The organism is Pseudomonas sp. UBT (assembly GCF_050915955.1).
Classification (GTDB): domain Bacteria; phylum Pseudomonadota; class Gammaproteobacteria; order Pseudomonadales; family Pseudomonadaceae; genus Aquipseudomonas; species Aquipseudomonas antarctica_A.
Genome location: NZ_CP168079.1, coordinates 3981155 through 4088413 on the forward strand (window position 1 = coordinate 3981155; position 107259 = coordinate 4088413).

Genomic DNA, 107259 nt, shown 5'->3' on the forward strand with positions numbered 1-107259 from the left:
GACCCGCCGTAAGGGCGGAACCCTAAGCCGCCGTTACCGCAGCAACGGATATGTACTCAATCTCCCTAACCCCTCACAGTCCTAAAGCGACACAAAGAGTCGCGTAGATACCTATACCGCGATGAGGCCATCAAGGCTTGAGTGCTTTCTTAGGATAGATGTCATACCGGCTCGATTTACCATCCAGCGCATGGCTCGGCTTCGGCCCTTCAATGCACGGCGCTTTGCGCGGACGCTTGACCACCACGCGGTGGCTGGCCAACGCCAAGGCGGCGGCCAGCAAGGCGGGTGCGTCCGGGTCATCGCCTACCAGTGGCCGGAACAGGCGCATTTCCTTCTTCACCAGGGCGGTTTTCTCACGATGAGGGAACATCGGGTCCAGGTAGATCACCTGCGGCGGTTCGCCTTCCCAATTGAGCATCACATCGATGGAATTGCCCTTGAGCAGCTTCATGCGCGCCACAATGGGCGCCACTTCAAAATCACCCGCGCCGCGTGCCAGACCGTCTTCGAGCAAAGCGCCAATCAGTGGCTGACGCTCGATCAGGCTCATCTCGCAGCCCAGGCTGGCCAGCACGAACGCGTCCTTGCCTAAACCTGCCGTGGCATCCAGCACGCGCGGGCGCACACCCTGAGCAACGCCGACCGCCTTGGCGATCATCTGCCCGCTGCCACCGCCGTATAAACGCCGGTGAGCTGCGCCGCCTTCGACAAAGTCCACGCGCACCGGCCCCGGTGCGTCAGGCCCAAGCTGTTGGAGCTGCAGGCCATGCTCCCCCACTTGCAGGGAAAAGTCCGCCTCATCAAGGTGCAACGGCAGGCCCAGCAGCGAAGCCCACTGCTCGGCACGCGCCGTAAAACCTTCGGCCAAGGCCTCGACCCGAATGCGGCTGGCCGCTGGTTGTTCGTTCATCAATCGCTACGCTCAAAAATATTAAGGATCGGCAAATAGCGGCCGATAAAAACAACAGTCAGGTATTTTGCCAGAGCTGAGCGTCGACCGAGAAAAATGTCAGACATTCTTCCCCCAACTATCGGTGTATTGCCGACCCACAACCACTACGGCCTGCGTAATACTCAAGCGCTGGCCGGCGTGAGTCATGTGTGGCAGGACTTCTTCGCCCGTGCGTTGGCCGAACAGCTCGGCGATACGCCGGACGCACTCGCCGCCAAGGCACCGGCACCGAGAGACCCGGCGGTAGAACCCAGCGAAGGCGCCGACCTGTTGTCGCAGATCCTCACCCAGCGTGAGTGCGATGTGAAGGACACCGAGATCGCCCCGCCGGAGCCGCTGTTCCTGCCCATCGCCGAATTTGAAACCGAGTTGCTGCCACCGCCCCCCGCGCCGTTCCCGGCAGAAGAAATCGTCGCCCTACAGCGCCAGCAGAATTTTGAAAGCGGCTGGGTACGCCCGATTGTTCTGAACGCTGGTCAACCAAAGCCTGCGCCAAGCCCGGCACCGGAACCACAGCCCTTGCACCTGCCGATTGCCGAGTTCGAACTGGACTTGCTGCCACCACCCGCCACGCCGTACCCGACCGAAGCACTGGAAGCGCAACAGAAAGCGCTGGACTTCGATTACAACTGGGCGCGCCCACTGATCCTCAACAACCTGCGCCTCGCCGCATAAGCCTCAGCGGCACACCCACCAGGGCCCCATGTCCAGATGGAAGTGGTTGCGATGAGCTGCGTTGTAGTCCGGGCTCAACACCACGTTGAAATCAGCGCAGGCCCCCTCTCGCACCTGCCGCAAAAAACGCGCGCCATCGCCTTCCCCCGGCCAGTCTTTGAGCACACTGATGCTGCGCCCGTCGGCCAGGCGGAAGCCGGCGATATCCAGGGCATTGGCCGAGGCATGTTGACTGAGCCGCCCGTCTGCGCGGTTATACAGGTTGCGACAGGCAAAGCTGCCCAAGTGATCGACCCGCGTCACCGCCTGGCCAAATACCGCCTGGGCCGCCGGTTGCAGGCTATGGCGCTCGAACAAGGCAAACGCCACGGCCAGCGGGCAGCTGGCGAGAAAGCTGCTGCTCAAGGCCACGTCGGCGCCTTGCACGCGCAAGACGTTGCGCAATGGGCACGCGGCGTCAGCGGGGCTGTCTGCCTGACGGATGACGCGCAAACCAGACGTTTTCAACACCTCGTCGCACAGCGCCGGATCATCCTGCAGCCGCCCGAGCTTGAACCGCGTCAACACGTTCGGGCTGGCGCGCACATCCAGCGGCGCCCAGGGGTTCCATTCATTGGGCAACGGCACCCAGCCTCGCCACACACCCAGTGCACACACACCCGCCAGCAACAGCAGCGCACCGACCACTTTAAAAAAGCGCACGGCTTAACCCTTGAAGAATTGGTTGGCCTGGCTGAACGGCATCTTGCGCTCGGTGAAGGTAAAGGTTCCCAACGTGTACACCTCCTGCGCAGCCCGGTAAAACTCGCCATACGCCGCCAACGCCATGGCCGAACCGACACTGATGCGCCTCACGCCCATCTTGCTCAACTGCGCCACGCTGAGGTTCAAGCCGCCGGACATCAACACGTTCACCGGCTTGGGCGCGACGGCCTTGACCACTGCCAGTATTTCCTCGGCGCTGCGTAGCCCTGGGGCATACAGCACGTCGGCACCGGCTTCGGCGTAGGCCTGCAAGCGGCGGATGGTGTCAGGCAAATCCAGGCGGCCATGCAGGAGGTTTTCCGCGCGGGCTGTCAGCGTGAACGGGAATGGCAGACTGCGGGCTGCAGCAACCGCGGCTTCCACGCGCTCGACGGACAGATCAAAGGGATAGATTGGATCGATGGCAATGCCCGTGGCGTCTTCGATGGAGCCACCGACGATCCCGGTGGCGGCTGCGCGCAGGATGGTTTGGGCACACCCTTCGGGCGTATCGCTGAAGCCGTTTTCCAGATCAGCCGCCACCGGCAGCGCGGTCGCCCGGACAATCGCAGAAGCATTACCCAACGTATCCTCCAGCGACAACGCGCCTTCCGCATCCGGCCGCCCCAGGCTGAACGCATAGCCCGCACTGGTGGTGGCCAACGCTTCAAAGCCGAGGCTGGCAAGCATGATGGCGGAGCCGGCATCCCACGGGTTGGGCATCACGAACGCACGATCACGCTCGTGCAAGGCCTTGAAGGTTTCGGCGCGAAGGGTTTGGGCATCCATGACTCACTCCTGGCGTAAAAAGGAGCCCTAGAGTAACCCCAGTTGCTCCGCTTCGGGTTCTCGATGCAAGGTCGCCAGCGGCGGCAGGCCCGGCAAACGGGCCATCAGTTTTTCATGAAACCGCAGCGCCAGTTGCGCAGCCAGCCGGTTATCCGAGGTGTGCAGGAATACGTAGGGCGTGCGCCCCTCTTCGATCCAGCCGGCGATTTTTTCCACCCACGGCAGCAAAAACGGGTCGTTGGCCTCAAGCTCCGGATGGCCGATGAAACGCACCTGGGGAAACTGGGTCAGCGCCGCCGGGCGCGGGGGCACCTTGGGCTTTTTCGATTGGGCGTGCAGCACGGCGGCCGACGTGGACGTGCAACTGAACAAGGCCCTGGGGTCGAGGCAGATCCGCTCGACACCACGGTCACGTAACAAGCGGTTGAGCGTGCGTTCGGCATCGCCCTTGGCGAAGAATTCCGGGTGGCGTACTTCCACCGCCAACGGGCGTTCCAGGCCATCAATAAAACCGGCGAGCTCGCCGAGGCGATGCGGCGAAAAGCTCGCCGACAGTTGCAGCCACAATGGCGAAACACGCGCCCCCAATGGGCTCATCAAGCCGACAAAACTTTCCGCCGCCGGCAACTGTTCGCGCAAGTCGCCTCCGTGGCTGATGTCGCCCGGGAATTTGGCAGTGAAGCGAAAATCTTCAGGCATGATTTCAGCCCAGCGCTGCACCGTGGCGGCCGAGGGGCGAGCATAAAAAGTGGTGTTGCCTTCAACAGCATTGAAGACCTGGGAGTACAGCGCGAGGTAATCGCTGGAGCGTGCGTCGGCCGGGTACAGGTACTCGCGCCAGGCGTTTTCACTCCAGGACGGGCAACCAATAAAGTAAGGCTGGCGCATCAGATGTGGATGTCGAGACCCAGCACTTCCATATCCCATTCGACAAAGCCGGCGGTGGTCAGGTAGCTGGCCAGGGCGGTGGCGACGCTTTTGCTCATGGAACGGTGGAACACCATGTCTTGCTGACGGGCGGGAAGACCACTGAGACGCGCGCCGGCAGAACCCTGGGCGCTGGACTGGGCGTCGGACTGGACCTCAATGAAGTCCGGCGAATCCTCGACGGAATCGTCTACCGTCACGTTCGCCTTACGTGGCTTACGCTTGAGGGGGTAGGACTGTGAGGAAAAGCCGTCTATACGCATACATGCAGACTCGGTATCAATGATGGCAATTTAGCGGCACTTTCCGTTGTGCGCAAATGCTCTGGTGATAACTAGAACACATAATTTGTAAAAGGTTTACAAACCCGGTCGAATTCTGACGATTGGCGAAAATCGCCACAAAAATCTCGCTTTTTTGGCGTCAAATAATCCCGCGCTCAGCCTTGGTTTGCGCCACTTTATCGCGCAGATAAACCGGTGCAGCCTGGTCGGCGGGAATCGCTTCGCCACGCTCGAAAGCGAAGCGCGCCAGGGTCAGCAGGTCTTCGGCATGCGGCAACATAGTGGCGTCCTGGCCGACCAGTTGCACATTGATGCGTTCGCCATAACCCCAGCCGGTACCGGCACCGAACCAGTCACCGCTGGCATCCACGGGCAACGCGCTGACTTGCGGCGGCTGCACGGCTTCCACGCCCACCAGGCGCATTTCGCCGGCCGTCTCGCGGTAGCAACCCCAATAGACTTCATCCATCCGTGCATCAATGGCCGCCGCCACTTGCGAGGCGCCGTGCTCACGCAGCGCACGCTGGGCCAGCACCGCGAGGTTGGAGACTGGCAATACCGGGCGCTCCAACGCAAACGCCAGGCCCTGCACCACGCCAATGGCAATGCGCACGCCGGTAAACGCGCCGGGGCCACGGCCAAAGGCAATGGCATCCACCGCAGCAAGGGTGGTGCCGGCGTCTTCCAGCAATTGCTTGATCATCGGCAACAGCTTCTGCGCGTGCAGGCGCGGGATCACCTCGTAGTGGCTCGTTACCTTGCCATCGTGCAGCAAGGCAACAGAGCAAGCTTCAGTCGCGGTGTCCAGGGCCAGCAGGGTGCTCATCGGTGTAGGTGTCCAAATCGGAAAAAAGTGCGCCAGTATAAACAACAACGGCCCGTAAGCGGGCCGTTGTGCATGCAGCTGATCGTTTGATCAGCTCAGCGCTTGCAGCACCTTGGCGGTGATGGCTTCTACCGAACCCACGCCAGGAATGTGGCTGTACTTCGGCTTGCCCTGTGCAGCGGACAGTTTCTGGTAGAAGTCCACCAGTGGCTTGGTCTGGGAGTGGTAGACCGACAGACGATGGCGCACGGTTTCTTCGGTGTCATCCTTACGCTGTACCAGGTCTTCGCCGGTAACATCGTCCTTGCCTTCAACCTTCGGCGGGTTGTAGACGGTGTGGTACACGCGGCCCGAGGCCTCGTGAACACGACGACCGGCGATACGCTGGACGATTTCTTCGTCTTCAACCGCGATTTCAACCACGGCATCCAACTCAACGCCAGCCTTCACCAGGGCTTCAGCCTGGGGAATGGTGCGTGGGAAGCCGTCGAACAGGAAACCGTTCTTGCAGTCGTCCTGGCTGATGCGTTCCTTGACCAGGTTGATGATCAGGTCATCGGAAACCAGGCCGCCGCTGTCCATCACGCTTTTTGCGATCAGGCCCAGCTCGGTGCCGGCCTTGACAGCCGCGCGCAGCATGTCGCCGGTGGAGATTTGTGGAATGCCGAATTTTTCAGTGATGAACTTTGCCTGAGTACCTTTACCGGCCCCGGGAGCTCCCAGCAGAATGACGCGCATCGATGTGCTCCTCAATTTTTTATAGAGATGACGCTCGGATTCGCCGCGTGGGGCCAATCTCGTAAAAATGTGGCTCGTGGAAATATCGGCCCAAGCCGATCAAAACCCCAAAGGCTGATCAAGATACACAGCGGGCCCTATCCATACAAGCCGCCGAAAGTCGGAGTAACCCGCGCAGCGCATGCGTCATAGCCAAGGTGTGCCTGAGTGCAACCCTGCCCCATAAACGCCAACCGCCCCTTTCAGGGCGGCCGTCATTGTTTATCCGCAAGTCGTTGAGAACACGCAAGAAACCTTAACCGGTGTTGCGCAATCCGGCGGCAATACCCGCCACGGACACCAGCAGCGCCTGTTCCAGAGGGCTATCCTGCGCCGCCTCCTGCTGACGCGAGCGCGCCAGCAACTCGGCCTGCAACAGGTGCAGCGGGTCGAGGTAGGTGTTACGCAAACGGATAAACTCCAGGGTGTCCGGACTGTGGGCCAGCAGTTGCGACTGGCCAGTCAGGCCAAGGACCACACTGCACGCCTGCGACAATAGGTCGCGTAAGTGCGCGCCCAATGGCAGAAGGTCAGGCTGCACCAGACGCTCGTCATATAAACGCACTATGTCGGCATCGGCCTTGGCCAGCACCATTTCCAGCATATCGATGCGGGTGCGAAAGAACGGCCATTGCTCGCGCATCTGCCCCAGCAACTCGCCCTCGCCGCGCTCCAGCGCCTTGCTTAATGCAGCTTCCCAGCCAAGCCAGGCGGGTAGCATCAGGCGGGTTTGGGTCCAACCGAAAATCCACGGAATCGCCCGCAGGCTTTCGATACCGCCCGCACGCCGCTTGGCCGGGCGACTGCCCAACGGCAAACGGCCCAACTCCTGCTCCGGCGTGGACTGGCGGAAGTACTCGACGAACTGGGGATTTTCGCGCACGACGGCGCGGTAAGCGCTGACACCGTCTGCCGCCAATTCGTCCATCAAATGGCGCCAGGCCGGCTCGGGCGGCGGCGGTGGCAACAGCGTGGCTTCCAGCACCGCGGCCAGGTACAGATTGAGGTTCTGCTCGGCGATGTCCGGCAGGCCGAACTTGAAGCGGATCATTTCGCCTTGTTCGGTGGTGCGAAAACGCCCCGCTACCGAGCCCGGCGGTTGCGACAGGATCGCCGCGTGAGCTGGCCCACCACCCCGGCCAACAGTGCCGCCACGACCGTGGAACAACAGTAATTCCACCTGCTGCTCACGGCAGATATCCACCAAACGTTCCTGCGCCCGGTACTGCGCCCAGGCCGCAGCCGTGGTGCCGGCGTCCTTGGCTGAGTCCGAGTAGCCGATCATCACTTCCTGCGGGCCCTGCAAGCGCGCGCGATAGCCCGGCAATTGCAGCAGACACTCCATCACCGGCCCGGCGTTATCCAGGTCGGCCAGGGTTTCGAACAGCGGGACCACGCGCATCGGTCGTTGTACGCCCGACTCTTTAAGCAGCAGTTGCACCGCCAGCACGTCCGAGGCGGCGCCCGCCATCGAGATCACATACGAGCCGAGAGACGCGGCCGGTGCGGCGGCGATTTCCTTGCAGGTATTCAACACTTCGGCGGTGTCCGCCGACGGTTTGAAATAGCCCGGCAGCAGCGGTCGACGATTGCTCAGCTCCTTGGTCAGGAAGCTGATACGCGCCTCTTCATCCCAGTCTTCATAGCGACCGAGGCCCAGGTAATCGGTGATTTCGGTCATGGCCGCCGAGTGGCGACTGGAATCCTGGCGCACATCCAGCCGCACCAGGAACAAGCCGAAGGTCACGGCGCGGCGCAGGCAATCGAGCAGCGGGCCATCAGCGATTACACCCATGCCGCACTCGTGAAGCGACTGGTAGCACAGCTCCAGCGGGTCGAGCAGGTCGCGGTTGTTCTGCAGCACCTCGGCGGGTGCCGGGGTGTTGGCGGTCAATGCGGTGTGCGCCCATTGCCGCGTGGCACGCAGGCGTTCACGCAATTGCTTGAGCAAGGCGCGATACGGCTCGACGCTGTCGCCGACCTTGGCTTGCAACGCCGGGCTGGCCTGTTGCATCGACAGCTCGGACGCCAGGTGATCGATATCACGCAAATACAAATCCGCCGCCATCCAGCGCGCCAGCAACAGCACTTCGCGGGTGACCGGCGCGGTGACATTCGGGTTGCCATCACGGTCCCCGCCCATCCACGAGGCAAACCGAATCGGCGCGGCCTCCAGTGGCAAGTGCAGGCCGGTGGCCGCGTGCAAGGCGTGGTCAGCCTTGCGCAAATAATTCGGGATGGCCTGCCACAACGAATGCTCAATCACCGCAAAGCCCCACTTGGCTTCATCCACCGGGGTGGGCCGCACGCGGCGGATTTCTTCGGTGTGCCAGGCTTCGGCGATCAACCGCTGCAACCGTTCGCGGATCTGCTCGCGCTCGGCCGTGGTGAGGTCGCGGTGATCCTGCAGCGCCAGTTGCGCGGCGATCGCATCGTATTTCTGGATCAGGGTGCGGCGCGCCACTTCAGTCGGGTGGGCGGTAAGGACCAATTCAATCTCCAACCGCGCCAACTGGCGGGCCAGGGATTCGTTGCTGTGACCTTCGCTTTGCAGTCGGGCCAGCAGCTCCGGCAATACACGGGACTCGAACGGTGCCGGTTGCGACTCATCGCGCCGGTGGATCAACTGGTACTGCTCGGCGATGTTGGCCAGGTTGAGGAACTGGTTAAAGGCTCGCGCCACGGGCAACAGTTCGCTTTCCTGCAGTTGGTTCAAGCTGGCGCTGAGTTCCTCGCCGGCGGTTTGCTCGGATACGCTGCCACGGCGGTCGGCCTTGGCGCCTTTGCGGATCTGCTCGATCTTGTCGAGGAAATCATCGCCGTATTGCTCTCGAATGGTGTTGCCCAACAGTTCACCCAGCAGGTGAACATCCTCACGCAAGCGTGCATCGATATCACTCATCAGCCAATCTCCAGCCAGAAATCCGGGACGCGCAGGCCTTCCAGAGTGCCGCTCGCATCGGTTTCTGACAAGACACTTTAAACCTTGCCGGTTACAGCTAGTCTCAACAGTGAGTCGTCGCGTTTATCCACGCAGGCGGCTGGACACTCATCACCGCCTGCCATCGCGGGCTTATTGAGGTTGCCATGAAAATTCGAGAACTGGCCCAGCATTGGGAAGAGACCGCCAAGGGTCGCCTGACCAAAACCGAGTACGCGATCCATCTGGACATGGAGTCCGCCGCCCGGCTGGCCGCCATTGCCGAGATGTACCCCAAGCGCCACCCCGAAGAACTGCTCGGTGAGCTGATCGGCGCCGCCCTTGAAGAGCTGGAAGCCAGCTTTCCCTACATCAAGGGCCAGCACGTGGTCGCCACCGATGAAGAGGGGGACCCGCTGTACGAAGATGTAGGCCCTACTCCACGCTTTCTCACGCTGTCGCGGCGCTATCTGCATGATTTATCAGCCAGCGCGGACGAACAGAAGCACTGATAAACATCCGTTAAACCGCATCCAACCCCAGGTATTCCGGGCCTCACAGAGGCTCGGCGTACCTTCGCGCGCAGCAAAAGTTCAAACTTTTAAACGCTGACCAAACAGTCAGATATTTTTTTAGGCAAATCGCCATCTTCTCTGAACTTTTGAAAAAAGCATCAGGTCACAGCCAGTAAGCCATCACTTGGAACGGCCGTTTGAAAAGGCACTACGAGCTTTACCGCCGGGGCCTCGACCGCTGACCAACGAAGTGGATTTTGATGTTTTTGAGGAGTTATCCAATGGAGTTGAAGACGATGAAGACCAGCACTGCCAAATCCTCGTTTAACCACCTGCGCGGGCTTAAATTGGCCGCGCTGGCAATCGGCACCAGCTTCGTACTGGCGGGCTGCGCCGGTAACCCACCGACCGAGCAATACGCCGTGACCCAATCTGCGGTGAACAGCGCCGTCAGCGCCGGTGGCACCGAGTACGCCGCCGTAGAAATGAAGTCGGCTCAGGACAAGCTCAAAGAAGCTGAAATCGCCATGCACGACAAAAACTACGACAAGGCTCGTCAACTGGCCGAGCAAGCCGAGTGGGACGCCCGCGTCGCTGAGCGTAAAGCCCAGGCTGCCAAGGCAGACCAGGCTGTGAAGGACTCCCAGAAGGCTGTTCAGGAGCTGCGTCAGGAAGGCATGCGCCCGGCTGTTATCAAACAGCAATAAGCCGCCGCCACTGATTGCATTGCACCCGATATCGAATTGAAAGGACGACACGACTATGCGTAAACAACTGATGATCCCTGCCCTGCTGGCGATGAGCGTTGCTCTGGCGGCCTGCTCCACCCCGCCAAACGCGAACCTGGAAAACGCACGGACCAACTTCTCGGCCCTGCAAGCCAACCCGAATGCCACCAAGGTAGCGGCGCTGGAAACCAAGGACGCTCAGGATTGGCTGGACAAGGCTGACAAGGCCTACCGCGACAAGGAAGACCAGAAGAAAGTCGACCAACTGGCCTACCTGACCAACCAGCGCGTTGAAGTGGCGAAAGACACCATCGCACTGCGCCAATCCGAAGCCCAGCTGAAAAACGCCGGTGACGAACGTGCCCGCGCCCTGCTGCAAGCCCGTGACGCGCAGATCAAGCAACTGCAAGACAGCTTGAACGCCAAGCAGACTGATCGCGGCACCCTGGTGACGTTCGGTGACGTGCTGTTCGCCACCAACAAGTCCGACCTGAAATCCAGCGGCCTGGTGAACATCACCAAGCTGGCGCAGTTCCTGCGTGATAACCCGGACCGTAAAGTGATCGTCGAAGGCTACACCGACAGCACCGGCTCCGACTCGTACAACCAGAGCCTGTCCGAGCGTCGTGCGGCCTCTGTACAGCGTGCACTGGCTCAACAGGGCGTGGATATCTCGCGCATCGTGACCCAGGGTTACGGCAAGGAATATCCGGTTGCCGACAACGGCAGCGTTTCGGGCCGTGCCATGAACCGCCGCGTTGAAGTGACCATCTCCAACGACAACCAGCCAGTGAAGCCACGTTCGTCGATGGCGAACTGATTGATTGAAGCTGGATAAAAAAACCCACCTTACGGTGGGTTTTTTTTGGACTATCCGAAGGTGATGGGGCCCTCCGAATCGTCCGCATGCGTTACCTTTTTCGCGTCATAGGTGTTCTCCGACAGCCGCTCCATCAGTTGCCTGAGCGTATGGGCCTGTGCATCTTGTCGCGTCAGCGACTCATGCCCACGGGCCATGTCCAGCATGTTGCGTATTGCACCAATATTTATGACCACCTTGCCCGCCCCGTTTGCGTAAGTTACATCGCCTTCTGTGGCGTGTGACGCAAGACGGTTCCAGATATTTCCGTGATGGGGCTATTCCTGCAGTTGCGGAGTTTCCTGCCCCATGCAACGCACCGCTTGCTTCTTGTTGTTGACCAGCACGCCACTCAAGCCTTTCTGCTCGGTATCGAACATCACCAGCACGCCATCAATGCACTGCGCCACTTGTGCGGCCGGGGTCAGGGAAATTTTATAGTCCACGCCCGGTACGGTCTTGAGCAGGGTGAAGTCGCTGAGCAGCAATGCATCTTCCGGCTTGGCGAAGTGCAGGTAGCCGTAGAACCACAGGCAACCGACGGTACCGATGATGGTGCCGATACCGGTGAGGATCAGCGGGATCATATTGCGTTCTTCGCTCATTGCGGGCTCTCTGATGAGTCAACTTTAGGAACAGGATAATTCGGAATTTCACCCAGGCGGCGCAGGCCGTTGAAGTGCTGCGGGTCGTCCAGATAACGCAGCATCACGGTTTGCCAGGTCTTGTCGGCAAAGGTCTGCACATGGCCACCACGGGTCAACTGCAACACCCTGGGCGGCGGCGCGGCCTGATACAGGCGGATGCCGTTGGCCACCGGCACAATCGGATCATCCAGGCTATGGAACAGCAGTTTCGGTACGCCGGTCAGTTGGGGCATGGTGTTGATCGCACTGTCGGCGTCCGGCACCAGCCAGGACAGAGGCACCTGAAACGGCCATGTTAACCAGGACGTGCTGAGGGCGAATTGTCCTACGTCACGATAACTGGCAGGCACGCCGTCCAGCACCAGCGCCTTGAGTTTGGGCTGACGCTCCGGGTGCGCCGCCAGGTAATGCACCGCCAGCGCGCCTCCCAGGCTTTGGCCTAACACAATCAGCGGTTGGCCCTGGGTTTCGGGGGCCTTGTCGAGCCACTTAAACGCTGCATCGATGTCTTGATAGATCGCCGGCAACGACGGCTTGCCTTGCGACAGCCCATAACCGCGATAGTCCAGCAGCAGCACTTGATAGCCCTGCTCCGGCAACCACCAACTGCCGCCCAGGTGCCAGGCGAGGTTGCCGCCGTTGCCGTGCAAGTGCAGCACCGTGCCTTTGACGGGCACCCCGGGTTTGGCCGGCAGCCACCAGGCATGAAGCTTTACGCCATCGGAGGTGGTCAGGGTGACATCGCGGTATTGCAGGTGGGCTTTTTCCGGCGTGAACGGCAGCCCGGGCTCAGGGTAGAACAGCAGCGAGCTGCAGCCGTTCAATGTGAATAGCAGGCAAAGAATGCCGAGGATTCTCATCCGTTGAAGCCTCGCGATTTGGCCGCGATCTGCAGCCTTGTGGAGATCCAAATTTTTTAATCGGTTTCGTCAGTTAAATTGCCTAAAGGATATTCGAGTAATCCGCTTCGATCCGATCCAGGCTCAAGTGGTTGAGGAAGTTGGAGAAACACATCCACGCCGCCAGTGCGTTCATGTCGCGAAACTGCTCGGGCAGGTACTTGGGCGGCACCACCAGGCCTTCATCGACCAGTTGGCGCAAGGTACGCATGTCTTCCAGCGTGGTCTTGCCGCAGAACAACAGCGGCACTTGTTCCAGCTTGCCTTTGCGCACGGCCAGCTGAATGTAGTTATAGACCATGATAAAGCCCTTGAGATAGGACAAATCCTTGGTAAACGGCAGGCCGGTCGGCGTCGAGCCACGGAACACCCGGCTGGCGTTGCCGTAGCTTTCGGCCATTTCAAAACCTTGCTCGCGGAAGAATTCGAACACCTGCAGGAAGTCAGCGCCCTCCTCCACCATATGGATGGCGCGGGTGCGGTTGGTCAGTTTGCGCAGGCGGCTGGGGTAGGACGCGAAGGTGATGATTTCCATCAGAATCGCCAGGCCTTCCTGGGTTACGGTGGAAGACGGCGGCCCCTTGGACAGGAACGTGCAGATCGGCTGATTTTGGCCATTGAGCGTGGTGCCGACGTGCACCAGGCCTTCATGCACTTCCAGCGCGCGCACATCACGTTCGTTGAACATCGCGTCGGCGCGGATCTTGATGTAGTCGGCGCCTGCCGCCGCGTCGGCGACGATCCCGTCGGACTCGAACACGCGAATGGTTTCTTCCGCCTCGCCAAATACCTTGTTCAGGCGGGTTTGCAACATCGCCACGGCATCTTTGGCGGTGAGAGTCTTGGCCTCGTCCTTGAGGTCGCCACGGCCGTCGATGTTATTGAGGTAGTCGGAGAGCATCAGGCCCAGGTCAGCCAGGGTCGGGTCGCCGGCGTGGAAGGCATCGGAAGCGGCGCCGTAGAGTTCCTGGGAGATCAGGCCGAAGTCCTCGGTGCCGCGCGCTTCGAGCATGCGCACCACCATGCGGTACTCCTTGCACATCCGCCGCATGATCTGCCCGACCGGGTTGAATTGGCCAAGCTGGCGGGTGATGTCGCGCTCGATGTTCTGGAACTCCAGCTTGACCGCGCTGGAGTCGAACGATAGCGGCCGGTTCAGGTAATAATCGCGGTCCACGGCGGGCAAAGCCTTGCCCTTGGCCTTGAGGAATCCCTGGCGAATGTTCTCGTCCCACTTCACGGCGTCGAGCACGCGAATCGGTGTTTGCGCCAGCACTATGCGATCGGACAAGGTGCGTATCGTCTGCTGGTAATCGTCCACCCGGTGCTTCCTCTTTAAACGTTATTTGCCCGCACGCTGGTAGCGCACGGCTTCAACGAACACATCGGCATTGGCCGGGTTATCCAGGTAGGCAAACACCTGGTCCATCGGGCTGTCCACCAACACGCCGGCGCCTTCGACGGTGTCCACAGTGCTGCCGTGTAAAGCCTGCTGGCCTATGGCTTGATGGATCTGCTCGAGGTCGAGGTTGTAGACCACCAATTCAGGCTTTTCGTCGCTTTCGCCTTCAAAATCGAAGCCAGCCAAAATGAAGTGCCCGCCGAGTTTGTCCGGCAACGGCGCCGACAAATACCAACGGTTGCCATGGCGCGAAACCGTAAACAGATACTCATCGCGCTGGCCCGGCTTGGCTTTAGGGTAGCTCACCGCTTTGTAACGATGCTTACCGACGCGGGTAATCTGCAGGTTGAGCGGCTCGCCCCAGGCATTTTTGCTCGACCAGTGGCCGAGCAAGGCATCCGGTGCTGCTTCTTTGGCTGGCAGCGGGTCCTTGAACGTCACCAGGCAACCGCTGAGCAACAGGAACGACAAGGCGATTAGCGCGACACGCCAGGCTTTCATCAAATACCCCACTGAATGGTTTGCATGGCACCTACCGATGTGGGAGTTGGCTTGCCTGCGATACAGGCAACACGGTCATTCAAGCACACACCGCGGTGATGCTATCGCAGGCAAGCCAGCTCCCACATAAAGCAGATCCCACATTTAGCTAGACCGAGGCCAACACCAAATGCATGTAACGCTTGAGAATCTCAAGCATCTCTTCACCGGTCAGAGGCTCTGGGCCGCCAAGCAGGCCCTGATATTCCATCCGACCGATTATCGCCGTCAACACTTTGGCATCCTGTTGCGGCTCGCGGGAACCCAATACCTGGAAAAACTGCCCGGTGCCCTGCAACAGAATCTGCTGATGAGAACGCACCAGTTCCGCCAGACGCGGGTTAAGCAAGGCTTCCTGGCGAAAGGCCTGTTCGGCCATCAGGTGTTCACGGCGGTTGGTCAGTTGGCGCATGACGTAATCGGCGGTCAGCTTTGCAATGTCATCGGCCAGTTGCGAGCGTGACGCCTGGCTGCCATCGCCATAGGCGACCATCTCGCGCAGCAGGCCTTCGTTGCGCACCCACAGTTTGCCCATGAAGGCCGCGCTGCGCTCGACGTACTGGGCGAAGGTATCGGTGAGCAAGTCATCGATGTCCTTGAAGTAGTAGGTGGTGGCCGACAATGGCACGCCGGCTTCCGCCGCCACCGCGCGATGGCGCACGGCCCGTACGCCGTCACGCACGACGATGCGCATGGCCGCATCGAGAATGTCTTGCCTGCGTTGCTCGCTGCCCCGGCGACTGGCCTTGCGGCCTTGATACTGGACGCTTTCAGCCACGGCAGCAGCAATGCCGGCGGCACCTTCTTGAGCCATTACGCGGTTCACGGCAGATCTTCCTTTAAAAGGTGACGCGGAGCGTCACGGGCTGCATTCCCACGCAGACGGGTCGTCGTGGGAACGAACACCTGGCGCCGTTCTATTGACGGCTAAATACACCCCATAAAAAAGCCGCCTTATAAAAGGCGGCTTCGGATTTCGCTAGGGTTACGCTTGTGGCCGCATGTGCGGGAACAAGATCACGTCGCGGATCGACGGCGAGTTGGTCAACAACATCACCAACCGGTCGATACCGATACCTTCACCGGCAGTCGGTGGCATGCCGTACTCCAGCGCGCGGACGAAGTCGGCGTCGTAGTGCATGGCTTCGTCGTCGCCGGCGTCCTTGTCGGCCACCTGCGCCATGAAGCGCTCGGCCTGGTCTTCCGCGTCGTTAAGCTCGGAGTAGGCGTTGGCGATTTCGCGGCCGCCGATGAACAGCTCGAAACGGTCGGTAACGTTCGGGTTGTCGTCGTTGCGACGGGCCAGCGGCGACACTTCGAACGGGTACTGGGTAATGAAGTGCGGCTGCTCCAGCTTGTGCTCCACCAGTTCTTCGAAAATCATCACCTGCAGTTTGCCCAGGCCTTCAAAGCCCAGCACCTTGGCGCCGGCTTTCTTGGCGATGGCGCGGGCCTTGTCGATGTCGGTCAGATCGTCAGCGGTCAACTCTGGGTTGTAGTTGAGGATCGAGTCGAACACCGAGAGGCGTACAAACGGCTCGCCGAAGTGGAACACCTTGTCGCCGTAAGGCACGTCGGTGCTGCCCAGCACCAGCTGTGCCAGTTCGCGGAACAGTTCTTCGGTCAGGTCCATGTTGTCTTCGTAGTCGGCGTACGCCTGGTAGAACTCCAACATGGTGAATTCAGGGTTGTGGCGCGTCGAAACGCCTTCGTTACGGAAGTTGCGGTTGATCTCGAAGACTTTTTCGAAGCCGCCAACCACAAGGCGCTTGAGGTACAACTCAGGCGCGATACGCAGGAACATTTCCAGGTCCAGCGCGTTGTGGTGGGTTTCGAACGGTTTGGCTGCGGCACCACCCGGGATGGTTTGCAGCATCGGGGTTTCCACTTCCAGGAAGTCACGTTGCATCAGGAAGCTGCGGATGTGGGCGATGACCTGCGAACGCACGCGGAAGGTCTGGCGCACGTCTTCGTTGACGATCAGGTCAACGTAGCGCTGGCGATAGCGCTGCTCGGTGTCGGTCAGGCCGTGGTGCTTGTCCGGCAGAGGGCGCAGCGACTTGGTCAACAGGCGCACACTGGTCATCTCAACGTACAGGTCGCCCTTGCCGGAACGGGCCAGGGTGCCTTCGGCCGCGATGATGTCGCCCATGTCCCAGGTTTTCACCGAGGCCAGGGTTTCTTCCGAAAGAGTCTTGCGGTTGACGTAGACCTGAATGCGCCCGGTCATGTCCTGGATCACCATGAACGAGCCACGGTTGAGCATGATGCGACCTGCCACCTTGACCGGGATCGCCGCTTCCGCCAGCTCTTCCTTGGTCTTGTCCGCGTATTGCTTCTGCAAGGCATCGCAGTAGTTGTCGCGGCGGAAGTCGTTGGGGAAGGCGTTACCCTTGGCGCGCTCGGCAGCAAGCTTTTCCTTGCGCAGGGCGATCAGGGAGTTTTCTTCCTGTTGCAGGGCTTGCGGGTCGAGTTGTTGGTCGCTCATGTCTTTTGAAATTCCATCACAGGTACGTTTTCCCCAGCCTTCGGCAGGGGATCGCCGGGCAAGGACTAAGTGTCCCCCCGGCTCCTACAGTCTTGTTACAGGCCTGATTTCAGGCTGGCTTCCAGGTATTCGTCGATATCGCCGTCGAGCACCTTGTCGCAGTCGCTGCGTTCGATGTTAGTGCGCAGATCCTTGATCCGCGACGCATCGAGCACATAAGAACGGATCTGGTGACCCCAGCCGATATCCGACTTGGTGTCTTCCAGCGCCTGCGAAGCCGCGTTGCGCTTCTGCATTTCCTGCTCGTACAACTTGGCCCGCAGCATTTTCATGGCGGTGTCCTTGTTCGCGTGCTGGGAACGTTCGTTCTGGCAGCTGACCACGGTGTTGGTCGGTACGTGGGTAATACGTACGGCCGAGTCGGTGGTGTTTACGTGCTGACCACCGGCGCCGGAGGAGCGGTAGGTGTCGATTCGCAGGTCGGCCGGGTTGATCTCGATTTCCACTTTGTCGTCGATCTCTGGGGAGACGAACACCGCGGAGAACGAAGTGTGGCGACGGTTGCCGGAGTCGAACGGGCTCTTGCGCACCAGGCGATGCACGCCAATCTCGGTACGCAGCCAGCCAAAGGCGTATTCACCCTTGATGTGCACGGTCGCGCCTTTGATACCGGCGACTTCACCGGCTGACAGCTCCATGATGGTTGCGTCGAAACCGCGCTTGTCAGCCCAGCGCAGGTACATGCGCAGCAGGATGTTGGCCCAGTCCTGGGCCTCGGTGCCGCCGGAACCGGCCTGGATATCCAGGTAGGCGTTGTTCGGGTCCATTTCGTGGCTGAACATGCGGCGGAATTCAAGCTTGGCGAGGTTTTCCTCGAGACGGGCCAGCTCGGCGACGACATCGCCCACTGCGCCTTCGTCGTTTTCTTCGACGGCCATGTCCAGCAGGTCACGGCAATCGCCCAGACCGGTGTTCAATTCGTCGAGGGTGTCGACGATCTGCGCCAGCGCAGCGCGCTCGCGGCCCAGTTCCTGGGCGTATTCAGGTTTGTTCCAGACAGCCGGATCTTCAAGCTCGCGATTGACTTCGGTCAGACGCTCATGCTTTTGATCGTAGTCAAAGATACCCCCGAATAGTTTCGGAGCGCTCGGACAGGTCCTTGATGGTGTTAAGGATCGGGTTGATTTCCATGGCGGGCAGCACTCGTTGGCGAACTTTTGAAAGCCGACGAGTATAACGACAAAGAGACGCGAACGGCAGCCCGCTTGGCGAAAAGGCGGGTCTGCATCCGATCTCAAGAACAATGAAGATCCAAATGTGGGAGCGGGCTTGCTCGCGAATGCGGTGGGTCAGTCACTGATTCATTACCTGACATACCGCATTCGCGAGCAAGCCCGCTCCCACAAGGGATTAGCGTTGTACCGAATTATTCGATACCCACCTGGTTACGCCCATTATGCTTGGCCGTATACAAACCCTTGTCCGCCGCCATGATCAGCAGCCGGCAATCGCTGCTCTGCTGCGGGGTCATGGTCGACAGGCCGATGCTGATGGTCAGGCTCGAGCCTTCAGCCGGTGCAATATGCGGGATTTTCAGCGCGGCTACTGCCATGCGCAGCTTTTCCGCCACCAGGCGCGCACCACCCGGCGAGGTGTTCGGCAACACCAGGGCGAACTCTTCACCCCCGTAACGCGCCGGCAGGTCCGAAGGACGGCTACTGGCTTCGCGGATGGCGGCGGCGACTTTGCGCAGGGCTTCGTCACCTTCAACATGGCCAAAGCTGTCGTTGAAGGTCTTGAAGAAGTCGACGTCGATCATCAGCAGTGACAGCTGAGTCTGGTCACGCATGGCGCGGCGCCATTCCAATTCCAGGTATTCGTCGAAGTGGCGGCGGTTGGACAGCCCGGTCAGACCGTCGGAGTTCATCAACCGTTGCAGCACCAGATTGGTATCCAGCAACTGCTGCTGGCTGACCCGCAGCGCACGGTAGGCCGCATCCCGCTGCAACAACGTCATGTAGGAGCGCGAGTGATAGCGAATGCGCGCCACCAGCTCGATATTGTCCGGCAGCTTGACCAGGTAATCATTGGCCCCGGCCGAGAACGCCGCGCTTTTGATCAACGGCTCTTCCTTGGTCGAGAGCACGATGATCGGGATGTTCGCCGTGGCCGGGTGGTTGCGGTATTCGCGCACCAGCGTCAGGCCGTCGAGGCCCGGCATGACCAGGTCTTGCAGAATGACGGTTGGCTTAATGCGGATGGCCTGGGCAATCGCCTGATGCGGATCGGCGCAAAAGTGGAAATCGATGTTTTCTTCATGGGCGAGCCCACGCCGCACCGCTTCGCCGATCATGGCCTGGTCGTCGACCAGCAACACCATGGCAGCATTTTCGTCGGTCTTGATGTCGTCGATCTGTAAATCACTCATGTGCAGTCACCTGAATTACTACCTGCAAGCCAGCAGCGGGAGATACTGATCATTTTGCAAATACCTCCAGCAATCGGGGTGCAATTCTATCCAGTGGGCGAATTTCAACAGCAGCATCAATCGCCGCCGCCGCTTTGGGCATGCCATACACCGCCGAGCTTTGTTGATCCTGGGCGATGGTCAAATATCCTTGTTCACGCAACAACTTGAGCCCCTGGGCGCCGTCGCGGCCCATGCCGGTGAGTAATACGCCGACGGCATCGCCGTTCCAGTGGCTGGCGACGCTCTCGAAAAACACGTCGATGGACGGCCGGTAGATCTCGTTCACCGGCTCTGCGGTATAGGCTAGCGTGCCATTTTTCAACAGGCGAATGTGGTGATTGGTGCCGGCCAGCAACACCGTTCCGGCTTGTGGCGGCTCGCCTTCACGGGCCAGGCGCACCGGCAGGCCGGAGGCGCTGCTCAGCCACTCCGCCATGCCGGCGGCAAACACCTGGTCCACATGCTGCACCAGCACGATGGCCGCCGGAAAGTCTCGGGGCAAACCCTTGAGCAGGATTTCCAGGGCAGCCGGCCCGCCTGCCGACGACCCGATCGCCACCAGGCTGCGGCGTTTGCCGGTGGAGCGCTGGGGCGCGGTTTCGGCGCGTACGCGGCTGCCACTCTGGCCGACCAGCCAGCCAATGTTGAGGATCTTGCGCAGCAACGGTGCCGCTGCATCCTTGGGGTTGCCCACGCCCAGCGCCGGTGTATCCACCACGTCCAGCGCGCCATGGCCCATGGCTTCAAACACTCGGCTGACATTGGCCTGACGGTCCACGGTGACGATCAAGATCGGGCACGGGGTTTCGGCCATGATCTGCCGCGTGGCTTCTACGCCGTCCATCACCGGCATGATCAAGTCCATCAGGATCAGGTCCAGCGTCAGTTCGGCGCAACGCTGTACGGCTTCAAGGCCATTGTTGGCCACCCACACCACTTGGTGCGCGGGTTCAAGACTCAAGGCGCGCCGCAAGGCTTCCAACGCCAGGGGCATGTCATTGACGATCGCGATCCTCATGCCCGGGCGCCTCCAATCAGTTCCATCACGGCGTCCAGCAAGGCGTCGTCATGGAAACTGGCTTTAGCTAGATAATAGTCGGCGCCGGCGTCCAGTCCACGACGCCGGTCTTCTTCGCGATCCTTGTACGAGACCACCATCACCGGCAACGATTGCAGGCGACTATCACGGCGCAAGAGTGTGACCAATTCGATCCCGTCCATACGAGGCATATCAATGTCAGTGATCAGCAAGTCGAAGTCTTCGGAACGCAGCGCGTTCCAGCCGTCCATGCCATCGACCGCTACGGCCACTTCATAACCACGATTAAGTAATAATTTGCGTTGCAGCTCTCGCACAGTGAGCGAGTCGTCCACCACCAGCACCCGTTTACGCGGTGCTTCGGCAGCCTGTTGGCTGCGCCGGGCGATACGTTCCAGGCGGCCGGTGTTGAGCAATTTATCCACCGAACGCAGCATGTCTTCGACGTCGACGATCAACACCACCGAGCCGTCATCCAGCAAGGCCCCGGCGGAGATGTCCTGGACTTTGCCCAGGCGATCATCCAGCGGCAACACCACCAGGGTGCGCTCGCCGATAAAGCGTTCCACCGCAATGCCATACACCGCATCGCGCTCGCGGATCACCACTACCTTCAAGGTTTCTTCATTACTCTGCCCCGGCGGGCGCTGCAACAACTGGCTGGCGGCAACCAGGCCGACATGCCGGCCTTCGTGCCAGAAATGCTGACGGCCTTCCAGTTGCACGATGTCATCGGGCGCCAGGTCGCACATGCGTTCGATGTGGGCCAGTGGGAATGCGTAGGCTTCTTCACCGACCTCCACCACCAGGCTGCGCACCACCGACAGAGTCAACGGCACCTCCAGATGGAAGCGACTGCCCTGCCCCGCCGTCTGCTCCAGCACCACCGCGCCGCGCAGTTGGCGAACCATATGCTGCACCGCGTCCAGGCCGACGCCACGCCCGGATACTTCGGTGACCTTGTCGCGCAGGCTGAACCCTGGCAGGAACAGGAACGTCAGCAGTTCCTCTTCGCTCAAGCGCAGGGCAGTTTCCAAAGGTGACAGGTGCCGGTCGACGATGGTGCCGCGCAGGCGCTCAAGGTCGACGCCATTGCCGTCGTCACTCAGCTCCAGCACCAGCAGGCCCGCCTGGTGGGAGGCTCGCAGGCGAATCAAGCCTTCAGCAGGTTTACCGGCGAGCATGCGCTGCTCGGGCATTTCGATACCGTGGTCGACAGCATTGCGCAGCAAGTGGGTGAGCGGCGCTTCGAGCTTTTCCAGCACGTCGCGGTCGACCTGGGTCTTTTCGCCCTCGATCTCCAGGCGCACCTGCTTGCCCAGGCTGCGGCCAAGGTCGCGGACCATGCGCACCTGCCCGGCGAGTACATCGGCAAACGGCCGCATGCGGCAGGCCAACGCCGTGTCGTAAAGCACCTGGGCGCGCTGCCCGGCCTGCCAGCCGAACTCATCCAGCTCGGCAGTTTTTTCCGCCAGCAGGGCCTGGGCTTCGCTTAAAAGACGGCGGGTGTCGGCCAGGGCCTCCTGAGCTTCAAGGCTTAAATCCAGAGCCTTGAGTTGGCCATCCAGCGTGTCCAGGGCGCGCACACTATTGCTTTGAATGCGTTTGAGGCGCTGCATGCTGGCCAGGTAAGGCTTGAGTCGCTGGGTTTCCACCAGCGATTTGCTGGACAGGTCCAACAGGCTGTTCAAGCGCTCGGCGGTCACCCGCAGCACGCGCTCGCCGCCTTCGGTCATGGGTTTGTTCTGGCGCGGCGCAGAAGGCGTGGCCGACGCCGCAGGCTCGATCTCCGGTGGCAGCTCTTCGAGGACAGGCGCGGGTGCCGGCTTGGGCGTTGGCGCAGGTTCAACCCTGGCAATCGGCTGCGACGGATCGAGCAGGCGCTCCATCAGGGCCACATAGGCCTCGATATCTGCGGGGCCCACGTCGTTGCCGGGCGTGGCGATACGCATCAGCAGATCGGTACCTTGCAGTAACGCATCGATATGTTCGGGTTGCAGGTACAGGCGGTTTTCCTGGGCGCTGACCAGGCAATCCTCCATGACGTGAGCCACGCTGACCCCGGCGTCCACGCCGACAATCCGCGCGGCGCCCTTGAGCGAATGCGCGGCGCGCATGCAGGCTTCCAGCTGATCGGCCTGGGTCGGGTTGCGCTCCAGGGCCAGCAAACCGGCGTTCAATACCTGGGTCTGCGCATCGGCTTCCAGGCTGAACAGTTCCAGCAGCGAGGCATCGCGCATCTGGTCGGGGGTCATGTGAGGCTCCGGGTCACGGCGGACAGCAATTGCGCCTCATCCAGCCACCGCAGGCTGCGGCCTTTCCACTGCAGCACACCCTGGGTGAAACGCGCACTGGCCTGGGTGCCGGAGGCCGACGCCGCCTTCAAGGTACGTTCGTCGATGGCATGAATGCCGTCGACTTCATCCACCGGCACCACCACCGGGCCGTCCTGTGCGGCAATAATCAACATGCGCGGCATGATACGCCCGCCGGTTGCACCATTGCTGGTGGGGTCCAGCCCCAGCAACTCCACCAGTGATAAACACGCCACCAGCGCGCCGCGTACATTGGCCACACCGAGCAATGCGCGGGAACGCTGATGTGGCAGCGAATGTATCGCTTGCAGCGGCGCCACCTCCACCAGGCAACGGGTTGCAATACCCAGCCATTCTTCGCCGAGGCGGAACATCAACAGGGATCGAGTGACGACATCACTCGCGACTTCAACGGCCGCCTGCGGGCGTTGGTCGTCCTGCTGCAAGGCGTAACGGTCGAGCAAACGCGTGGCGGCGGCGGAGTACACCGAGCAGTTGCGGCAGTGGATATGCTCGGCCAGCAGCGGGCAGGACTTGTCGCCATGGATGCCGATACGGTTCCAGCAGTCGTCGATGGCCTGGGTGTCGGCCAGGGTCAGGTCCAGGCCTGCGGTATTGAGTGCGTCAGGGCTACTCATCGTTTGGACTCACTGTCAGCTCGCTCGCTACGGGCGGCACGCGCCTGCAACCGGCGCGCCCCCGCGCTGTCGCCCTGGGACTCGAGCAACGCGGCCAGGTGCATCAGGGCCTGCGGGTGCTGCGGTTCCAGGTACAAGGCTTTTCGATAATACCCCTGGGCTTCCAGGGCGCTGCCGGCCACATCGCTGAGCAGCCCCAGCCAGTAAAACACTTGGGCGGCCGGCGGATGGTTACTCAAATACTGTTCACAGGCGGCGCGCGCTTCAACGCTTTTACCTTCGTTGGCCAGGGTAGCGATCCGGCTGAGCAAGTCGCCGGTATCAGTGTGTGGCGCCTTGATCGGCACCACCTGAGCACTCACTGTGCTGAACGGTCGCGGCTTGGGTGGAATCGGCGCTGCGCTGCGCTGTGGCACCGGCGCTGACATCGGTACGAAGACCGGCTCAGGCTTGACCGGCTCGACATGCCGGCTGAACGCAAAGGATTGCGGTACGCCTATCGAGCGCATGCCATGGCGCCCCAGCAGGCTGCCTTCGGCCGGGCCGATAAACAGCACGCCGTCCACGTGGGTCAGGGCCTTGAGCACGTCGAACACTTGCTTCTGGGTCGGCTGGTCAAAGTAGATCAGCAGGTTGCGACAGAACACGAAATCGTAACTCGGCTCATTGGCCAGCAACGCAGGGTCGAGCAGGTTGCCGACTTGCAGGCGGACTTGTTCACGCACCCGGTCGGCGATGCGATAACCGTCGACCTCTTCGGTGAAATGGCGCTCACGAAACTCGATATCGCTGCCGCGAAAAGAATTCTTGCCATACACCCCACGTTTGGCGCGCTCCACCGACAGCGGGCTGACATCCATGCCCTGCACCTTGAATTGGTGCGGCGCAAGCCCGGCATCCAGTAACGCCATGGCAATCGAATACGGCTCTTCGCCGGTGGAACACGGCAAGCTGAGAATGCGCAGGGCACGCATGTGCTTGATCTCGGCCAGGCGTGCCTTGGCCAAGCGGGCCAGGGTGGCAAAGGATTCGGGGTAACGGAAAAACCAGGTCTCGGGGACGATCACCGCTTCGATCAGCGCCTGCTGCTCATCATGGGAGCTTTGCAGGTGCTGCCAGTAAGCCTCGGCGGTCTGCGCCTGCACGGCCTGGCTACGTTGACGCACCGCGCGCTCGATAATCGCCTCACCCACCGAGGCGACATCCAGGCCAATGCGCTCCTTCAAGAAGGCAAAGAACCGCGGGTCGTTGCTCATAGGCTCAGCTCGGCGGAAAACAGCAAGGTGCGCACAGGCTCGGTAAGCAGTTCGTTGACGCCAATCCACTGCATCAAGCCCAAGGCATCTTCACGCACCAGCCCCAGGTAAGGCGCCTCGCGGTTGTCCAGCCCATAAGGCTGGAACTCCTCAAGCCCGCAACGCAGGGTGTCGGTGGCTTGTTCGAGGATCAGCCCCAGCCAGCGCGCCTGGACCCACGGCTGCGGCTGGTAATTGACCAGCACCAGGCGCGTGCTGGTGCGGGCCTTTGCCGGCGTACCGAAGGTCAAGGCACACAGATCGATGACAGGCACCAACGCCCCACGATGAGCAAAGATCCCCGCCACCCACAGCGGCGCGTGGGCAATCGGTTTGAGCGGCAGGCGTGGCAGCACCTCGGCCACTTCCGTGGCCCTCAGCGCGTAGCGTTCACCGCCGATGTGGAACACCAGGAACAACGCTTTTTTCGCTGCCGGGACGGCACCGCGTTTAGCCGCGAGGTCGCTCATCAGACTTTGAAACGCGAGACGCCGCTGCGCAGACCGACCGCAACCTGGCTCAGTTCATCAATGGCAAAGCTGGCCTGGCGCAGGGACTCCACGGTCTGGCTGCTGGCATCGCCCAATTGCACCAGCGCGTGATTAATTTGCTCGGCACCGGTGGCCTGGGCCTGCATGCCTTCGTTGACCATCAACACCCGCGGCGCCAGGGCCTGCACCTGATGGATGATTTGCGACAGTTGCTCGCCCACTTGCTGCACTTCGAACATCCCGCGCCGGACTTCTTCGGAGAACTTGTCCATGCCCATCACGCCCGCCGACACTGCCGACTGGATCTCGCGCACCATCTGCTCGATGTCATACGTGGCCACGGCGGTCTGGTCGGCCAGGCGCCGCACTTCAGTGGCCACCACGGCAAAACCACGACCGTATTCACCGGCCTTCTCGGCCTCGATGGCGGCATTGAGCGACAGCAGGTTGGTCTGGTCGGCCACCTTGACGATGGTCACCACCACCTGGTTGATGTTGCCGGCCTTCTCATTGAGGATCGCCAGCTTGGCGTTGACCAGGTCGGCGGCGCCCATCACCGAATGCATGGTTTCTTCCATGCGCGCCAGGCCTTGCTGGCCGGAACCGGCGGCGACCGATGCCTGGTCGGCGGCTGTCGAGACTTCGGTCATGGTGCGGACCAAGTCCTTGGACGTGGCGGCGATCTCGCGTGAAGTCGCGCCGATCTCGGTGGTAGTTGCCGCTGTTTCGGTGGCGGTGGCCTGTTGCTGCTTGGAGGTCGCGGCGATCTCGGTGACCGAGGTGGTCACCTGTACCGACGAACGCTGGGCCTGGGACACCAGGGCCGTCAGCTCGGTCATCATGTCGTTGAAGCCGGTTTCCACGGCGCCGAATTCGTCCTTGCGATCCAGGTTCAGGCGTTTGCTCAGGTCGCCGTCGCGCATGGTGCCCAGGATCGCCACGATGCGTTGCATCGGCGCCATGATCGCGCGCATCAACAGCAGGCCACACAGGCCGGCGGCGAGGATGGCCAAGAGCAACGACACGAGCATGCTGACCTTGGCGGCTGCTACCGCGTCATCAATGGCAGTGGTCGCACGGTCGGCGACATCTTTGTTTTCGGTGATGATGTCGTTGAGTTTCAATCGCCCTGCCGTCCATGCAGGCGTCAGGTTGGTATTGAACTCTTTGCGCGCGGCGACCAGATCATTGCGCGCCAGGCTCTCGAGCACCGTGGCCAGGCTCTTGTTGTAGGCCTGGTGCAGGGATTCGAATTTATTGAACTCGGCTTGGTCATCGCGACCGTTGATGGTTTGCTGGTAGTTGGCCATCTGTGTCTGGATGCGCCCTTCAAAGGCTTTGAAGTCAGCCTTGTCGGCGTCGGTCAGGCCCTTGTCGTCACGCAGACCAAGCAACGCCAGGGTTTGCAGGTAACTGTCGACCCACGCGCTGCGGATCATCGAACTGAGATAAACCCCCGGCACTGCGTCATCACGGACCGCAGTCTCGCCAGCCTCAATCTTCAACAACCGTGAATAAGAGACCACAACCATTAACAACATGATGGCGATAATGACCGCAAAGCTAGCCAAGATCCGTTGGCGCAAGGTCCAGTTCTTCACAGTAATTCCTCGAAGGGCCATTCAAATGCGGGGAGTATAGCTGAGCGCAAGCCCTCATTAATCAATGGGTTTTGATGCACCGCATACAGAACGCAAAAACACCCCGAACCGCTGCTTCGGCCGGGGTGTTTGATAACGCTGGATGAGCGTCAAAGGGTGGCTTGGCGCACCTGTTTTTCCAGCTCGGCCTTTAGACCGGGCTCGAGTTTCAACTGGCGCGCCAACTCATCCAGATAGGCCTTTTCCATGAAGTTTTCTTCGTCAACCAGCATCACGCTGGCAATGTACATCTCGGCGGCCATTTCCGGGGTGCCGGCTGCGCGGGCCACGTCGGCGGGGTCGAGGGGTTTATTCAGCTCGGCATGCAGCCAGGTTTGCAGCTCGCGGTCGTTGTCCAGCTTGGTGAATTCGCCCTCGATCAACGCGCGTTCGCGCTCGTCCACATGCCCGTCAGCCTTGGCCGCCGCGACCAACGCTTTAAGAATGCCCTGGCTGTGTTGCTCGACCTGGGCCGGTGGCAGGCGGTCGATGGTTTGCGGTTCGCCTTGAGGCGCGCCGGCCTGCTGCGCCTGCCAATTGCCGTAAGCCTTATAGGCAATCACGCCCAATGCCGCCAGGCCACCGTAGGTGAGCGCCTTGCCGCCAAATTTACGGGCCTTCTTATTACCCAGCAGCAAACCCATGGCACCGGCCGCCAGGGCCCCGCCACCCGCACCGCCGAGCAAACTGCCCAGCCCGCCACTGCCGAGCAGCCCGCCGAGTGCACCTTTGTCGTCCGATTTACGCTGGCCACCAGCCTTGTTTTGCAACATGTCCTGGCCCGATTTGAGCAGTTGGTCGAGCAATCCACGGGTATTCATTCGCAGCCTCCAGACACTTGGGTTCGTAGGACCAATAGGCCCCCAGCGTAAAACTAAGTGCCAAAAAGCCGCGATCTAGAGTGCTTCCAGATGTAACGCCGCCAGCCTGGCTGGCAGACCCTCAACTCCGCACGCACACGTAGAAACAACTTGTTTCACACGCAACGCCATTACCTCGCCATCAAGCAATTTTCCTTATCCATCGAACCGCTTAAGCTATCCGGCGTCTGTTTATAGTCCGTTGCGTTTGGCCGAAGGCATGTCCGAACCGTTATTTCTGATCCAGCACGTGCCAGGAACGGCGCGGGATTTGCTCACGACAGGTTGTCTCTATGCACCGCAGGAATTTGCTCAAAGCATCCATGGCCATTGCGGCTTATACCGGTTTGTCGGCCTCTGGCCTGCTGGCCGCGCAGGCCTGGGCCGGGAACCGTGCCGCCGATGGCAAGGCCGTGGCGTTTGATTTTGAAACGCTTAAAGCCCAGGCCAAGCAGCTCGCCGGCACCGCGTATAAAGACACCAAACAGGTGCTGCCGCCGACGCTGGCGACCATGACCCCGCAGAATTTCAATGCCATCGGCTATGACGGCAACCACTCGCTGTGGAAGGAACTGAACGGCCAGCTCGACGTGCAATTCTTCCACGTCGGCATGGGTTTCAAGACGCCGGTGCGCATGCACAGCGTCGACCCCAAGACCCGCGAAGCGCGCGAGGTGCATTTCCGCCCGTCGCTGTTCAACTATGCAAAGACCACGGTCGACACCCAGCAGCTGACTGGCGACCTGGGTTTCTCCGGTTTCAAGCTGTTCAAGGCGCCGGAACTGGATCGCCATGACGTGTTGTCTTTCCTCGGCGCCAGCTACTTCCGCGCGGTGGATTCCACCGGCCAGTACGGCCTTTCGGCACGCGGCCTGGCAATTGATACCTACGCGAAAAAACGCGAAGAATTCCCCGACTTCACGCAATTCTGGTTCGAAACCCCGGCCAAGGACGCCACGCGTTTTGTGGTCTACGCCCTGCTCGACTCGCCGAGCGCCACCGGCGCCTACCGCTTCGACATCGACTGCCAGGCCAACCAGGTGGTGATGGCCATCGACGCAAATATCAATGCGCGCACCACCATTGAACAGTTGGGCATCGCGCCGATGACCAGCATGTTCAGCTGCGGCACCGTTGAGCGCCGTATGTGCGACACCCTCCACCCGCAAATCCACGACTCGGATCGGCTGGCGATGTGGCGCGGCAACGGCGAGTGGATCTGCCGCCCGCTGAACAACCCGGCCAAGCTGCAATTCAACGCGTTCGCCGACACCGACCCGAAAGGCTTCGGCCTGGTGCAGACCGACCATGAGTTCGCCAGCTACCAGGACACCGTGGACTGGTACAGCAAGCGCCCAAGCCTGTGGGTAGAACCGACCACCGCCTGGGGCGAAGGCTCGATCGACCTGCTGGAAATCCCCACCACCGGCGAAACCCTGGATAACATCGTGGCCTTCTGGACCCCGAAAAAACCCGTGGCCGCCGGCGACTCGCTCAACTATGGCTACAAGCTGTACTGGAGCGCACTGCCGCCGGTAAGCACCCCGCTGGCGCAAGTTGACGCCACCCGCTCAGGCATGGGCGGCTTTACCGAGGGCTGGGCACCGGGCGAGCACTACCCCGAAGTATGGGCACGCCGGTTTGCTGTGGACTTCAAAGGTGGCGGCCTGGACCGACTGCCCGCCGGCACCGGGATTGAGCCGGTGGTGACCTGTTCCCACGGTGAAGTGAAAGATTTCAGCGTGCTGGTGCTCGACAACATCAAGGGCTATCGCATTCTGTTCGACTGGTACCCGACCAGCGACAGCGTGGAGCCAGTGGAATTACGCCTGTTTATCCGCACGCAGGACCGCACGTTGAGTGAAACCTGGCTGTATCAGTACTTCCCGCCTGCGCCAGACAAGCGCAAGTACACCTGATACAACGCGTTCCCACGCACGCGTGGGAACGCTTCCCTCCTGCGGTTCAGAACCGCGACACGCTCTTCATTGCCCCGATCAAATACCGCATCGCCATTTGATCGCTTTCGGTCAACGCCCGATATTGCGCCAGCAGCTCCCTTTCATCCGAACTCAACCTTCGACCCCGCAAGGCTATCCGGCGACTCAGAAAAGACGCCACCGCACTCGCTACGCCATAGGATTTGGTCATGGACCGTTACTCCTGATTTCAGTCAAATACTTCGGGTGCCCATCGCCCAACTCCCTTGAGGCGCGATACCTTCGGGGACAAGCCGGCTGACTCCCTGGGCCAGAAATCAGACTTACCCTAAGCGTAGAAACAATCTCGTCACGTGTGGGATTTTTTTAGAGCATTCACTTAAAAAATTCTTCGGTAACAAAGACCTACAACCCTTTCTCACACAGAGGTCGGTTCAGGTGGATGTCGTGGGGCTCTTGCGCATACAGGTCGGGGTCCGCTCCATGCGGGCGACGGTTGCCTACAACGGGATATCGCTCTGGGCTAACGTAAGATCCCGCCGCATGATTGCCGCTGATTTCCAGCGACCAAGGATCGGGCTTGCGGGACCTGCGAGCACAAAAAAACCCACCGGTTCAGGGTGGGTTTGTATGAAACAGGCGCAGGATCAGTCCCTCAAATCAGACTCATGAATCGGCTGATCGCGATGGGTCGCCCGTTGGTATTGCGCTGGCCAAATCGCCTTGCGCCCGCCCAGGTCGTCGTCGGCATGCAGCGGCCAATACGGATCACGCAACAACTCACGGGCCAGGAAGATAATGTCGGCCTGGCAGGTGCGCAGGATATGCTCGGCCTGGGCTGGTTCGGTGATCATGCCGACCGTGCCGGTCGCGATACCCGACTCTTTACGCACACGCTCGGCAAAGCGCGTCTGGTAACCGGGGCCTACCGGGATTTCGGCATTGGCGGCAGTGCCACCGGAGGATACGTCGATCAGGTCCACGCCGAGGTCTTTGAGGCGGCGCGCCAGTTCCACGGTTTCATCAGGGTTCCAGCCGTCTTCAACCCAATCAGTGGCCGATACGCGTACAAACAGCGGCAGCTCTTGAGGCCAGACCTCGCGCACAGCCTTGGTGACTTCCAGCACCAGGCGGATGCGATTTTCAAACGAACCACCGTATTGGTCCTGACGCTGGTTGCTGATCGGCGACAGGAATTGGTGCAGTAGATAACCGTGCGCGGCATGGATTTCCACCACTTCAAAACCGGCGGTCAACGCACGCTTGGCGGCGGCCACAAAGTCGCCAATCACGTTCTGGATCTGCCCTTCGTCCAACGCTTTGGGCTGGGTGTGATTGGGGTCAAAGGCAATCGGCGACGGGCCTACCGGCACCCAACCGCCGTCTTCCGGCTTGACGCTGCCATGCTTGCCGATCCATGGCCGATGAGTGCTGGCCTTGCGCCCCGCATGGGCCAATTGAATGCCCGCGACCGCGCCTTGGGCGGCAATAAAGCGCGTGATGCGTTGCAACGGCTCGATCTGTGCGTCGTTCCACAAGCCCAGGTCCTGGGCGGTGATGCGGCCATCGGCGGTCACGGCGGTGGCTTCGGTGAAAATCAGCCCGGCGCCGCCGACGGCGCGACTGCCCAGGTGCACCAGGTGCCAGTCATTGGCCAGGCCATCGTCGGATGAATACTGGCACATCGGCGAGACGGCAATCCGGTTGAGCAGGGTCAATTGGCGGAGGGTGTAGGGTTCGAGCAGCTGACTCATGACGCACCTCTTCTGGGTTCTGTGGGCACTCTTCAAACAGTGCTTAGAGCCTAGTCGACAACGGTAGCTTGCACAGGGTTCAGAAGGAAAACGGGAGCCGATTGCCGGCTCCCGTGTTGCAGTGGCTTACATCTCGACCTGGGTGCCCAGCTCGATCACCCGGTTTACCGGGAGCTTGAAGAAGCGCAGGTTGCCGTTGGCGTTCTTCAACATGAACGCGAACAAACTTTCACGCCATCGGGCCATGCCCTTGATGCGCGAGGCAATCACCGTTTCGCGGCTGAGGAAGTACGTGGTGCGCATCGGGCTGAAATCCAGATCGTCCAGATGGCACAGCTTCAGCGCTTCGGGCACGTCCGGCTCGTCGGTAAAACCGAAGTGCAGGATTACGCGGAAGAACCCTTCCCCGTAGGCATCCACCTCGAACCGCCGTGAGGTAGGTACGCGCGGAATATCTTCGTAGACCACTGTCAGCATCACCACCTGTTCATGCAACACCTGGTTATGCAGCAGGTTGTGCAACAGCGCGTGAGGCACGGCGTCGGTCCGCGCGGTGAGGAACACCGCCGTGCCCTGCACGCGATGGGGCGGCTGCACGCGGATACTGCTGATAAAGATCGGCAACGGCAGGCCGCCTTCGTCGAGGCGGTCCATCAGCAGTTCCTTGCCGCGCTTCCAGGTGGTCATCAGGATAAACAGCACAATCCCCGCCAGCACCGGGAAGGCACCACCCTGGACGATCTTCGGCACGTTGGCGGCGAAGAACAGGCCGTCCACCAACAGGAAGCCGATCAACACCGGAATCGCCAGCACCGGTGGCCACTTCCAGAGCAGCAGCATCACCGCCGACACCAGGATGCTGGTAATCAACATGGTGCCGGTCACTGCCACGCCGTAGGCGGAGGCCAGGGCATTGGAGGATTCGAAGCCGAGTACCAGCAGGATCACGCCGACCATCAGCGACCAGTTCACCGCACCGATGTAGATCTGGCCTTGCTCGGCGCTGGAGGTGTGCTGGATATGCATGCGCGGGATGTAACCCAACTGGATCGCCTGACGCGTCAGGGAGAACGCGCCGGAAATCACCGCCTGGGATGCAATCACGGTGGCCAGGGTCGACAGCGCGACCAACGGCACCAGCGCCCATTCCGGCGCGAGCAAGTAGAACGGGTTGCGCGCCGCTTCGGGGTTTTCCAGCAGCAACGCGCCCTGGCCGAAGTAGTTGAGCACCAGCGCCGGCAGCACCAGGGCGAACCAGGCACGAGCGATCGGCTTGCGGCCGAAGTGGCCCATGTCGGCATACAGCGCTTCGGCACCGGTCAAGGCCAGCACGACGGCGCCAAGAATCGCCACGCCCATGCCCGGATGGGACACAAAGAAACGCACGCCCCACACGGGGTTCAGCGCGTTGAGCACCTCGGGATGTTGCAGGATGCCGTGCACGCCGAGGCCGCCCAACACCAGGAACCACACCACCATCACCGGCCCGAACAGCTTGCCGATACGGTCAGTGCCGTGTTTCTGGATCAGGAACAGCCCCACCAGTACCACCAGCGACAGCGGCACCACCCAACGTTCAATCCCATCAAAGGCCAGTTCCAGGCCCTCGACCGCCGACAATACCGAGATCGCCGGGGTAATCATGCTGTCGCCATAAAACAGCGCCGCACCGATCAGGCCGAGGATCACCAGCACCGAACGCAACTTGGGGTAAGGCGACGCCGCCCGCCGCGCCAGCGCCGTCAGGGCCATGATGCCGCCCTCGCCCTGGTTGTCCGCGCGCAGGATAAACAGCACGTACTTGATCGACACGACCCACACCAGCGACCAGAAAATCAGCGCCAGAATGCCGAAGACCCCGTCATGATTGACCTGAACCCCGTAACCACCTGTAAACACTTCTTTAAGGGTATAGAGCGGGCTGGTACCGATATCGCCGTAAACCACCCCGACTGCCGCCACCAACATGCCAATCGGCTTTGCATTGGAATGCTCGGCACCTGCTGCCTGACTATTTGCCTGACCCATCAACCACTCCTGCCCTTTGACCTGAGGTCTTATATAAACAACGCGCCTAAGCTGACCGTAGCATGCGCTGTTTTACTTCTCGTAACAGACGTTTTATTGACCCCGAGGTTTTACCCGCGTGCAACGGCGCGAAGCATAGCGCAGCACTCGTCGCATTTCCCTGCTCAAGTGGTTCTGGTGTCGTTTTCTGCAGCCGTTAATAAAGGTCACGGCACTTTGGAGCCTTTTTGCCTGCATTGATCACATTACGGCGGACCGTTTATTTTTGGCCTGGCTCATGAGTGCTGCCTAAGCGGCGTAAGCCGGGACTCCCCAGCTGGCTTAGCTGATCAATAAATCGTGCCCCTGCATGGCGCGCGCAGCCGATATATAAACTCAATCATCGGCATGTCTCTTTTAAGGTACATTTCTCATGTACGAAGTGAAACACGTACGTCAGTCAATGGCGTGGATATCTACCAGGCTTGGCTGGACACCGTGCAAGACACGCGTTCAAAAGCAAGAATCACAACCAGAGTGGACCGAGCATCACTTGGTCACTTTGGCCTTACCGAGCTGGTGGGAGATGGAGTTTTTGAGATGAAGCTCGACTTCGGACCTGGCTTTCGCGTGTATTACGCAATCCAGGACCGGAAAATAGTTTTCCTGCTGGGCGGTGGCTCAAAGGCCAGACAGCAGAACGACATTGATCAGGCCAAGGCTCTCTGGAAATCTTACAAGGTGCAGCAAAAATGACCATTCGTACTCGTTCTCATGAAGATAGCGTTCTTGAAATGCTCCGAGACGACGAAGCGTTCGCCCTCGAATATCTTTCTGTCGCGCTTGAGGAAATCGATGAAACGGGTGGTGAGGACGCCTTCCTTGTCGCTATCCGTCGCGTAGCGGAAGCTCGTGGCGGAATGCTCAGTTTATCGCAGAACACGGGGCTTAATAGAGCAAATCTGTACAGATCCATCGCCGTCGGCGGTGACCCAAAGCTCTCCACCCTCCTGAAAGTGCTTCAAGCGTTAGGTGTAGGCATGTCTAAAGTTGTATCGCACCGCACAGAGCAGGACGCCCGGGCTTAAGTGCAGGGTAAGGGCTACGCGAATTAGCCAATACAGCACTCGTCGCATTTCCCTGCATAAAGCTGGTCAAGTGCGTTGCCCGTCGCTAGAATTGCGCACTTTTTGATCAGAGGCGCGCTAAGCGCCCGTCCGCTGCCCTGCCCTTCTGGGCGGCGGCGTCATTCAATACCGAGGTTAGACATGTCCACCACCATCGCAAAAGCCAACCCAAAGGTCGGCTTTGTATCCCTGGGTTGCCCGAAGGCTCTCGTTGACTCCGAGCGCATCCTCACGCAACTGCGTATGGAAGGCTATGACGTCGTGTCCACTTATCAGGACGCCGACGTGGTGGTGGTCAACACCTGCGGTTTCATCGACTCGGCGAAGGCTGAGTCGCTGGAAGTGATCGGCGAAGCGATCAAGGAAAACGGCAAGGTCATCGTGACCGGCTGCATGGGCGTGGAAGAAGGCAATATCCGCAAGGTGCACCCAAGCGTGCTGGCCGTGACCGGCCCGCAGCAGTACGAGCAAGTGGTCAACGCCGTGCACCAGGTGGTGCCGCCTCGCCAGGACCACAACCCGCTGATCGACCTGGTGCCGCCGCAAGGCATCAAGCTGACGCCGCGCCACTATGCGTACCTGAAGATTTCCGAAGGCTGCAACCACAGCTGCAGCTTCTGCATCATCCCGTCGATGCGCGGCAAGCTGGTCAGCCGCCCGGTCGGTGACGTGCTCGACGAGGCCCAGCGCCTGGTCAAATCCGGCGTGAAAGAGCTGTTGGTGATCTCCCAGGACACCAGCGCCTACGGCGTCGACGTGAAATACCGCACCGGTTTCTGGAATGGCGCGCCGGTGAAAACCCGCATGACCGAACTCTGCGAAGCCTTGAGCAGCCTGGGCGTGTGGGTACGCCTGCACTACGTTTACCCGTACCCGCATGTGGACGAGCTGATCCCGCTGATGGCCGCCGGCAAGATCCTGCCGTACCTGGACATCCCGTTCCAGCACGCCAGCCCGAAAATCCTCAAAGCCATGAAACGCCCGGCCTTCGAAGACAAGACCCTGGCGCGTATCAAGAACTGGCGCGAGATCTGCCCTGAGCTGATCATCCGCTCCACGTTCATCGTCGGCTTCCCTGGCGAGACCGAAGAAGACTTCCAGTACCTGCTGGACTGGCTGACCGAGGCCCAACTCGACCGCGTCGGTTGCTTCCAGTACTCGCCGGTGGAAGGCGCTCCGGCCAACCTGCTGGACGCTGCCATCGTTCCAGACGACGTCAAGCAAGACCGTTGGGAGCGTTTCATGGCCCATCAACAGGCCATCAGCTCGGCACGCCTGCAACTGCGTATCGGCAAGGAAATCGAAGTGCTGATCGATGAAGTCGACGAGCAAGGCGCCGTTGGCCGTTGCTTCTTCGATGCGCCGGAAATCGACGGTAACGTGTTTATCGACGATGCCAGCGGCCTGAAGCCGGGCGACAAGGTCTGGTGCACGGTGACGGACGCCGATGAATACGACCTGTGGGCTGAAAAGCGCGATTAAGGCTGTAAAAAATTGAAAAAGCCCCGCTTCTGAACAAGATGCGGGGCTTTTTTAGGTCTATCGTTTGCCCATCGACGCCGATCATCGGCAAGGGGCAGCGGGCATGCGTCAGCATTCGGTTATCCACACACCTAAAATCAGCGACTTCGCGCAATTGGCGCAGATCTGGGAAGCGTCCGTGCGCGCGACCCACGACTTCTTGCCAGACAGCTACATCGTGCTGCTTAAGGAACTGGTGCTGACACGTTACCTGGACGCCGTCATGCTGATCTGCACCAAAGACGCGCGCCAGCGTATTACCGGGTTTGCCGGGGTGGCCGCGGGTAAAGTCGAGATGCTGTTTATCGACCCGCAGCACCGCGGCCAGGGCCTCGGCCGGCAACTGCTGCGCTATGCGATCGAGCACATGAACGCCGATGCACTGGACGTCAACGAACAGAACCCCCAGGCCCTGGGCTTTTACTTCAAGCAGGGGTTCGAGGTGATCGGACGCGCGGAGCATGATGGCCTGGGCCAACCTTACCCGTTGCTGCACATGCGTTTGCGCCAACAGCAACGGCGCAGTGGCTGACGAAACACAGTGCCAATGTGGGAGCGGGCTTGCTCGCGAATGCGGTGTGTCAGTCAAAGATGTGCTAGCTGATCCACCGCATTCGCGAGCAAGCCCGCTCCCACATTTTGAACCGTGTACCAACCAATAAAGCCACTACGCTGAAATGGGGCCGGGATTAACCGCGCCCACACAGGTACAATAGCCGCCCCCTTTTGCTACGGCCCTTGTCATGACTGACCCCATACGCCTTTCCAAACGCCTTATTGAACTGGTCGGTTGCTCCCGTCGGGAGGCTGAGCTGTTTATCGAAGGCGGCTGGGTCTCGGTGGACGGCGAAGTGATTGACGAGCCACAGTTCAAGATCACCACCCAGAAGGTCGAGCTCGACTCAGAGGCCAAGGCCACTGTGCCGGAGCCGGTGACCATTCTGTTGCACGCGCCGGTAGGTATGGATGCCGAAACGGCGATGGCCTCGATCAGCGCCGAGACCCTGTCCGAAGAACACCGCTTCAGCAAACGCCCGCTCAAAGGCCACTTTCTGCGCCTGACCGCCAGTGCCGACCTGCAAGCCAAGGCCAGCGGCCTGTTGGTGTTCACCCAGGACTGGAAGATTCTGCGCAAGTTGACCGCCGATGCCGCCAAGATCGAGCAGGAATACGTGGTGGAAGTCGAAGGCGACATGGTTGCTCATGGCCTCAATCGCCTGAACCACGGCCTGACCTACAAAGGCAAAGAGCTGCCGGCCGTAAAAGCCAGCTGGCAGAACGAAAACCGCCTGCGCTTTGCGATGAAAAACCCGCAACCGGGCGTCATCGCTCTGTTCTGCGAAGCCGTTGGCTTGAAAGTCATCGCTATCCGCCGTATTCGCATTGGCGGCGTGTCCATCGGCAAAGTGCCAGTAGGCCAATGGCGTTACCTGTCCGGCAAAGAGAAGTTCTAAGCCACACCCCCTTTCTTGACACCGCCTGACTGGGCGGTGCCCTCAGTTGAATACCAGGATTGCCCACCATGATTCACAACGACGTACTGCGCAGCGTGCGCTACATGCTCGACATCAGCGACAACAAGATGGTCGAGATCATCAAACTCGGCGGCATGGACGTGACCAAGGAAGACCTGCTGACCTACCTCAAGAAAGATGAGGAAGAAGGTTTTGTATTCTGCCCGGACGACGTCATGGCTCACTTCCTGGATGGTCTGGTGATTTTCAAGCGCGGCAAGGACGAAACGCGTCCGCCGCAGCCGATTGAAACCCCGGTGACCAACAACATCATCCTGAAGAAGCTGCGCGTTGCCTTCGAGCTGAAAGAAGACGACATGCACGCCATCCTCAAGGCCGCCGAATTCCCGGTGTCCAAGCCTGAGCTCAGCGCGCTGTTCCGCAAGTTCGGCCACACCAACTACCGCACCTGCGGCGACCAGTTGCTGCGTAACTTCCTCAAGGGCCTGACCCTGCGGGTTCGTGCGTAAGCCATGAGTTACCAGGTCTCGCCCGTCGGCTTCGTGCGCTCCTGTTTCAAGGAGAAGTTCGCCATCCCGCGCCAGCCGCAACTGGCGCCGGCCGCCCGTGGCGTGCTGGAGCTGGTGGCGCCGTTCGACCAGGGTGAGGCGGTGCAGGGCCTGGAACAGGTCAGCCATGTCTGGTTGCTGTTTCTGTTCCACCAGGCTCTGGAAGACAAGCCTCGCCTCAAAGTGCGCCCGCCGCGCCTGGGCGGCAACACGTCCATGGGTGTATTTGCCACCCGCGCGACCCATCGTCCCAACGGCATTGGCCAGTCAGTGGTCAAGCTGGACAAGGTCGAACCGGGGCGGTTGTGGATTTCCGGGATTGATTTGCTCGATGGCACGCCAGTGCTGGATATCAAGCCGTATGTGCCGTATGCCGACATTATCGACAGCGCCACCAACAGCATCGCGAGCAGCGCGCCGCAGCTGATTCCGGTGCAGTGGCTGAAGACCGCCCTGCTCCAGGCACAAGGCCACGCTCAGCGCCTTGACGAGCCGTTGGTGGCGTTGATCGAGCAATGTCTGGCACAGGACCCACGGCCGGCGTATCAGACGCCGGGGCCTGAGCGTGAATACGGGGCACAGTTCTGGGATGTGGATGTGCGCTGGCACTATCCGGAGGCGGGCGTGATCTGTGTGCTGGAAGTGGTTCCAGCCAAATAAGCGCCGAAAACAAATGTGGGAGCAGCTTATGTGGGAGCTGGCTTGCCGGCGATGCAGACACCTCGGTCGTTCAGTTGAACCGAGGTGATGCTATCGCAGGCAAGCCAGCTCCCACAAAAGCCAGCTCCCACATTCATTTGGATCGGTGATTACTTCTCGACGAACGCGCGTTCGATCAAGTAGTCACCCGGCTCACGCATACGCGGCGAAACCTTCAGGCCGAAGCTGTTCAGCACTTCGCTGGTCTCGTCCAACATGCTTGGGCTGCCGCACAGCATGGCACGGTCGTCCTCGGGGTTGATCGGCGGCAGGCCGATGTCGCGGAACAGCTTGCCGCTGCGCATCAGGTCGGTCAGGCGGCCTTCGTTTTCGAACGGCTCGCGGGTCACCGTCGGGTAATAGATCAACTTGTCACGCAGCGCCTCGCCGAAGAACTCGTTCTGCGGCAGGTGTTCGGTGATGAATTCGCGGTAGGCGACTTCGTTGACGTAACGCACGCCGTGGCACAGGATCACTTTTTCGAAACGCTCGTAGGTCTCCGGGTCCTGGATCACGCTCATGAATGGAGCGAGGCCAGTACCGGTGCTGAGCAGATACAGGTGTTTGCCCGGCTTCAAATCGTCAAGCACCAGGGTGCCTGTCGGTTTTTTGCTGATGATGATCTCGTCGCCTTCCTTCAAGTGCTGCAATTGTGAAGTCAGCGGGCCATCCGGCACTTTGATGCTGAAGAACTCCAGATGCTCTTCCCAGTTCGGGCTGGCAATGGAGTAAGCGCGCATGAGCGGGCGGCCGTTGGGCTGTTGCAGGCCGATCATCACGAACTGACCGTTCTCGAAGCGCAGGCCCGGATCGCGGGTGCACTTGAAGCTGAACAGAGTGTCGTTCCAGTGATGAACACTGAGGACACGCTCGTGGTTCATGTTGCTCATGTACGGGGAACTCCTGGAAATGGGTCTGCGCCAATGTTTGGATGCGCAATTGCACAGCATTCTAATGGCGGCGACAATATCTGTTAACTGGATTATTAAGATAAGGGTTATCGGTTATATAGATATGCGATTTACTCTACGTCAACTGCAAGTTTTCGTCGCCGTCGCCCAGCAGGAAAGCGTCTCACGCGCTGCTGGCCTTCTGGCCTTATCTCAATCCGCCGCCAGCACGTCGATTACCGAGCTGGAGCGTCAATCCAGCTGCCAATTATTCGACCGCGCGGGCAAACGGCTGAGCCTCAACGCCCTCGGCCACCAGCTTTTGCCCCAGGCCGTGGCGCTGCTGGACCAGGCCAAGGAGATCGAAGACCTGCTCAACGGCAAGTCCGGCTTCGGCTCCCTGGCGGTCGGCGCCACCCTGACCATCGGCAATTACCTGGCCACCCTGCTGATCGGCAGCTTCATGCAGCAGCACCCCGAGAGCCAGGTGAAGCTGCATGTGCAGAACACTGCGAATATCGTGCACCAGGTCGCGCACTACGAAATTGACCTGGGTCTAATCGAAGGCGACTGCAGCCACCCGGACATCGAGGTGCAAACCTGGGTCGAAGATGAGCTGGTGGTGTTTTGTGCGCCCCAGCATCATTTGGCCAAACGCGGCGTGGCGACCATGGAAGAGCTGACCCATGAAGCGTGGATCCTGCGCGAACAAGGTTCAGGCACACGCCTGACGTTTGACCAGGCCATGCGCCATCACCGCAGCGCGCTGAATATCCGCCTGGAACTGGAACACACCGAGGCGATCAAGCGTGCGGTGGAATCGGGATTGGGGATTGGCTGCATTTCCCGGCTGGCACTGCGCGATGCGTTCCGCCGTGGCAGTTTGGTGCCGGTGGAAACCCCGGACCTGGACCTGGCCCGGCAGTTCTACTTCATCTGGCATAAACAGAAGTACCAGACCTCGGCGATGCGCGAGTTTCTGGAGCTGTGCCGCGCTTTCACCGCCGGGGTTCAGCGCAGCGACGAGATCGTGCTGCCGAGCATTGCCTGATCCTCAGATCAGAATCACGGCCCACACCAGGGTGATCATGGTCAGTGCCACGAATTGCGCGGCGCTGCCCATGTCCTTGGCGTTTTTCGACAAAGGGTGACGGTCGAGCGAGATGCGGTCGATCGCCGCTTCTACGGCTGAGTTGAGCAGCTCGACGATCAACGCCAGCAGGCACACCGCGATCAGCAAAGCGCGCTCGACCCGGCTGACGTGCAGGAAAAAGCTCAACGGGATCAGGATGACATTCAGCAACACCAACTGACGGAATGCCGCCTCGCCGGTGAAAGCCGCGCGCAGGCCATCCAGGGAATAGCTCCCTGCGTTGAAGATACGTTTGATACCGGTTTGACCCTTGAAAGGCGACATAGATGTAGGCAACTGAACCAAAGAAGTGGGGAAACTAGATGACACAAAGTCAAAAAAGCGTGAATCGCTAACCGCTTAATGCTGCGAAATTGACTCAAGTTGTTGCAAGAGCAGCGCCGCCTGGGTTCGCGTACGCACCCCCAATTTGCGGAAGATCGCCGTGACATGGGCCTTGATGGTCGCTTCCGACACGCTGAGCTCATAAGCAATCTGCTTGTTCAGCAAACCTTCGCAGACCATGGTCAATACCCGGAACTGCTGGGGCGTCAGGCTGGCGAGGCCATCGCGCGCGGCCTTGGCTTCGTCGGACACATTGATTTCTTCGAACGCTTGCGGTGGCCAGGACACATCGCCGTCCAACACCTTGCGAACGGCGTTCTGGATATCCTCCATGGCACTCGACTTGGGAATAAAGCCGCTGGCGCCAAACTCCTTGGAGCGCACTACCACGTCGGCGTCTTCCTGGGCCGAGACCATCACCACCGGAATTTGCGGGTATTGCCCGCGCAACAGCACCAGCCCCGAGAAACCGTAGGCACCCGGCATGTTGAGGTCGAGCAGCACGAGGTCCCAATCGGACTTTTCGGTGAGGCGGGCTTCCAGCTCGGCAATGCTGGCCACCTCAACCAGGCGCACGTCCGGACCAAGGCCCAGGGTAACGGCCTGATGCAGCGCACTGCGAAACAGCGGATGGTCATCGGCTATCAGGATTTCGTATGTGGCCATTGATTAAATGATCCTGTTTTTTATGGGAGCCCTGATGGGTTCAGGGTTCGCCAGTACACAAGGCGACGGCCAGGCAGCCATCGCCACAGGGCACGTTCAACGTCAAAAACACCTGAAACGACGCTGAAAATTCACGCTCACGCCCCAATCGGCGCCCAGCATGCCCAGCGGAGCCTGGAGGGTCAAGCACTACGCCCGTGGGCATTTTAGCCAGTTGAGGATTTACGGTGCCATCATGCAAACGTCGTCTGGTTATAGCACCGGGATATAGGGTGCAAGACGAGTATGGACGCTATCCGTCGAGTCCAGGGATAAGTTGAACTTGGCCGCCAGGTAATGGGTGCTGAAGACGTCGAGGTAAGCGTCGAGCACTTCGGCGGCGGCCAGGTCGTCAGCCAGTTCCAGGCACAGCGCCGCCACTTCGGCGGTGCAGAAGTGATCATCACGCTTGGAACGACGCAGTTTGTAACGGGACAACTGCTCGGGCGCCAGGCTCAGGACGGGCAGGTGTTCCAGGTAGGGGCTTTTGCGGAACATCTTGCGCGCTTCGCTCCAGGTACCGTCCAGCAGGATGAACAGCGGGCGCTTGCCCTCCTCAACCTTCACTTCGCTGACAACCCGCTCAGGGGCCACGAATTCACCCGGAAACACGATGTAGGGCTGCCACTGCGGGTCGGCCAACAGCGTCAGCAATTCGGGATCAACCTCCGTGCGCGACCAGGCAAACGCAGTGGTGTCGGCGATTACATCGGCGATCAGCCAGCCAGTGTTACTGGGTTTCATCGGCTCGACATCGTGCATCAGCAGGCACATCGCAGACCGAGCCTGCACCGTCGGGCGCCAGGCGCACAGGCAGTACTCGGGAATCACCCGGCAACCGGGGCACCGCTCGGCGCGCGAGCCTCGGTTGAGAAACGGCCTGACGGCACGCGCCAGGCGCTGGGTACGCAAGCGGGAGACGGCGTGGCTCATCGGATGCGCCGCGTAGCAGGGGAAATCGACACTGAGGGAACTCGAGGCAGGCTTTAATTGGCGGCAGTTTACCAGAGCCACTGACACTTCTCAGCGATACGCCTGGCTGTAGTGGCAAGCGGTCACCTATAATTGCGCGCCACTGAACGCACAGCGCAGTGGCTGGTCTATGCACCAGTAACCGAATCAGGAGAGTTTCATGCTGCGTTCCATGCTGCGCCTTGTTGCCCCATCCGTCGCCCTTGCGCTGGTTCTGCCCATGGGCGCCCACGCGGCCTCGCTGCTGGAGGCCCAAATGAACAGGAAGCTGCAAAGCGTCGCGGCAGAAAGCAACAAGGACCTGCCCCGGGAAATTGATGAAAAGACCCTGGAAGTGGCCTACACCGTTGAAGGCATGCAACTGATCGATCACCTCAGTGTGCAACCTGATCGTGCCGAACAGATGCGCGCCAACCCGAAGGCCGTGTACTTCCAGTTGGGCCAAAGCGTGTGCCTGAACAAGGGTTACCGCGAGTTGATGGCCAAAGGCGCAGTGATGCGCTATGAAATCACCGAGAACAAGACCAACCGCCCTGTGGCATCGGTCAAGTTTGTGGAAGCGGATTGCCCGGCACCCGCTGCTGCGAAGAAGAAAAAGTAACTGTTACTCGATGATCGCGCGCGGCTGTCCAGCAGCGCGCACCTCCCTCGCGTCACTTGCCAGCCGGCAACTAAACTGCTTGATGAGTGACCAATAAGCGGTTGCCAGCCAAGGGTTTTTCGGCTCATGATCAAGTCATCCCGGTAGCCCCTCCACAGCGTTTCCCACGCCGTTCTGTAATATTTTCAGGGCAAAAGAGGGTTGCCCGCCTGCGACTTGCAGTGCAAAAGTTTCTAAATCACAAGGAACATACAGAGCCCGCTTTGCCCCTTGGCGAACACCGTGCAATGCCTTGGGCATGCAGCGACACATGCAGTGTCGCGGTCCCGGACGAATATCTCGCCGATGGCCCAGGTTCTGTGAAGAAGGAGAAGTTGAATGCCTTACGAATCGAATGACCACCTGCTCCGTCATTTTGACGAAAACGGGGCGGACCTCACGCAGCAGGTCGACGCACAACTCCAGTTGATCGCCCCCAACAGCCCGAATATCCCCCTTTATCGCGACATGATCCTTACCGTCCTGCGCATGGCCCAGGATGACCGCAACCGTTGGAATGCAAAAATCACGCTGCAGGCGATCCGCGAGTTGGATAACGCCTTCCGTGTGCTGGAACAGTTCAAGGACCGCCGCAAGGTCACGGTGTTTGGCTCGGCGCGCACGCCGGTCGAAAGCCCGCTGTACGCCTTGGCCAGGGAAGTCGGCACGCTGCTGGCGCAATCCGACCTGATGGTGATCACGGGCGGCGGTGGCGGCATCATGGCGGCTGCCCACGAGGGTGCGGGCCTGGAACACAGCCTGGGGTTCAACATCAACCTGCCGTTTGAACAGCACGCCAACCCGACCATTGATGGCACCGAGAACCTGCTGTCTTTCCACTTCTTCTTTACCCGCAAGCTGTTCTTCGTCAAGGAAGCCGACGCGTTGGTGCTGTGCCCGGGCGGTTTTGGCACGCTGGATGAAGCACTCGAAGTGCTGACCCTGATCCAGACCGGCAAGAGCCCGCTGGTGCCGGTAGTATTGCTGGATGCCCCAGGCGGTGGTTTCTGGCAAGGCGCACTGGACTTCATTCGCAGCCAGCTGGAAGCCAATCGCTATATCCTGCCCACCGACCTCAAGCTGGTCCGCCTGGTGCACAGCGCTGAAGAAGCGGTAGAAGAGATAAACCAGTTCTATGCCAACTTCCATTCCACGCGCTGGTTGAAGCGTGAGTTTGTGGTGCGCATGAATCATCCACTCAGTGACCGTGCACTCGCCCACTTGCAGAGCGAGTTTGCCAGCCTGCGGCTAAGTGGTGAGTTCCAGCAGCTTGCTTACACAGGCGAGGAACATGATGAACCAAGGTTCAGCCATTTGACGCGGCTGGTGTTCAACTTCAATGGTCGTGATCAGGGCCGATTGCGGGAGTTGGTGGATTACATCAACTTGCCGGAAAACTGGGCACAGGCTCAGGGGAAGACGCAGCAGCGAGTAACGCCAGAGCCTGCGTGATTTTCAAGGCAAAAAAAAAGGCCCACTATTTTCATAGTGGGCCTTTTTTTTAAGCAGGATCTAACAGATGGAGCAGATTCAATGTGGGAGCTGGCTTGCCTGCGATGGCATCACTGCGATCCTACGGGTATACCGAAATGCCCACATCACAGGTAAGCCAGCTCCCACACTTTAAAGTTCAGCAGCTCAGCACTTAGTCATCCATGTCGCGGCCGCTCAGTAAGCGGCTGATCATCTCCATCGAAAACCCGCGATAGCTCAGGAACCGCCCTTGCTTCGCACGCTCCCTGGCATCAATCGGCAGATGCCCTGAAAACTTGCGGCGCCAGGTATCTTCCAACTGCGACTGCCAACTGATACCGCACTCACGCAGGGCGAGGTCGATATCGGCACGTTGCAGGCCACGCTGGCTCAACTCTTCACGAATTCGCGCTGGGCCGTAGCCGGAGCGCGCGCGGTAGGAGACAAAGCTTTCAAGGTAACGGGCTTCCGACAGCAGCCCCTCTTCCGTCAAACGGTCGAGGGCGCTTTCGATCATCTCAGGCTCTGCGCCTCGCTGACGCAGTTTACGCGTCAGCTCGACTCGACCATGCTCGCGGCGAGCGAGCAGGTCCATCGCAGTGCGCCGAACGGCGACGAGTGTATCGAGTACAACAGTCATCGTTTGCTTCAGATGTCAGTGTCGGCTTCTTCTACTTCTTCAACCGGCTCGCGGTTGGCAGCAGCTTTCACGTCAGGTGCTGGGGTCAGCAGCTTGTCGCGAATCTGCTTCTCAAGCGTGGCAGCGATATCCGGGTTGTCCGCCAGGAACTTGGCCGAGTTGGCCTTGCCCTGACCGATCTTGCTGCCGTTATAGGCATACCAGGCACCGGATTTCTCGACGAAACCGTGCAGCACACCCAGGTCGATCATCTCGCCGTTCAGGTAGATACCCTTACCGTAGAGAATCTGGAACTCAGCCTGACGGAATGGCGGGGCCACCTTGTTCTTCACCACTTTAACGCGGGTTTCGCTACCCACTACCTCGTCGCCTTCCTTCACCGCGCCAGTACGGCGGATATCCAGACGGACCGAAGCGTAGAACTTCAACGCGTTACCACCGGTGGTGGTTTCCGGGCTGCCGAACATCACGCCGATCTTCATACGGATCTGGTTGATGAAGATCACCAGGCAGTTGGCGTTCTTGATGTTACCGGTGATTTTACGCAGCGCCTGGGACATCAGGCGGGCTTGCAGGCCCACGTGCATGTCGCCCATTTCGCCTTCGATTTCAGCTTTCGGCACCAGGGCTGCCACGGAGTCGACCACGATCACGTCGATGGCGTTGGAGCGCACCAGCATGTCGGTGATTTCCAGGGCTTGTTCACCGGTGTCCGGCTGGGAAACCAGCAGGTCGTCAACGTTGACGCCCAGCTTGCCGGCGTACTCAGGGTCGAGGGCGTGCTCGGCATCGACGAACGCGCAGGTGGCGCCCATTTTTTGAGCCTGGGCAATCACCGACAGGGTCAGGGTGGTTTTACCGGAAGATTCAGGACCGTAGATTTCAACGATACGGCCTTTTGGCAGGCCGCCAATGCCGAGCGCGATGTCCAGACCCAGAGAGCCAGTGGAAATAGCCGGGATCGCCTGACGGTCGTGATCGCCCATACGCATTACGGCACCCTTGCCGAATTGACGTTCGATCTGACCCAGGGCCGCAGCCAAGGCTTTCTTCTTGTTGTCGTCCATTAAAGTCCTCACGTAATCAATAAGGCCTGACGGCCAACACCTGTATAAGTAGACAGTATTGTTCCACAAAGATCCGGGATCGCCTACCCCTGATTTTCGATTTCTGCTGCAGCTCGTCGCAACAAGCCCTCCAGGGCGGCCTTTACCGTTTGTCGGCGAACCTCGTCACGGTTGCCGGGGAAGTGCGCAAGCTCAGCGCTCACGTCCTCGCCAACACCAAACGCCAGCCATACGGTGCCCACTGGCTTGTCCGGCGAACCGCCATCCGGCCCCGCGACACCGCTGACCGCCACGGCAAAGCGCGACAGGCTTTTTTCCTGCGCGCCCCTGACCATCGCCTCCACCACTTCCTGGCTGACGGCGCCGACTTTGCGGAACAACGCTTCCGGCACACCCAACTGCCGGGTCTTCTGTCGATTGGAGTACGTGACATACCCGGCCTCGAACCAGGCCGAACTGCCCGGAATCCGCGTGATCGCTTCCGCAATACCGCCGCCGGTGCAGGACTCGGCAGTGGTGACGTGGGCATTGAGCACCTGCAAACGGCGACCCAGTTCAGCAGCCAGTTGAGTGATTTCCTTCACGGTCGTCTCCAGGAATGGGCGGGGGTTTGCCTACCCTACAGGAGCCCATCGGCCATGCAAGTTACAGAGTGCATCAAGAAACTAACGCCCGACGGCATGCACATAAGCCTGACAGGCCCGCAGGACAATCAGGGCGTTATCACCGTCGTCGGTGATGCCGATAATTCGTTGAGCATGCGCCGGGGCAAGTCCGGCTCGCGGGGCTGCATGAACCACGCCGCCGGGGGTGGCGGCGGCTGGCACTGGGCAGCCGATTACCGTGCGAACCGCGCGCCATATCACCCAGCCTGTCCCCGTCACACCACCACCTTCAGCAGACAAACACCGATCAGACGACAACCCGCTAGGAAACACATAACGCCGCTTTCGCCCGCGCCCACAATTGCAAACGGTCCTCCAGTCCGTTGAGCCCGCCGTTTATGCGTCGGGTGATAGTGGTGAACTGGTCCTTGTCGGCGAGTTCATTCAAACCGTTGCTCTGCCAGAACCACGCAGCCGACTCACACGCCCACTGCGGTTGCTCCAGCAACTCGGGCTCGCGCAGCAAGCGATCATCACCAAACAGCGCCTGGCTGCAGGCCAGGTAGTTACGACGCCCGGTAATCTGGATCAGCCCCCTGCCCCGGTACTTCTGGCCGTCGCCATCTGCTTGAGGCGTGTTGCCCAGGCGCTCGGCCAAGGCACCGGTGTCATATTTGCCCAGGTACTGGTCGCTGCCCAGTTCACGCACGTAGCGCAGTTGGCCGGATTCGTGGCCGACCTGGGCGAGGAAGGCGGCGATGCGCTTCGCATTGTTTATCTCGTAGCGAACGAACGCCGCATTTAAAGGCGTCAAAAAAAAGCCCGCTCTAAGGCGGGCACCCGGCATCACGTCAAGCAGTTGGGGGAGTGTTATCACCATGGGTTTTACTCTTGAAAAGTGCCTATATCGATAACCCACACGCCGTAATCGAACTGCGATACCCCGTCACGGGGTCGCCGACATGCACCACCTGTTTGATCGACCATCGCCCCCGCATGTATGGCGGCCACGTCTCATCCAGCAGCAACAACCCTTCAGCCGCCAACAACGGATTGCCGGGACAATCGATCAACAATTTCAAGTCTTCACGCCCCACACGGCGCAGTTCGCCTTCGGCCACGGCGCGGGCTTCGGCTGCGTTCTGGTAGCGCTGACGCAAGGTTTTGAACGGCGCATTGCCCACCTGGACCACACGCTGCTTGCCAGCGGAGGCATCCCACCAACTGGCGCGGCAGCCCTCGTATTTCGCGCGGGACGTTTCGTCGAGCTTGGCAGTAATGAAGCTCTGTTCACCGGGGCGGTTGTCCTCCGTCACGGACAGCTTCACCTCCGGCAGTAGCTGACCGGAGAGCGAATTGACTCGGCCGGCTTCGGCCAACACATAGAGCTCGTTAAACGGTTTGGTGACCGCAGAGTAGATTCTGGCAAGGCGCGAAATGAACGCCATATCACTCTCGTTGGACTGGTCGATGTGCGGAATCGCAATACCCTCCAGCGCGGGTGCCACACGTGGTGAAAAGCCGTGAGGACTGACCAGCTGGCGAAACAGCGCGCCCAGCGTTGTCGGACCGTAACTGGCGGATCGACGCTGCCGATAACCCGTTGCATCCACCACACTGAAGGGCGCGGCTGTGGCCACGATCATCAAGCGCATGGGAAACAGCACCGGGGTACGTTGGGTGACGACAAACTCGCCTTTTTCCACCAACCCCGACTCCAGATAACCGGCACGCAAGCCGATCTTGCCACTCAGGGTGGGCAAACCTTCAAGGCCTTCAATATTAAGCGTCAGTTCCAGCCGATCCGCCTTAATGCCTGCAGCGTCAGTGTGGCTCCAGTGCATCAGCCGTTGATTAAGCAGCGCCGCATTGGCGCCATAAAACTCCACGATCGGTGTGAATCCCTGTGCCATGCAGCCTCCTTAATCCCAGGCCAGAACGGGCCGTACAGCAGCCGGCCGCGCTGGCAGTTCAGGCACGATCACCCACACGCCGGCCGGCAGTACCGGGCCGTATTCGGCCATCCCAGGGTTCAGGCGCCAAAGGGTTTCTTCCGCTGCATCATCGCAACGGCCCAACTCGCGGTAGAGCAGCAGGTTGACCGAATCACCGGCAATACTTCGCACTCTACGCATTGACGAATTCCTCTAATTCCATGGTCCAGGCCATGAGCATGGCGGTGCCGTCGTCGATCACATAGCTCTGGGTTTCCGTCACCGAGTTTATCCGCCAAAGGCCCCAGTTACGGCCAATGCCATCGACCAGGGGCAATGGCGCCCGCGCATTTTGCAGCGCACGTAATTCGTCCAGCCGCTGCATACCGATGGCGTACATCGCCGTGCCGCTGAACGTGAGTTTTTCCAGCTTTTGGCCGCTCTGCCGCGACTGGGACTTGCTGGCAATGATCGCCAGGTCACTCCAGCCGCCGTCGCTGGTACGTATCAGCGACGAATAGGCAAAGCCTCGGGATAAGCCAAAAACAAAGTCGCCGAGTACCATCTGTTGTCGCATCAATCACCTCCTGAAGGATCGGCCAGTGCCGCGTTGCGCCGGATCCCCAGGCTGTCGGTGACCATCGGCATGCATTGAAATTGCAGGGCCTGGATCACTTGGTTGACGACCTGCTGGGCATCGGCCGGGTTGACGCCGGTAATCTGGATGCTCGGGGCAATCGTGACTTGCACGTTGTCCGTGCGCGCGGCGTTGAGCTCCTTGCTCACCGCATTGGGCGCAGGCAGGCGATCACTTGAGCTGAACAATTTGTCACCGAGCCAGGCGCCCGCCTCACTGCCGAGCAAACCGCCGATTGCACCACCGACAGCCGTGCCGACACCGGGAAAAACCAGCGTGCCGATAGCGGCGCCGGCAGAAGCTCCGGCCCAGGCGCCACCCGCTGAGCTCAGGCCTGATCCGACAGCTTTAGCGTCGCCGTTGCGCACGCCTTGAACCACATCCATGGCAGTGTCCACGTACTTCAACGGGCCGAGGCGCCGGGCGGCGGACGACTCCAGTTTTCCCATCGCGCCCCACACGCCCGAAGCGGGCATTTTCAGTGAGCGCGCCGTTGGAGCGGGCAGATGCTCACGGCTGACGGGCTGCATGCGCGACGGGGTATTTGCACTTCCTTCAGCGGGCAACGGCACAAGTCCCCGCTCCAACGCTTCGATCAACCCAGGCCCTCTGCCTGTGGATGATTGAGATGAAGCAGTATTTTTCTTGCGCCTGTTTGTGCTGGCGGCGCGAGGCTGTAAACCTGGCGTCGCGGCCCCAGCATGGAAACCGACAGACTGCTGCTGGGGAAACCACTTCGAAAGACGTTCGCCCACGCCACGCAGCGATGCAACCCAACCACCGCCTTTTGCGGGGGAACGTCTTGTGGCGGCAGGTTTCGGTGCAGACGTTTGCTTCTTGGGTGTGTTTTGAGATTTTTTTGGGTTTGGCGACTTTTTGGGGTTTTCGGACTGTGGTTTTCGGGAGTTCTTTTTTCTGGAAGAACCACCCGGTGCAGAACGGCTACTCGTGATGGGCTTTTCGGCCGCGGCTGAACAGCAGCAGGACTTTTCCTTTTCAAAGCCCTTGTCCTTGAACAACTTGCCAGCCCCACCGCCCAACTTACCCAGCGTCACATCGATAAGATTGCCGGTTACCCGGGTTTTGATCGTCTCCCCCAAGCCCGAGAAAAACCCGGTAAACACCGGCGAAACCACCGGCAAAATGACCGCCTCCGCCGTTTTAACCGTCTTGGCCATAACCGGCGATTCACTGGCCAAATCATTGGCCGTATTCATCACGCCAGTCTTCACTTGCAGCCATGTTGGCTCGAGCAATACCGACACGGGCTCCAGCGTCTTGGAAAGGCGTTTTTCGCTGGCACTGGACTCCTCGCGCAGAACCGTTGTCGACTTTTCCGAAGTCGCCGTCGCATCAAACGAACGGTGGGCATTCGCGTACCGAAGTGCTGCGACCGGGTCGAGAACCTGCCCGCTGCCCACCGTCATTGCTTCCCGAGTAATGCGCCGGTCCTCAGACCGGGTCGATTTAAACTCGGCAACCTTGGTTGTGTCGGTGTGTACCTGTGTGTTCACCAATGGCGCATCAGCCGCCTTCAGCGAAGACAACGACGTTGCAAGCGAATCCACGTTTTCGCGCAATACGCCCAAAGACTGTGCGAATTCATTAAGTTTCAAGCCGGCATTGGCCAGTTCCAGCACCATCCCGGATAACGGTTCCAGCGCCTTTATGTCGACGGTTTTTTCTGGCCCGAGCGCACCTGAGCTGAGGATATCGGCATCATTTGCGCCGTCTGCACTACCGAAAATGTCACGGCCATCCTTGGCCATTGCATTCGCGAGCGAATACTTGTCCTGCATCCCGCTTACTCCTGTTTAACGCCAAGGCGAGTGATCGCAATGTCGTAGCGGCGCAATGCTTTGCCGGCGTCCCAGTCGAGGATCTCCGCCTCATTGACCGAGTAGATCAGCGGCACCACATCGAGGATTACTTCGATGTCGCGCTGCGAAAGAAGTCCGCCGGTTGATTTAAAAAATCGTCAATGCGCTCCTGCAGTTCCGTCCAGTCGGGTACGGTCAGGCCGGCGAGATCGGGGATCATCAAACCGGTGCAGTGAGCGGTGATGAACTCGGCGCGCTCTTTGTTGGTGGAGAGTTTTTTCATCACTTTGGTAGCGCGCAGGGCGGGCATTTCAAGGGGCAGTTCGGTCAGGCTGCGACCAGCCGCGTCGAGGGGCAACAGCAGTTGGACCGATTGGTCATGGGTCGCTTCTTCGCGCTCATCCAGGAAGAACGATGCTGGGCGCGTCGACATTTCATGCACGTACTGAGCGATGCTCACGTAGTCCGGGCGCTTGAGCTGGTCGAGCTCTTTTTCCGACAGGCCGGTGGCAAGTTTCGCCAGTTCAAAAAACTGGTCGTCCTCGTCATCACCGGCCCGGGCCAGCGCGGCTTTTTGCGCGGCGTAGAACAGCGGTTTGAGCTGAACCTGCTGGATCGTCGCGCCGGTATCGGCGGTGATCGGAGACAGCAGACTGTGCAGCGGTGGCATCCAGGCCATGGGGCAATTCCTTGTAGAGCGTTGTTGAAAAGCAGCGCAGATCTAAAGCTGAGCGCGGTCAATGTGGGAGCTGGCTTGCCTGCGATGGCATCAACTCGGTACACCAGGTACACCGAGTCGCCTGCATCGCGGGCAAGCCCGGCTCCCACATTGACGGTGCCCATTTCAGAGCACGGTCGCCCTTAAGGCATGAGTACCGCTCGGCGCGCATCGCCAAGAATATCGACGCCGTTGAGCACAAATTTCTGGGTGCGCACGTCGATGTCGATCACCGGAATGCCGTTTTCCAGACGGTTGTAAGTGCGGCAGGACAATTCCAGGGTGGTGGTGACCTTCTCGCCCATCTTCAGCTTCGCCTCGACCAGAGATTTGAGCTTGCCGCCGACCGTGTGGTAGGTGAAGTAAGTCTTGCCGTCCTGGTCCTGACCGGCTTCGCGCACGTTCAGCAGGATGTCGTCGCCCAGGCGCACGCCCAGGGCCAGCATGATTTCCGGGCCAGCGCCTTGCAGTACCAGCGTGGCACCGAGCACCTTGCCGCTCTTGGCCATTTCTTCGGCAATAAAGCGCCCGCCGGACATGGGCTCCATCTCGAATTCAATCTTCGGCGGATCGAACTCTTCCACCGTCGCGGACAACGGCAGGCCTTGAAGGGTGGCCGCAATGGCCTGTCTTACACGGTTGGTAAACATTAGAGAACGTCCTCCAGGAACTGCTCGATGATTTCATCGCGGGCATTGAGTTGATAAATCATGTGTTCGTTCGGCGCGTAGCGGCCGTAGTCGATGACGATGAACCAGGTGCCATTCTTGTACTTCTCGACACTGTTCAATTCCGGGTGCAGGTACACGCTGCCGCCGGGGATGGTTTCGTCGGCAACCAGGGTTTGCAGCCAGTCGTTGATGCGCTTGACCTCCTGGTCCATGAAGGACTTGGTGAGGTTCTTGGCCATGGCTTTTTGGCCGGCCTTGACCAGCTTGCGGCTGATCGCATCTTCCAGGCCCACGTAGCTGATGAACTTGCCGGTGATGGAGCGGTTACCCAGCAGCGAAAAACCGCCAAGAATGGTGCGCGCGTAATAGCTCACGCCATAACGGTTGAGCAGGTCGCCTTCGGTGGAAGTGTCGAGGATGTTGTACTCGACCACGCGGGAAACGTCCTCGGCGAACGTCACCTGGTTACCTGGGCTTTCCCACTGCTTGACCTTGGCCAGCGCGGCGATGGCCAACGAGGATGGCGCCAGGAACACGTTTTTCTTCGCCGCCTTGGAATACACCGACGGCATGTTGTGCACCACCAGGCAACGGTCAAAACCGAGGTCGGCACCGCCCAACTCGCCGCTGTAGGTCACTTGGTCGGCGACCGAAACGTCCTTGCCATCCAGCACCACACGGGCCTTGATGCGCTTGCCGAAAGAGGCGAACTCACCGGCCACGGCCTTGGTGCCGGTGAAGCCTGGGGCGCCGATGATGGTCAGGTCTTCCGGCACGCTGCTCAACGCAGCCAGGCCGAGCTTGCGGCCGGTGGTCGGCTCATTGCCGCCGATCACGTTATTGATCGTGTCAGCCGGGGTTGCGCCCTCCTCCACGATGACCACGTAGACCGGCACCTTCACCACTTTAAGGATCTGGTACACCGCCTGAAACAGCGTGCCCGACTCCGCGCCGGTGGGGTCCAGCAGCGCCTGGGTGGTGAAGCTGTTGATGCGAAACGGCGCGTTTTTTGGAATCGACGCGTGGGCATTCGGCGCGGTGCCGACCAGGCCGATGACGTTGTCGCCAAGGCCACCCATGGCCTCGGGGGATTCGGTGGCATTCACGGTGATGCCGTTGTGCTCGAAGTTAAGAACCTCAGCCATGGTTAGTCAGCCTTATTGGGGGTGGAGTTAAGGACGCTGGTCAATTCCAGGCGGCCAGCGGTGCGTAGGGCGGATGCTTCGACGTCCAGCAGCTCAAGCTCCTCGCCGGCGGTGGACCAGTGGCCACCTCCGATGGGGAATGGGATGAGGACGGTGTAGGTTTGGCGGTTGGCCATATGTAAATTTCTCCAGATGCAAAAATGCCCCTTAAGCAGGGAATTCATTGGGCGAAAAAAAACCGCTTTCGCGGTCATGTCAGTTCTTAGATTGGCGCTACAGGCCAATTGATTAAGGCCGGAAAACCTTCCTGCTTATCGATGCGGTTCAATTCGATTCGATACAGCTTCCAGGCTTGCAGCCGTGCGCCCTCGTCATCGGTTGCCTTTCCCAAGTCTTGTGCATCCAACAGGGGGGCGATACGTATCGCGGCGATTTGCAACAGTTCGTCTCGACGCTGGATGGCTTCGTTACTCACCAGTTGTGCCATAACCTCAGTTGCATCTTCAGCCGACAAACCCATCCCTTCCAGACTCTCTGCATCTGGATTGACGTATATCGAGCCCTTGTAATTCACTGTTCTCACTTAAACGCTCCTTATGCGGAAATAGTCGTATAGGCTTGACGGGCCGTGTAGGAACCTGGCGCCAAGGTAAGCAAACTATCAAGTGTCGCCCCAGTGCCGAAACCAACAATAGACACCGTGCTGATATCAACCATTTTGGGCACACCAACATTGACGATTGTCGTCTGGGCTCCGCCTTTGGTAATGGTCGTTTGCGCGAGACTTAGCTGAATAAACCCGTAGTACGTGCTGAACAGTGGAACGTCCTGAACCACGACCTCACATTTATGAAAAAACAACTTAAAGCTGACACTTTCGCCCACCCCTCCATCGCGAGAAAACAAGCCGCCATAATCAGGGCCATATTGTGAAACGCCATTCGCCAGGCCGGTTTCTATTCGGCAGTCGGTGAACTTAATCGACATTTCCGTGATAGCGGAGAAGCCACCACATACGTAGACATTCGATTCAGAAAAGCGCACCAACGCGCCTCGAACGATTGGCTTAGAAGCCTCTGTCCCATACGGAATGAATAGAAGCGACATATTGTCAACATTGGTTCCGCCCAAGCCACGACCTACCTCATAGACCTTTCCACGACGCAGAAAAATAGTTGCGGAGCCGCACAACATGACCCTGCCAACCGCAGCAGCGATGGTCTTAAGTGGCTTATCTTGCGTAAGACCGCTATTAGTGTCCAGGCCACTGGAGGAGTCCACATACAGAACCTTGTTAACTTCAGCTCGAACAGTCGCTGGCACCTGCTCAGTTGCCGTAATTACTTTCTGGTCGATCAATGATATCTTTTTAGTTACTGTATCCGTTAGTGCATTACACGCCGACACCAAACCGGCGATTACCGTTTCCAAACTCATCTTTTACGCTCCTTGTAAAACGTCGTTTTTCCCAACACCCAAAGACATTGGCTATTTGACTTCCATGCTCATGACCCGCAACAACACCCCCACATGCCGCGCCATGTTATCGACACTCGCCGCGGCAAGCTGCGCAAACTCCTCAGTCATCAAGACATTGAGGTTTTCATTGCCCACTACCACCGTCAGACTGTCCGACGGCAAAGGCGAAATATCTAATGTAAATCGTTGAAGCACCCGAGCCGCCGCCGCTTTATACGTCAGCAACTTCCCCGCCACGGAATACACCGCCAGCAACGTCCCACTGGCGAGATAAAACCCAAATTCGCCAATTTCATACTCAGCCTCGCCATCAAGCAGCGCAGCCATCCTGAGTTGCCGGTCGCCCAAATCCTCATAATCCACAATGGCGACCCGTTGGCGCTCATCACGCAAGGCCACTTCTGTGCCATCCGGGTTGTAGCGGCCGGTGCCAGCACCAACGTGGGTGATTTCGCCTTTCAAGCCCTGGTTCTTTGCCTGCAGTACTTCATCCAAACCTTTGGAGGTGAAGCGCACCAGGCGCGTAATGTCATCTGTCATGGCTGCGCCCTGAGGTCGTAGTCGTTAATGGTGTAGTGCCGGGCAACACCGGCACTGTTAAATCGCGCAATCAAGCCCAGCTCAGGCAGTGCGCCGTGCAGGCAAAGCTCGCCATCGCATAGCGGTGCATGTAGCACCTGAGTGAACGCAAGCCCGCCGTCTGTTTCATGCACGATGGTGATGGTCGCCTGGTCCCGCTCGCTTTTCGCCGCATCGATACGCCGAATCAATCGGTTGTGGTCGCCGCTGGACCAACTGCGCCCGATGATGGCCTGCACATCGAAGGTGTAAGGCAGCCCCAACGGTCGCTGTTGATACCAGGCGCTGATGTTTGGGGTGAACCCCAGCGATTCCACTGCATGATTCAAAGCCTTGGGCGTGCCCGCCTGGCGTTGGATCTGCCAGGACAAAGCCACGGTCAGCCGCTTTTCCGCCTCGCTGGCGTCCGCATCCCACTCGCTGACACCACGATCGGCGGCCAGATAAGGAAGAAACTCGCTCGGGGTTTGCAGCGGATTCATCAACGCCGGAAACGGCGGCGTCACGCGGTCGAGCAACTTGCCAAACCCCTGGTCCAACGCCTTTTCCAGCGGCGAACTATTGGCCGGCAACAAACTCGCTTTTGGCTCACTCATAGCGTATGCACCTCCACTTCAACCCCCGTGCAATACGGCGCCTGGAACGCGGTGCAGATGATCGGCGCCAGGGGTTCAAGAATTTGCAATTGCGCAGCCCCTGCACTGTGAATCGCATAGTCAATCCAACTCGGATCAACCCGCCCTTCCAGGCGATGACAGGACTGTGCGTAGTCCTGCAGCAGTTTCTGCGCGGCGACTTGCGTCAGCCCTGAATCCGGGCCGGCGTTGATCTTCGCGACCACGCGGATTTTGTAAGGCAAAATTTGCGCGCCTTGTACGCTGACCAGGTCGGTCTCCGGTCGTACATCCGGCCGTGCGAAATGGCGTCGAACGCCGTCAAGCAAATCGGCAGACGGCGTGCCATCCCCTTCCCTTGAAAGCACAGTCACCATCACTTCGCCGGGCGCGGTGCGACGCCCATTGCCGTCCTTGACCTGCGCCGCATACCCGTCCGGGTCAAAGGTGTAGCTGACGGTTACCACGCCGGGCGTTGCGCTTTGCACTTTCACCGACGGCCGCTCGCCCAGAGTGAAAACCTCACGCCGATACTGCATTCGCGAACCCGCTGCCGGGGCATGTGGCGCCAGGTAATAACGCAGGCGTGCGTCGTCGTCGCTTTCCAACGTCGGCGGTACGGGTGGAAACGCAGCCGGGTCGCCAGGGTCAAGCACTTGGCGCTCCAGGCCCATATCGGCCAGGCGGGCATCCAGGTTGCTGCCGGTGGCCCACCACGCCAGCATCTGCTTGATGCGGGCGTTGTACTTGCGTTCATGGGTTTGCAGCCGCACGCAAAAGGCTTCCAGGGCCAGAGTCAGCAACTCGCTTTCGTTGTCGAGGCTGACCTTGAGTTTGGCCGCGCTTTGCGGCGCGCGGGTGGCGACGTAATCGACCACGAACGCCTTGAATTCCGCCAGCAACGGCTCGAACTCATCCACCGTAATGATGGCCGGTTCGGCCAGTTGGTTCTGGCCGGGGATCAGCATGCTCATGTCACGACCTCGAAGGTTTGTTGGCGGTTTTTCCAGGTGCCGGCAAAACGCAGCAACAAACCGGCGCCCTGGCGGGTGGCGACGATGACCTGGGGCTGGAAGTCGGCGATGCCGTTCTGGGTGTTGTAAAACGCTTGCGCGGCGTGGCTTTGGGCGAGGATCAGCAGGTCGTCGCCGAGGTTCTGGCCGAGCAATTGCGGGATCAGTGAGCCGTACAGCGGGCGTTTCTGGCGAGTGCCTACGGGGGTGGTCAGCGCTCGGGTGGCGCGCTGCACGAATTGCAGCCAGTCATCGACGGCTGCCCCGGTGTTCCTGTCGACTCCAATCATGGAATGTCCTTATCAGGGGCTGATGACGCGTCCTTGGTGGTCCACCACCGGGCCGCTGAAGTGCGCGCCGCCGGCGTCCAGCAACAGGCGGGTGCCGCCGATCTGCAGGGTGATGCTCTGGGCATTGATCGTCAGGCTGGCGGCGCCGACCTTGATGTCAACCTGTTCGCGGGAGCCGCTGAAGGTGGTGGGGCCGTTGACCCAGTTGAAGGTGTGACTGGCGTCGTCGTACTCGCTTTGGGTGCCGTCCTGGTGGCGGCGGCGGGTCAGCGAGGCAACGCTGGAAACCGGCGGAAACAGACTACTGTTAAGACCGAACAAGGCCACAGACTGCGCGCCACCTTCTCCGCCGCCGTAGTTGAGCAACAGGCATTGCTCGCCCACCGATGGGATACGGGTTTCGGTCTGCGCGCCCGCGCTGGGGTTGAAAAAACGGATCGATGGCGAGAGCAGGTCACCGTGACTGACCTTGCAGGTATTGCTGGCGGCATCGACTGCCTGGCAGGTGCCAATCCGACAGAAACTTTCAGCGCGTCGATAAAGGTCTTCGAGCTGGGTTTCCATCTCCGCCAAGCGCTCGATGATCGGCCCCAGTTGCATGCGTAACAGCGCGTCGAACATGGGCTACTCCGCCAGTGGTTTGTATTGATCGGGGTCGTTGATATTCGAGACTTCCCAAGTGCGGGCAAAAAGCGGTTGGCCCGTGGGATCGTTGAGCAGCACCGGTCCGAGATAGAGGGTTTGCGTGAAGGAAACGGTCCAGGTGTCGTAGTCCGTTTCTGCGGTGGCACGCAGTGAGGGAGCCGCAACGATAGAGGTCGGCAAATCACACTGAGCCCGTGGCAGGTTCCAGCGGTTATCCAGCACCAGATCCATCAGTTGGCTGGCCAAATCGCAAGCATCGAACGGCAATGCACCCGGCGCGACCATGGCCTTGAGCGAAATCGACAAGGCGTGAGCTTTACGGCCCTCACGGGAGCGAATGCCCGGGCCGTTGCCCTCGACCGTGATCAGCACGCCGGTTTTATCCCCGGTGCCTTGAAAGTCCTGATGATTACCGACCTTCAAGTCCGGGAAGGCGGCGCGCAGTGCGTCGCTAATGGCTTGGGGCAATTGGGAGGGTTTTTCGATAAGGTCCATTTTGATCAGCGTCCTTGCAACGGTTATTGCGGGTCCTGGCCGGAGCCTTGGTTAACGCCGATACGCTTGGCGGCCCAGCGTTCATAGAGGCCGATGGCCACGTCGGCGCCGGCCATGGCGGTCAGGCAACCAATGGCGCCGGCCGTCCAGAGCGACATACCGGCGGCGTAGCACAGCATCAGGGCAGAAACCCCACACACCATGCACGCCCCGGACCGCAGGGCCAGGCGCCGAATCAGCGACCAACCACGGGCGCCCTCCTTGTCGGCGCGCCACATTTCGCCGGATACACCGCCGATCAGGGCCAGTACGATCACCAGCCAGATAGGCATTTCCGCTAACGCTTGCTGCTCGTTTGTCATGTCACGCCTCCTGGCTGAGCATTACCGGCAACGGGCCGGTGTTTGGGTAAATCCATTTATCGGTAGGCATTCCAAAAAGCCCGGTCGCCCGGGCTTTTCAGTAATGCGGTCCAGATTCGAACGTTCGGCGCTACTGGCGCGGTACGGTTCTTTCCTAAGATGTTTTTCCGACCACGATCCCTGTCTGCCGGATAACTGCTTCTGGTGCTTTACGCTGCACACCCGGGTCAGTTGCCAACCCTCTGAACCGTTAAGGCCGGTTCATCGCTGCCTGTTTTTTTGAAGCGGTACTACTAAAGAGCGTCGGCATCCTTGCCGGTGTTGCCTGGCTTCCCTGCCATCGCTTCGATGGCGTCCTTGCCGATGTTGCGTGCCTTCCTTGTCTTCCTTGGCAGCATCCTTGCCGCCTCCACCAGGCCTTGTTGGCTGGCTTGAGATGAAGAATATGCATGTATGCATATACAGTCAATGCATTACTGCATTTATTTTAGCTATCGAAATGCACGAGTGCATTTCAGGCCTTGTGGGTTAAGGGTTTGGCGGTTTTCTACAGGCGAAAAAAAGCCCGCGCACTGGCGGGCTTTGTCTTACGTAAGGAGGTTAACGGGCGTACATGCCCCACCAGAACACATGACCGAGGATGCTGATCTGCTCATCCTGAATATCCTGGAAGCTGTAGTCCTCATCCGGGTGTTCATCGCGATTGAAACTGCGCAGGCGAATCCCCGAAGGCAGGCGGTAGAGCTGTTTCACCCGCAGCTGGCCATTGTGGTTGATGGCATACAAGTCGCCATCGACGATATCGCCAATGCCACTCTTGCCCGCGTTCACCCCGACCGTCGCGCCATCGCGCAGCACCGGCAACATACTGTTGCCGCGCACCGTCACACACTTGGCCTGGTCAAACTGCACACCGTTATGCCGCAGGCTGCGCTTGCCGAAACGCAAGCTGGCCTTCTCGCTTTCCTCGATGACGAATCTTCCTGATCCAGCAGCCAATTCAACCTCACGCAGAAAGGGGATCGACACCTCGTCATCATTAACGGGCGTGTCGTCGTCCCACAGGCTTATGTCCTTGAGTTCCGAATGCATCGGGTCGCGCCCGTCATCCCGCAAAGCCCCCACCGCCGCGCGCCCGCGCAAGTGGTCGGTGCTGACGCGGAAATACTCGGCGATGCGTGAGATGTGCTTGTCCGACGGATCAACGATCTTGCCGCTGAGGATCCGCGAGAGTGTGGATTGAGGCACGCCAGTGCGCCGGTGAAGCTCCGTGGGGGAGATCCGGTCGCGGTCTAGGAGTTCTCTTAAGACGGTTGAAACGTTGCGTTTTTGCATAAGGGGGATAGTGCAGGGTGTTTTCAGCATTGGCAAATGCTAATTTGCATAAGTAGTGCATAAACAAGGATGTATTAAGTGACGTTTCGATCAGCAGCGAGGGTTTAACCGCGTGATAGTCTTTCACGCACTATAAGAAGCAGATGGGGGTGTTTGATGGAACAGACCGCATTTTCCGACGCTGACGGGATGACACCGGCAGAGACTGAGATTTCAGAAGACGCCCTGCGCTTCGCTCGCTCAAATAAAAAGTCAATTGCCAGACGCCTGACAGACAAAGCTATCTACCCATCAGAGGAGTCGCCAGTATCCGTCTTCATGGCTGGATCGCCCGGCGCAGGAAAAACAGAGGCTTCAGTCGCTCTTGTAAACCTATTCGCCGACACCCCCATTCTACGAATCGATCCTGATGAACTTCGCAACGAGTTTGCCGCTTACCAAGGGTCAAATTCGTGGCTTTTCCAACGCGGGGTTTCGATTCTGGTCGAAAAAATAATTGACCAGGCGTTGGATCAACGGCAGTCCCTCCTACTCGACGGCACCTTTTCAAACCTTAAGGTCGCCAGGAGCAATGTTGAACGCTCATTGAAAAAAGGACGATTCGTACAGATCTTGTACGTATATCAAAACCCCATGCTTGCTTGGGATTTTGTGAAGGCCCGCGAGGAGGCCGAAGGCAGGAGAATTCGCAAAGAGCATTTTATCGAGCAGTACTTCGCAGCGCGTGACGTAGTGAACGCGCTTAAGCTAGAGTACGGAAGCGACGTTCACGTGGATTTGCTCATCAAGCACATCGACAATTCTGGACGGCTTTACAAAGCGGGCGTCGATAAGATTGACTACCATATCCCAGAGCAATACACGCGGGCCGATCTAGAGGCCATGCTCGGGCCACCATCAGGAGCGCATTGATGATTTCGATCAAGCTGGGCTTGTCCAAAGGCGTAAAAAGCTCCTTTGCCGACTTTATTCGTGACGCAAAATCCGATCAGAAAAAGCGCGTTTACAGTGAGGTTCTCACTGAGGCGACGAAGCAACAGAATCTCGTGATGATGAAGGCAGAGGCGAAAAGAGCCTGATTCCAACCAAACCTCCTTCTCAAAGCCCGACCCAGAGTCGGGCTTTTTATTGGGCCAATTTAGTCACCACACAGGGACACGTTTATAATCCATGCCGCGATGTGCTTTTCGACAGCAGCTTAGCGACATATTCATTTCCCTAGTTGCACCCACCACACCACCACGCTAACCTCCCCGCCGTCGCTGCCAATTCAGCGACCGGGACTGATAACCCGGCAAGATGCAGGCGCACCAGCGCCCCCAAAACCCGATTTGCAGGCGTTTTTTTTCGCCTCACATTTCGTGCAATGGCGGCTGTGCGTGGGAGACCTTCGGGTCTGCCGGGTTCCTGTATCTCCGGTTTATCAGCCTGCGCACAGCTGCCACCCAATTCGCCTGATAACGAATGTGGTAGCTCTCAATTGATATGGGAGTTTTACCGATGACCGCTACAAATCCGTCTGCGTTAACCACCCTCGGCGTCACCCCCTTCTCCTTTCACTCCGACCAACCGCTATTCCGCGTCAACAGCGGTGTTTCCCTGCACGAAGCCCTGCACCACGCCTCCGACCTTCTTCACGTTGCCAAGCAGCTCGCAGAAGATGCGGCGATGTCCAAGGAGACGGACCGTTACGCCTGGGCGTCCCATTACTTGCAGGAGATGGTGAAAGCGGTGATTGATGATGTGGTGAAGGTGTTGGATTCGCCCAGCAACATTCAGTAAGGGTGAAAGTAAGAAGGGGCGGCGCATGTGAATAAATGCGCCGCCCCTTTTTTGTGTTTTACCTGGCCGTTTGTGAACTGCGAAGGGCCGACTTCGCGTGTTAACCTTGCGCCCATCGCAAAAATGCTGGGCCAAGCGCCCAATGCCGATCAGTTACGCGACCACAATTGGGCAAAACGTGGAGCTTTTGGACTTCAGCGATGCAGGCGTTGCGGCCTGCTGGTAAAGCGCGGCGATCCCTTCGCAGCCTCGCTGAAGCTCGACAGCTCCCACATTCGACCTGCTTTGTTTGGACGTCCGCATTTTTAACTGATCGACACTGGGCCAAGCGTGCCCTTTGCCCCATCACTTTCAACGAATTTGCCTACTACCCAATGAGTAAAAACACGTCCGATCTGTCCTCCCACACGCCGATGATGCAGCAGTACTGGCGTCTGAAAAACCAGCACCCTGATCAGTTGATGTTCTATCGCATGGGCGACTTCTACGAGATCTTCTATGAAGACGCGAAGAAGGCCGCCAAGTTGCTGGACATCACCTTGACCGCGCGCGGGCAGTCGGCGGGGCAGTCGATTCCGATGTGTGGGATTCCTTACCATTCGTTGGAAGGCTACCTGGTCAAGCTGGTGAAGCTGGGCGAGTCGGTGGTGATTTGTGAGCAGATCGGCGACCCGGCGACCAGCAAGGGGCCGGTTGAACGTCAGGTGGTGCGCATTATTACGCCGGGTACGGTGAGTGATGAGGCGTTGCTGGATGAGCGTCGTGACAACCTGATCGCGGCGGTGTTGGGCGATGAGCGTTTGTTCGGCCTGTCGGTGCTGGATATCACCAGCGGCAATTTCAGCGTGCTGGAGATCAAGGGCTGGGAGAACCTGCTGGCGGAGCTGGAGCGTATCAACCCGGTGGAGTTGTTGATTCCGGATGATTGGCCGAAGGATTTACCGGCAGAAAAGCGTCGTGGGACCAAGCGTCGTGCGCCGTGGGATTTTGAGCGTGATTCAGCGTTGAAAAGTCTGTGCCAGCAGTTCTCGGTGCAAGACCTTAAAGGTTTCGGTTGCGAAAACCTGACCCTGGCCATCGGCGCCGCCGGTTGTTTGCTCGGCTATGCCAAGGAAACCCAGCGCACCGCCCTGCCGCATTTGCGCAGCCTGCGCCATGAGCGCCTGGACGACACCGTGGTGCTCGATGGCGCCAGCCGTCGCAACCTGGAGTTGGACACTAACCTGGCCGGTGGCCGCGATAACACGCTGCAATCGGTGGTCGACCGTTGCCAGACCGCCATGGGCAGCCGCTTGCTGACCCGCTGGCTGAACCGCCCGCTGCGCGACTTGACCGTGCTGCAAGCGCGCCAGACCTCTATTACCTGCCTGCTGGATGGCTATCGCTTTGAAACGCTGCAGCCGCAGTTGAAAGAAATCGGCGATATCGAGCGCATCCTGGCGCGCATCGGCCTGCGCAATGCGCGGCCGCGTGACCTGGCGCGCCTGCGCGATGCCTTGGGTGCGCTGCCGCAATTGCAAGCGGCGATGGCCCATCTCGACACGCCGCACCTGCAACAGTTGGCCGTGACCGCCGGTACTTACCCGGACCTCGCGGCGCTGCTGGAAAAAGCCATTATCGACAACCCGCCGGCGATCATCCGTGACGGCGGCGTGCTGAAAACCGGTTACGACACCGAGCTGGATGAGCTGCAGTCGCTGAGCGAAAACGCCGGGCAGTTCCTGATTGATCTGGAAGCCCGCGAGAAGGCCCGCACCGGCCTGGCCAACTTGAAGGTCGGTTACAACCGCGTGCACGGCTACTTTATTGAGTTGCCGAGCAAGCAGGCCGAGTCGGCGCCGATCGATTACCAGCGTCGTCAAACCCTTAAAGGTGCCGAGCGTTTCATCACGCCGGAGCTGAAAGAGTTTGAAGACAAGGCGCTGTCGGCCAAGAGCCGCGCTCTGGCGCGCGAGAAAATGCTTTATGAAGCGTTGCTCGAAGATTTGATCAGCCGCCTGGCGCCGTTGCAGGACACCGCCGCCGCCCTGGCGGAACTGGATGTGTTGAGCAACCTCGCCGAGCGCGCGCTGAACCTTGATTTGAACTGCCCGCGGTTTGTCAGCGAGCCGTGCATGCGCATCGTGCAAGGCCGTCACCCGGTGGTGGAGCAGGTGTTGACCACGCCGTTCGTCGCCAACGACCTGTCGCTGGATGACGACACCCGCATGCTGGTGATCACCGGTCCGAACATGGGCGGTAAATCCACCTACATGCGCCAGACCGCCTTGATCGTGTTGCTGGCGCATATCGGCAGCTTTGTGCCGGCGGCCAGTTGCGAGTTGTCGCTGGTGGACCGCATTTTCACGCGGATCGGTTCCAGCGATGACCTGGCCGGTGGCCGTTCGACCTTTATGGTGGAAATGAGCGAAACCGCCAACATCCTGCACAACGCCACCGAGCGCAGCCTGGTGCTGATGGACGAAGTCGGTCGCGGCACCAGCACCTTCGACGGTTTGTCGCTGGCATGGGCGGCGGCCGAGCGTTTGGCGCATTTGCGTGCCTATACGCTGTTCGCCACGCACTATTTCGAGCTGACCGTACTGCCGGAAAGCGAGCCGCTGGTGGCCAACGTGCACCTCAATGCGACCGAGCACAACGAACGCATCGTGTTCCTGCACCATGTGCTGCCAGGGCCGGCGAGCCAGAGTTACGGCCTGGCTGTGGCGCAGTTGGCCGGTGTGCCGAGCGAGGTGATCACCCGTGCCCGTGAGCACCTGAGCCGCCTGGAAGAAACCGCGCTACCCCACGAGATTTCCGTGGCCAGCCCGGCCAAAGCCAGCAACAAACCCAGCGCGCCACATCAAAGCGATATGTTCGCCAGCCTGCCCCATCCGGTGCTGGATGAGTTGGCCAAGCTTGACTTGGACGACTTGACGCCACGCAAAGCGCTCGAAATGTTATATGCACTGAAGACTCGGATATAACGCAGACGCGTGCAAGCTGATAGAATCTCGCGCGGTTTGGGATGCTGCGGGCTTTTAGCCTGGCCTGCAGACTATCGCTCCCGAACCTCGCGAGCCCCACCATAAGGGGTTTCGCTGCCGCCGCCTGAGGAGAAAATTAGAAATGACCTTCGTCGTTACCGACAACTGCATCAAGTGCAAGTACACCGACTGCGTCGAAGTGTGTCCGGTGGACTGCTTCTACGAAGGCCCGAATTTCCTGGTTATCCACCCGGATGAGTGCATCGACTGCGCCCTGTGTGAACCAGAATGCCCGGCCGTCGCTATTTTCTCCGAGGACGAAGTCCCGGCAGAGATGCAGGAATTCATTCAGTTGAACGTCGATCTGGCGGAAATCTGGCCGAATATTACTGAGCGTAAAGATCCGATGCCCGATGCAGCGGACTGGGATGGCAAGAAAGGTAAGATTGCACAACTCGAGCGCTGATAGCGTCGTTGCTCCCAAAAGGCCCTTTGCGGGCCTTTTTGCGTTTCTACGGAGTAGGTTTCACTTTCCTGCAGACGAAAAAAGGGGCGGTATGACCCGCCCACATTTTTTCCCTAGTCCCTGTATTCCTTTTCATCATCCTGATGAATCGCATCCTGCGACGTTCCTTAACCATCGTTCCTTGATGGCTGTGTCAATCCGTGGACACAGGACTGATCTTAGAGAGTTCTGAGGGAAGTTCAACGGGATCCAAGCTGCGCAGAGACAGCATTGAACGCCCAGTCAATTATAAATAATTGTTATTTTTCAATGAAATAGAAAACTCTCTCGAGATTTCGGGATGTCCATGCCCGGTAAAAAAACCAAACACTTACGAAAAAGTAAGTGAATGCTTACACGCGCAATTGCGTAAAGGGGTCATTGAGAACCGCTGGCTGATCAACAGGCATAAAAAAGCCCCGACAAGGTCGAGGCTTCTTTCCTTCAGCGGGATCAGTCGTCGCTGACCGTAATGGTCGGCATCGCCGGTGCCGCCGCTTCCTGCAGGACGATCCGCGCGCCGACGTGACGCGCCAGCTCCTGGTAAATCATAGCGATCGGCCCATCGGGCTCGGCCGCCACGGTGGGCTTGCCGCCGTCGGCCTGTTCACGAATCTCCATCGCCAACGGCAACGAGGCGAGCAATTCGACGCCATACTGGGTCGCCAGCTTCTCGCCACCGCCTTCGCCAAACAGGTGCTCGGCATGCCCGCAGTTGGAGCAAATGTGTACCGCCATGTTTTCCACGACGCCCAGCACCGGGATGTTGACCTTGCGGAACATCTCGACGCCTTTCTTCGCATCGAGCAGCGCCAGGTCCTGCGGCGTAGTCACGATTACCGAACCGGCCACCGGGACTTTCTGCGCCAGGGTCAATTGGATATCACCGGTGCCAGGCGGCATGTCGATCACCAGGTAATCCAGGTCACCCCAGGCGGTCTGGGTGACCAATTGCAGCAACGCACCGGAGACCATCGGCCCGCGCCAGACCATCGGCGTGTTGTCATCGGTAAGGAAGGCCATGGACATGACCTCCACGCCCATCGACTCGATCGGCACGAACCATTTCTGGTCCTTGACCTTCGGTCGGGTGCCTTCGGCGATGCCGAACATCACGCCTTGGCTTGGGCCATAGATGTCGGCGTCGAGAATGCCCACGCGGGCCCCTTCACGGGCCAGGGCCAGGGCCAGGTTGGCTGCGGTGGTGGACTTACCCACACCGCCCTTGCCGGACGCCACGGCGATCACGTTCTTGACGTTGGCCAGGCCCGGGATCTGCGCCTGAGCCTTGTGCGGGGCGATCACGCACTGAATGTCGACCTTGGCCGAACGCACGCCGTCCAGGCCCTCGATGGCCATTTGCAGCATCTGCGACCAGCCGCTCTTGAACAGGCCTGCGGCATAGCCCAGTTCCAACTGGACCGAGACCTGGTCGCCCTGGACCTCGATGGCTCGTACACAGCCGGCAGTGACCGGGTCCTGGTTCAAATAGGGGTCGGTGTATTGGCGAAGAACGGCTTCCACCGCTGCGCGATTGACGGCGCTCATGGGCTACTCCCGAAAAAAGACTGACTGAAACAGGCGGCTATCCTAACCGTTCCGGCCGCCCAGCGGCATGCTTTCGCAGGCCTGGGAAGATTCAGAAACAGCACCACGGGGTGAAATATATTTCCCGGCGCTTTATAGTGGCCGACCTCCGTTTCATCAAGTAGCCGAGCCCCATGTCCGAGCCACGCAAGATCCTCGTCACCAGCGCCCTGCCCTATGCCAATGGTTCCATCCATCTTGGCCATATGCTTGAGTACATCCAGACCGATATGTGGGTGCGCTTCCAGAAGCATCGCGGCAATCAATGCATTTATGTCTGCGCGGACGACGCCCACGGTTCGGCCATCATGTTGCGCGCCGAAAAGGAAGGGATCACCCCGGAACAACTGATCGCCAATGTGCAGGCTGAACACAGCGCCGACTTTGCCGAGTTCCTGGTGGATTTCGACAACTTCCACTCGACCCACTCCGACGAAAACCGCGAGCTGTCGAGCCAGATCTACACGCGTTTGCGCGACGCCGGGCACATTGCCACGCGTTCGATCACGCAGTATTTCGACCCGGAAAAGAAAATGTTCCTGGCCGACCGCTTCATCAAGGGTACCTGCCCTAAATGCGGCACTGAAGACCAGTACGGCGACAACTGCGAGAAGTGCGGTGCCACCTACGCACCGACTGACCTGAAGAACCCGCGGTCGGCTATCTCCGGCGCCATCCCGGTGCTCAAGGATTCCCAGCACTTCTTCTTCAAGCTCCCGGATTTCCAGCAGATGCTGCAAACCTGGACCCGCAGCGGCACCCTGCAGGACGCCGTGGCCAACAAGATCGCCGAATGGCTGGATGCAGGCCTGCAACAGTGGGACATTTCCCGCGATGCACCGTACTTCGGTTTCGAGATCCCGGACGAGCCAGGCAAGTACTTCTATGTATGGCTGGACGCGCCGATCGGCTACATGGCCAGCTTCAAGAACTTGTGCGACCGCACGCCGGAGCTGGACTTCGATGCCTTCTGGGCCAAGGACTCCACCGCCGAGCTGTACCACTTCATCGGCAAGGACATCGTCAACTTCCACGCCCTGTTCTGGCCGGCGATGCTTGAAGGTTCGGGCTACCGCAAACCGACCGGCATTGCCGTGCACGGCTACCTGACGGTCAACGGCCAGAAGATGTCCAAGTCCCGTGGCACCTTTATCAAGGCACGCACGTACCTGGACCACCTGTCGCCGGAATACCTGCGCTACTACTACGCGTCCAAACTGGGCCGTGGCGTCGACGACCTGGACCTGAACCTGGAAGACTTCGTACAGAAGGTCAACTCGGATCTGGTCGGCAAAGTCGTCAACATCGCCAGCCGTTGCGCCGGGTTTATCCATAAGGGTAATGCCGGCCTGCTGGTGGCCGAAAACGCCGCACCGGAGCTGACCGAGGCGTTCCTGGCTGCCGCGCCAAGCATTGCCGACGCCTATGAAGCCCGCGACTTTGCCCGCGCCATGCGCGAGATCATGGGCCTGGCCGACCGCGCCAACGCTTGGATCGCCGACAAGGCCCCGTGGTCGCTGAACAAGCAGGAAGGCAAGCAGGCTGAAGTCCAGGCTATTTGCGCCACAGGCGTCAACCTGTTCCGCCAGTTGGTGATCTTCCTCAAACCGGTGCTGCCGTTACTGGCCGCCGATGCCGAGGCGTTCCTCAACGTTGCGCCGCTGGTCTGGAACGACCACGCCACCTTGCTCAGCAACCATCAGTTGAACGAGTTCAAGCCGTTGATGACCCGTATCGACCCAGTGAAAGTCCAGGCCATGACCGACGCTTCGAAAGAAGACCTGGTCGCCAGCCAGACCGATACCGGCGAAGCGGCACCGGCCGGCAATGGTGAATTGGCCAAGGACCCGATTTCCGCGGAAATCGATTTCGACGCCTTTGCCGCCGTGGACCTGCGTGTCGCGCTGATCGTCAAGGCCGAAGCCGTGGAAGGGGCCGACAAGCTGCTGCGCCTCACCCTCGACCTCGGTGGCGAGCAACGCAACGTGTTCTCCGGGATCAAAAGTGCTTATCCAGACCCGTCCAAGCTCGATGGTCGCCTGACCATGATGATCGCCAACCTCAAACCACGGAAAATGAAGTTCGGCATTTCCGAAGGCATGGTGATGGCGGCCGGCCCTGGTGGAGAAGAAATCTACTTGCTGAGCCCGGACAGCGGCGCCAAGCCGGGTCAACGCATCAAGTAAAACGGTGTGGTGAGAGGGCTGTTGTGACGCGCGGGCTTGCCCCGCGCTGTGGCACCCAGCAGCCCTAAACCGGGCATCCGGTTCCATCGGTGTAAAATGCAGCGGCCCTCAGTAGGGCCGCTTCGCAGCCCTACGCGGGGCAAGCCCGCTCGCCACGACAGGCCTGCCCGCCACAACAGGCCCTGTTTGCTTAACCGGCATGCCAGTGATTCCCTCATGACTCTGATTCAACGTATCGACGCGCTGCTGCCGCAGACCCAATGCGGCAAGTGTGGGCACCCGGGCTGCAAGCCTTACGCCGAGGGCATCGCGCTTGGCGAGGCGATCAACAAGTGCCCGCCCGGTGGGCAGGAAACCATCGCAGGACTTGCACAATTGCTACGTGTGCCGGTGCTGGAACTGGACACCTGCCGAGGCGAGGCCCCAGCACAAGTCGCCTATATTCGCGAAGCCGAGTGCATCGGCTGCACCAAATGCATCCAGGCCTGCCCGGTGGATGCGATTGTCGGCGCCGCCAAGTTGATGCACACCGTCATCATGGATGAGTGCACAGGTTGCGACCTGTGTGTCGCGCCCTGCCCTGTCGACTGCATCGAGATGCGCCCAGCGGCCAATGTGGTGCCGATCGTGGGCGGCCTGGCGGCTGATGATCACCAACGCCAGGAACGTGGCCTCAAGCGCGACCGCGCGCGGCGACGCTATGAACAACGCAGTGCGCGCCTGCAACGGGAAGAAGCGCACAAGCTCGCCGAACGACTGGCACGGGCCAAGCGCTCAACGCCGGTTGCGCCCGTACAGGCTGATACCGCTCAAGCGGCCAGGGATGCGGCGGTCAAGAAAGCCAAAATCACTGTCGCAATGAGTCGTGCCCAGTTGCACAAGTCCTTGAAGGCGTTTGGTCACCCACCGACGTTTGAGCAACAGTCGCAGTTGATCGTCCTGCAACAGCAGTTCGAAGCGGCAGAGCAGGCACTTGCAACCCTGGAAGTGAGCAGCCCGGCGCCCCTGCCGCCACAAAAAGACCCGGCGCTCAAACGCGCCAAAATCCAGCTTGCCATGCGTCGCGCCGAACTGAAAAAGGCGCAGGACCTGAACGCTGACGAACAGCAACTGACAACCTTGAGCGCCGCGCTGTCCAGCGCAGAGCAAGCCTTGCATGACGCCGAAGCCGGCAGTGAGCAACCCCGGCCAGACTTGCAGCGCGTGGAAAAACGCCCCATCGACGCCGAACTGCGTCAGCTGAAAACCGCCCTGGCTTATGCCCGGGCCGATGTGAGCAAGTTACAACGCCAAGCGGACGTCAGCGCAGATGAACTGAAAGCCGCACAACGCAAGCTGGATGATGCGCAGCGCCAAGTGGACGCCCATAGCGGCGCCTGATCGGCCACAGGCGCTGCCGGCTGTGCTGGCGATGGTTTATCCTGCAAAGCCTGCGCCTAATTTGAAAACCACGTTGACCGCCTGCAAGGAAACGCCTGCCCCATGAACGCCGCAAAACGCCTGGAAATTTTCCGCAGGTTTCACGAAGACAATCCGGAGCCCAAAACCGAACTGGCCTACTCTTCGCCGTTCGAATTGTTGATTGCGGTGATCTTGTCGGCCCAATCCACTGACGTGGGCGTTAACAAGGCTACGGCCAGGCTTTACCCGGTGGCCAACACGCCTGAGGCCATTTACGCCTTGGGCGTGGAAGGTTTGTCGGAGTACATCAAGACCATCGGCCTGTACAACAGCAAGGCCAAGAACGTCATCGAAACCTGCCGCCTGCTGGTGGAGTTGCATGGCAGCGAGGTGCCACAAACTCGCGAAGCCCTGGAAGCACTCCCCGGCGTGGGTCGCAAAACCGCCAATGTCGTGCTCAATACCGCGTTTCGGCAGCTGACCATGGCGGTGGACACCCATATCTTTCGCGTCAGCAACCGAACCGGCATCGCCCGCGGCAAGAATGTGGTGGAGGTAGAAAAGCAGCTGATGAAGTTCGTGCCCAAGCCATATTTGCTCGACTCCCACCACTGGTTGATTCTTCACGGGCGCTACGTTTGTCAGGCCCGCAAACCCCGCTGTGGCAGCTGCCGTATCGAAGACCTGTGCGAATACAAGGACAAGACGTCCGACGATTGAGGGATCATTGGTTTTCTCGATCAGTCGATTGAAAAAATCTTTTTTACCCGTTCATGGATTATCGTTATAAGGAGCGCCAACGGCAGTCTTAGCCTGGAGTTAACCTTATGAGCACTGGCAAAGAACAACTGGATGTAGACGACGACCTCGTTGCAGAGTCGGACGACGATGGAGACGCACCTGTTGCAGAGGTGGCCAAGACCAATTTGAGCAAACGCCGCACTATCGATAACCTTCTGGAAGAGCGACGCTTGCAAAAACAACTGGCCGATTACGACTTCGATCTCTGATCGACCCGTTGACGACCGGAAGCCTCCCTGACGGAGGCTTTTTTCTGCCGGTGGTTCTAGCTCGGTGCGCAATGGCACCCGCCCTACACGAGGCCGTTGCGCTGGGCCAGTTCGATCAGATCCACGAGCGAACGCGCATTGAGCTTGAGCAACAGACGAGTCTTGTAGGTACTGACGGTTTTGTTGCTCAGGAACATACCGTCTGCGATCTCCTTGTTGGTTTTGCCACGGGCCAGTTGCTGCAACACCATCATCTCGCGACCCGACAAGCGCTCGACCATGTCCGCTTCGCTGGCATTGCCCATGGTGGAGCGGACCGAGTTGAGCGCCTGGTTAGGGAAATAGCTGTAGCCGGAGAGGACCGCCTTGATGGCGCTCAACAACTCGGTTAGATCCTGTTGCTTGCATACGTAGCCAGCCGCCCCCGCCTGCATGCAGCGCATCGAAAAATGGCCGGGCGCCTGAGATGTCAGCACCAGCACCTTGACGGGCGCAGGCTGCTTGGTAGACGCCAGGCGACAAATAACTTCCAGCCCATCAAGCTTGGGTATCCCGATATCCAGTATGACAATGTCTGGCACATGTTCCCGTGCAAGTTGCAACGCATCGACGCCGTTATCAGTCTCGGCAACGACTTCATAACCATGACGTTCCATTAGCATGCGCACAGCAAGACGAATGACGGGATGATCATCCACGATCAGCACTTTATTCATGAGAAAGTCCAATTTCGCTGTTCGAATTATTTAGAGCAAGCACAATAGCCTAGTCGTTTCCTAGTTGGCATAGCGCTCCCCCCCAAGCAACAGCAAGCAGAGACCCAACCCACAACGATATAGGAATTACCCTACAAAAAATCACAACTTCAGGCGCATCCGGTTTTACGGAGACTTTCAGAACTTTCCGGGGCCATACATATCTTGAGTTAAACATCCGGCACATAAGCGGTACGCCGTCTATGCACCGCACAGGGTTTTCAGGAAACGCCCCTTGCTTGTCGCGGCCAGGCGAGTGAGCAGGTGAAATACAATCAACGGTTTCAGTTCCATACAACATACCTGCTTACACCCTTATTTCCTACGGAATATTCAGCGACCTACACACTCACCTTACTTACGTAGTGAATCTTCTGTAAGACATAGTTCCTATTCAGGTGTAAAAATTTCATTCATCCACGCAGAAATAAACACGCCACCAAGGGTGGCGCCACTCTCAACTTCGATATTCAACAAAACTTAAACAACCTCGCCAAACGATAAACATCACGCCCTATTTAAAGCGCGCGTCTTTATAGCCAGGCAAAAAAAATGGCCCCTTGAACAAGGGGCCATTTTTCACAACGAGGGGAACACTCAGAACAGCTTGCGACCCTTGTTGGCAGCAATGCGCATGCGCAGCGCATTCAACTTGATGAAGCCTGCCGCGTCCGCCTGGTTATAAGCACCGCCGTCTTCTTCGAAGGTGGCGATATTGGCGTCGAACAGCGACTCATCAGACTTGCGACCGGTAACGATCACGTTGCCTTTGTACAGCTTCAAGCGCACCACGCCGTTCACGTGAGCCTGGGAGGCGTCGATCATCTGCTGCAGCATCAGACGCTCTGGGCTCCACCAGTAGCCGGTGTAGATCAGGCTGGCGTACTTGGGCATCAACTCGTCTTTGAGGTGAGCCACTTCGCGGTCCAGGGTGATGGACTCGATGGCGCGGTGAGCACGCAGCATGATGGTGCCGCCCGGGGTTTCGTAGCAGCCACGGGACTTCATGCCCACATAGCGGTTCTCGACGATGTCGAGACGGCCGATACCGTGTTCACCACCGATACGGTTCAGGGTCGCCAGCACGGTGGCCGGGGTCATTTCGACGCCGTCCAGCGCGACGATGTCGCCGTTGCGGTAGGTCAGTTCCAGGTATTGGGCCTTGTCAGGAGCGTTCTCCGGGGAGACGGTCCATTTCCACATGTCTTCTTCGTGCTCGGTCCAGGTGTCTTCCAGCACGCCGCCTTCATAGGAGATGTGCAGCAAGTTGGCGTCCATCGAGTACGGGGACTTCTTCTTGCCGTGACGCTCGATCGGGATGGCGTGCTTTTCAGCGTAATCCATCAGCTTTTCACGGGACAGCAGGTCCCACTCACGCCAAGGGGCAATCACTTTCACGCCAGGCTTGAGCGCGTAGGCACCCAGTTCGAAACGCACCTGGTCGTTGCCTTTGCCGGTAGCGCCATGGGAAATGGCGTCGGCGCCTGTTTCGTTGGCGATTTCGATCAAGCGTTTGGCGATCAGCGGACGTGCGATGGAAGTACCCAGCAGGTACTCGCCTTCGTAGACGGTGTTGGCGCGAAACATCGGGAAGACGAAATCGCGGACGAATTCTTCGCGCAGGTCGTCAATGTAGATCTCTTTCACGCCCATGGCTTGCGCCTTGGCACGTGCAGGTTCGACCTCTTCGCCCTGACCCAGGTCAGCGGTGAAGGTCACCACTTCACAGTTATAAGTATCCTGCAGCCACTTGAGGATCACCGAAGTGTCCAGGCCGCCGGAATACGCGAGAACGACCTTGTTTACGTCGGCCATGCCATCACTCCACGGGGTTGTACGGAAAGCCGTCGATTCTACCGACCAAAACCGTGAATTTACAGAGGCGCGACAGCAAATGAAGATAAAGCGACAGATTATGTCGAGCGGGCGACCGATGGTCGCACCTTGTGAGCGCATTTTATGACGTGTGTGCAGGGTTGCTCGGGCCAGTCGCCTGAGGCGCCGGTTTCTCGGGGGCTGCCACCCGTTCGAGCTGAATATTCACGCGACGGTTACGCGCTCGGTTGGCGGCATTGGTATTGGGTGCCAGGGGATAGCTTTCACCGTGGAAACGCAGAGTGACCTGCGATTCCTGGATGCCGTTGGCCTTGAAGTAGTCCATGACCGCCAGCGCACGACGGCGTGAGACGTCGCGGTTGGTCAGGCGGTTGCCGCTGTTGTCCGAATGGCCATTCAACTCGATATGGTTGACCGTCGGATCGGCTTTCATGAACGCGACAATCACCGCCAGCTTCTTCTTGGCCGTCGCATCCAGCTCAATGCCACCACCGGGGAAGCCGACTTCGGTCTGTTTGACCTGATCGTAATTCATCGGCAACAGCTTGGTGGTACACAGTTGATAGTCGTTGTAGGCCTTGTTGAATTTCACTGGCAGCAGACGAATTTCCGAGTAGCCACCTTCGCGCCCGTAATGCCGCACAGTCGGGCTGCGCCCTTCCAGCAAGCCCATGAACAATCGCCCGGCCTGGGCCTGAGAGCTATTGAACAACACGTCGCCACTGCCGGCACGCACAGCGCCGAGGTTGATATCACCGCGGCCCGGCTGCCACGGGGCAGCGGCGGCCAACAAGGTCGCCGAGCCCGCGCCGAGTGCGCCACTGTAGGCTTTCAGACGAAATGTCGCCTGCTCGCCGGCCCGGCGCACGAACTCACCCGAACCGAAATCGGTGATCGGCTGGGTCAAGCGGCACTCGAACTGGTCGCCTTCCACCTTCCACTCAATATTCTCCAGACGTGTCTGAAACGTGAGGGCCATCGCAGGCAGGCTGGCGAACACACTGAGCAGGGCTAGATAATGCTGGCGCACGGGAGGCTCCACTGGTTTCTACAACACTTCAAAGCGTCATACGTCGTTAAGGCATACCTTGGGATATCGGTAGCGTCCTGCAAAACTTGATAGCGAGTGCCTGCAAGAGTCTTTTCCGGTAGCATTCCCACCAGATTGACCCGCCTGGAATCCCCAATGTCCGACCGCCTGACCCTGCTGCGTCCCGACGACTGGCATATTCATCTTCGCGATGGTGCTGCGTTACCCCAAACCGTGGCTGATGTAGCGCGCACGTTTGGTCGCGCCATCATCATGCCTAACCTGGTACCTCCGGTGCGTAATGCCGCAGAAGCCGACGCCTATCGCCAGCGTATTCTCGCTGCACGACCGGCCGGCAGCCGCTTCGAACCGTTGATGGTGCTCTACCTGACCGACCGCACCCAGCCTGAAGAAATTCGCCAGGCCAAGGCCAGTGGCTTCGTGCACGCCGCCAAGCTGTACCCGGCGGGCGCGACCACCAACTCTGATTCCGGCGTGACCAGTATCGACAAGATTCTGCCGGCGATCGAAGCCATGGCTGAAGTCGGCATGCCGCTGCTGATCCACGGTGAAGTCACCCGTGGCGATGTGGACGTATTTGATCGCGAAAAGATCTTTATCGACGAACATATGCGCCGTGTGGTCGAGCTGTTCCCGACCCTCAAGGTGGTGTTCGAACACATCACCACTGCGGATGCCGTGCAGTTCGTCACCGAAGCTTCGGCCAATGTCGGTGCGACCATCACCGCGCATCACCTGCTCTACAACCGCAACCACATGCTGGTGGGCGGGATTCGGCCGCACTTCTATTGCCTGCCGATCCTCAAGCGCAACACCCACCAGGTGGCGTTGCTCGATGCCGCCACCAGCGGCAACCCGAAGTTCTTCCTCGGCACCGACTCCGCACCCCACGCCCAGCACGCCAAAGAAGCCGCGTGTGGCTGTGCCGGTTGCTACACCGCGTTTGCTGCGATCGAGCTGTACGCCGAAGCGTTTGAACAGCGCAATGCCCTGGACAAGCTCGAAGGTTTCGCCAGCCTCAACGGCCCGCGCTTCTATGGCCTGCCGGCGAACACCGACCGTATTACCCTGGTTCGTGAAGACTGGACCGCCCCTGCCAGCCTGCCGTTTGGCGAGCTGACTGTAATCCCGCTGCGCGCCGGTGAAACACTGCGCTGGCGCCTGCTGGAGGAAAGCAAGTGAGTGAAGACCATTACGATGACGAACACGAGCACAGTGGTGGCGGTTCCCGTCACCCGATGGCCGAGCGGTTTCGCGGTTATCTGCCGGTTGTCATCGACGTAGAAACCGGTGGTTTCAATTGCGCCACCGACGCCCTGCTGGAAATCGCCGCCACCACCATCGGCATGGACGAACAGGGTTTTGTGTTCCCGGAACACACGCACTTCTTCCGCGTCGAGCCCTTCGAAGGCGCGAATATCGAAGCGGCAGCCCTGGAGTTCACCGGGATCAAGCTCGACCACCCGCTGCGCATGGCGGTGAGTGAAGAAGCGGCGCTGACCGATATCTTCCGTGGCGTGCGCAAGGCGTTGAAGGCCAACGGCTGCAAACGCGCGATCCTGGTCGGCCACAACAGCAGTTTCGACTTGGGCTTCCTGAACGCCGCCGTGGCGCGACTGGACATGAAGCGCAACCCGTTTCACCCGTTCTCCAGCTTCGACACCGCCACCCTCGCTGGCCTGGCTTATGGCCAGACCGTGCTGGCCAAGGCCTGCCAGGCCGCCGGTATCGACTTTGACGGCCGTGAGGCCCACTCGGCGCGCTACGACACCGAGAAGACCGCCGAGCTGTTCTGCGGCATCGTCAATCGCTGGAAGCAGATGGGCGGCTGGGAAGACTTCAACGACTGAGGTCGTTTCCCGCGCATAAAAAAACCGGCCTTCTCAGGCCGGTTTTTTTTGCGTCGAACGTGGCTTACAGCTTGCCAGCGTTCTCGGTCAGGTAAGCCGCAACGCCTTCTGGCGAAGCGTTCATGCCTTTGTCGCCTTTTTTCCAGTTGGCAGGGCACACTTCGCCGTGCTCTTCGTGGAATTGCAGCGCGTCGACCAGACGGATCAGCTCTTCCATGTTACGGCCCAGCGGCAGGTCGTTGATGATCTGCGAGCGCACAACGCCCTTGTCGTCGATCAGGAACGCGCCACGGAACGCCACGCCGCCTTCGGACTCAACGTCGTAAGCCTTGGCGATGTCGTGCTTCATGTCGGCAGCCATGGTGTATTTGACTTTGCCGATGCCGCCATCATTGATGGCAGTGTTGCGCCAGGCGTTGTGGGTGAAATGGGAGTCGATGGAAACGGCTACCACTTCAACGTTGCGCGCCTTGAAATCGTCCATGCGGTGGTCCAGAGCGATCAGCTCCGAAGGGCAGACGAAGGTGAAGTCCAGCGGGTAGAAGAACACCAGGCCGTATTTGCCTTTGATGGCTTCAGACAGTTTGAAGCTGTCAACGATTTCGCCATTGCCGAGGACGGCAGGTACGTCGAAATCCGGGGCTTGTTTGCCGACGAGTACGCTCATTGGATATCTCCTGATGCAAGGGTGACGATTGAAGTAAAAGGACCGCTTCCAAGTCTGCCGTTTATAAGCGACAGCCCTGTGACGCAGTCACGCTTCGTAAAGACCGACCATCATACACTGAAAAAACCGTTCGTCAGCGCGACGGCGCTGAGGCCGGAAAGACCTGCGAATCTACTTTGACAATCATTCTCGTTAACATTAAGATCCATCGCACTTAAGCCTTAAACCCGCGATGGTTCTCCCTTATGTATGTCTGCCTCTGCACTGGCGTCACCGACGGACAAATCCGCGAAGCAATCTACGAAGGTTGCTGCAGCTACAAGGAAGTACGTGAAACCACCGGCGTTGCCAGCCAGTGTGGCAAATGCGCTTGCCTCGCCAAGCAAGTGGTACGGGAGACCCTGACGCAATTGCAAACAGCCCAGACCGCGCTCCCCTATTCAGCAGAATTTACACACGCTTAAATCAGCGCGTTTTAAAGAACCGGACCTGGTGTCCGGTTTTTTTATGCCTGCAATTCAATTAGTTAGCGCCAAGACGCGGAACACAAACATTCTTATTCAGATTAATTTTCATTTATTATTCAATAACTTAGGTTTGACACTAAGGGGTTCGCCGCTCAAACTCCGGCTTATACACAGCTATTACAGGGCAGGACCCCAGTCATGAAAGGCGACATCTCAGTCATCCAGCAACTCAACAAAATCCTTGCCAATGAACTGGTCGCGATCAATCAGTATTTTCTGCATGCGCGCATGTATGACGATTGGGGCCTGGAAAAGCTGGGCAAGCGTGAATACAAAGAGTCCATCAAGGCAATGAAGGACGCGGACGCGCTGATCAAGCGCATCCTGTTCCTGGAAGGTCTGCCGAACGTGCAGGACCTGGGCAAGCTGAACATCGGCGAACACACCCAGGAAATGATCATCAGCGACCTGAAGTTCGAACAGAAGAGCCACAGCGACCTCAAGGCCGCCATCGCTCATTGCGAAATCAAGGCCGACTTCGGCAGCCGTGAACTGCTGGAAGATATTCTTGAAGACCAGGAAGAACATATCGACTGGCTGGAAACCCAAGAGGGCCTGATCGTCAAAGTCAGCCTGGAAAACTACCTGCAATCGCAGATGGGTGAATAACCCACGGCGCGCAGGTACAAAAAAGCCCCGCTCTCTTACGAGAAGCGGGGCTTTTTATTGCAGTGCTTTTTACAAAAGCATCACGCTTCTGTCTTGGCTGCTGCTTTTTCCGCGGCATCTTTGACCAGCGCTTGCAGCGAACCGTCAGCCGCCATCTCAACGATGATGTCGCTGCCGCCGACCAGCTCACCGGCTACCCACAGTTGTGGGAAGGTAGGCCAGTTGGCGTACTTCGGCAGGTTGGCGCGGATTTCCGGGTTTTGCAGGATATCCACGTAAGCGAATTTCTCGCCACACGCCATGATGGCCTGGGACGCCTTCGCGGAGAAACCGCACTGAGGAGCGTTCGGGGCGCCCTTCATGTAAAGCAGAATGGTGTTGTTGGCAATCTGCTCTTTGATCGTTTCGATGATATCCATGGAACACCTCTGCAGGAACTTCGCGACTCACAGGTCGGCACGGTGGCGCATTGTAACGCAAAATTCCAGCGCGGTGCTCGGGCCTTATGCGGCTGCCACCTGCACCGGCACACCGTTCAGCGCGGCGTTTCCAGACAATTCGTCCAACTGCCGCTCGTCAGTCAAGTCATTCGCACTCGCCCCCGGCTGCCCACTGGCGATGGTCATCTGCACGCCCGGGCGACCGTGACCCCAACCATGGGGCAGGCTGACCACGCCGGGCATCATGTCCAGGCTGGCCAGCACTTCCACTTCGATCATGCCAATGCGCGAGCTGACACGCACGCGCTGACCATCGCTCAATTGCCGACTGGCCAAGTCATCCGGGTGCATATGCAGTTGATGGCGCGGCTTGCCCTTCACCAGTCGGTGATAGTTATGCATCCACGAGTTATTGCTGCGCACATGGCGACGGCCGATCAGCAGAAGCTCATTTGCCACCGGCTCAGGTTGCGCCGTGAAACGCGCCAGGTCAGCGAGGATGACTGCCGGTGCCGCCTGCACCTGGCCGTTAGGGGTTTTCAAGCGTGCGGCGAGGTTGGGCGTGAGCGGCCCCAAGTCCACGCCATGGGGATGATCCGCCAGCATCGCCACCGACAGTTGGTGGCTGGATGCATCACCGTACGTTCCCGCGCGCAGCCCGAAGTCGATCATCTGCGCAGGCGCCATGGTCGGTTTGAGCGCGACGCCGGTCTGCGCCGCGAAGGCCTTGGCCAAGCCGACAAAGATCTCCCAATCGTGCAACGCGCCCGCAGGCTTGGGCAGAATCGCGCGATTGAAACGGGTGACGTTGCGCACGGCGAACATATTGAACGTGGTGTCGTAGTGATCGTTTTCCAACGCCGAGGTGGACGGCAAAATCAGGTCGGCGTAACGGGTTGTCTCGTTGATATAGAGGTCGATGCTGAGCATGAACTCCAGCCCATCCAAGGCTTGTTCAAGTTGGCGGCCATTCGGCGTCGACAGCACCGGGTTGCCGGCGACCGTCACCAGGGCGCGGATTTGCCCTTCACCTTCGGTGAGCATTTCTTCAGCCAACGCCGACACCGGCAACTCCCCACCGTATTCGGGGCGCCCGGACACCCGACTCTGCCAGCGATTGAAATGCCCACCGCCAGTCGAGGCGACCAAATCCACCGCCGGCGTGGTGCACAAGGCGCCACCGACGCGGTCAAGGTTGCCGGTCACCAGATTGATCAACTGCACCAGCCAATGGCACAGCGTGCCAAATGCCTGGGTCGAAACCCCCATGCGCCCATAACACACCGCCTTGTCCGCTGCCGCGAAGTCCCGTGCCAGCTGGCGGATCTGCTCGGCAGGCACCGCACACTGGCGGCTCATGGCGTCGGCGGTAAACCCGGCAATCGCGTTGCGCACGTCGTCGAGACCTTCAACCGGCAAATGGCTGTCACGGGTCAGGTTTTCGCTAAACAAGGTGTTGAGCAACCCGAACAACAGCGCCGCGTCGCCACCTGGCCGCACGAACACATGCTGATCGGCAATCGCCGCTGTTTCACTGCGCCGAGGGTCAACCACCACCACCTTGCCGCCCCGCGCCTGGATGGCCTTGAGGCGCTTCTCCACATCGGGCACGGTCATGATGCTGCCGTTGGACGCCAGCGGGTTACCCCCCAGGATCAGCATGAAGTCGGTGTGGTCGATATCCGGGATCGGCAGCAACAGGCCATGGCCGTACATCAGGTGGCTGGTGAGGTGATGGGGCAACTGGTCCACCGAGGTCGCAGAAAACCGGTTGCGTGTCTTGAGCTGACCGAGGAAGTAGTTGCTGTGGGTCATCAACCCATAGTTGTGCACGCTGGGGTTGCCCTGATACACCGCCACCGCATTCTGCCCATGCCTGGCCTGGATGCCTGCCAATCGTTCGGCCACCAACGCAAACGCGTCATCCCAGGGGATCGGCTGCCATTCGCTGCCCACGCGCAACATCGGTTGGTGCAGGCGGTCCGGGTCGTTCTGGATGTCCTGCAGCGCCACGGCCTTGGGGCAGATGTGCCCGCGGCTGAACGTATCCAGCGGGTCGCCTTTGATCGACGTAATCGCCAGGCTGCCGTCCTCGGCCTGGGTCGTTTCCAGGGTCAGGCCGCAGATGGCTTCACACAGATGGCAGGCACGGTGGTGGAGAGTCTTGGTCATGGCCAGTCTCTTTTATTGGGCTTTGGCCCAACTATGGGCCGTCACCTGCGTGGGCACCAGCAACGTTCGTCCTGTGAATCGGCAAGCATCAGGCCAGGACATGGCCAAGCATGTGCAAATGTTTCAGAACCTTACACACCGTTGCTGAAACCGACACAACCCGCTCTGGGCCCGCCCTCACACATTGCAAAAGGTCTCGGCGCCAGTGTACAAATGGGCTGCTGCTGTCAGGAATCAGTCTTCAAAAGCGCTCGCGCGCCCTTCTTGAACACCCTTAAAAACCGTAGCCCTATTGGTAAGACGCGACATTTAATTATAAGATCGCGCCTTCCCCTATTTCGTCGCCCCGTGCGGCTTTCGCCGCAGGTCTCGCCCGTTGTAACAATAAACAAGGCTTTGAGTATCTGCGGTCTGTTGCAAAAAGGTAGTTAATGATGAGCGCAAGGCACTTTCTCTCCCTGATGGATTGCACGCCCGAAGAGCTGGTCAGCGTGATCCGTCGAGGCATTGAGCTTAAAGACCTGCGTAACCGCGGCGTACTGTTCGAGCCTTTGAAAAACCGTGTGCTCGGGATGATTTTCGAGAAGTCGTCGACCCGCACCCGCGTGTCGTTCGAAGCCGGCATGATCCAGCTGGGTGGCCAAGCCATCTTCCTGTCCTCGCGCGACACCCAACTGGGCCGTGGCGAGCCGATCGCCGACAGCGCCCGGGTCATGTCGCGCATGCTCGATGCGGTGATGATCCGTACCTTTGCCCACAGCACCGTGACCGAATTTTCCGCCAACTCCCGGGTACCGGTGATCAACGGCCTGTCCGATGACCTGCACCCCTGCCAGTTGCTGGCCGACATGCAAACCTTCCTGGAGCACCGTGGTTCGATCCAGGGCAAGACCGTGGCCTGGATCGGTGACGGCAACAACATGTGCAACAGTTATATAGAAGCGGCGATCCAGTTCGACTTCCAACTGCGCGTCGCGTGCCCGGAAGGCTACGAGCCTGACGCGCGTTTCCTGGAACAGGCCGGTGATCGGGTCACCGTGGTGCGCGACCCGCGTGACGCGGTGATCGGCGCACACCTGGTGAGCACCGACGTCTGGACCTCCATGGGCCAGGAAGAAGAGACCGCCAAGCGCCTGGCGCTGTTCGCGCCGTTCCAGGTAACCCGCGCGCTGCTCGACCTGGCCGCGCCGGACGTGCTGTTCATGCACTGCCTGCCCGCTCACCGTGGCGAAGAAATCAGCCTCGACCTGCTCGACGATGAGCGTTCGGTGGCCTGGGACCAGGCGGAAAACCGTCTGCACGCACAAAAGGCACTGCTTGAATTCCTCGTCCCGCCGTCGTACCACCACGCATGAGCCAGCCATTACTGCTGAACCTGCGCAATCTGGCGTGCGGCTATCAAGATCAACGGGTGGTGCAGAACCTCAACCTGCACCTCAACGCCGGCGACATCGGCTGCCTGCTAGGCTCTTCGGGCTGCGGCAAAACCACGACCTTGCGCGCGATTGCAGGGTTTGAGCCCGTGCACGAAGGTGAAATCAGCCTGGCCGGCGAAGTGATTTCCAGCGCGGGGTTCACCTTGGCACCGGAGAAACGCCGGATCGGCATGGTGTTCCAGGACTACGCGCTGTTTCCGCACTTGAGCGTGGCCGACAACATCGTCTTCGGCATTCGCAAACACCCGCAAAAAGACCGCGTGGTCGCCGAGCTGCTGGAACTGGTCAACCTGAAAAACCTCGGCAAGCGTTTCCCTCACGAGCTTTCCGGCGGCCAGCAGCAACGCGTCGCCCTCGCCCGCGCCCTGGCGCCGGAGCCGCAACTGTTGCTGTTGGATGAGCCGTTCTCCAACCTTGATGGCGAGCTGCGGCGCAAGCTCAGCCATGAGGTGCGCGACATTCTCAAGGCACGCGGCACCAGCGCGATTCTGGTCACCCATGATCAGGAAGAAGCCTTCGCCGTGAGCGACCATGTGGGGGTTTTCAAGGAGGGCCGTCTTGAGCAGTGGGACACGCCCTACAACCTCTATCACGAACCACAGACACCTTACGTCGCGAGCTTTATCGGCCAGGGCTATTTCATCCGCGGTCAATTGAGCTCACCGGAATCGGTCAGCACCGAACTGGGTGACCTGCGCGGTAATCGCGCCTACACCTGGCCAACGGGTGGCGCGGTGGATGTGTTGCTGCGCCCGGATGACATCGTCTACGCACCGGACAGTGCGTTGAAAGCGCGGATCGTCGGCAAGACCTTCCTCGGCGCCTCGACCCTGTACCGCCTGCAACTGCCCACGGGCGCTCAGTTGGAGTCGATTTTCCCCAGCCATGCGGATCATCAAGTCGGTGCGCAGGTAGGGATTCGAGTGGCCGCTGAACACCTGGTGTTGTTCCAGGCGTCAGGCAGCGTGGCGGCGCAGATTCCTCAAGCCGAATCCGGCGTTCGCCGCTACAGCCCCGCCAACTGATAGCTGACGAAACCGACTCAAAATGTGGGAGCTGGCTTGCCTGCGATAGCATCCCCTCGGTTTACCTTAAAGACCGAGGCGCTTGCATCGCGGGCAAGCCCGACTCCCACATTGGATCTCACTCACTTCAAGATCTATGTCAGGCCCGGCCAATCGGCGCAAATTTGGCCTGGGTATGCTCAGCCAACACCGCCGCTGGCAGTTCAACTTCCAAGCCCCGCCTCCCTGCACTCACAAAAATCGTCGCGAACGGCTGCGCCGTCACATCGATAAACGTACGCAAACGCTTTTTCTGCCCCAACGGGCTGATGCCGCCCAACAGGTAGCCGGTGGAACGTTGCGCCGCCGCCGGGTCGGCCATCTCGACTTTTTTTACCCCGGCCGCATGGGCCAGCGCTTTTAAATCCAGACTTCCGACGACCGGCACCACCGCCACCAACAATTCACCTTTCTCACTGCTGGCCAGCAAGGTCTTGAACACCTGCGCCGGATCGAGCCCCAACTTTTCCGCGGCCTCCAAGCCATAAGACGCGGCCTTGGGGTCATGTTCATAACTGTGAATATGATGTTCGGCGCGAACTTTTTTCAACAAGTCGAGTGCGGGGGTCATGGCTACTCCGGGCGCGGCAAAAAGACGCTCAATTCTAGGCCAAGCCCATGCAAAACGCTCTAGTGCGCGCCTCCTGAAATGAGTGCTGGAGTGGACAAGCATGATCATTCACCAGACCAATAGTTCAAAAATGACCAATGGTTCACTTTCGACCTTTGACAGCGGTCATTCTTGTCTATATTTTTTCGTTTCCGAATACTGTAGGAATAGTCCCACAGCGTTCCAGTAGTAAGCCGTAGTCAGGATGGGGATCCCGGTTACGGTGAAAATTGCGCAACGGCCCGTTGAGGTTGTGCGCCCAACAAGAACAACAATCGAGGTTTGCCATGACAACTGCACTTCAACAGCCTTCACTTTCGAGCCAATGCATGGCCGAATTCCTGGGGACTGCGCTTCTGATCTTCTTCGGTACAGGATGTGTCGCTGCGCTCAAGGTCGCGGGTGCCAGCTTTGGGTTGTGGGAAATCAGTATCATCTGGGGGGTCGGCGTGAGCATGGCGATCTACCTGAGTGCCGGTATTTCCGGGGCTCACCTCAATCCGGCGGTCAGTATCGCCCTGTGCATTTTTGCCGATTTCGAAAAGCGCAAACTGCCCTTCTACATCCTTGCCCAGATCGCCGGCGCCTTCTGTTCCGCCGCGCTGGTCTACACGCTCTACAGCAATCTATTTTTCGATTACGAACAAACCCATCATATGGTTCGTGGCTCCCAGGCCAGCCTGGAATTGGCGTCGGTGTTCTCCACCTACCCGCATGCGCTGCTGAGCACGGCCCAGGCCTTCCTGGTTGAAATGGTCATCACCGCGATCCTGATGGGCGTGATCATGGCCCTTACCGACGATAACAATGGCCTGCCACGTGGCCCGCTGGCCCCGCTGCTGATCGGCCTGCTGATCGCCGTGATTGGCAGCGCCATGGGCCCGTTGACCGGCTTTGCGATGAACCCGGCACGGGATTTCGGGCCCAAGCTGATGACCTTTTTCGCCGGCTGGGGTGAAATAGCCTTTACTGGCGGTCGTGATATTCCTTACTTCCTGGTACCGATTTTCGCGCCGATTGTCGGCGCATGCCTCGGTGCTGCGGCCTATCGCGGGCTGATTGCCCGTCATCTGCCAAGCGCCGCACCTGCTATAGCTGAAGCAACAACTGACACGGCAGTCAACGGCAAGACGCGTATTTCCTGATACCGCCAGCCTGGTCCCACTGCCCTTTTGCGGCCCAGGCTGATTACTCACTTCCTTATTTCCGTCCAAGGCAATCGACATGACCGACATTCAGAATAAGAACTACATCATTGCCCTTGATCAGGGCACCACCAGTTCGCGGGCGATCATCTTTGATCGCGATGCCAACGTGGTCTGCACCGCCCAGCGTGAATTCGCTCAGCATTACCCGCAAGCCGGCTGGGTCGAACATGACCCGATGGAAATCTTCGCCACCCAAAGCGCAGTGATGGTCGAGGCCCTGGCACAAGCCGGCCTGCACCATGACCAGGTCGCTGCCATCGGTATCACCAACCAGCGTGAAACCACCGTGGTGTGGGACAAGATCACCGGTCGCCCGATCTACAACGCAATTGTCTGGCAGTGCCGCCGCAGTACCGAGATCTGCCAGCAGCTCAAGCGCGATGGCCACGAGCAATACATCAGCGACACCACCGGCCTGGTCACCGACCCGTACTTCTCCGGCACCAAGCTCAAGTGGATCCTCGACAACGTCGAAGGCAGCCGCGAGCGTGCGCGCAACGGCGAACTGCTGTTCGGCACCATCGACAGCTGGCTGATCTGGAAATTTACCGGCGGCAAAACCCACGTCACCGACTACACCAACGCCTCGCGCACCATGCTCTTCAACATCCACACCCTGGAGTGGGATGCGAAGATGCTGGAGATTCTCGACGTACCGCGCGAAATGCTGCCGGAAGTTAAGTCGTCTTCGGAAATCTACGGCCGCACCAAAAGCGGCATCGCTATCGGCGGCATCGCGGGCGACCAACAGGCCGCACTGTTCGGCCAGATGTGCGTGGAAGCCGGCCAGGCCAAGAACACCTATGGCACCGGCTGCTTCCTGCTGATGAACACCGGTGACAAAGCGGTCAAATCGAAACACGGCATGCTTACCACCATCGCCTGCGGCCCACGCGGCGAAGTGGCTTACGCCCTCGAAGGCGCCGTGTTCAATGGTGGCTCCACTGTGCAATGGCTGCGTGACGAGCTGAAGATCATCGCGGATGCCACCGACACCGAATACTTTGCTGGCAAGGTCAAGGACAGCAACGGTGTGTACCTGGTGCCGGCCTTTACCGGTCTGGGCGCTCCGTACTGGGACCCGTATGCCCGTGGCGCACTGTTTGGCCTGACCCGTGGCGTACGCGTGGATCACATCATTCGCGCCGCCCTGGAGTCGATTGCCTACCAGACCCGTGACGTGTTGGACGCCATGCAACAGGACTCGGGCGAACGCCTCAAAGCCCTGCGCGTGGATGGCGGCGCGGTGGCCAACAACTTCCTGATGCAGTTCCAGGCCGATATCCTGGGTACCCAGGTTGAGCGCCCGCAAATGCGCGAAACCACTGCACTCGGCGCCGCTTACCTGGCAGGCCTGGCCTGTGGCTTCTGGGGCAGCCTGGACGAGTTGCGCGGCAAGGCCGTGATCGAACGCGAATTCGAGCCGACGCTCGATGAAGCCGCCAAAGAAAAACTCTACGCCGGCTGGCAAAAAGCGGTCAGCCGCACCCGCGACTGGGAACCGCACGAAGGCGCTGAATAAGCCAACCGCCGGACCCATATAGGGTTGTAACTGGCGGGGAGCCGCTTGCTGCGTCATCATGGGCCACTTTTGTATGGCAGCCCAAAGGACGCCCCATGAATCTGCCTCCCCGCCAACAACAAATCCTCGAACTGGTCCGCGAACGCGGTTACGTCAGTATCGAGGAGATGGCGCAGCTATTCGTTGTCACCCCGCAAACCATCCGCCGCGATATCAACCAGCTGGCGGACGCCAATCTGCTGCGCCGCTACCACGGCGGCGCGGCCTATGACTCCAGTGTCGAGAACACCGCGTACGCCATGCGTGCCGACCAGATGCGCGATGAGAAACAACGCATCGGCGAAGCCATTGCGGCGCAAATCCCGGACCACGCCTCGCTGTTCATCAATATCGGCACCACGACCGAATCGATCGCGCGTGCGCTGCTCAATCACAACCACCTGAAAATCATCACCAACAACCTCAACGTCGCCACCATGCTCAGTGCCAAGGACGATTTCGATGTGCTGTTGACCGGCGGTAATGTGCGCCGTGATGGCGGTGTGGTCGGTCAGGCGAGTGTCGACTTCATCAACCAGTTCAAGGTCGACTTTGCCTTGGTAGGCATCAGCGGCATTGATGAAGACGGCAGCCTGCTCGACTTTGATTATCAGGAAGTGCGGGTTTCACAGGCGATTATTGCCAATGCGCGCCAGGTGATCCTGGCGGCGGACTCCAGTAAATTCGGGCGCAATGCCATGATTCGCTTGGGCCCGATCAGTTTGGTCGACTGTTTGGTGACGGATCAGCAGCCGGTGCCGGCGCTGGTGCAGTTGTTGAACCAGCATAAGGTTCGGCTGGAAGTGGTCTAACCCTTCAATATCGCTGGCGCCTGTACCGCCGCCATCGCGGGCAAGCCCGGCTCCCACAATTGATTGCATTCCAAATGTGGGAGCCGGGCTTGCCCGCGATGGTGATGGAACGGGCACTCCACGCCTTTCATGTTCACAAATTTTCTTTTCTCGCCCCTTCGATGAGTTTTTTCAATCGAAGTAGGGTGGCTGTGCGCGCGTTTATCAGCTACCATTTTCGGAAATGAACATTAATGTTCGAATTCCAAGACGAATAAATCGCGAGGCCAGCCGATGAACCCTTCCACCTTGCCTGCTCCACCGCTTGCCGAAGTCTATGACGTTGCCGTAATCGGTGGCGGGATCAATGGCGTCGGCATTGCAGCAGACGCAGCCGGTCGCGGTTTGTCGGTATTCCTTTGCGAAAAGGACGACTTGGCGAGCCACACCTCTTCCGCCAGCAGCAAGCTGATCCACGGCGGCCTGCGTTATCTCGAACATTACGAATTCCGCCTGGTGCGCGAAGCCCTGGCAGAACGTGAAGTGCTGCTGGCCAAAGCGCCACACATCGTCAAGCAGATGCGCTTCGTGCTGCCGCACCGCCCGCACTTGCGTCCAGCGTGGATGATCCGTGCCGGCCTGTTCCTGTATGACCACTTGGGCAAGCGCGAAAAACTCGCCGGTTCCAAAAGCCTCAAGTTCGGCCCCGACAGCCCGCTGAAAAGCGAGATCACCAAAGGCTTCGAATACTCCGACTGCTGGGTCGACGACGCCCGCTTGGTAGTCCTCAATGCCATGGCCGCCCGCGAAAAAGGCGCGCATATCCACACCCAGACTCGTTGCGTCAGCGCACACCGCAGCAACGGCATGTGGGAAATGAACATGGAACGCGCCGATGGCAGCCTGTTCTCGATCCGCGCTCGCGCGCTGGTGAACGCCGCCGGCCCATGGGTTGCCAAATTCATCAAGGAAGACCTGAAGCTGGATTCGCCTTACGGCATCCGCCTGATCCAGGGCAGCCACCTGATCGTGCCGAAGCTGTACGAAGGCGCCCACGCGCACATCCTGCAGAACGAAGACCAGCGCATCGTCTTCACCATTCCGTACCTGAACCACCTGACCATCATCGGCACCACCGACCGTGAATACACCGGTGACCCGGCGAAAGTAGCGATCACTGAAGGTGAAACCGACTACATGCTCAACGTGGTGAATGCCCACTTCAAGAAGCAGCTCAGCCGCGACGACATCGTCCACACCTACTCCGGCGTGCGCCCACTGTGCAACGACGAGTCGGATAACCCGTCGGCCATCACCCGCGACTACACGCTGTCGCTGTCTGGCGGCACGGGCGAAGCACCGATTTTGTCGGTGTTCGGCGGCAAGCTCACCACCTACCGCAAACTCGCCGAGTCGGCGATGGCACAACTGGCGCCTTACTTCACGCAGATGCGCCCAAGCTGGACGGCCACCGCCAGCCTGCCTGGCGGCGAAAACATGACCACGCCAGAAGCCCTGGCCGAGGCTATCCGCGCCAAGTTCGACTGGGTGCCAAACGAGATCGCGCGCCGCTGGGCCACCACCTATGGCAGCCGCACCTGGCGCCTGCTGGAAGGCGTGCAATCCTTGGCTGACCTGGGCGACCACCTTGGTGGCGGCCTGTACACCCGCGAAGTCGATTACCTGTGTGCTGAAGAATGGGCGACTCAACCTCAGGACGTCCTGTGGCGCCGTACCAAGCTTGGCCTGTTCACCACTGCGCAAGAACAGGAAAACGTACAGCGTTACCTGTCGAAGGTTGAGCAGAACCGCACGAAGATTGAAGCGGCCTGATCAGCAAGTCGTTAAAAAGCCCCTGCGCCGTATGGCCCAGGGGCTTTTTTATGCCCGCAATGGCATTCGGTTTTCCGAACAGCACACCCCGCACCATTCGGTTTGCCGGACCTTATAGTTACGAATTACTAGTAACACAAAGTTAATCTCCTTATAAATCAATCAGATAACCTTTTGTTTCAGGTATGGCACGACTCATGCTCTACACTCCCTGACGATTGCCTGAGACGCTTCAGGAGCCGTTACGGGCATTCGCTGTACAAGAGAGCCGTTTAGCCGGCTTCATAAAAAAAACAAATGTCGAGGAAGTATTGATGCGCATCGTTCCCCATATCCTGGGCGCAGCTATCGCTGCTGCTCTGATCAGCACTCCAGTTTTCGCCGCCGAACTCACCGGCACACTGAAGAAAATCAACGACTCCGGCACCATCACTCTCGCTCACCGCGACAGCTCCATTCCGTTCTCCTACATCGCAGATGGTTCGGGCAAACCAGTGGGCTACTCCCACGACATTCAGTTGGCTATCGTCGAACAACTGAAAAAAGACCTGAACAAACCCGATCTGAAAACCAAGTACAACCTGGTGACCTCGCAAACCCGTATCCCGTTGATCCAGAACGGCACTGCGGACGTTGAGTGCGGCTCTACCACCAACAACGCCGAACGCGCCCAGCAGGTCGACTTCACCGTCAACATCTTCGAAATCGGCACCCGTCTGCTGGTCAAGAAAGACAAGGACGGCAAGCCGTCCTACGCTGACTTTGCCGACCTCAAAGGCAAAAACGTCGTGACCACCGCCGGCACCACGTCCGAGCGCATCATCAAAGCGATGAACGCCGACAAGCAGATGGGCATGAACGTCATCTCCGCCAAAGACCACGGCGAATCCTTCCAGATGCTGGAAAGCGGCCGCGCCGTAGCCTTCATGATGGACGACGCCCTGCTGGCCGGTGAAGAAGCCAAGGCCAAGAAGCCGGACGACTGGGTCATCACCGGTACGCCACAGTCCTTTGAAGCCTACGCTTGCATGGTGCGTAAAGACGACCCGGCCTTCAAGAAAGCCGTGGATGACGCGATTGTCGCCCTGTACAAATCCGGCGAAATCAACAAGATCTACAGCAAGTGGTTCGAAAGCCCGATCCCACCTAAAGGCCTGAACCTGAACTTCCCGATGAGTGAGAAGGTTAAGGAGCTGATCGCTAACCCAAGCGACAAACCAGCGCCTGACGTAAAAATCTGATTTCTGACTAACCTTATCTCCTGAGGGAGCCAACCCTCCCTCAGGCGTCTGTTACTACCTGCTGGCTTTAATTTGGAACACTCGACCTGGCGGTTTTCGAGCCGATCGCGTGTGCCTGACGTTCAACGTCGGGCGGGAAAGGATCTTCCCCAAGCGGGTGCTTGTACATCGATCGATTTCGAGGGGAGACCCTAATGAATTACAACTGGGACTGGGGCGTGTTCTTCAAGTCCACCGGCGTGGGCAGCGAGACCTATCTCGACTGGTACATCTCCGGTTTGGGCTGGACCATTGCCATCGCCGTCGTGGCGTGGATTATCGCCTTGTTGCTGGGCTCCGTTCTGGGGGTCATGCGCACTGTGCCAAACCGCATCGTATCGGGCATCGCGACCTGCTACGTGGAACTGTTTCGTAACGTGCCGCTGCTGGTTCAGCTGTTTATCTGGTACTTCCTGATACCCGATATGCTGCCGCAAAACCTGCAGGACTGGTACAAACAAGACCTCAACCCGACCACCTCGGCTTACCTGAGCGTTGTCGTGTGCCTGGGCCTGTTCACCGCCGCCCGTGTGTGCGAACAGGTGCGTACCGGCATCCAGGCGCTGCCACGTGGCCAGGAAGCCGCCGCGCGTGCCATGGGCTTCAAGCTGCCGCAGATCTACTGGAACGTGCTGCTGCCACAGGCCTACCGCATCATCATTCCGCCGCTTACCTCGGAATTCCTCAACGTGTTCAAGAACTCCTCCGTGGCGTCCTTGATCGGCCTGATGGAATTGCTGGCGCAAACCAAACAGACCGCCGAGTTCTCGGCCAACCTGTTTGAGGCCTTCACCCTGGCCACGCTGATCTACTTCACCTTGAACATGAGCCTGATGTTGCTGATGCGCCTGGTTGAGAAGAAAGTCGCCGTGCCCGGCCTGATCTCCGTGGGGGGTAAATAATGGACTTTGATTTCAGCGGCATCATCCCCGCTATCCCTGGCCTGTGGAACGGCATGATCATGACCTTGCAGTTGATGGTCATGGGCGTAGTCGGCGGCATCGCATTGGGCACGGTCCTCGCGCTGATGCGCCTGTCGTCCAACAAACTGGCGTCGCGTCTGGCCGGCGCCTATGTGAACTACTTCCGCTCGATCCCGCTGCTGTTGGTCATTACCTGGTTCTACCTGGCAGTGCCGTTCGTGCTGCGCTGGATCACCGGCGAAGACACCCCGATCGGTGCGTTCACCTCCTGCGTCGTGGCCTTCATGATGTTCGAAGCCGCGTACTTCTGTGAAATCGTACGGGCCGGCGTGCAGTCGATTCCCAAGGGCCAGATGGGCGCAGCACAGGCGATGGGCATGACCTACGGCCAGACCATGCGTCTGATCATCCTGCCCCAGGCGTTCCGCAAGATGACGCCGTTGCTGCTGCAACAGTCGATCATCCTGTTCCAGGACACCTCGCTGGTTTACACCGTGGGCCTGGTGGACTTCCTCAACTCCGCCCGCTCCAACGGCGACATCATCGGCCGCTCCAATGAGTTCCTGATCTTCGCCGGTGTCGTCTACTTCATCATCAGCTTTTCCGCCTCGCTGCTGGTCAAGCGTCTGCAAAAAAGGTTTGCCGTATGATCTCTATCAAGAACATCAACAAGTGGTATGGCGACTTCCAGGTGCTGACCGATTGCAGCACCGAGGTTAAAAAAGGCGAAGTGATCGTGGTGTGCGGGCCATCGGGCTCGGGCAAATCCACCCTGATCAAGTGCGTCAACGCACTGGAACCGTTCCAGAAAGGCGACATCGTGGTCGACGGCACCTCTATCGCCGACCCGAAGACCAACCTGCCGAAACTGCGCTCACGCGTCGGCATGGTGTTCCAGCACTTCGAACTGTTCCCGCACCTGACCATCACCGAAAACCTGACCATCGCGCAGATCAAGGTGCTCGGCCGCAGCAAGGAAGAAGCCACCAAGAAAGGCCTGCAACTGCTTGAGCGCGTCGGCCTGTCGGCACACGCCCACAAGCACCCGGGCCAACTGTCCGGCGGCCAGCAACAGCGCGTTGCGATTGCCCGCGCACTGGCCATGGACCCGATCGTCATGCTGTTTGACGAACCGACCTCCGCCCTCGACCCGGAAATGGTCAACGAAGTGCTCGACGTGATGGTGCAACTGGCTCACGAAGGCATGACCATGATGTGCGTGACCCACGAAATGGGCTTCGCCCGCAAGGTGGCCGACCGCGTGATCTTCATGGACGCCGGCAAGATCATCGAAGACTGCCCGAAAGAGGAATTCTTCGGCGACATCAGCGCCCGCTCCGAACGTGCGCAGCACTTCCTTGAGAAAATCCTGCAGCACTAAGCCCTACATAGCTCCCACTGCTGAAACAAGGCCCATGTGGGAGCGGGCTTGCTCGCGAATGCGGTGGATCAGTCGATACATTCAGCGACTGACACACCGCATTCGCGAGCAAGCCCGCTCCCACACTGGACCGAGCAGACCGGCAAGCTCTGGTTGACCCAAGGCATCTGTGATGAAATGCGACCCCAACCAATTTCGCGCCGCACCGCCATCACTTGCCGTGAAACCACGCCTGATCCGCCAACTGTTCCTGCCGCCGTTGATCATCGCCCTGATGATCGGCCTGGGTTATATCGGCTTCTGGGTCAGTGAGTACTATGGCATCCGCACCCTTAGCGACAACGGCGAACGCCAGTTGGAGCTGCACGCCCGCACCGTCGAAAGCGAGCTGAGCAAATACACCTATCTGCCCAGCCTTCTGGAATTGGAGTCCAGCGTCTCCAAGCTGCTGGCCGACCCGAACCAGGAAACCCGCAAAACCGTCAACGATTACCTCGAAGGCCTGAACCGACGCAGTCGCAGTCGGGCCATCTACGTGATGGACACCACCGGCCGCGTATTGGCCACCAGTAACTGGCGCGATGCCGACAGCTACCAAGGTGAAGACCTGTCCTTCCGTGCCTATTTCCAGAATGCCGTTCGCGGCCAGCCCGGCCGTTTCTATGGCATTGGCAGCACGAACGGCGAACCCGGCTACTACCTGGCCCATGGCCTGGAAGAGCACGGCAAGATCATCGGCGTCGCGGTGGTCAAAGTGCGCCTCGAAGCCCTGGAGGAACGCTGGCAGCGCGCGCGCCTCGAAGCGTTTGTGAGCGACGAGAACGGCATCATCATCCTGTCCAGCGACCCGGCCCGCCGCCTCAAGGCCGTGCGACCGCTGAGCGATGACACCAAAGAACGCCTGGCCCACAGCCTGCAATATTACTGGGCGACACTGAACGAGCTGGAGCCCCTGGCCCGCGAGCGCCTTAACGAAGGCACCGAGAAGCTGACCTTCCCCGCCAACAGCGAAGTGGTCAACGACGAGCACGAAGTCAGCTACCTGGCCCAGACCCGTCCGCTGAGTGATACACCGTGGAATTTCACCCTGCTGACCCCGCTCAACGACCTGCGGCGGGCCGCGATCAACCAGGGCATTCTGGTGGCCGTCGCGTTTGGCCTGGTCGCGTTCTTGCTGATTGCCTGGAACGAGCGCCGCAAGGTTATCGCCACCCGCCTCGCCGCGCGGGAGGCCTTGCAGGAAGCCAACAGCCAGCTGGAACGTCGGATCGCCGAACGCACTGCCGACCTGCGCGCCAGCAACGAACGGCTCAAGGGCCAGATTCGCGAACGACGCCAGGCCGAGGAAACCCTGCGCCACGCCCAGGATGAACTGGTGCAGGCCGGTAAACTCGCGGCCATCGGCCAGATGTCGACCAGCATTGCCCATGAGTTGAACCAGCCCCTGGCGGCGCTGCGCACGCTGTCGGGCAACACCGTGCGGTTCCTCGAGCGTGGCGCTCTGGATACCGCCAGCGCCAACCTCAAGACCATCAACGAACTGATCGACCGCATGGGCCGCATCACCGCCAGCCTGCGCTCCTTTGCCCGGCGCGGTGATGACCAGGGCGAGGCCAACCTCGGCAAAGCGGTGGACGCCGCGTTCCAGGTGCTGGGCGCCCGCCTGGATGGCCTGCCGTTGACCCTGCACCGCGATTTCAGCAACGCCCAACTGCAGATCGACCAGACGCGCCTGGAACAAATCCTGGTCAACCTGATCGGTAATGCCCTCGATGCGATGCAAGCGCAGCCAACGCCCGAACTGTGGCTGGACGGCCACAGCGCCGACGGCAAGTACCGCTTGCATGTGCGCGACAATGGCCATGGCATCGACCCCGAAACACGTAAACACTTATTCGAACCGTTCTTCACCACCAAACCCGGCGAACAAGGCCTGGGGCTGGGCCTGACGCTTTCCGCCAGCCTCGCGGCGGCCACTGGCGGCACCCTTGCCGTGGAACACCCGGCCACTGGTGGTACGGCCTTTGTCCTGTGCCTGCCGCTGGCAGGCACCCAAAAAGCTGAGTCGACATGAATACAGACGCTACCGCCTCTAAAGACGACCTCACCGTTCTGATCGTCGAAGACGACCCCCATGTGCTGCTCGGCTGCCAGCAAGCCCTGGCGCTGGAGGACATTCCCAGTGTGGGCGTAGGCAGTGCCGAAGAAGCCCTCAAGCGCATCGGCGAAAACTTTGCCGGTATCGTCATCAGCGATATTCGCCTGCCGGGCATCGACGGCCTGGAGCTGTTGACCCGGCTCAAGGCTCTGGACAAAAGCCTGCCGGTGGTACTGATCACCGGCCACGGCGATATCTCGATGGCCGTCGGCGCCATGCGCAATGGCGCCTACGACTTCATGGAGAAACCCTTCTCGCCCGAGCGCCTGGTCGACGTGGCCCGCCGCGCCCTGGAACAACGCGGGCTGGCGCGCGAGGTGTGGTCGCTGCGCCGCCAACTGGCTGAGCGCGACTCCCTGGAAGGTCGCATCATCGGTCGCTCCCCGGCCATGCAGACCCTGCGCGAGCTGATCGCCAACGTCGCCGACACCTCCGCCAACGTGCTGATCGAAGGCGAGACCGGCACCGGCAAGGAATTGGTCGCACGCTGCCTGCATGATTTCAGCCGGCGCCATTCCCACCAGTTCGTCGCCTTGAACTGCGGCGGCCTGCCGGAAAACCTGTTCGAAAGCGAGATTTTCGGCCACGAAGCCAATGCCTTTACCGGCGCCGGCAAACGGCGCATCGGCAAGATCGAGCACGCCCACGAAGGCACGTTGTTCCTCGATGAAGTGGAAAGCATGCCGATCAACCTGCAGATCAAATTGCTGCGGGTGTTGCAGGAACGCACCCTGGAACGCCTGGGTTCGAACCAAAGCGTGGCGGTGGATTGTCGGGTGATCGCCGCAACCAAGTCCGACCTCGACGAGCTGAGTCGGGCCAGTCAGTTCCGCAGTGACCTTTACTATCGCCTCAACGTAGTGACCCTGGAGCTGCCGCCGCTGCGCGAACGCCGGGAAGACATCCTGCAATTGTTCGAACACTTCCTGCAGCAGTCGTCGCTGCGCTTTGATCGCAGCGTGCCGGAGCTGGATAACCAGACCGTGTCGAGCCTGATGAGCCACGACTGGCCAGGCAACGTGCGTGAACTGCGCAACGTCGCCGAACGCTTCGCCTTGGGCTTGCCTGCCTTCAAGAAAAGCGGCAACGGCAACAGCAACCATGGCCTGGCCTTTACCGAGGCGGTCGAAGCCTTCGAACGCAACTTGCTCAACGACGCCTTGCAACGCAGCGGCGGCAACCTGACCCAGGCCAGCCAGGAACTGGGGATGGCCAAGACCACCCTGTTCGACAAGGTCAAGAAGTATGGCTTGAGCCACTAAGGAGCACGGTGTGGATCTGTTTTTGAAAGCCGCCCTGGGCGCGGCGGTGGTGTTGATCCTGGCAGCGCTGGCCAAGACCAAAAACTATTACATCGCGGGGCTGGTGCCGCTGTTTCCAACCTTTGCGTTGATTGCACATTACATCGTCGGCAAAGGTCGTTCGGTGGACGACTTGAAGACCACGATCCTGTTCGGGATGTGGTCGATCATTCCGTATTTTGTGTATTTGGCGACGTTGTATGTGATGGTCGACCGAATGCGCCTGGAGGCCTCACTCGCCGTGGCGGCGGTGGCGTGGTTGATGGCGGCGACGGTGTTGGTGACGGTGTGGGTACGCCTCCACACCTGACCCAACTGGTTAAACATGTGGGAGCCGGCTTGCCTGCGATGGCGGTATGTCTGCACCCGATCTGATGACTGATACACCGTAATCGCAGGCAAGCCAGCTCCCACATTTAGAGCAATGATGTGTGCCTGGGAGATCAGCGCACAATCTTGTCGACATGAATCCCCAGCTTCTTCAACCGATACCAGAAGCTCCTCTCGGAAATCCCGATCTTTGAGGCCGCCGCTGCCTGCACGCCGTTGCTTTCATTCAACGCCGCCAGAATATAGGCCTTCTCCACTTCCGCCAGCGCCGCATCCAGATCCTGCGGCACACCCGGTCCGTCGCTGAGCATCGCCGTCACGCCACCCTCGGCAGGCTTGGAGGCAAACAGGTAAGCCGGCAGGTCGATGTCTTCGATTACCGGCTTGGCTGCCACGATGGTCGCCCGCTCCACACAGTTTTGCAGCTCGCGAATATTGCCCGGCCAGTTGTAAGCGGCCATGGCCTGCAACGCCTCTGGGCTGAAGCCAGTGATGCGTTTACCGGCGGTCGCGCTGAGGGTCTGGGCGAAGTGCCGGGCCAGGGGCACGATATCTTCGGCGCGTTCGCGCAGGGCCGGCAGTGGGATCGGGAACACGTTGAGGCGGTAATACAGGTCCTCACGAAACTCTTTATTGGCCACCGCATCCAGCAAATTTTTGTTGGTGGCGGCGATCACCCGCACGTCCACCTTGCGCTCGCGCGGGTCGCCCACCGGCTCGATCACCCGTTCCTGCAAGGCGCGCAGAATCTTGGCCTGCAACGCCAGGGGCATATCGCCCACTTCGTCCAAAAACAGCGTGCCCTTGTCGGCCTGCATAAAACGCCCGACCCGATCCGCCACGGCGCCGGTAAAGGCGCCCTTGCGATGGCCGAACATTTCGCTTTCGAGCAGGCCTTCCGGAATGGCCGCGCAGTTGACCGCCACGAACGGTTTGTCGGCTCGGCTGCCGTGTTTGTGGATGGCACGGGCAACCATTTCCTTGCCGGTGCCGCTTTCGCCGGTCAGCAGGATGGTTGCGTTGCTGTCACGTACCGAGTCGATGGCATGCAGCACCTGGCGAAACGCCGGGCTGTCGCCCACCAGGCTGTCGAACTGCGCATGATGGTCAAGCTCGGCGCGCAGGCGCGCGTTATCGCGCATGATGTCGCGAAACTGCAGGGCCTTGGCCACGGTGATGTCCAGCTCGTCGATGTCGAACGGCTTGGCGATATAGTCATAGGCGCCATTGCGCATCGACTGCACCGCATTTTTCACCGTGCTGTAGGCGGTCATCACGATCACCGGCAAATCCGGGAAGCGCACCTTTATCTCCGCCAGCAGCGCCGGCCCGTCCATACCCGGCATGCGCCAGTCGCTGATCACCAGGTCAATGTCTTCCTGGTCCAGCACTTTGAGTGCGTGCAGGCCATTACTCGCGGTGAATACCTGAATGCCATTCTGACTCAAGGCCGACGATAGCAAATCACACAGCTTGGGCTCATCGTCGACTACCAATACGTTATGCGTCATGACCTTCCTCATCATCGCCGTCGTCTTCACCATGCGCCGGAATGTACAGGCTGAAGGTGGCGCCGGCATCTTTCTCACTGGCACATTCAATGCTGCCGTCGTGACTTTCCATGATCGAATAGACTTTGGCCAGGCCCAAGCCTGTGCCTGACGCCTTGGTGGTGACAAATGGCGTGAAGATACGCTCAATCATATCCGCCGGGATGCCCTGGCCGGTGTCAGCAATACTGATCACCGTGTTGCCGTCGACGCTGCGAATGCCCAGGGTCAGGCGCCCGCCTTCGGGCATTGCATCGATGGCGTTGAGAATCAGGTTGAGGCACGCCTGCTTGAGCTGCTTGGCATCAGCATAGAGGGTTGCACCGGGCGCCTGATCATCGATTTTCGCATCGATGTTATGGGTGGCGAGTTCCGGGCTGCAGAAGCCAAGGATTTCTTCCACCACCGGACGCGCCGCCTGCAACACACGCAGGGGCGGGTTGGGTTTGGCGAAGTCGAGAAACTCGGTGATCAGGTCGTTGATGCGGCTGACTTCGCTGATCACGTATTCCAGGTGGCGCTTGTCTGTTTCCGGCAGGTCGGCGCGACGGTGCAGCAGCTGGGTGGCGGTCTTTATAATACCCAACGGGTTGCGAATCTCATGGGCCAGGCCCATCGCGACTTCGCCCAGAGCATGCAGCCGGTCGCGGCGGCGTAACTGGGCTTCGAGGTGGTGCAGCTCGCCCAGGCGCTCGGTCATGTGGTTGAAGGTGCTGCTCAACTGCGCCAGCTCATCGCCGCCGCTGACCAATACGCGATGCTCATAATGGCCCGAGATCACCGCATCCACGCCTTGGGACAAGTCCCGCAGAGGCTTGGTCAGGCGCCGTGACACCAACACGCCGGCGCCCAGGGACAACGCCGAACTCAGCAGGAATATCAGCACGAACAAGTTGCTCTGATTCACCAGCCCGACCAGGCTGGTATGACGCAGCAGGCCGCTGAAGATTACGCCTTGCAAGTCGCCGGCGTCGTTGAAGATGGGCCAGTACAGACCGCTGTAATTATTGGTGAACTGCTCACTCGGCTGTTTGGTGCTGCGCATGGCCGTTTCGACATTCTTCGGGATGCGCGAAGGATGATTTTCGAAACGCTGGGTCGAGAATATCTCGGAAAACCCCGAGGGGTTGGCCAGGTACAGGCGCAGGTCGAGGGAATGCACATCGGCCACGCTGGTGAGGAAGCTGCTGTCCAGGTAAGTCGCCACCAACAGCACGTAGTCGACGCCCTCTTGGGTGGTTTCGAACGTCGATACCACCAGGCCCGTAGTCACGCCGGCCACCTGGATGGTTTGCAGCACCGCGTTGCTGGTCAGGTTGATCTGCTTGACGACATCATCAGGGGCCGTGCTGAACACAATCTTGTGGTCACTGACGCGAATCAGCGAGACCACGTCTATATCGGTGGCCTCGGCGATATCGGCGGTGAGCCGGTCATGCTTGGCGGCTTGCCTGTTCGAGGGCGGAGCGGTGTAGCGCAGGAACAGTTTGGCCATGCGTGCGTTGTCATGAAGGATGTCGCCGATTTCATCCTTGACGATCTTGGTCGACTCTTGCAGCCAGATACGCACGTTGCTGTCGAAAATCTGCGACAGCGTGGTCGCCGCCAATTCGGCAGCGATCATGGTCGGAATGACGCTGACCAGCCAGAACGCCAGCACCAGCTTGCGCTGGACGCTCCAGCGCGAAATGGCAAAGGGGCGGGCTTTTTGGCGGGTCTTGGTGATCATCAGGTTTCGCTTATCGCAGCAGCCATGGCAGGGTCGGATCGATCCGGTCTTATATACATTTTTACGAGTTTGAGCAGGCCATTGACCAGCCGGTTACGGTGGCGGAAGAACATGCTGTTGCCCCGGAACTCGCAACCCAGGCGCAGCTTACTGGCGTACCCCTCCTGACCGCACTCGTAAACGGGAATACTGTGCTGGATACAATAGTCAACATTGGTCAGCCAACTTCTGAAATACAAGCTGTACTCACGACTGAACTCACGGTCATGCCCGAAAAACTTGTCGATCAAACGGTGCTGGTCCAACAGGATCAGGTTGAACGCCACCAGTCGCTCGTCCACCCAATAAAGAGCACAGACCGCACGCCCTTCCAACCGTTCAAGGATGCCGGTGAAGTAACTCGCCGGCAGGCGCTCGAACTGCAAGTCCGCGCGACTGAGCGTGTCTTCGTACAGGCGCATCACCTCAGGTAGCACATCATCAATGTTGTGCCGCCACTCTACCCGAGGGCCCGGCGCACGCAGCTTGCGGCGCAAGTCCTTGCGGGTCGCCTTGCACAGCGAGCCCAGGTAGGCGTCCACTGAGCCGTAAGGCACCGTCAACAACCCGCTGGGCAAACTCGGCATGCTCTGAAAACCTGCAAGGCGGCAACTGTCCGCCCAGTACGGGTCGTTGGTCGGCACGTCCTTGACCGCCACCAGGCCAATTCCGAACGCGTTGGCGTCCTGGCGCGCAGCCATCAGCAAGTGCTTGATTAGTAACGGGTGCTGCGCCTCGTCAACATGGCTGGCAATGCCCGCGTCACAACGCTCGGCCACCGGGGAGCCGATGGCATACAACTCCAGGCGTAAAACACCCGGCCACAGTCGCTCCAGGCGCTCGGTAAAGCGCTTGCCTGCACCCGACACCGTGGTGTCGAGGCGATAATAAGTGATGAACGCGGCGGCAACCGCCACCAGCGTTTCATCGTCGTAAACAGCCAGGTAACGCCACTTGAAATCATCGATAGCGGCGTTTTCCACAGCGACGTAAAAGTCCCAATCCTCCAGGGCTCCGGGAAAACAGTCGTTCCAGGCACTGCGCTGGATGGCCCGGATAGTCGAGAAGGCTTGGGCGGTGATCACGTCTTGTCCTTAAGCTTATGCACGCTGTCGGTAGTCTTCGGACACCTGGGTAGTAGCGGCGTGTTGCTCGACAAACTCGGCGCTCAACTCGATCACTCGGCGGTATTGCAGGTCGACGGTAATCATGTGGTAGCAGTTGTCCAGCAGGATCTTGGTGACGGGCCCGCCTAGGTGGCGCTCCACGTAATCAGCGTTCCAGCGGCTGGTGATGTCGTCCTCGATGGAGTGCAACACCAGTGCCGGCACCTTGACCTCAGGCATGCGTTTCTTGACCACAGCATTCATCCGGTGCAACTCGCGCACCGTGATGCCTTCCATGGTCAGCAAACCGGCCTCGCTGCTTTCCCCTTCCTTCATCTGGCGCTCGACAATTGCCCGCAGGCGCTCGTTCTTGATGCCATAAGGTGGCTTCTCTTCGAAGCGGCAGATGTGCACGCCGAATGGAATCTTCATCAGCAACGGCGTCAGGAACGCCAGTTTGTTAATACTCCAGCCGTCGTACTTCAAGGTCGTGGAATACATCAACAGCCCGGCCACTTGCCCCGGGTGCTCGGCAGCCACGTACATCGACATCACCGCGCCCATGGACAAGCCACCGACAAACACCTGCTCGTGGCGCTGCTTGACCTGTGCAAAGGTCTTGCGCACGCCTTCGTACCAGTCCAGCCAGCCGGTGGCCTGCAGGTCACTGTTATCGCCGCAGTGCCCGGCCAGGGTGGGCACGTACACCGTGCAGTTACCCGCCTTGGCCAACCCTTTGGCGACTTGACGCAATTCCGTCGGGGTGCCGGTCAGGCCGTGGATCAACAGGATCCCGACCGGACCTTCACCGAGAACGAAGCCGGCATCACCTTCACCGAGATCGATCCCGGAGACATTCACCGTTTGGTCGCCCGAACCAGCAGTTGCTCAAGCAGCTTCAGGCCCAGGTCGATTTCCGGGTAGCTGATTTCCAGGGACGGTGCCAGGGTAATCACGTTTTTGTAGTAGCCGCCCACGTCGAGGATCAAGCCGAGTTTCTGGCCATCCACAACCATGTCGCCCTTCATGCCTTCTTCGACCATGTAGTCCAGGGTCGCCTTGTCCGGCGTGAAACCATCCGGGCCGCAGATTTCGCAGCGCAGGGCCAGGCCCAGGCCGTCGACGTCGCCGATGATCGGGAAACGTTTCTGCAGGTCTTGCAGGCCTTCCAGGAAGTATTTGCCCTTGGCCATGACCATCGCGCCGTAATCGACTTCGCTGGTCATCTTGAACATTTCCAGGCCTACCGCCGTACCCAGTGGGTTGGAGGCGAAGGTGGAGTGGGTCGAACCTGGTGGGAAGATCTTCGGGTTGATCAACTCTTCACGCGCCCAAATGCCGCCCAGCGGGTTCAGGCCGTTGGTCAGCGCCTTACCGAAGACGATCACGTCCGGCTGCACGTCGAAGTGCTCGATCGACCACAGCTTGCCGGTACGGTAGAAGCCCATCTGGATTTCGTCGGACACCATCAGGATGCCGTGCTGATCCAGCACGTGCTTGAGTTCGCGGTAGAAGTTCATCGGCGGAATCACGTAGCCGCCGGTGCCCTGGATCGGCTCGACGTAGAAGGCTGCGTATTCGCACTGGTTGGTTTTCGGGTCCCAGACGCCGTTGTATTCAGTCTCGAACAGACGGGCGAACTGCTGCACGCAATGGCTGCCGTATTCTTCTTTCGTCATGCCTTTCGGGCCACGGAAGTGGTACGGGAACGGAATGAAGTTGGCACGTTCGCCAAAGTGGCCGTAACGGCGACGGTAGCGGAAGCTGGAGGTAATCGACGAGGCACCGAGGGTACGGCCGTGGTAACCGCCTTCAAAGGCGAACATCAGGCTCTTGCCGTTGGACGCGTTACGCACCACTTTCAACGAGTCTTCGATGGATTGCGAACCACCGACGTTGAAGTGCACACGACCGTCGAGGCCGAATTTCTTCTTGGCATCGACCGCGATCATTTCCGACAGCTCGATCTTGCCTTTGTGCAGGTACTGGCTGGCGATTTGCGGCAGGGTGTCGATCTGCTGCTTCAACGCGTTGTTCAGGCGTGGGTTGGCGTAGCCGAAGTTAACGGCCGAATACCACATTTGCAGGTCGAGGTAAGCCTGGTCTTCGGTGTCCCACACGTAGGAGCCTTCGCAACGGCTGAAAATACGCGGTGGCTCGATGTAGTGAACAGTGTCGCCGTAGGAGCAGTACTTGGCTTCTTTATCCAGAAGAATCTGGTCTTCGGCGGTGGCGATACGGATATCAGACATGGTGGAAGAGTTCCTGATTGTCAGCAGCAGTAAAGGTGGTGGCGTTGGCCGCGATGCCCTGAGGCAGCTTGGCCAGCAATGCGGGCAGTTCGGCGAAGGTGTCGAAGCGCGCATGGGGAATGTTGTTGGCTTCGCAATATTTGGCGAGGCTGCCTTTGGCGAAGACGAAGTCGGCGGTAGAGGCCACGCACATGTCGGACTTGCCATCGCCAATCACCAGCACGCGCTTGTTGCGCGGGGTGGATTTGCACTTGCAGTTGCCGGACGCAGCACGGCAGGCGTCGCTGGAGTACGGGAAGTCGATGCGCCAGCTGTTCTGGTCGACCTGGCGCAGACGGTTGGCGAGGATCGGCAGCAAGGTCACGTAGTTACGCGACAGAATGCGCGCGATGCCTTGTTCGATGCCGTCGCTGACCACTTCGATGGTCGCGCCCAGACCCATGACGTGATCGACGAAATCCGGGAAGTCCGGGTCGATCTCGACGCTGTCGAAATACGCTAACAGTTCAGCCGGTGTGGCCTTGATCAACGCCAATTGGCGGCTCAGGCATTCGCGGGAACCGATGTGCCCATCCAGCCATTCCTGTTCGATGGTTTCCCACTCAGGGCCGGCAAAGCGCTGGAGGACGTTGTCGATGACGTCGGTAGGGGTGATGGTCCCGTCGAAGTCGCACACGATATGCCACTGGATCATTGCCTGTCCTTGAAGTTGGAGGGCTTGAAGAGAGCGCTCTATGCGCTTGCAACAGGGCTATAGCAGGGACTGTGCCAACTGATTAAAGCCCAGCAGGGCTGGGGTTTTGGTTGAGGTCTATGGTTATATGTGTCGAGCAAGCTACAATTTTTGTAGCTTGCTACAAACAAGATGAGTGCTTGCGCCAGGGATGCCCTTCGCGCGTGAATGCGCGCAAGTTCAGATAAGGAAACGCTCCATGTACAAGGTTACTTCTGCTGTATTCGCCGGTTTGCTCGGGCTGTGGAGTGTGTCCAGCACGGTATTGGCGGACGGCATTACCGGTGAAGTCGGTGCAGGTATCAGTTATCAACCCCACGACCCCACCGGCAGCCGCTACGAAACCCAGGCGATTCCCTATTTCGACCTGGACTGGGGCAGTGTCAGCCTCGGCACCGACGACGGCTTGACCTGGAGCGCGCTCAATACCAACGGCATCACCGCCGGCCCCTACATCAATTACTTGCCTGGCCGTACGGCCAACGGCTCACTGCGCGGCTTGCGCGATGTGTCGGATATGGCTGAAGTCGGTGGCTTCATCCAATACGCCCCGGCCGAGTTCTGGCGCGTGTACGCGCAAGTGGGCCAGGCCGTAGGCGGCGGGCGTGATCAAAGTGGTGTGTTGGGCAAGGTCGGTGGCGAGCTGGGTTACCCGCTGGGTGGCGGCATCATCGGCAGCACGGGCCTGATGGCGCACTTTGCCGATGCCCGCCAGACCCAGACCTTTTTCGGCGTAAGTGACAAGGAGTCCGCGGCCTCAGGCATTCGTGCCTATAACGCCAGCGCCGGTTTCCAGAACCTGACGCTGACCCAGAGCTTCGAATTCCCCCTGGCCGCCCATTGGTCGCTGTTGACCAGCGCCAGCTGGACGCACCTGGTCGGCTCGGCCGCCAACAGCACCATCGTCAAGGAAACCGGCAACGTGAACCAGGGCCAGGTGCAGACCGCGATCAGCTACAAGTTTGACTGACGGGCGACAGGCTGCTCCCCAAGAGCCACATCACAATCAAGGCAGCCCGATCTCAGACGCCAAACTCAGTTTAAATGTGGGAGCCGGACTTGCCCGCTATAGTGGTGTACCCGCAGCAGATAAGCTGACTGACTCACCGCCATCGCAGGCAAGCCAGCTCCCACACTGATCTGTACCTGACCAGAACTCTGCGCCCGCCACCGTTCAAATGTGGGAGCCGGGCCTGCCCGCGATAGTGGTGTATCAGCAGCAGATAAGCTGACTGACCCACCGCCATCGCAGGCAAGCCAGCTCCCACACTGATCTGTGTCTGATCAGAATTCTGCGCCCGCCACCGTTCAAATGTGGGAGCCGGGCTTGCCCGCAATAGTGGTGTACCCGCAGCAGATAAGCTGACTGACACACAGCCATCGCAGGCAAGCCAGCTCCCACACTGATCTGTACCTGACCAGAATTCTGCGCCCGCCGCAGTTTCAAATGTGGGAGCCGGGCTTGCCCGCGATAGTGGTGTACCTGCAGCGGATAAGCTGACTGACACACCGCCATCGCAGGCAAGCCAGCTCCCACACTGATCTATGTCTGACCAGAATTCTGCGCCCGCCACCGTTCAAATGTGGGAGCCGGGCTTGCCCGCGATAGTGGTGTATCAGCAGCAGATAA

Annotated in this window: 107 protein-coding genes and 2 pseudogenes; 42 read left to right on the forward strand and 67 right to left on the reverse strand. The window is 59.5% G+C overall.

Annotated elements, in window-relative coordinates; all coding sequences use genetic code 11:
• Window positions 1-130 precede the first annotated feature (130 nt).
• Window positions 131-913, reverse strand: coding sequence for a class I SAM-dependent methyltransferase (locus ACDZ94_RS18370; protein WP_064451048.1), 783 nt, complete (start codon window positions 911-913; stop codon window positions 131-133).
• Window positions 914-1009: 96 nt separating this feature from the next.
• On the opposite strand from ACDZ94_RS18370, the gene ACDZ94_RS18375 reads away from it, so the two are divergent.
• On the forward strand, window positions 1010-1630 hold the full coding sequence (locus ACDZ94_RS18375) for an energy transducer TonB (RefSeq protein ID WP_432750562.1): 621 nt from the start codon (window positions 1010-1012) through the stop codon (window positions 1628-1630).
• 3 nt (window positions 1631-1633) lie between these two features.
• Here ACDZ94_RS18375 and ACDZ94_RS18380 read toward each other — a convergent pair whose 3' ends face one another.
• The 7 genes from ACDZ94_RS18380 to ppc form a co-directional block, all read right to left on the reverse strand.
• A complete protein-coding gene (locus ACDZ94_RS18380; RefSeq protein WP_064451046.1) occupies window positions 1634-2332 on the reverse strand; it encodes an extensin-like domain-containing protein in 699 nt (232 codons plus the stop codon).
• A gap of 3 nt (window positions 2333-2335) precedes the next feature.
• Complete coding sequence (locus ACDZ94_RS18385) at window positions 2336-3163, reverse strand: isocitrate lyase/PEP mutase family protein (protein WP_432750563.1); 828 nt, start codon at window positions 3161-3163, stop codon at window positions 2336-2338.
• 27 nt (window positions 3164-3190) lie between these two features.
• Window positions 3191-4051, reverse strand: coding sequence for a DUF72 domain-containing protein (locus ACDZ94_RS18390; RefSeq protein ID WP_432750564.1), 861 nt, complete (start codon window positions 4049-4051; stop codon window positions 3191-3193).
• On the reverse strand, window positions 4051-4353 hold the full coding sequence (locus tag ACDZ94_RS18395; RefSeq protein WP_064451043.1) for a hypothetical protein: 303 nt from the start codon (window positions 4351-4353) through the stop codon (window positions 4051-4053). The genes ACDZ94_RS18390 and ACDZ94_RS18395 overlap by 1 nt, the downstream gene beginning before the upstream one ends.
• A 160-nt stretch (window positions 4354-4513) precedes the next feature.
• Window positions 4514-5200: a tRNA (adenosine(37)-N6)-threonylcarbamoyltransferase complex dimerization subunit type 1 TsaB gene (tsaB, locus tag ACDZ94_RS18400; protein ID WP_064451042.1), complete on the reverse strand. Its 687-nt coding sequence runs from the start codon at window positions 5198-5200 to the stop codon at window positions 4514-4516.
• Between the two features lie 90 nt (window positions 5201-5290).
• Window positions 5291-5938 carry an adenylate kinase gene (gene adk / locus ACDZ94_RS18405; protein ID WP_034118422.1) on the reverse strand — a complete coding sequence of 216 codons (648 nt, stop codon included), beginning with the start codon at window positions 5936-5938 and terminating at the stop codon, window positions 5291-5293.
• 295 nt (window positions 5939-6233) lie between these two features.
• The gene (gene ppc / locus ACDZ94_RS18410; protein ID WP_432750565.1) at window positions 6234-8879 is read right to left on the reverse strand and encodes a phosphoenolpyruvate carboxylase; all 2646 of its coding nucleotides are present in this window, start codon (window positions 8877-8879) and stop codon (window positions 6234-6236) included.
• 185 nt (window positions 8880-9064) lie between these two features.
• On the opposite strand from ppc, the gene ACDZ94_RS18415 reads away from it, so the two are divergent.
• The 3 genes from ACDZ94_RS18415 (at window position 9065) to ACDZ94_RS18425 (ending at window position 10960) form a co-directional block, all read left to right on the forward strand.
• Complete coding sequence (locus ACDZ94_RS18415) at window positions 9065-9409, forward strand: pilin assembly protein (protein WP_432750566.1); 345 nt, start codon at window positions 9065-9067, stop codon at window positions 9407-9409.
• A gap of 284 nt (window positions 9410-9693) precedes the next feature.
• Window positions 9694-10119, forward strand: a complete 426-nt coding sequence (locus ACDZ94_RS18420) for a DUF4398 domain-containing protein (RefSeq protein ID WP_064451039.1) — start codon at window positions 9694-9696, stop codon at window positions 10117-10119.
• A gap of 55 nt (window positions 10120-10174) precedes the next feature.
• Window positions 10175-10960, forward strand: coding sequence for an OmpA family protein (locus ACDZ94_RS18425; protein ID WP_053254704.1), 786 nt, complete (start codon window positions 10175-10177; stop codon window positions 10958-10960).
• 317 nt (window positions 10961-11277) lie between these two features.
• Here ACDZ94_RS18425 and ACDZ94_RS18430 read toward each other — a convergent pair whose 3' ends face one another.
• From ACDZ94_RS18430 to ACDZ94_RS18500, 15 genes are all read right to left on the reverse strand, one after another.
• A complete protein-coding gene (locus ACDZ94_RS18430; protein WP_221294075.1) occupies window positions 11278-11604 on the reverse strand; it encodes a hypothetical protein in 327 nt (108 codons plus the stop codon).
• A complete protein-coding gene (locus ACDZ94_RS18435) occupies window positions 11601-12506 on the reverse strand; it encodes an alpha/beta hydrolase (RefSeq protein ID WP_432750567.1) in 906 nt (301 codons plus the stop codon). Before ACDZ94_RS18435 ends, ACDZ94_RS18430 begins: the two co-directional genes overlap by 4 nt.
• 82 nt (window positions 12507-12588) lie before the next feature.
• A complete protein-coding gene (locus ACDZ94_RS18440) occupies window positions 12589-13866 on the reverse strand; it encodes a flavohemoglobin expression-modulating QEGLA motif protein (RefSeq protein ID WP_064451036.1) in 1278 nt (425 codons plus the stop codon).
• 21 nt (window positions 13867-13887) lie between these two features.
• Window positions 13888-14448, reverse strand: coding sequence for a hypothetical protein (locus ACDZ94_RS18445; protein ID WP_262667157.1), 561 nt, complete (start codon window positions 14446-14448; stop codon window positions 13888-13890).
• Between the two features lie 148 nt (window positions 14449-14596).
• Window positions 14597-15313, reverse strand: a complete 717-nt coding sequence (locus ACDZ94_RS18450) for a TetR/AcrR family transcriptional regulator (protein ID WP_169875936.1) — start codon at window positions 15311-15313, stop codon at window positions 14597-14599.
• A 159-nt stretch (window positions 15314-15472) separates the two neighbouring features.
• Window positions 15473-16975 (reverse strand): lysine--tRNA ligase, encoded by a 1503-nt coding sequence (gene lysS / locus ACDZ94_RS18455; protein WP_432750568.1) that lies wholly within the window; start codon window positions 16973-16975, stop codon window positions 15473-15475.
• A 95-nt stretch (window positions 16976-17070) separates the two neighbouring features.
• Window positions 17071-18166 (reverse strand): peptide chain release factor 2 gene (gene prfB, locus ACDZ94_RS18460; protein ID WP_096236834.1). Its coding sequence is split into 2 segments (ribosomal slippage): window positions 17071-18093 and window positions 18095-18166, totalling 1095 coding nucleotides; the frame shifts between segments, so codons are not numbered across the junction.
• A gap of 235 nt (window positions 18167-18401) precedes the next feature.
• A complete protein-coding gene (locus tag ACDZ94_RS18465; protein ID WP_064451032.1) occupies window positions 18402-19403 on the reverse strand; it encodes a diguanylate cyclase in 1002 nt (333 codons plus the stop codon).
• Window positions 19404-19452: 49 nt separating this feature from the next.
• Window positions 19453-20463, reverse strand: a complete 1011-nt coding sequence (locus ACDZ94_RS18470) for a chemotaxis response regulator protein-glutamate methylesterase (protein WP_432750569.1) — start codon at window positions 20461-20463, stop codon at window positions 19453-19455.
• Complete coding sequence (locus ACDZ94_RS18475; RefSeq protein WP_407017684.1) at window positions 20460-22739, reverse strand: hybrid sensor histidine kinase/response regulator; 2280 nt, start codon at window positions 22737-22739, stop codon at window positions 20460-20462. Before ACDZ94_RS18475 ends, ACDZ94_RS18470 begins: the two co-directional genes overlap by 4 nt.
• Entirely contained in the window at window positions 22736-23437 is a 702-nt protein-coding gene (locus ACDZ94_RS18480) for a chemotaxis protein CheW (RefSeq protein WP_432750570.1), read from the reverse strand. Before ACDZ94_RS18480 ends, ACDZ94_RS18475 begins: the two co-directional genes overlap by 4 nt.
• Window positions 23434-24693, reverse strand: coding sequence for a CheR family methyltransferase (locus tag ACDZ94_RS18485; protein WP_432750571.1), 1260 nt, complete (start codon window positions 24691-24693; stop codon window positions 23434-23436). Before ACDZ94_RS18485 ends, ACDZ94_RS18480 begins: the two co-directional genes overlap by 4 nt.
• Window positions 24690-25202: a chemotaxis protein CheW gene (locus tag ACDZ94_RS18490; protein ID WP_064451027.1), complete on the reverse strand. Its 513-nt coding sequence runs from the start codon at window positions 25200-25202 to the stop codon at window positions 24690-24692. The genes ACDZ94_RS18485 and ACDZ94_RS18490 overlap by 4 nt, the downstream gene beginning before the upstream one ends.
• The gene (locus tag ACDZ94_RS18495; RefSeq protein WP_064451026.1) at window positions 25202-26824 is read right to left on the reverse strand and encodes a methyl-accepting chemotaxis protein; all 1623 of its coding nucleotides are present in this window, start codon (window positions 26822-26824) and stop codon (window positions 25202-25204) included. Before ACDZ94_RS18495 ends, ACDZ94_RS18490 begins: the two co-directional genes overlap by 1 nt.
• Window positions 26825-26973: 149 nt before the next feature.
• The gene (locus ACDZ94_RS18500) at window positions 26974-27684 is read right to left on the reverse strand and encodes a tellurite resistance TerB family protein (RefSeq protein ID WP_432750572.1); all 711 of its coding nucleotides are present in this window, start codon (window positions 27682-27684) and stop codon (window positions 26974-26976) included.
• Window positions 27685-28016: 332 nt separating this feature from the next.
• On the opposite strand from ACDZ94_RS18500, the gene ACDZ94_RS18505 reads away from it, so the two are divergent.
• Window positions 28017-29642 (forward strand): glucan biosynthesis protein D, encoded by a 1626-nt coding sequence (locus ACDZ94_RS18505; RefSeq protein WP_432750573.1) that lies wholly within the window; start codon window positions 28017-28019, stop codon window positions 29640-29642.
• 46 nt (window positions 29643-29688) lie between these two features.
• Here the strand turns inward: ACDZ94_RS18505 and ACDZ94_RS18510 are convergent, their stop codons facing one another.
• The 3 genes from ACDZ94_RS18510 to ACDZ94_RS18520 form a co-directional block, all read right to left on the reverse strand.
• A complete protein-coding gene (locus tag ACDZ94_RS18510) occupies window positions 29689-29874 on the reverse strand; it encodes a hypothetical protein (RefSeq protein ID WP_064451023.1) in 186 nt (61 codons plus the stop codon).
• Between the two features lie 436 nt (window positions 29875-30310).
• Window positions 30311-31417: an NADH:flavin oxidoreductase/NADH oxidase gene (locus ACDZ94_RS18515; RefSeq protein ID WP_432750574.1), complete on the reverse strand. Its 1107-nt coding sequence runs from the start codon at window positions 31415-31417 to the stop codon at window positions 30311-30313.
• 126 nt (window positions 31418-31543) lie between these two features.
• Window positions 31544-33445 (reverse strand): potassium transporter Kup, encoded by a 1902-nt coding sequence (locus ACDZ94_RS18520; protein ID WP_064451021.1) that lies wholly within the window; start codon window positions 33443-33445, stop codon window positions 31544-31546.
• 412 nt (window positions 33446-33857) lie between these two features.
• Here ACDZ94_RS18520 and ACDZ94_RS18525 point away from each other — a divergent pair.
• From ACDZ94_RS18525 to tsaA, 7 genes and pseudogenes are all read left to right on the forward strand, one after another.
• A pseudogene (locus ACDZ94_RS18525) lies at window positions 33858-34180 on the forward strand (type II toxin-antitoxin system RelE/ParE family toxin).
• A complete protein-coding gene (locus ACDZ94_RS18530; protein WP_221294068.1) occupies window positions 34177-34512 on the forward strand; it encodes an addiction module antidote protein in 336 nt (111 codons plus the stop codon). The pseudogene ACDZ94_RS18525 and the gene ACDZ94_RS18530 overlap by 4 nt, the downstream one beginning before the upstream one ends.
• Window positions 34513-34692: 180 nt before the next feature.
• Window positions 34693-36033 carry a 30S ribosomal protein S12 methylthiotransferase RimO gene (gene rimO / locus ACDZ94_RS18535; protein ID WP_064451015.1) on the forward strand — a complete coding sequence of 447 codons (1341 nt, stop codon included), beginning with the start codon at window positions 34693-34695 and terminating at the stop codon, window positions 36031-36033.
• Window positions 36034-36136: 103 nt separating this feature from the next.
• The gene (locus ACDZ94_RS18540; RefSeq protein WP_064451014.1) at window positions 36137-36604 is read left to right on the forward strand and encodes a GNAT family N-acetyltransferase; all 468 of its coding nucleotides are present in this window, start codon (window positions 36137-36139) and stop codon (window positions 36602-36604) included.
• A gap of 211 nt (window positions 36605-36815) precedes the next feature.
• The gene (locus ACDZ94_RS18545) at window positions 36816-37526 is read left to right on the forward strand and encodes an rRNA pseudouridine synthase (RefSeq protein WP_432750575.1); all 711 of its coding nucleotides are present in this window, start codon (window positions 36816-36818) and stop codon (window positions 37524-37526) included.
• A 68-nt stretch (window positions 37527-37594) separates the two neighbouring features.
• The gene (locus ACDZ94_RS18550; protein WP_053254682.1) at window positions 37595-38056 is read left to right on the forward strand and encodes a DUF1456 family protein; all 462 of its coding nucleotides are present in this window, start codon (window positions 37595-37597) and stop codon (window positions 38054-38056) included.
• 3 nt (window positions 38057-38059) lie between these two features.
• On the forward strand, window positions 38060-38755 hold the full coding sequence (gene tsaA / locus ACDZ94_RS18555; protein ID WP_064451012.1) for a tRNA (N6-threonylcarbamoyladenosine(37)-N6)-methyltransferase TrmO: 696 nt from the start codon (window positions 38060-38062) through the stop codon (window positions 38753-38755).
• A 149-nt stretch (window positions 38756-38904) separates the two neighbouring features.
• Here the strand turns inward: tsaA and fpr are convergent, their stop codons facing one another.
• Complete coding sequence (gene fpr, locus ACDZ94_RS18560) at window positions 38905-39684, reverse strand: ferredoxin-NADP reductase (protein ID WP_017529767.1); 780 nt, start codon at window positions 39682-39684, stop codon at window positions 38905-38907.
• Between the two features lie 124 nt (window positions 39685-39808).
• On the opposite strand from fpr, the gene ACDZ94_RS18565 reads away from it, so the two are divergent.
• The gene (locus tag ACDZ94_RS18565) at window positions 39809-40735 is read left to right on the forward strand and encodes a LysR family transcriptional regulator (RefSeq protein WP_042944277.1); all 927 of its coding nucleotides are present in this window, start codon (window positions 39809-39811) and stop codon (window positions 40733-40735) included.
• 3 nt (window positions 40736-40738) lie between these two features.
• On the opposite strand, the gene ACDZ94_RS18570 is transcribed toward ACDZ94_RS18565, so the two are convergent.
• From ACDZ94_RS18570 to ACDZ94_RS18580, 3 genes are all read right to left on the reverse strand, one after another.
• Window positions 40739-41101 (reverse strand): diacylglycerol kinase, encoded by a 363-nt coding sequence (locus ACDZ94_RS18570; RefSeq protein WP_053254680.1) that lies wholly within the window; start codon window positions 41099-41101, stop codon window positions 40739-40741.
• Window positions 41102-41176: 75 nt separating this feature from the next.
• A complete protein-coding gene (gene erdR / locus ACDZ94_RS18575) occupies window positions 41177-41827 on the reverse strand; it encodes a response regulator transcription factor ErdR (protein ID WP_053137423.1) in 651 nt (216 codons plus the stop codon).
• A 252-nt stretch (window positions 41828-42079) separates the two neighbouring features.
• The gene (locus ACDZ94_RS18580) at window positions 42080-42799 is read right to left on the reverse strand and encodes a tRNA-uridine aminocarboxypropyltransferase (RefSeq protein WP_432750576.1); all 720 of its coding nucleotides are present in this window, start codon (window positions 42797-42799) and stop codon (window positions 42080-42082) included.
• A 199-nt stretch (window positions 42800-42998) separates the two neighbouring features.
• Here ACDZ94_RS18580 and ACDZ94_RS18585 point away from each other — a divergent pair, with 199 nt between their 5' ends.
• Both ACDZ94_RS18585 and ACDZ94_RS18590 read left to right on the forward strand, forming a co-directional pair.
• Window positions 42999-43439: a PA3611 family quorum-sensing-regulated virulence factor gene (locus tag ACDZ94_RS18585; protein WP_053254678.1), complete on the forward strand. Its 441-nt coding sequence runs from the start codon at window positions 42999-43001 to the stop codon at window positions 43437-43439.
• A 378-nt stretch (window positions 43440-43817) separates the two neighbouring features.
• On the forward strand, window positions 43818-44930 hold the full coding sequence (locus ACDZ94_RS18590) for a TIGR00730 family Rossman fold protein (protein WP_064451010.1): 1113 nt from the start codon (window positions 43818-43820) through the stop codon (window positions 44928-44930).
• A 193-nt stretch (window positions 44931-45123) separates the two neighbouring features.
• Here the strand turns inward: ACDZ94_RS18590 and recX are convergent, their stop codons facing one another.
• The 23 genes and pseudogenes from recX to ACDZ94_RS18705 all read right to left on the reverse strand — a co-directional run bounded on the left by recX (window position 45124) and on the right by ACDZ94_RS18705 (window position 61000).
• Window positions 45124-45591 (reverse strand): recombination regulator RecX, encoded by a 468-nt coding sequence (gene recX / locus ACDZ94_RS18595; protein ID WP_053254676.1) that lies wholly within the window; start codon window positions 45589-45591, stop codon window positions 45124-45126.
• A gap of 8 nt (window positions 45592-45599) precedes the next feature.
• Window positions 45600-46658 carry a recombinase RecA gene (gene recA / locus ACDZ94_RS18600; RefSeq protein ID WP_048720087.1) on the reverse strand — a complete coding sequence of 353 codons (1059 nt, stop codon included), beginning with the start codon at window positions 46656-46658 and terminating at the stop codon, window positions 45600-45602.
• 83 nt (window positions 46659-46741) lie between these two features.
• Window positions 46742-47242: a CinA family protein gene (locus ACDZ94_RS18605; RefSeq protein ID WP_221294064.1), complete on the reverse strand. Its 501-nt coding sequence runs from the start codon at window positions 47240-47242 to the stop codon at window positions 46742-46744.
• Between the two features lie 81 nt (window positions 47243-47323).
• Window positions 47324-47494 (reverse strand): annotated as a pseudogene (locus ACDZ94_RS18610) (lysis protein); the annotation flags it as partial.
• Between the two features lie 91 nt (window positions 47495-47585).
• Window positions 47586-48143, reverse strand: a complete 558-nt coding sequence (locus tag ACDZ94_RS18615; protein ID WP_432750577.1) for a glycoside hydrolase family 19 protein — start codon at window positions 48141-48143, stop codon at window positions 47586-47588.
• A 22-nt stretch (window positions 48144-48165) separates the two neighbouring features.
• Entirely contained in the window at window positions 48166-49176 is a 1011-nt protein-coding gene (locus ACDZ94_RS18620; RefSeq protein WP_064451006.1) for a contractile injection system protein, VgrG/Pvc8 family, read from the reverse strand.
• 9 nt (window positions 49177-49185) lie between these two features.
• Window positions 49186-49398: a tail protein X gene (locus ACDZ94_RS18625; RefSeq protein ID WP_064451005.1), complete on the reverse strand. Its 213-nt coding sequence runs from the start codon at window positions 49396-49398 to the stop codon at window positions 49186-49188.
• Window positions 49391-49774 (reverse strand): phage tail protein, encoded by a 384-nt coding sequence (locus ACDZ94_RS18630; RefSeq protein ID WP_262667148.1) that lies wholly within the window; start codon window positions 49772-49774, stop codon window positions 49391-49393. Before ACDZ94_RS18630 ends, ACDZ94_RS18625 begins: the two co-directional genes overlap by 8 nt.
• Window positions 49774-51633 (reverse strand): hypothetical protein, encoded by a 1860-nt coding sequence (locus ACDZ94_RS18635; protein WP_064451003.1) that lies wholly within the window; start codon window positions 51631-51633, stop codon window positions 49774-49776. The genes ACDZ94_RS18630 and ACDZ94_RS18635 overlap by 1 nt, the downstream gene beginning before the upstream one ends.
• 127 nt (window positions 51634-51760) lie before the next feature.
• Window positions 51761-52333, reverse strand: a complete 573-nt coding sequence (locus ACDZ94_RS18640) for a phage tail assembly protein (protein WP_432750578.1) — start codon at window positions 52331-52333, stop codon at window positions 51761-51763.
• Between the two features lie 182 nt (window positions 52334-52515).
• Entirely contained in the window at window positions 52516-53022 is a 507-nt protein-coding gene (locus ACDZ94_RS18645; RefSeq protein ID WP_064451001.1) for a phage major tail tube protein, read from the reverse strand.
• A complete protein-coding gene (locus tag ACDZ94_RS18650; RefSeq protein WP_259762952.1) occupies window positions 53022-54188 on the reverse strand; it encodes a phage tail protein in 1167 nt (388 codons plus the stop codon). The genes ACDZ94_RS18645 and ACDZ94_RS18650 overlap by 1 nt, the downstream gene beginning before the upstream one ends.
• A 2-nt stretch (window positions 54189-54190) precedes the next feature.
• The gene (locus ACDZ94_RS18655; RefSeq protein ID WP_432751533.1) at window positions 54191-54442 is read right to left on the reverse strand and encodes a hypothetical protein; all 252 of its coding nucleotides are present in this window, start codon (window positions 54440-54442) and stop codon (window positions 54191-54193) included.
• Between the two features lie 8 nt (window positions 54443-54450).
• Entirely contained in the window at window positions 54451-54771 is a 321-nt protein-coding gene (locus tag ACDZ94_RS18660; RefSeq protein WP_407017693.1) for a tail fiber assembly protein, read from the reverse strand.
• Window positions 54772-54782: 11 nt separating this feature from the next.
• The gene (locus tag ACDZ94_RS18665) at window positions 54783-55625 is read right to left on the reverse strand and encodes a hypothetical protein (protein WP_221294058.1); all 843 of its coding nucleotides are present in this window, start codon (window positions 55623-55625) and stop codon (window positions 54783-54785) included.
• A 51-nt stretch (window positions 55626-55676) separates the two neighbouring features.
• A complete protein-coding gene (locus ACDZ94_RS18670) occupies window positions 55677-56207 on the reverse strand; it encodes a phage tail protein (protein ID WP_221294057.1) in 531 nt (176 codons plus the stop codon).
• Complete coding sequence (locus ACDZ94_RS18675; protein WP_221294056.1) at window positions 56204-56842, reverse strand: phage tail protein I; 639 nt, start codon at window positions 56840-56842, stop codon at window positions 56204-56206. Before ACDZ94_RS18675 ends, ACDZ94_RS18670 begins: the two co-directional genes overlap by 4 nt.
• A complete protein-coding gene (locus tag ACDZ94_RS18680; protein WP_197624598.1) occupies window positions 56839-57834 on the reverse strand; it encodes a baseplate J/gp47 family protein in 996 nt (331 codons plus the stop codon). Before ACDZ94_RS18680 ends, ACDZ94_RS18675 begins: the two co-directional genes overlap by 4 nt.
• Window positions 57831-58163, reverse strand: a complete 333-nt coding sequence (locus tag ACDZ94_RS18685) for a phage baseplate protein (RefSeq protein WP_407017694.1) — start codon at window positions 58161-58163, stop codon at window positions 57831-57833. Before ACDZ94_RS18685 ends, ACDZ94_RS18680 begins: the two co-directional genes overlap by 4 nt.
• 12 nt (window positions 58164-58175) lie before the next feature.
• A complete protein-coding gene (locus ACDZ94_RS18690) occupies window positions 58176-58784 on the reverse strand; it encodes a phage baseplate assembly protein V (protein ID WP_432750579.1) in 609 nt (202 codons plus the stop codon).
• Window positions 58785-58787: 3 nt separating this feature from the next.
• A complete protein-coding gene (locus ACDZ94_RS18695; protein ID WP_407017696.1) occupies window positions 58788-59303 on the reverse strand; it encodes a hypothetical protein in 516 nt (171 codons plus the stop codon).
• Between the two features lie 23 nt (window positions 59304-59326).
• Window positions 59327-59665 carry a phage holin family protein gene (locus tag ACDZ94_RS18700; protein WP_177016319.1) on the reverse strand — a complete coding sequence of 113 codons (339 nt, stop codon included), beginning with the start codon at window positions 59663-59665 and terminating at the stop codon, window positions 59327-59329.
• 600 nt (window positions 59666-60265) lie between these two features.
• Entirely contained in the window at window positions 60266-61000 is a 735-nt protein-coding gene (locus ACDZ94_RS18705) for a LexA family transcriptional regulator (protein ID WP_094949894.1), read from the reverse strand.
• A 189-nt stretch (window positions 61001-61189) separates the two neighbouring features.
• Between ACDZ94_RS18705 and ACDZ94_RS18710 the strand changes: the two genes are divergently transcribed.
• The 5 genes from ACDZ94_RS18710 to fdxA all read left to right on the forward strand — a co-directional run bounded on the left by ACDZ94_RS18710 (window position 61190) and on the right by fdxA (window position 66214).
• Window positions 61190-61912, forward strand: a complete 723-nt coding sequence (locus ACDZ94_RS18710; RefSeq protein WP_177016648.1) for a zeta toxin family protein — start codon at window positions 61190-61192, stop codon at window positions 61910-61912.
• Entirely contained in the window at window positions 61912-62079 is a 168-nt protein-coding gene (locus ACDZ94_RS18715) for a hypothetical protein (RefSeq protein ID WP_177016320.1), read from the forward strand. Before ACDZ94_RS18710 ends, ACDZ94_RS18715 begins: the two co-directional genes overlap by 1 nt.
• Window positions 62080-62500: 421 nt before the next feature.
• Window positions 62501-62782: a DUF3077 domain-containing protein gene (locus ACDZ94_RS18720; RefSeq protein ID WP_432750580.1), complete on the forward strand. Its 282-nt coding sequence runs from the start codon at window positions 62501-62503 to the stop codon at window positions 62780-62782.
• 374 nt (window positions 62783-63156) lie between these two features.
• Window positions 63157-65748, forward strand: a complete 2592-nt coding sequence (gene mutS, locus ACDZ94_RS18725) for a DNA mismatch repair protein MutS (RefSeq protein WP_407017697.1) — start codon at window positions 63157-63159, stop codon at window positions 65746-65748.
• A 142-nt stretch (window positions 65749-65890) separates the two neighbouring features.
• Window positions 65891-66214, forward strand: coding sequence for a ferredoxin FdxA (fdxA, locus tag ACDZ94_RS18730; RefSeq protein WP_064450939.1), 324 nt, complete (start codon window positions 65891-65893; stop codon window positions 66212-66214).
• Window positions 66215-66706: 492 nt separating this feature from the next.
• Here fdxA and apbC read toward each other — a convergent pair whose 3' ends face one another.
• Complete coding sequence (gene apbC, locus ACDZ94_RS18735; RefSeq protein ID WP_262667133.1) at window positions 66707-67801, reverse strand: iron-sulfur cluster carrier protein ApbC; 1095 nt, start codon at window positions 67799-67801, stop codon at window positions 66707-66709.
• A gap of 173 nt (window positions 67802-67974) precedes the next feature.
• Between apbC and metG the strand changes: the two genes are divergently transcribed.
• The 4 genes from metG to ACDZ94_RS18755 all read left to right on the forward strand — a co-directional run bounded on the left by metG (window position 67975) and on the right by ACDZ94_RS18755 (window position 72437).
• The gene (gene metG, locus ACDZ94_RS18740) at window positions 67975-70026 is read left to right on the forward strand and encodes a methionine--tRNA ligase (protein WP_262667132.1); all 2052 of its coding nucleotides are present in this window, start codon (window positions 67975-67977) and stop codon (window positions 70024-70026) included.
• A gap of 216 nt (window positions 70027-70242) precedes the next feature.
• Window positions 70243-71406: an electron transport complex subunit RsxB gene (rsxB, locus tag ACDZ94_RS18745; protein WP_432750581.1), complete on the forward strand. Its 1164-nt coding sequence runs from the start codon at window positions 70243-70245 to the stop codon at window positions 71404-71406.
• Window positions 71407-71508: 102 nt separating this feature from the next.
• On the forward strand, window positions 71509-72147 hold the full coding sequence (gene nth, locus ACDZ94_RS18750; RefSeq protein ID WP_064450935.1) for an endonuclease III: 639 nt from the start codon (window positions 71509-71511) through the stop codon (window positions 72145-72147).
• A 107-nt stretch (window positions 72148-72254) separates the two neighbouring features.
• Complete coding sequence (locus ACDZ94_RS18755) at window positions 72255-72437, forward strand: PA3496 family putative envelope integrity protein (protein WP_064450934.1); 183 nt, start codon at window positions 72255-72257, stop codon at window positions 72435-72437.
• Between the two features lie 83 nt (window positions 72438-72520).
• Here ACDZ94_RS18755 and ACDZ94_RS18760 read toward each other — a convergent pair whose 3' ends face one another.
• From ACDZ94_RS18760 to ACDZ94_RS18770, 3 genes are all read right to left on the reverse strand, one after another.
• The gene (locus ACDZ94_RS18760; RefSeq protein ID WP_053254650.1) at window positions 72521-73153 is read right to left on the reverse strand and encodes a response regulator transcription factor; all 633 of its coding nucleotides are present in this window, start codon (window positions 73151-73153) and stop codon (window positions 72521-72523) included.
• Between the two features lie 636 nt (window positions 73154-73789).
• Window positions 73790-75007, reverse strand: coding sequence for an argininosuccinate synthase (locus tag ACDZ94_RS18765; RefSeq protein ID WP_048720141.1), 1218 nt, complete (start codon window positions 75005-75007; stop codon window positions 73790-73792).
• A gap of 142 nt (window positions 75008-75149) precedes the next feature.
• Complete coding sequence (locus ACDZ94_RS18770) at window positions 75150-76058, reverse strand: flagellar protein MotY (RefSeq protein ID WP_221294047.1); 909 nt, start codon at window positions 76056-76058, stop codon at window positions 75150-75152.
• 156 nt (window positions 76059-76214) lie between these two features.
• Between ACDZ94_RS18770 and pyrC the strand changes: the two genes are divergently transcribed.
• Entirely contained in the window at window positions 76215-77261 is a 1047-nt protein-coding gene (gene pyrC / locus ACDZ94_RS18775; protein WP_027604589.1) for a dihydroorotase, read from the forward strand.
• Window positions 77258-77929, forward strand: coding sequence for a ribonuclease T (gene rnt, locus ACDZ94_RS18780; RefSeq protein ID WP_010564138.1), 672 nt, complete (start codon window positions 77258-77260; stop codon window positions 77927-77929). The genes pyrC and rnt overlap by 4 nt, the downstream gene beginning before the upstream one ends.
• Window positions 77930-77993: 64 nt before the next feature.
• On the opposite strand, the gene ACDZ94_RS18785 is transcribed toward rnt, so the two are convergent.
• Window positions 77994-78596, reverse strand: coding sequence for a peroxiredoxin (locus ACDZ94_RS18785; protein ID WP_003172097.1), 603 nt, complete (start codon window positions 78594-78596; stop codon window positions 77994-77996).
• Between the two features lie 245 nt (window positions 78597-78841).
• On the opposite strand from ACDZ94_RS18785, the gene ACDZ94_RS18790 reads away from it, so the two are divergent.
• Both ACDZ94_RS18790 and bfr read left to right on the forward strand, forming a co-directional pair.
• Complete coding sequence (locus tag ACDZ94_RS18790; RefSeq protein WP_123714789.1) at window positions 78842-79060, forward strand: bacterioferritin-associated ferredoxin; 219 nt, start codon at window positions 78842-78844, stop codon at window positions 79058-79060.
• 201 nt (window positions 79061-79261) lie between these two features.
• Complete coding sequence (bfr, locus tag ACDZ94_RS18795; protein ID WP_064450931.1) at window positions 79262-79732, forward strand: bacterioferritin; 471 nt, start codon at window positions 79262-79264, stop codon at window positions 79730-79732.
• Between the two features lie 80 nt (window positions 79733-79812).
• On the opposite strand, the gene grxD is transcribed toward bfr, so the two are convergent.
• On the reverse strand, window positions 79813-80151 hold the full coding sequence (gene grxD / locus ACDZ94_RS18800; protein ID WP_064450930.1) for a Grx4 family monothiol glutaredoxin: 339 nt from the start codon (window positions 80149-80151) through the stop codon (window positions 79813-79815).
• Window positions 80152-80235: 84 nt separating this feature from the next.
• On the reverse strand, window positions 80236-82344 hold the full coding sequence (locus tag ACDZ94_RS18805) for a molybdopterin oxidoreductase family protein (RefSeq protein ID WP_432750582.1): 2109 nt from the start codon (window positions 82342-82344) through the stop codon (window positions 80236-80238).
• A gap of 434 nt (window positions 82345-82778) precedes the next feature.
• Here ACDZ94_RS18805 and argF point away from each other — a divergent pair, with 434 nt between their 5' ends.
• Both argF and ACDZ94_RS18815 read left to right on the forward strand, forming a co-directional pair.
• Window positions 82779-83699 carry an ornithine carbamoyltransferase gene (gene argF / locus ACDZ94_RS18810; RefSeq protein WP_064450928.1) on the forward strand — a complete coding sequence of 307 codons (921 nt, stop codon included), beginning with the start codon at window positions 82779-82781 and terminating at the stop codon, window positions 83697-83699.
• Window positions 83696-84805, forward strand: coding sequence for an ABC transporter ATP-binding protein (locus ACDZ94_RS18815; RefSeq protein WP_064450927.1), 1110 nt, complete (start codon window positions 83696-83698; stop codon window positions 84803-84805). The genes argF and ACDZ94_RS18815 overlap by 4 nt, the downstream gene beginning before the upstream one ends.
• Window positions 84806-84944: 139 nt before the next feature.
• Here the strand turns inward: ACDZ94_RS18815 and ybaK are convergent, their stop codons facing one another.
• Window positions 84945-85415 carry a Cys-tRNA(Pro) deacylase gene (gene ybaK, locus ACDZ94_RS18820; protein WP_221296049.1) on the reverse strand — a complete coding sequence of 157 codons (471 nt, stop codon included), beginning with the start codon at window positions 85413-85415 and terminating at the stop codon, window positions 84945-84947.
• A 326-nt stretch (window positions 85416-85741) separates the two neighbouring features.
• Between ybaK and ACDZ94_RS18825 the strand changes: the two genes are divergently transcribed.
• The 11 genes from ACDZ94_RS18825 (at window position 85742) to ACDZ94_RS18875 (ending at window position 98200) form a co-directional block, all read left to right on the forward strand.
• Entirely contained in the window at window positions 85742-86599 is an 858-nt protein-coding gene (locus tag ACDZ94_RS18825) for an MIP/aquaporin family protein (RefSeq protein WP_064450925.1), read from the forward strand.
• A 79-nt stretch (window positions 86600-86678) separates the two neighbouring features.
• The gene (gene glpK, locus ACDZ94_RS18830) at window positions 86679-88184 is read left to right on the forward strand and encodes a glycerol kinase GlpK (protein ID WP_064450924.1); all 1506 of its coding nucleotides are present in this window, start codon (window positions 86679-86681) and stop codon (window positions 88182-88184) included.
• 95 nt (window positions 88185-88279) lie between these two features.
• Window positions 88280-89035 carry a DeoR/GlpR family transcriptional regulator gene (locus tag ACDZ94_RS18835; RefSeq protein ID WP_010212755.1) on the forward strand — a complete coding sequence of 252 codons (756 nt, stop codon included), beginning with the start codon at window positions 88280-88282 and terminating at the stop codon, window positions 89033-89035.
• Window positions 89036-89308: 273 nt separating this feature from the next.
• Window positions 89309-90847, forward strand: a complete 1539-nt coding sequence (gene glpD / locus ACDZ94_RS18840) for a glycerol-3-phosphate dehydrogenase (RefSeq protein WP_064450923.1) — start codon at window positions 89309-89311, stop codon at window positions 90845-90847.
• 314 nt (window positions 90848-91161) lie between these two features.
• Window positions 91162-92088, forward strand: coding sequence for a glutamate/aspartate ABC transporter substrate-binding protein (locus ACDZ94_RS18845; protein ID WP_053254639.1), 927 nt, complete (start codon window positions 91162-91164; stop codon window positions 92086-92088).
• A 194-nt stretch (window positions 92089-92282) separates the two neighbouring features.
• The gene (locus ACDZ94_RS18850; RefSeq protein ID WP_064450922.1) at window positions 92283-93029 is read left to right on the forward strand and encodes an amino acid ABC transporter permease; all 747 of its coding nucleotides are present in this window, start codon (window positions 92283-92285) and stop codon (window positions 93027-93029) included.
• Window positions 93029-93700 carry an amino acid ABC transporter permease gene (locus ACDZ94_RS18855; RefSeq protein ID WP_064450921.1) on the forward strand — a complete coding sequence of 224 codons (672 nt, stop codon included), beginning with the start codon at window positions 93029-93031 and terminating at the stop codon, window positions 93698-93700. Before ACDZ94_RS18850 ends, ACDZ94_RS18855 begins: the two co-directional genes overlap by 1 nt.
• A complete protein-coding gene (locus ACDZ94_RS18860; protein ID WP_007916729.1) occupies window positions 93697-94431 on the forward strand; it encodes an amino acid ABC transporter ATP-binding protein in 735 nt (244 codons plus the stop codon). Before ACDZ94_RS18855 ends, ACDZ94_RS18860 begins: the two co-directional genes overlap by 4 nt.
• Before the next feature lie 172 nt (window positions 94432-94603).
• The gene (locus ACDZ94_RS18865) at window positions 94604-96505 is read left to right on the forward strand and encodes a sensor histidine kinase (RefSeq protein ID WP_053254636.1); all 1902 of its coding nucleotides are present in this window, start codon (window positions 94604-94606) and stop codon (window positions 96503-96505) included.
• Between the two features lie 65 nt (window positions 96506-96570).
• The gene (locus ACDZ94_RS18870) at window positions 96571-97851 is read left to right on the forward strand and encodes a sigma-54-dependent transcriptional regulator (RefSeq protein WP_237140910.1); all 1281 of its coding nucleotides are present in this window, start codon (window positions 96571-96573) and stop codon (window positions 97849-97851) included.
• Window positions 97852-97861: 10 nt separating this feature from the next.
• Window positions 97862-98200, forward strand: coding sequence for a GlpM family protein (locus ACDZ94_RS18875; RefSeq protein ID WP_221294044.1), 339 nt, complete (start codon window positions 97862-97864; stop codon window positions 98198-98200).
• A 133-nt stretch (window positions 98201-98333) separates the two neighbouring features.
• Here ACDZ94_RS18875 and ACDZ94_RS18880 read toward each other — a convergent pair whose 3' ends face one another.
• The 6 genes from ACDZ94_RS18880 to ACDZ94_RS18905 are packed head-to-tail and all read right to left on the reverse strand — an operon-like array spanning window position 98334 to window position 105590.
• Window positions 98334-99731 carry a sigma-54-dependent transcriptional regulator gene (locus tag ACDZ94_RS18880; protein WP_064450918.1) on the reverse strand — a complete coding sequence of 466 codons (1398 nt, stop codon included), beginning with the start codon at window positions 99729-99731 and terminating at the stop codon, window positions 98334-98336.
• Window positions 99721-101499, reverse strand: coding sequence for a sensor histidine kinase (locus tag ACDZ94_RS18885; RefSeq protein WP_064450917.1), 1779 nt, complete (start codon window positions 101497-101499; stop codon window positions 99721-99723). The genes ACDZ94_RS18880 and ACDZ94_RS18885 overlap by 11 nt, the downstream gene beginning before the upstream one ends.
• Window positions 101499-102623 (reverse strand): GNAT family N-acetyltransferase, encoded by a 1125-nt coding sequence (locus tag ACDZ94_RS18890; RefSeq protein WP_221294043.1) that lies wholly within the window; start codon window positions 102621-102623, stop codon window positions 101499-101501. Before ACDZ94_RS18890 ends, ACDZ94_RS18885 begins: the two co-directional genes overlap by 1 nt.
• Before the next feature lie 15 nt (window positions 102624-102638).
• A complete protein-coding gene (locus ACDZ94_RS18895) occupies window positions 102639-103505 on the reverse strand; it encodes an alpha/beta hydrolase (RefSeq protein WP_064450915.1) in 867 nt (288 codons plus the stop codon).
• Window positions 103502-104896 carry an aspartate aminotransferase family protein gene (locus ACDZ94_RS18900; protein WP_083359925.1) on the reverse strand — a complete coding sequence of 465 codons (1395 nt, stop codon included), beginning with the start codon at window positions 104894-104896 and terminating at the stop codon, window positions 103502-103504. Before ACDZ94_RS18900 ends, ACDZ94_RS18895 begins: the two co-directional genes overlap by 4 nt.
• Window positions 104889-105590, reverse strand: a complete 702-nt coding sequence (locus ACDZ94_RS18905) for an MtnX-like HAD-IB family phosphatase (protein WP_064450913.1) — start codon at window positions 105588-105590, stop codon at window positions 104889-104891. Before ACDZ94_RS18905 ends, ACDZ94_RS18900 begins: the two co-directional genes overlap by 8 nt.
• Window positions 105591-105828: 238 nt before the next feature.
• Between ACDZ94_RS18905 and ACDZ94_RS18910 the strand changes: the two genes are divergently transcribed.
• Window positions 105829-106599, forward strand: a complete 771-nt coding sequence (locus ACDZ94_RS18910) for a MipA/OmpV family protein (RefSeq protein WP_064450912.1) — start codon at window positions 105829-105831, stop codon at window positions 106597-106599.
• Window positions 106600-107259 lie beyond the last annotated feature (660 nt).

What these genes read in the sequence shown, in the direction of transcription:
- ACDZ94_RS18370 (WP_064451048.1), bottom strand. Translation starts at nt 913, where the DNA reads ATGAACGAACAACCAGCGGCCAGCCGCATTCGGGTCGAGGCCTTGGCC.
- ACDZ94_RS18375 (WP_432750562.1), top strand. Translation starts at nt 1,010, where the DNA reads ATGTCAGACATTCTTCCCCCAACTATCGGTGTATTGCCGACCCACAAC.
- ACDZ94_RS18385 (WP_432750563.1), bottom strand. Translation starts at nt 3,163, where the DNA reads ATGGATGCCCAAACCCTTCGCGCCGAAACCTTCAAGGCCTTGCACGAG.
- ACDZ94_RS18390 (WP_432750564.1), bottom strand. Translation starts at nt 4,051, where the DNA reads ATGCGCCAGCCTTACTTTATTGGTTGCCCGTCCTGGAGTGAAAACGCC.
- ACDZ94_RS18395 (WP_064451043.1), bottom strand. Translation starts at nt 4,353, where the DNA reads ATGCGTATAGACGGCTTTTCCTCACAGTCCTACCCCCTCAAGCGTAAG.
- tsaB (WP_064451042.1), bottom strand. Translation starts at nt 5,200, where the DNA reads ATGAGCACCCTGCTGGCCCTGGACACCGCGACTGAAGCTTGCTCTGTT.
- adk (WP_034118422.1), bottom strand. Translation starts at nt 5,938, where the DNA reads ATGCGCGTCATTCTGCTGGGAGCTCCCGGGGCCGGTAAAGGTACTCAG.
- ppc (WP_432750565.1), bottom strand. Translation starts at nt 8,879, where the DNA reads ATGAGTGATATCGATGCACGCTTGCGTGAGGATGTTCACCTGCTGGGT.
- ACDZ94_RS18415 (WP_432750566.1), top strand. Translation starts at nt 9,065, where the DNA reads ATGAAAATTCGAGAACTGGCCCAGCATTGGGAAGAGACCGCCAAGGGT.
- ACDZ94_RS18420 (WP_064451039.1), top strand. Translation starts at nt 9,694, where the DNA reads ATGGAGTTGAAGACGATGAAGACCAGCACTGCCAAATCCTCGTTTAAC.
- ACDZ94_RS18425 (WP_053254704.1), top strand. Translation starts at nt 10,175, where the DNA reads ATGCGTAAACAACTGATGATCCCTGCCCTGCTGGCGATGAGCGTTGCT.
- ACDZ94_RS18430 (WP_221294075.1), bottom strand. Translation starts at nt 11,604, where the DNA reads ATGAGCGAAGAACGCAATATGATCCCGCTGATCCTCACCGGTATCGGC.
- ACDZ94_RS18435 (WP_432750567.1), bottom strand. Translation starts at nt 12,506, where the DNA reads ATGAGAATCCTCGGCATTCTTTGCCTGCTATTCACATTGAACGGCTGC.
- ACDZ94_RS18445 (WP_262667157.1), bottom strand. Translation starts at nt 14,448, where the DNA reads ATGAAAGCCTGGCGTGTCGCGCTAATCGCCTTGTCGTTCCTGTTGCTC.
- lysS (WP_432750568.1), bottom strand. Translation starts at nt 16,975, where the DNA reads ATGAGCGACCAACAACTCGACCCGCAAGCCCTGCAACAGGAAGAAAAC.
- ACDZ94_RS18465 (WP_064451032.1), bottom strand. Translation starts at nt 19,403, where the DNA reads ATGAGTGATTTACAGATCGACGACATCAAGACCGACGAAAATGCTGCC.
- ACDZ94_RS18470 (WP_432750569.1), bottom strand. Translation starts at nt 20,463, where the DNA reads ATGAGGATCGCGATCGTCAATGACATGCCCCTGGCGTTGGAAGCCTTG.
- ACDZ94_RS18475 (WP_407017684.1), bottom strand. Translation starts at nt 22,739, where the DNA reads ATGACCCCCGACCAGATGCGCGATGCCTCGCTGCTGGAACTGTTCAGC.
- ACDZ94_RS18480 (WP_432750570.1), bottom strand. Translation starts at nt 23,437, where the DNA reads ATGAGTAGCCCTGACGCACTCAATACCGCAGGCCTGGACCTGACCCTG.
- ACDZ94_RS18485 (WP_432750571.1), bottom strand. Translation starts at nt 24,693, where the DNA reads ATGAGCAACGACCCGCGGTTCTTTGCCTTCTTGAAGGAGCGCATTGGC.
- ACDZ94_RS18490 (WP_064451027.1), bottom strand. Translation starts at nt 25,202, where the DNA reads ATGAGCGACCTCGCGGCTAAACGCGGTGCCGTCCCGGCAGCGAAAAAA.
- ACDZ94_RS18500 (WP_432750572.1), bottom strand. Translation starts at nt 27,684, where the DNA reads ATGAATACCCGTGGATTGCTCGACCAACTGCTCAAATCGGGCCAGGAC.
- ACDZ94_RS18505 (WP_432750573.1), top strand. Translation starts at nt 28,017, where the DNA reads ATGCACCGCAGGAATTTGCTCAAAGCATCCATGGCCATTGCGGCTTAT.
- ACDZ94_RS18510 (WP_064451023.1), bottom strand. Translation starts at nt 29,874, where the DNA reads ATGACCAAATCCTATGGCGTAGCGAGTGCGGTGGCGTCTTTTCTGAGT.
- ACDZ94_RS18515 (WP_432750574.1), bottom strand. Translation starts at nt 31,417, where the DNA reads ATGAGTCAGCTGCTCGAACCCTACACCCTCCGCCAATTGACCCTGCTC.
- ACDZ94_RS18520 (WP_064451021.1), bottom strand. Translation starts at nt 33,445, where the DNA reads ATGGGTCAGGCAAATAGTCAGGCAGCAGGTGCCGAGCATTCCAATGCA.
- ACDZ94_RS18530 (WP_221294068.1), top strand. Translation starts at nt 34,177, where the DNA reads ATGACCATTCGTACTCGTTCTCATGAAGATAGCGTTCTTGAAATGCTC.
- rimO (WP_064451015.1), top strand. Translation starts at nt 34,693, where the DNA reads ATGTCCACCACCATCGCAAAAGCCAACCCAAAGGTCGGCTTTGTATCC.
- ACDZ94_RS18540 (WP_064451014.1), top strand. Translation starts at nt 36,137, where the DNA reads ATGCGTCAGCATTCGGTTATCCACACACCTAAAATCAGCGACTTCGCG.
- ACDZ94_RS18545 (WP_432750575.1), top strand. Translation starts at nt 36,816, where the DNA reads ATGACTGACCCCATACGCCTTTCCAAACGCCTTATTGAACTGGTCGGT.
- ACDZ94_RS18550 (WP_053254682.1), top strand. Translation starts at nt 37,595, where the DNA reads ATGATTCACAACGACGTACTGCGCAGCGTGCGCTACATGCTCGACATC.
- tsaA (WP_064451012.1), top strand. Translation starts at nt 38,060, where the DNA reads ATGAGTTACCAGGTCTCGCCCGTCGGCTTCGTGCGCTCCTGTTTCAAG.
- fpr (WP_017529767.1), bottom strand. Translation starts at nt 39,684, where the DNA reads ATGAGCAACATGAACCACGAGCGTGTCCTCAGTGTTCATCACTGGAAC.
- ACDZ94_RS18565 (WP_042944277.1), top strand. Translation starts at nt 39,809, where the DNA reads ATGCGATTTACTCTACGTCAACTGCAAGTTTTCGTCGCCGTCGCCCAG.
- ACDZ94_RS18570 (WP_053254680.1), bottom strand. Translation starts at nt 41,101, where the DNA reads ATGTCGCCTTTCAAGGGTCAAACCGGTATCAAACGTATCTTCAACGCA.
- erdR (WP_053137423.1), bottom strand. Translation starts at nt 41,827, where the DNA reads ATGGCCACATACGAAATCCTGATAGCCGATGACCATCCGCTGTTTCGC.
- ACDZ94_RS18580 (WP_432750576.1), bottom strand. Translation starts at nt 42,799, where the DNA reads ATGAGCCACGCCGTCTCCCGCTTGCGTACCCAGCGCCTGGCGCGTGCC.
- ACDZ94_RS18585 (WP_053254678.1), top strand. Translation starts at nt 42,999, where the DNA reads ATGCTGCGTTCCATGCTGCGCCTTGTTGCCCCATCCGTCGCCCTTGCG.
- ACDZ94_RS18590 (WP_064451010.1), top strand. Translation starts at nt 43,818, where the DNA reads ATGCCTTACGAATCGAATGACCACCTGCTCCGTCATTTTGACGAAAAC.
- recX (WP_053254676.1), bottom strand. Translation starts at nt 45,591, where the DNA reads ATGACTGTTGTACTCGATACACTCGTCGCCGTTCGGCGCACTGCGATG.
- recA (WP_048720087.1), bottom strand. Translation starts at nt 46,658, where the DNA reads ATGGACGACAACAAGAAGAAAGCCTTGGCTGCGGCCCTGGGTCAGATC.
- ACDZ94_RS18615 (WP_432750577.1), bottom strand. Translation starts at nt 48,143, where the DNA reads ATGGTGATAACACTCCCCCAACTGCTTGACGTGATGCCGGGTGCCCGC.
- ACDZ94_RS18620 (WP_064451006.1), bottom strand. Translation starts at nt 49,176, where the DNA reads ATGGCACAGGGATTCACACCGATCGTGGAGTTTTATGGCGCCAATGCG.
- ACDZ94_RS18625 (WP_064451005.1), bottom strand. Translation starts at nt 49,398, where the DNA reads ATGCGTAGAGTGCGAAGTATTGCCGGTGATTCGGTCAACCTGCTGCTC.
- ACDZ94_RS18630 (WP_262667148.1), bottom strand. Translation starts at nt 49,774, where the DNA reads ATGCGACAACAGATGGTACTCGGCGACTTTGTTTTTGGCTTATCCCGA.
- ACDZ94_RS18635 (WP_064451003.1), bottom strand. Translation starts at nt 51,633, where the DNA reads ATGCAGGACAAGTATTCGCTCGCGAATGCAATGGCCAAGGATGGCCGT.
- ACDZ94_RS18640 (WP_432750578.1), bottom strand. Translation starts at nt 52,333, where the DNA reads ATGGCCTGGATGCCACCGCTGCACAGTCTGCTGTCTCCGATCACCGCC.
- ACDZ94_RS18645 (WP_064451001.1), bottom strand. Translation starts at nt 53,022, where the DNA reads ATGTTTACCAACCGTGTAAGACAGGCCATTGCGGCCACCCTTCAAGGC.
- ACDZ94_RS18650 (WP_259762952.1), bottom strand. Translation starts at nt 54,188, where the DNA reads ATGGCTGAGGTTCTTAACTTCGAGCACAACGGCATCACCGTGAATGCC.
- ACDZ94_RS18655 (WP_432751533.1), bottom strand. Translation starts at nt 54,442, where the DNA reads ATGACCGCGAAAGCGGTTTTTTTTCGCCCAATGAATTCCCTGCTTAAG.
- ACDZ94_RS18665 (WP_221294058.1), bottom strand. Translation starts at nt 55,625, where the DNA reads ATGAGTTTGGAAACGGTAATCGCCGGTTTGGTGTCGGCGTGTAATGCA.
- ACDZ94_RS18670 (WP_221294057.1), bottom strand. Translation starts at nt 56,207, where the DNA reads ATGACAGATGACATTACGCGCCTGGTGCGCTTCACCTCCAAAGGTTTG.
- ACDZ94_RS18675 (WP_221294056.1), bottom strand. Translation starts at nt 56,842, where the DNA reads ATGAGTGAGCCAAAAGCGAGTTTGTTGCCGGCCAATAGTTCGCCGCTG.
- ACDZ94_RS18680 (WP_197624598.1), bottom strand. Translation starts at nt 57,834, where the DNA reads ATGAGCATGCTGATCCCCGGCCAGAACCAACTGGCCGAACCGGCCATC.
- ACDZ94_RS18685 (WP_407017694.1), bottom strand. Translation starts at nt 58,163, where the DNA reads ATGATTGGAGTCGACAGGAACACCGGGGCAGCCGTCGATGACTGGCTG.
- ACDZ94_RS18690 (WP_432750579.1), bottom strand. Translation starts at nt 58,784, where the DNA reads ATGTTCGACGCGCTGTTACGCATGCAACTGGGGCCGATCATCGAGCGC.
- ACDZ94_RS18695 (WP_407017696.1), bottom strand. Translation starts at nt 59,303, where the DNA reads ATGGACCTTATCGAAAAACCCTCCCAATTGCCCCAAGCCATTAGCGAC.
- ACDZ94_RS18700 (WP_177016319.1), bottom strand. Translation starts at nt 59,665, where the DNA reads ATGACAAACGAGCAGCAAGCGTTAGCGGAAATGCCTATCTGGCTGGTG.
- ACDZ94_RS18705 (WP_094949894.1), bottom strand. Translation starts at nt 61,000, where the DNA reads ATGCAAAAACGCAACGTTTCAACCGTCTTAAGAGAACTCCTAGACCGC.
- ACDZ94_RS18710 (WP_177016648.1), top strand. Translation starts at nt 61,190, where the DNA reads ATGACACCGGCAGAGACTGAGATTTCAGAAGACGCCCTGCGCTTCGCT.
- ACDZ94_RS18715 (WP_177016320.1), top strand. Translation starts at nt 61,912, where the DNA reads ATGATTTCGATCAAGCTGGGCTTGTCCAAAGGCGTAAAAAGCTCCTTT.
- ACDZ94_RS18720 (WP_432750580.1), top strand. Translation starts at nt 62,501, where the DNA reads ATGACCGCTACAAATCCGTCTGCGTTAACCACCCTCGGCGTCACCCCC.
- mutS (WP_407017697.1), top strand. Translation starts at nt 63,157, where the DNA reads ATGAGTAAAAACACGTCCGATCTGTCCTCCCACACGCCGATGATGCAG.
- fdxA (WP_064450939.1), top strand. Translation starts at nt 65,891, where the DNA reads ATGACCTTCGTCGTTACCGACAACTGCATCAAGTGCAAGTACACCGAC.
- apbC (WP_262667133.1), bottom strand. Translation starts at nt 67,801, where the DNA reads ATGAGCGCCGTCAATCGCGCAGCGGTGGAAGCCGTTCTTCGCCAATAC.
- metG (WP_262667132.1), top strand. Translation starts at nt 67,975, where the DNA reads ATGTCCGAGCCACGCAAGATCCTCGTCACCAGCGCCCTGCCCTATGCC.
- rsxB (WP_432750581.1), top strand. Translation starts at nt 70,243, where the DNA reads ATGACTCTGATTCAACGTATCGACGCGCTGCTGCCGCAGACCCAATGC.
- nth (WP_064450935.1), top strand. Translation starts at nt 71,509, where the DNA reads ATGAACGCCGCAAAACGCCTGGAAATTTTCCGCAGGTTTCACGAAGAC.
- ACDZ94_RS18755 (WP_064450934.1), top strand. Translation starts at nt 72,255, where the DNA reads ATGAGCACTGGCAAAGAACAACTGGATGTAGACGACGACCTCGTTGCA.
- ACDZ94_RS18760 (WP_053254650.1), bottom strand. Translation starts at nt 73,153, where the DNA reads ATGAATAAAGTGCTGATCGTGGATGATCATCCCGTCATTCGTCTTGCT.
- ACDZ94_RS18765 (WP_048720141.1), bottom strand. Translation starts at nt 75,007, where the DNA reads ATGGCCGACGTAAACAAGGTCGTTCTCGCGTATTCCGGCGGCCTGGAC.
- pyrC (WP_027604589.1), top strand. Translation starts at nt 76,215, where the DNA reads ATGTCCGACCGCCTGACCCTGCTGCGTCCCGACGACTGGCATATTCAT.
- ACDZ94_RS18785 (WP_003172097.1), bottom strand. Translation starts at nt 78,596, where the DNA reads ATGAGCGTACTCGTCGGCAAACAAGCCCCGGATTTCGACGTACCTGCC.
- ACDZ94_RS18790 (WP_123714789.1), top strand. Translation starts at nt 78,842, where the DNA reads ATGTATGTCTGCCTCTGCACTGGCGTCACCGACGGACAAATCCGCGAA.
- bfr (WP_064450931.1), top strand. Translation starts at nt 79,262, where the DNA reads ATGAAAGGCGACATCTCAGTCATCCAGCAACTCAACAAAATCCTTGCC.
- grxD (WP_064450930.1), bottom strand. Translation starts at nt 80,151, where the DNA reads ATGGATATCATCGAAACGATCAAAGAGCAGATTGCCAACAACACCATT.
- ACDZ94_RS18805 (WP_432750582.1), bottom strand. Translation starts at nt 82,344, where the DNA reads ATGACCAAGACTCTCCACCACCGTGCCTGCCATCTGTGTGAAGCCATC.
- argF (WP_064450928.1), top strand. Translation starts at nt 82,779, where the DNA reads ATGAGCGCAAGGCACTTTCTCTCCCTGATGGATTGCACGCCCGAAGAG.
- ACDZ94_RS18815 (WP_064450927.1), top strand. Translation starts at nt 83,696, where the DNA reads ATGAGCCAGCCATTACTGCTGAACCTGCGCAATCTGGCGTGCGGCTAT.
- ybaK (WP_221296049.1), bottom strand. Translation starts at nt 85,415, where the DNA reads ATGACCCCCGCACTCGACTTGTTGAAAAAAGTTCGCGCCGAACATCAT.
- ACDZ94_RS18825 (WP_064450925.1), top strand. Translation starts at nt 85,742, where the DNA reads ATGACAACTGCACTTCAACAGCCTTCACTTTCGAGCCAATGCATGGCC.
- glpK (WP_064450924.1), top strand. Translation starts at nt 86,679, where the DNA reads ATGACCGACATTCAGAATAAGAACTACATCATTGCCCTTGATCAGGGC.
- ACDZ94_RS18835 (WP_010212755.1), top strand. Translation starts at nt 88,280, where the DNA reads ATGAATCTGCCTCCCCGCCAACAACAAATCCTCGAACTGGTCCGCGAA.
- glpD (WP_064450923.1), top strand. Translation starts at nt 89,309, where the DNA reads ATGAACCCTTCCACCTTGCCTGCTCCACCGCTTGCCGAAGTCTATGAC.
- ACDZ94_RS18845 (WP_053254639.1), top strand. Translation starts at nt 91,162, where the DNA reads ATGCGCATCGTTCCCCATATCCTGGGCGCAGCTATCGCTGCTGCTCTG.
- ACDZ94_RS18850 (WP_064450922.1), top strand. Translation starts at nt 92,283, where the DNA reads ATGAATTACAACTGGGACTGGGGCGTGTTCTTCAAGTCCACCGGCGTG.
- ACDZ94_RS18855 (WP_064450921.1), top strand. Translation starts at nt 93,029, where the DNA reads ATGGACTTTGATTTCAGCGGCATCATCCCCGCTATCCCTGGCCTGTGG.
- ACDZ94_RS18860 (WP_007916729.1), top strand. Translation starts at nt 93,697, where the DNA reads ATGATCTCTATCAAGAACATCAACAAGTGGTATGGCGACTTCCAGGTG.
- ACDZ94_RS18865 (WP_053254636.1), top strand. Translation starts at nt 94,604, where the DNA reads ATGAAATGCGACCCCAACCAATTTCGCGCCGCACCGCCATCACTTGCC.
- ACDZ94_RS18880 (WP_064450918.1), bottom strand. Translation starts at nt 99,731, where the DNA reads ATGACGCATAACGTATTGGTAGTCGACGATGAGCCCAAGCTGTGTGAT.
- ACDZ94_RS18885 (WP_064450917.1), bottom strand. Translation starts at nt 101,499, where the DNA reads ATGATCACCAAGACCCGCCAAAAAGCCCGCCCCTTTGCCATTTCGCGC.
- ACDZ94_RS18900 (WP_083359925.1), bottom strand. Translation starts at nt 104,896, where the DNA reads ATGTCTGATATCCGTATCGCCACCGCCGAAGACCAGATTCTTCTGGAT.
- ACDZ94_RS18905 (WP_064450913.1), bottom strand. Translation starts at nt 105,590, where the DNA reads ATGATCCAGTGGCATATCGTGTGCGACTTCGACGGGACCATCACCCCT.
- ACDZ94_RS18910 (WP_064450912.1), top strand. Translation starts at nt 105,829, where the DNA reads ATGTACAAGGTTACTTCTGCTGTATTCGCCGGTTTGCTCGGGCTGTGG.